General features: G+C 58.2%; 105 protein-coding genes, 1 tRNA gene, 1 riboswitch and 1 other annotated feature. Of the genes, 56 read left to right on the top strand and 50 right to left on the bottom strand.

The window, feature by feature from the left end; all coding sequences use genetic code 11:
- Positions 1-163: 163 nt before the first annotated feature.
- From H6G62_RS00535 to H6G62_RS00525, 3 genes are all read right to left on the bottom strand, one after another.
- Positions 164-547, bottom strand: a complete 384-nt coding sequence (locus H6G62_RS00535) for a hypothetical protein (protein WP_190492151.1) — start codon at positions 545-547, stop codon at positions 164-166.
- A 121-nt stretch (positions 548-668) separates the two neighbouring features.
- Positions 669-1,595 carry an ABC transporter permease gene (locus H6G62_RS00530; protein WP_190492150.1) on the bottom strand — a complete coding sequence of 309 codons (927 nt, stop codon included), beginning with the start codon at positions 1,593-1,595 and terminating at the stop codon, positions 669-671.
- A 9-nt stretch (positions 1,596-1,604) separates the two neighbouring features.
- A complete protein-coding gene (locus tag H6G62_RS00525; protein WP_190492149.1) occupies positions 1,605-2,630 on the bottom strand; it encodes an ATP-binding cassette domain-containing protein in 1,026 nt (341 codons plus the stop codon).
- Positions 2,631-3,283: 653 nt separating this feature from the next.
- On the opposite strand from H6G62_RS00525, the gene H6G62_RS00520 reads away from it, so the two are divergent.
- Entirely contained in the window at positions 3,284-3,754 is a 471-nt protein-coding gene (locus H6G62_RS00520) for a DUF29 domain-containing protein (protein ID WP_190492148.1), read from the top strand.
- 167 nt (positions 3,755-3,921) lie between these two features.
- The gene (locus H6G62_RS00515; protein ID WP_190492147.1) at positions 3,922-4,410 is read left to right on the top strand and encodes a hypothetical protein; all 489 of its coding nucleotides are present in this window, start codon (positions 3,922-3,924) and stop codon (positions 4,408-4,410) included.
- Positions 4,411-4,414: 4 nt separating this feature from the next.
- On the opposite strand, the gene H6G62_RS00510 is transcribed toward H6G62_RS00515, so the two are convergent.
- On the bottom strand, positions 4,415-5,404 hold the full coding sequence (locus H6G62_RS00510) for a heme o synthase (RefSeq protein ID WP_190492146.1): 990 nt from the start codon (positions 5,402-5,404) through the stop codon (positions 4,415-4,417).
- A 64-nt stretch (positions 5,405-5,468) separates the two neighbouring features.
- Positions 5,469-6,452 carry a heme A synthase gene (locus H6G62_RS00505; protein ID WP_190492145.1) on the bottom strand — a complete coding sequence of 328 codons (984 nt, stop codon included), beginning with the start codon at positions 6,450-6,452 and terminating at the stop codon, positions 5,469-5,471.
- A 488-nt stretch (positions 6,453-6,940) separates the two neighbouring features.
- Here H6G62_RS00505 and H6G62_RS00500 point away from each other — a divergent pair, with 488 nt between their 5' ends.
- From H6G62_RS00500 to H6G62_RS00425, 16 genes are all read left to right on the top strand, one after another.
- Positions 6,941-7,282 (top strand): hypothetical protein, encoded by a 342-nt coding sequence (locus tag H6G62_RS00500; RefSeq protein ID WP_190492144.1) that lies wholly within the window; start codon positions 6,941-6,943, stop codon positions 7,280-7,282.
- Positions 7,283-7,470: 188 nt separating this feature from the next.
- Positions 7,471-7,851, top strand: a complete 381-nt coding sequence (locus tag H6G62_RS00495; RefSeq protein ID WP_190492143.1) for a hypothetical protein — start codon at positions 7,471-7,473, stop codon at positions 7,849-7,851.
- Between the two features lie 176 nt (positions 7,852-8,027).
- Complete coding sequence (rplS, locus tag H6G62_RS00490; RefSeq protein WP_190492142.1) at positions 8,028-8,393, top strand: 50S ribosomal protein L19; 366 nt, start codon at positions 8,028-8,030, stop codon at positions 8,391-8,393.
- A gap of 51 nt (positions 8,394-8,444) precedes the next feature.
- Positions 8,445-8,517, top strand: a tRNA-Trp gene (locus tag H6G62_RS00485).
- A gap of 210 nt (positions 8,518-8,727) precedes the next feature.
- Entirely contained in the window at positions 8,728-8,928 is a 201-nt protein-coding gene (gene secE / locus H6G62_RS00480) for a preprotein translocase subunit SecE (RefSeq protein WP_347239263.1), read from the top strand.
- Entirely contained in the window at positions 8,928-9,647 is a 720-nt protein-coding gene (gene nusG, locus H6G62_RS00475; RefSeq protein ID WP_190492140.1) for a transcription termination/antitermination protein NusG, read from the top strand. The genes secE and nusG overlap by 1 nt, the downstream gene beginning before the upstream one ends.
- Positions 9,648-9,650: 3 nt before the next feature.
- Positions 9,651-10,076: a 50S ribosomal protein L11 gene (gene rplK, locus H6G62_RS00470; RefSeq protein ID WP_190492139.1), complete on the top strand. Its 426-nt coding sequence runs from the start codon at positions 9,651-9,653 to the stop codon at positions 10,074-10,076.
- 89 nt (positions 10,077-10,165) lie between these two features.
- Positions 10,166-10,882, top strand: coding sequence for a 50S ribosomal protein L1 (rplA, locus tag H6G62_RS00465; protein WP_190492138.1), 717 nt, complete (start codon positions 10,166-10,168; stop codon positions 10,880-10,882).
- A gap of 58 nt (positions 10,883-10,940) precedes the next feature.
- Positions 10,941-11,095 (top strand) — a sequence feature (ribosomal protein L10 leader region).
- Between the two features lie 79 nt (positions 11,096-11,174).
- Positions 11,175-11,741, top strand: a complete 567-nt coding sequence (gene rplJ / locus H6G62_RS00460) for a 50S ribosomal protein L10 (RefSeq protein WP_190492137.1) — start codon at positions 11,175-11,177, stop codon at positions 11,739-11,741.
- A gap of 78 nt (positions 11,742-11,819) precedes the next feature.
- Positions 11,820-12,230, top strand: a complete 411-nt coding sequence (gene rplL, locus H6G62_RS00455) for a 50S ribosomal protein L7/L12 (RefSeq protein WP_190492136.1) — start codon at positions 11,820-11,822, stop codon at positions 12,228-12,230.
- A 720-nt stretch (positions 12,231-12,950) separates the two neighbouring features.
- A complete protein-coding gene (locus tag H6G62_RS00450; protein WP_190492135.1) occupies positions 12,951-13,436 on the top strand; it encodes a hypothetical protein in 486 nt (161 codons plus the stop codon).
- 3 nt (positions 13,437-13,439) lie between these two features.
- Positions 13,440-14,762 carry a polysaccharide biosynthesis/export family protein gene (locus H6G62_RS00445; RefSeq protein ID WP_199324638.1) on the top strand — a complete coding sequence of 441 codons (1,323 nt, stop codon included), beginning with the start codon at positions 13,440-13,442 and terminating at the stop codon, positions 14,760-14,762.
- A 101-nt stretch (positions 14,763-14,863) separates the two neighbouring features.
- On the top strand, positions 14,864-17,068 hold the full coding sequence (locus H6G62_RS00440) for a tyrosine-protein kinase domain-containing protein (RefSeq protein ID WP_190492134.1): 2,205 nt from the start codon (positions 14,864-14,866) through the stop codon (positions 17,066-17,068).
- A 70-nt stretch (positions 17,069-17,138) separates the two neighbouring features.
- Positions 17,139-17,870, top strand: a complete 732-nt coding sequence (locus tag H6G62_RS00435) for a pyridoxine 5'-phosphate synthase (RefSeq protein ID WP_190492236.1) — start codon at positions 17,139-17,141, stop codon at positions 17,868-17,870.
- A 265-nt stretch (positions 17,871-18,135) separates the two neighbouring features.
- The gene (locus tag H6G62_RS00430; RefSeq protein ID WP_190492133.1) at positions 18,136-18,468 is read left to right on the top strand and encodes an MgPME-cyclase complex family protein; all 333 of its coding nucleotides are present in this window, start codon (positions 18,136-18,138) and stop codon (positions 18,466-18,468) included.
- A gap of 273 nt (positions 18,469-18,741) precedes the next feature.
- The gene (locus H6G62_RS00425; RefSeq protein ID WP_190492132.1) at positions 18,742-19,494 is read left to right on the top strand and encodes a hypothetical protein; all 753 of its coding nucleotides are present in this window, start codon (positions 18,742-18,744) and stop codon (positions 19,492-19,494) included.
- 57 nt (positions 19,495-19,551) lie between these two features.
- Here the strand turns inward: H6G62_RS00425 and H6G62_RS00420 are convergent, their stop codons facing one another.
- From H6G62_RS00420 to folD, 3 genes are all read right to left on the bottom strand, one after another.
- Positions 19,552-20,013 carry a divergent PAP2 family protein gene (locus H6G62_RS00420; RefSeq protein WP_190492235.1) on the bottom strand — a complete coding sequence of 154 codons (462 nt, stop codon included), beginning with the start codon at positions 20,011-20,013 and terminating at the stop codon, positions 19,552-19,554.
- A gap of 18 nt (positions 20,014-20,031) precedes the next feature.
- A complete protein-coding gene (gene crtE, locus H6G62_RS00415; RefSeq protein ID WP_190492131.1) occupies positions 20,032-20,952 on the bottom strand; it encodes a geranylgeranyl diphosphate synthase CrtE in 921 nt (306 codons plus the stop codon).
- Between the two features lie 136 nt (positions 20,953-21,088).
- Positions 21,089-21,955: a bifunctional methylenetetrahydrofolate dehydrogenase/methenyltetrahydrofolate cyclohydrolase FolD gene (folD, locus tag H6G62_RS00410; protein ID WP_190492130.1), complete on the bottom strand. Its 867-nt coding sequence runs from the start codon at positions 21,953-21,955 to the stop codon at positions 21,089-21,091.
- Positions 21,956-22,236: 281 nt separating this feature from the next.
- On the opposite strand from folD, the gene H6G62_RS00405 reads away from it, so the two are divergent.
- The 4 genes from H6G62_RS00405 to H6G62_RS00390 all read left to right on the top strand — a co-directional run bounded on the left by H6G62_RS00405 (position 22,237) and on the right by H6G62_RS00390 (position 26,114).
- Positions 22,237-22,650 carry a hypothetical protein gene (locus H6G62_RS00405; RefSeq protein ID WP_190492129.1) on the top strand — a complete coding sequence of 138 codons (414 nt, stop codon included), beginning with the start codon at positions 22,237-22,239 and terminating at the stop codon, positions 22,648-22,650.
- Positions 22,651-22,812: 162 nt separating this feature from the next.
- The gene (gene psbU / locus H6G62_RS00400) at positions 22,813-23,232 is read left to right on the top strand and encodes a photosystem II complex extrinsic protein PsbU (RefSeq protein ID WP_190492128.1); all 420 of its coding nucleotides are present in this window, start codon (positions 22,813-22,815) and stop codon (positions 23,230-23,232) included.
- Positions 23,233-23,448: 216 nt separating this feature from the next.
- Complete coding sequence (nadB, locus tag H6G62_RS00395) at positions 23,449-25,146, top strand: L-aspartate oxidase (RefSeq protein ID WP_199324637.1); 1,698 nt, start codon at positions 23,449-23,451, stop codon at positions 25,144-25,146.
- Between the two features lie 71 nt (positions 25,147-25,217).
- Positions 25,218-26,114 carry a class I SAM-dependent methyltransferase gene (locus tag H6G62_RS00390; RefSeq protein WP_190492127.1) on the top strand — a complete coding sequence of 299 codons (897 nt, stop codon included), beginning with the start codon at positions 25,218-25,220 and terminating at the stop codon, positions 26,112-26,114.
- Here the strand turns inward: H6G62_RS00390 and H6G62_RS00385 are convergent.
- Positions 26,111-26,749 (bottom strand): SH3 domain-containing protein, encoded by a 639-nt coding sequence (locus H6G62_RS00385; RefSeq protein ID WP_190492126.1) that lies wholly within the window; start codon positions 26,747-26,749, stop codon positions 26,111-26,113. The genes H6G62_RS00390 and H6G62_RS00385 overlap by 4 nt on opposite strands.
- Positions 26,750-27,033: 284 nt before the next feature.
- On the opposite strand from H6G62_RS00385, the gene H6G62_RS00380 reads away from it, so the two are divergent.
- Positions 27,034-29,490 (top strand): 3'-5' exonuclease, encoded by a 2,457-nt coding sequence (locus tag H6G62_RS00380; protein WP_190492125.1) that lies wholly within the window; start codon positions 27,034-27,036, stop codon positions 29,488-29,490.
- Here H6G62_RS00380 and H6G62_RS00375 read toward each other — a convergent pair.
- Positions 29,487-30,410 (bottom strand): cation diffusion facilitator family transporter, encoded by a 924-nt coding sequence (locus H6G62_RS00375; protein ID WP_190492124.1) that lies wholly within the window; start codon positions 30,408-30,410, stop codon positions 29,487-29,489. The two genes, H6G62_RS00380 and H6G62_RS00375, sit on opposite strands and share 4 nt — an antisense overlap.
- A 175-nt stretch (positions 30,411-30,585) precedes the next feature.
- Complete coding sequence (dapF, locus tag H6G62_RS00370) at positions 30,586-31,434, bottom strand: diaminopimelate epimerase (RefSeq protein ID WP_190492123.1); 849 nt, start codon at positions 31,432-31,434, stop codon at positions 30,586-30,588.
- A 193-nt stretch (positions 31,435-31,627) separates the two neighbouring features.
- On the opposite strand from dapF, the gene H6G62_RS00365 reads away from it, so the two are divergent.
- Positions 31,628-31,837 (top strand): RNA chaperone Hfq, encoded by a 210-nt coding sequence (locus H6G62_RS00365; RefSeq protein ID WP_190492122.1) that lies wholly within the window; start codon positions 31,628-31,630, stop codon positions 31,835-31,837.
- Positions 31,838-31,993: 156 nt separating this feature from the next.
- Positions 31,994-32,539: a late competence development ComFB family protein gene (locus H6G62_RS00360; protein WP_190492121.1), complete on the top strand. Its 546-nt coding sequence runs from the start codon at positions 31,994-31,996 to the stop codon at positions 32,537-32,539.
- On the opposite strand, the gene H6G62_RS00355 is transcribed toward H6G62_RS00360, so the two are convergent.
- Entirely contained in the window at positions 32,540-33,766 is a 1,227-nt protein-coding gene (locus H6G62_RS00355; protein WP_190492120.1) for an NAD(P)/FAD-dependent oxidoreductase, read from the bottom strand.
- 79 nt (positions 33,767-33,845) lie between these two features.
- Between H6G62_RS00355 and H6G62_RS00350 the strand changes: the two genes are divergently transcribed.
- Positions 33,846-34,598, top strand: a complete 753-nt coding sequence (locus tag H6G62_RS00350; protein WP_190492119.1) for a 4'-phosphopantetheinyl transferase superfamily protein — start codon at positions 33,846-33,848, stop codon at positions 34,596-34,598.
- Between the two features lie 95 nt (positions 34,599-34,693).
- Here H6G62_RS00350 and H6G62_RS00345 read toward each other — a convergent pair whose 3' ends face one another.
- Both H6G62_RS00345 and psbM read right to left on the bottom strand, forming a co-directional pair.
- Positions 34,694-35,473 carry a proteasome-type protease gene (locus tag H6G62_RS00345; RefSeq protein WP_190492118.1) on the bottom strand — a complete coding sequence of 260 codons (780 nt, stop codon included), beginning with the start codon at positions 35,471-35,473 and terminating at the stop codon, positions 34,694-34,696.
- A gap of 118 nt (positions 35,474-35,591) precedes the next feature.
- Complete coding sequence (gene psbM / locus H6G62_RS00340) at positions 35,592-35,702, bottom strand: photosystem II reaction center protein PsbM (RefSeq protein ID WP_169611793.1); 111 nt, start codon at positions 35,700-35,702, stop codon at positions 35,592-35,594.
- Between the two features lie 264 nt (positions 35,703-35,966).
- Between psbM and H6G62_RS00335 the strand changes: the two genes are divergently transcribed.
- Together H6G62_RS00335 and H6G62_RS00325 are read left to right on the top strand one after the other, a co-directional pair.
- Positions 35,967-37,304: a serine/threonine-protein kinase gene (locus tag H6G62_RS00335; protein ID WP_190492117.1), complete on the top strand. Its 1,338-nt coding sequence runs from the start codon at positions 35,967-35,969 to the stop codon at positions 37,302-37,304.
- Between the two features lie 446 nt (positions 37,305-37,750).
- Positions 37,751-38,026, top strand: a complete 276-nt coding sequence (locus tag H6G62_RS00325) for a DUF2442 domain-containing protein (RefSeq protein ID WP_190492115.1) — start codon at positions 37,751-37,753, stop codon at positions 38,024-38,026.
- Between the two features lie 160 nt (positions 38,027-38,186).
- On the opposite strand, the gene H6G62_RS00320 is transcribed toward H6G62_RS00325, so the two are convergent.
- The 3 genes from H6G62_RS00320 to H6G62_RS00310 form a co-directional block, all read right to left on the bottom strand.
- Positions 38,187-38,447: a DUF2442 domain-containing protein gene (locus H6G62_RS00320; RefSeq protein WP_199324636.1), complete on the bottom strand. Its 261-nt coding sequence runs from the start codon at positions 38,445-38,447 to the stop codon at positions 38,187-38,189.
- A gap of 10 nt (positions 38,448-38,457) precedes the next feature.
- The gene (locus tag H6G62_RS00315; protein WP_190492114.1) at positions 38,458-38,727 is read right to left on the bottom strand and encodes a DUF4160 domain-containing protein; all 270 of its coding nucleotides are present in this window, start codon (positions 38,725-38,727) and stop codon (positions 38,458-38,460) included.
- A 248-nt stretch (positions 38,728-38,975) separates the two neighbouring features.
- Positions 38,976-39,278 (bottom strand): 2Fe-2S iron-sulfur cluster-binding protein, encoded by a 303-nt coding sequence (locus H6G62_RS00310; RefSeq protein WP_190492113.1) that lies wholly within the window; start codon positions 39,276-39,278, stop codon positions 38,976-38,978.
- A 356-nt stretch (positions 39,279-39,634) separates the two neighbouring features.
- On the opposite strand from H6G62_RS00310, the gene psbB reads away from it, so the two are divergent.
- The gene (gene psbB / locus H6G62_RS00305) at positions 39,635-41,167 is read left to right on the top strand and encodes a photosystem II chlorophyll-binding protein CP47 (protein ID WP_190492112.1); all 1,533 of its coding nucleotides are present in this window, start codon (positions 39,635-39,637) and stop codon (positions 41,165-41,167) included.
- 8 nt (positions 41,168-41,175) lie between these two features.
- Here the strand turns inward: psbB and H6G62_RS00300 are convergent, their stop codons facing one another.
- Positions 41,176-41,322 carry a hypothetical protein gene (locus H6G62_RS00300; RefSeq protein WP_190492111.1) on the bottom strand — a complete coding sequence of 49 codons (147 nt, stop codon included), beginning with the start codon at positions 41,320-41,322 and terminating at the stop codon, positions 41,176-41,178.
- On the opposite strand from H6G62_RS00300, the gene H6G62_RS00295 reads away from it, so the two are divergent.
- From H6G62_RS00295 to H6G62_RS00285, 3 genes are all read left to right on the top strand, one after another.
- On the top strand, positions 41,321-41,419 hold the full coding sequence (locus H6G62_RS00295; RefSeq protein ID WP_073607450.1) for a photosystem II reaction center protein T: 99 nt from the start codon (positions 41,321-41,323) through the stop codon (positions 41,417-41,419). The genes H6G62_RS00300 and H6G62_RS00295 overlap by 2 nt on opposite strands.
- Before the next feature lie 233 nt (positions 41,420-41,652).
- Positions 41,653-41,913, top strand: coding sequence for a hypothetical protein (locus H6G62_RS00290; protein WP_199324635.1), 261 nt, complete (start codon positions 41,653-41,655; stop codon positions 41,911-41,913).
- Positions 41,914-41,931: 18 nt separating this feature from the next.
- Positions 41,932-43,236 (top strand): acetamidase/formamidase family protein, encoded by a 1,305-nt coding sequence (locus H6G62_RS00285; protein ID WP_190492110.1) that lies wholly within the window; start codon positions 41,932-41,934, stop codon positions 43,234-43,236.
- Between the two features lie 60 nt (positions 43,237-43,296).
- On the opposite strand, the gene H6G62_RS00280 is transcribed toward H6G62_RS00285, so the two are convergent.
- Together H6G62_RS00280 and H6G62_RS00275 are read right to left on the bottom strand one after the other, a co-directional pair.
- Positions 43,297-44,133 carry a Tab2/Atab2 family RNA-binding protein gene (locus tag H6G62_RS00280; RefSeq protein WP_190492109.1) on the bottom strand — a complete coding sequence of 279 codons (837 nt, stop codon included), beginning with the start codon at positions 44,131-44,133 and terminating at the stop codon, positions 43,297-43,299.
- Positions 44,130-44,420: a DUF3493 domain-containing protein gene (locus H6G62_RS00275; protein WP_190492108.1), complete on the bottom strand. Its 291-nt coding sequence runs from the start codon at positions 44,418-44,420 to the stop codon at positions 44,130-44,132. The genes H6G62_RS00280 and H6G62_RS00275 overlap by 4 nt, the downstream gene beginning before the upstream one ends.
- A 240-nt stretch (positions 44,421-44,660) precedes the next feature.
- Here H6G62_RS00275 and H6G62_RS00270 point away from each other — a divergent pair, with 240 nt between their 5' ends.
- A complete protein-coding gene (locus H6G62_RS00270; RefSeq protein ID WP_199324634.1) occupies positions 44,661-45,140 on the top strand; it encodes a hypothetical protein in 480 nt (159 codons plus the stop codon).
- A gap of 19 nt (positions 45,141-45,159) precedes the next feature.
- On the opposite strand, the gene H6G62_RS00265 is transcribed toward H6G62_RS00270, so the two are convergent.
- From H6G62_RS00265 to petJ, 5 genes are all read right to left on the bottom strand, one after another.
- Positions 45,160-45,615, bottom strand: a complete 456-nt coding sequence (locus H6G62_RS00265) for a Fur family transcriptional regulator (protein ID WP_190492107.1) — start codon at positions 45,613-45,615, stop codon at positions 45,160-45,162.
- A 216-nt stretch (positions 45,616-45,831) separates the two neighbouring features.
- Positions 45,832-46,641 (bottom strand): 16S rRNA (uracil(1498)-N(3))-methyltransferase, encoded by an 810-nt coding sequence (locus H6G62_RS00260; protein ID WP_242051766.1) that lies wholly within the window; start codon positions 46,639-46,641, stop codon positions 45,832-45,834.
- Positions 46,642-46,756: 115 nt separating this feature from the next.
- Positions 46,757-47,641, bottom strand: coding sequence for a hypothetical protein (locus tag H6G62_RS00255; protein WP_190492106.1), 885 nt, complete (start codon positions 47,639-47,641; stop codon positions 46,757-46,759).
- Between the two features lie 55 nt (positions 47,642-47,696).
- Positions 47,697-48,326: a hypothetical protein gene (locus H6G62_RS00250; protein WP_190492105.1), complete on the bottom strand. Its 630-nt coding sequence runs from the start codon at positions 48,324-48,326 to the stop codon at positions 47,697-47,699.
- 378 nt (positions 48,327-48,704) lie between these two features.
- Positions 48,705-49,034: a cytochrome c6 PetJ gene (gene petJ / locus H6G62_RS00245; protein WP_190492104.1), complete on the bottom strand. Its 330-nt coding sequence runs from the start codon at positions 49,032-49,034 to the stop codon at positions 48,705-48,707.
- Positions 49,035-49,358: 324 nt separating this feature from the next.
- On the opposite strand from petJ, the gene H6G62_RS00240 reads away from it, so the two are divergent.
- Positions 49,359-49,814: a BlaI/MecI/CopY family transcriptional regulator gene (locus H6G62_RS00240; protein WP_190492103.1), complete on the top strand. Its 456-nt coding sequence runs from the start codon at positions 49,359-49,361 to the stop codon at positions 49,812-49,814.
- On the top strand, positions 49,805-50,662 hold the full coding sequence (locus tag H6G62_RS00235) for a M56 family metallopeptidase (protein ID WP_190492102.1): 858 nt from the start codon (positions 49,805-49,807) through the stop codon (positions 50,660-50,662). The genes H6G62_RS00240 and H6G62_RS00235 overlap by 10 nt, the downstream gene beginning before the upstream one ends.
- Before the next feature lie 13 nt (positions 50,663-50,675).
- On the opposite strand, the gene H6G62_RS00230 is transcribed toward H6G62_RS00235, so the two are convergent.
- Entirely contained in the window at positions 50,676-54,371 is a 3,696-nt protein-coding gene (locus H6G62_RS00230) for a pentapeptide repeat-containing protein (RefSeq protein ID WP_190492101.1), read from the bottom strand.
- Positions 54,372-54,595: 224 nt separating this feature from the next.
- On the opposite strand from H6G62_RS00230, the gene H6G62_RS00225 reads away from it, so the two are divergent.
- Entirely contained in the window at positions 54,596-55,762 is a 1,167-nt protein-coding gene (locus H6G62_RS00225; protein WP_190492100.1) for an IscS subfamily cysteine desulfurase, read from the top strand.
- A 107-nt stretch (positions 55,763-55,869) separates the two neighbouring features.
- Here the strand turns inward: H6G62_RS00225 and H6G62_RS00220 are convergent, their stop codons facing one another.
- Positions 55,870-56,364 carry a pyridoxamine 5'-phosphate oxidase family protein gene (locus H6G62_RS00220; RefSeq protein WP_190492099.1) on the bottom strand — a complete coding sequence of 165 codons (495 nt, stop codon included), beginning with the start codon at positions 56,362-56,364 and terminating at the stop codon, positions 55,870-55,872.
- A gap of 40 nt (positions 56,365-56,404) precedes the next feature.
- Between H6G62_RS00220 and H6G62_RS00215 the strand changes: the two genes are divergently transcribed.
- Positions 56,405-56,989 (top strand): SRPBCC family protein, encoded by a 585-nt coding sequence (locus tag H6G62_RS00215; RefSeq protein ID WP_190492098.1) that lies wholly within the window; start codon positions 56,405-56,407, stop codon positions 56,987-56,989.
- Positions 56,990-57,151: 162 nt separating this feature from the next.
- Here H6G62_RS00215 and H6G62_RS00210 read toward each other — a convergent pair whose 3' ends face one another.
- From H6G62_RS00210 to H6G62_RS00200, 3 genes are all read right to left on the bottom strand, one after another.
- Entirely contained in the window at positions 57,152-58,492 is a 1,341-nt protein-coding gene (locus H6G62_RS00210; protein WP_190492097.1) for a DUF3747 domain-containing protein, read from the bottom strand.
- Positions 58,493-58,841: 349 nt separating this feature from the next.
- Entirely contained in the window at positions 58,842-61,016 is a 2,175-nt protein-coding gene (locus H6G62_RS00205) for a hypothetical protein (RefSeq protein ID WP_190492096.1), read from the bottom strand.
- A gap of 222 nt (positions 61,017-61,238) precedes the next feature.
- Positions 61,239-62,933 (bottom strand): SulP family inorganic anion transporter, encoded by a 1,695-nt coding sequence (locus H6G62_RS00200; protein ID WP_347239258.1) that lies wholly within the window; start codon positions 62,931-62,933, stop codon positions 61,239-61,241.
- Between the two features lie 296 nt (positions 62,934-63,229).
- A riboswitch (Glutamine riboswitch) is annotated at positions 63,230-63,311 on the top strand.
- Positions 63,312-63,344: 33 nt separating this feature from the next.
- Between H6G62_RS00200 and H6G62_RS00195 the strand changes: the two genes are divergently transcribed.
- Positions 63,345-63,809 (top strand): DUF4278 domain-containing protein, encoded by a 465-nt coding sequence (locus H6G62_RS00195; protein WP_190492094.1) that lies wholly within the window; start codon positions 63,345-63,347, stop codon positions 63,807-63,809.
- A 224-nt stretch (positions 63,810-64,033) separates the two neighbouring features.
- Here H6G62_RS00195 and hpxO read toward each other — a convergent pair whose 3' ends face one another.
- Together hpxO and H6G62_RS00185 are read right to left on the bottom strand one after the other, a co-directional pair.
- Positions 64,034-65,197, bottom strand: a complete 1,164-nt coding sequence (hpxO, locus tag H6G62_RS00190; protein WP_190492093.1) for an FAD-dependent urate hydroxylase HpxO — start codon at positions 65,195-65,197, stop codon at positions 64,034-64,036.
- A gap of 265 nt (positions 65,198-65,462) precedes the next feature.
- Positions 65,463-67,226 (bottom strand): CocE/NonD family hydrolase, encoded by a 1,764-nt coding sequence (locus H6G62_RS00185; protein ID WP_190492092.1) that lies wholly within the window; start codon positions 67,224-67,226, stop codon positions 65,463-65,465.
- A gap of 194 nt (positions 67,227-67,420) precedes the next feature.
- Here H6G62_RS00185 and H6G62_RS00180 point away from each other — a divergent pair, with 194 nt between their 5' ends.
- A complete protein-coding gene (locus H6G62_RS00180; protein WP_190492091.1) occupies positions 67,421-68,554 on the top strand; it encodes a SpoIIE family protein phosphatase in 1,134 nt (377 codons plus the stop codon).
- 62 nt (positions 68,555-68,616) lie between these two features.
- Here the strand turns inward: H6G62_RS00180 and lpxD are convergent, their stop codons facing one another.
- From lpxD to rlmD, 3 genes are all read right to left on the bottom strand, one after another.
- Complete coding sequence (gene lpxD / locus H6G62_RS00175; protein ID WP_190492090.1) at positions 68,617-69,678, bottom strand: UDP-3-O-(3-hydroxymyristoyl)glucosamine N-acyltransferase; 1,062 nt, start codon at positions 69,676-69,678, stop codon at positions 68,617-68,619.
- Positions 69,679-69,944: 266 nt separating this feature from the next.
- Positions 69,945-70,577 (bottom strand): hypothetical protein, encoded by a 633-nt coding sequence (locus tag H6G62_RS00170; protein WP_190492089.1) that lies wholly within the window; start codon positions 70,575-70,577, stop codon positions 69,945-69,947.
- Positions 70,578-70,595: 18 nt separating this feature from the next.
- Positions 70,596-71,963 (bottom strand): 23S rRNA (uracil(1939)-C(5))-methyltransferase RlmD, encoded by a 1,368-nt coding sequence (gene rlmD / locus H6G62_RS00165; RefSeq protein ID WP_190492088.1) that lies wholly within the window; start codon positions 71,961-71,963, stop codon positions 70,596-70,598.
- A gap of 235 nt (positions 71,964-72,198) precedes the next feature.
- Between rlmD and H6G62_RS00160 the strand changes: the two genes are divergently transcribed.
- The 4 genes from H6G62_RS00160 (at position 72,199) to hemE (ending at position 77,542) form a co-directional block, all read left to right on the top strand.
- Positions 72,199-73,200, top strand: a complete 1,002-nt coding sequence (locus H6G62_RS00160; protein ID WP_190492087.1) for an XdhC/CoxI family protein — start codon at positions 72,199-72,201, stop codon at positions 73,198-73,200.
- A gap of 122 nt (positions 73,201-73,322) precedes the next feature.
- Positions 73,323-74,441, top strand: coding sequence for a cobalt-precorrin-5B (C(1))-methyltransferase CbiD (cbiD, locus tag H6G62_RS00155; RefSeq protein ID WP_190492086.1), 1,119 nt, complete (start codon positions 73,323-73,325; stop codon positions 74,439-74,441).
- Between the two features lie 200 nt (positions 74,442-74,641).
- A complete protein-coding gene (gene guaA, locus H6G62_RS00150; protein WP_347239257.1) occupies positions 74,642-76,255 on the top strand; it encodes a glutamine-hydrolyzing GMP synthase in 1,614 nt (537 codons plus the stop codon).
- Between the two features lie 225 nt (positions 76,256-76,480).
- Positions 76,481-77,542, top strand: coding sequence for a uroporphyrinogen decarboxylase (hemE, locus tag H6G62_RS00145; protein WP_190492085.1), 1,062 nt, complete (start codon positions 76,481-76,483; stop codon positions 77,540-77,542).
- Between the two features lie 102 nt (positions 77,543-77,644).
- Here hemE and dacB read toward each other — a convergent pair whose 3' ends face one another.
- Both dacB and H6G62_RS00135 read right to left on the bottom strand, forming a co-directional pair.
- Complete coding sequence (dacB, locus tag H6G62_RS00140; protein WP_190492084.1) at positions 77,645-79,144, bottom strand: D-alanyl-D-alanine carboxypeptidase/D-alanyl-D-alanine-endopeptidase; 1,500 nt, start codon at positions 79,142-79,144, stop codon at positions 77,645-77,647.
- Positions 79,145-79,726: 582 nt separating this feature from the next.
- Complete coding sequence (locus H6G62_RS00135; protein WP_190492083.1) at positions 79,727-80,998, bottom strand: S-layer homology domain-containing protein; 1,272 nt, start codon at positions 80,996-80,998, stop codon at positions 79,727-79,729.
- Between the two features lie 300 nt (positions 80,999-81,298).
- On the opposite strand from H6G62_RS00135, the gene H6G62_RS00130 reads away from it, so the two are divergent.
- Together H6G62_RS00130 and H6G62_RS00125 are read left to right on the top strand one after the other, a co-directional pair.
- Entirely contained in the window at positions 81,299-82,159 is an 861-nt protein-coding gene (locus tag H6G62_RS00130) for a hypothetical protein (RefSeq protein ID WP_190492082.1), read from the top strand.
- Between the two features lie 67 nt (positions 82,160-82,226).
- Complete coding sequence (locus tag H6G62_RS00125) at positions 82,227-83,657, top strand: pyridoxal-dependent decarboxylase (protein ID WP_190492081.1); 1,431 nt, start codon at positions 82,227-82,229, stop codon at positions 83,655-83,657.
- A gap of 66 nt (positions 83,658-83,723) precedes the next feature.
- On the opposite strand, the gene H6G62_RS00120 is transcribed toward H6G62_RS00125, so the two are convergent.
- From H6G62_RS00120 to H6G62_RS00110, 3 genes are all read right to left on the bottom strand, one after another.
- Positions 83,724-84,332, bottom strand: a complete 609-nt coding sequence (locus H6G62_RS00120) for a hypothetical protein (RefSeq protein ID WP_190492080.1) — start codon at positions 84,330-84,332, stop codon at positions 83,724-83,726.
- Positions 84,333-84,381: 49 nt separating this feature from the next.
- A complete protein-coding gene (locus H6G62_RS00115; protein WP_206755631.1) occupies positions 84,382-85,224 on the bottom strand; it encodes a YoaK family protein in 843 nt (280 codons plus the stop codon).
- Between the two features lie 152 nt (positions 85,225-85,376).
- Complete coding sequence (locus H6G62_RS00110; RefSeq protein WP_190492079.1) at positions 85,377-86,291, bottom strand: antibiotic biosynthesis monooxygenase; 915 nt, start codon at positions 86,289-86,291, stop codon at positions 85,377-85,379.
- Between the two features lie 523 nt (positions 86,292-86,814).
- Between H6G62_RS00110 and H6G62_RS00105 the strand changes: the two genes are divergently transcribed.
- The gene (locus H6G62_RS00105; protein WP_190492078.1) at positions 86,815-88,338 is read left to right on the top strand and encodes a nucleobase:cation symporter-2 family protein; all 1,524 of its coding nucleotides are present in this window, start codon (positions 86,815-86,817) and stop codon (positions 88,336-88,338) included.
- Between the two features lie 293 nt (positions 88,339-88,631).
- Positions 88,632-90,641, top strand: a complete 2,010-nt coding sequence (locus H6G62_RS00100) for an iron uptake porin (protein ID WP_199324633.1) — start codon at positions 88,632-88,634, stop codon at positions 90,639-90,641.
- Positions 90,642-90,818: 177 nt separating this feature from the next.
- Here H6G62_RS00100 and metH read toward each other — a convergent pair whose 3' ends face one another.
- On the bottom strand, positions 90,819-94,514 hold the full coding sequence (gene metH, locus H6G62_RS00095; protein ID WP_190492077.1) for a methionine synthase: 3,696 nt from the start codon (positions 94,512-94,514) through the stop codon (positions 90,819-90,821).
- 254 nt (positions 94,515-94,768) lie between these two features.
- On the opposite strand from metH, the gene uraH reads away from it, so the two are divergent.
- Entirely contained in the window at positions 94,769-95,128 is a 360-nt protein-coding gene (gene uraH, locus H6G62_RS00090; protein ID WP_190492076.1) for a hydroxyisourate hydrolase, read from the top strand.
- Between the two features lie 83 nt (positions 95,129-95,211).
- Here uraH and H6G62_RS00085 read toward each other — a convergent pair whose 3' ends face one another.
- Positions 95,212-95,625 carry a hypothetical protein gene (locus H6G62_RS00085; RefSeq protein ID WP_199324632.1) on the bottom strand — a complete coding sequence of 138 codons (414 nt, stop codon included), beginning with the start codon at positions 95,623-95,625 and terminating at the stop codon, positions 95,212-95,214.
- A 369-nt stretch (positions 95,626-95,994) separates the two neighbouring features.
- Between H6G62_RS00085 and acs the strand changes: the two genes are divergently transcribed.
- From acs to H6G62_RS00070, 3 genes are all read left to right on the top strand, one after another.
- Complete coding sequence (acs, locus tag H6G62_RS00080) at positions 95,995-97,962, top strand: acetate--CoA ligase (RefSeq protein ID WP_190492075.1); 1,968 nt, start codon at positions 95,995-95,997, stop codon at positions 97,960-97,962.
- Positions 97,963-98,732: 770 nt separating this feature from the next.
- Entirely contained in the window at positions 98,733-99,113 is a 381-nt protein-coding gene (locus H6G62_RS00075) for an AbrB family transcriptional regulator (RefSeq protein ID WP_190492074.1), read from the top strand.
- A gap of 320 nt (positions 99,114-99,433) precedes the next feature.
- Positions 99,434-100,192 carry a CPBP family glutamic-type intramembrane protease gene (locus tag H6G62_RS00070; RefSeq protein WP_190492073.1) on the top strand — a complete coding sequence of 253 codons (759 nt, stop codon included), beginning with the start codon at positions 99,434-99,436 and terminating at the stop codon, positions 100,190-100,192.
- Between the two features lie 106 nt (positions 100,193-100,298).
- Here H6G62_RS00070 and cbiE read toward each other — a convergent pair whose 3' ends face one another.
- Positions 100,299-101,618, bottom strand: coding sequence for a precorrin-6y C5,15-methyltransferase (decarboxylating) subunit CbiE (cbiE, locus tag H6G62_RS00065; protein WP_190492072.1), 1,320 nt, complete (start codon positions 101,616-101,618; stop codon positions 100,299-100,301).
- Complete coding sequence (locus H6G62_RS00060; RefSeq protein ID WP_190492071.1) at positions 101,615-102,280, bottom strand: precorrin-8X methylmutase; 666 nt, start codon at positions 102,278-102,280, stop codon at positions 101,615-101,617. The genes cbiE and H6G62_RS00060 overlap by 4 nt, the downstream gene beginning before the upstream one ends.
- A 224-nt stretch (positions 102,281-102,504) precedes the next feature.
- On the opposite strand from H6G62_RS00060, the gene holA reads away from it, so the two are divergent.
- From holA to cgtA, 3 genes are all read left to right on the top strand, one after another.
- Positions 102,505-103,494 (top strand): DNA polymerase III subunit delta, encoded by a 990-nt coding sequence (gene holA / locus H6G62_RS00055; protein WP_190492070.1) that lies wholly within the window; start codon positions 102,505-102,507, stop codon positions 103,492-103,494.
- Positions 103,495-103,613: 119 nt separating this feature from the next.
- Positions 103,614-104,159, top strand: coding sequence for a DUF4168 domain-containing protein (locus H6G62_RS00050; protein ID WP_190492069.1), 546 nt, complete (start codon positions 103,614-103,616; stop codon positions 104,157-104,159).
- 47 nt (positions 104,160-104,206) lie between these two features.
- Complete coding sequence (cgtA, locus tag H6G62_RS00045) at positions 104,207-105,196, top strand: Obg family GTPase CgtA (protein ID WP_190492068.1); 990 nt, start codon at positions 104,207-104,209, stop codon at positions 105,194-105,196.
- A 115-nt stretch (positions 105,197-105,311) separates the two neighbouring features.
- Here cgtA and H6G62_RS00040 read toward each other — a convergent pair whose 3' ends face one another.
- The 4 genes from H6G62_RS00040 to H6G62_RS00025 all read right to left on the bottom strand — a co-directional run bounded on the left by H6G62_RS00040 (position 105,312) and on the right by H6G62_RS00025 (position 109,190).
- A complete protein-coding gene (locus H6G62_RS00040; protein ID WP_190492067.1) occupies positions 105,312-105,815 on the bottom strand; it encodes a hypothetical protein in 504 nt (167 codons plus the stop codon).
- A 229-nt stretch (positions 105,816-106,044) separates the two neighbouring features.
- Positions 106,045-107,460 carry an amidase gene (locus H6G62_RS00035; RefSeq protein ID WP_190492066.1) on the bottom strand — a complete coding sequence of 472 codons (1,416 nt, stop codon included), beginning with the start codon at positions 107,458-107,460 and terminating at the stop codon, positions 106,045-106,047.
- 70 nt (positions 107,461-107,530) lie between these two features.
- Positions 107,531-108,685, bottom strand: a complete 1,155-nt coding sequence (locus H6G62_RS27235; RefSeq protein WP_199324631.1) for a septal ring lytic transglycosylase RlpA family protein — start codon at positions 108,683-108,685, stop codon at positions 107,531-107,533.
- Positions 108,686-108,983: 298 nt separating this feature from the next.
- Positions 108,984-109,190 (bottom strand): hypothetical protein, encoded by a 207-nt coding sequence (locus H6G62_RS00025; RefSeq protein WP_190492065.1) that lies wholly within the window; start codon positions 109,188-109,190, stop codon positions 108,984-108,986.
- Between the two features lie 255 nt (positions 109,191-109,445).
- Between H6G62_RS00025 and fusA the strand changes: the two genes are divergently transcribed.
- On the top strand, positions 109,446-111,536 hold the full coding sequence (fusA, locus tag H6G62_RS00020; protein WP_190492064.1) for an elongation factor G: 2,091 nt from the start codon (positions 109,446-109,448) through the stop codon (positions 111,534-111,536).
- On the top strand, positions 111,536-112,357 hold the full coding sequence (locus H6G62_RS00015; protein WP_242051765.1) for a Uma2 family endonuclease: 822 nt from the start codon (positions 111,536-111,538) through the stop codon (positions 112,355-112,357). The genes fusA and H6G62_RS00015 overlap by 1 nt, the downstream gene beginning before the upstream one ends.
- Before the next feature lie 193 nt (positions 112,358-112,550).
- Here the strand turns inward: H6G62_RS00015 and H6G62_RS00010 are convergent, their stop codons facing one another.
- Positions 112,551-112,823, bottom strand: coding sequence for a restriction endonuclease subunit S (locus H6G62_RS00010; RefSeq protein WP_190492063.1), 273 nt, complete (start codon positions 112,821-112,823; stop codon positions 112,551-112,553).
- The coding region (locus H6G62_RS00005; protein WP_190492062.1) for a transposase at positions 112,824-113,140 on the bottom strand (317 nt) is incomplete at its 5' end.

The following is a 113,140-nucleotide window of genomic DNA, read 5'->3' as shown; positions in this document are numbered from 1 at the left end:
GCCATATTGAGTAAATGCTGAAGATATCCCCTAAAGCAACACCGCCCAGGGAAATACCCTAAGCGGTGGAAAAGAAGATTGGAATCACCCGAAATCCTTTGAGGGCAATGAAATCCGGTTAACGATTGATTCGGCCCACCCTTGAATGGGGTTGGTGCTGAGCCTAATTGTCGGCGCTGGGTACAGGAGGGGTAGCCTCCTGTTCTGCGGATTCTAGGCCAGCCTGCTGCTGTCGGATGGCTTCCTGTTGCAGGGCGCGAAAGTTAGCGGCCTCGGTGCTCATGCGGTTTTGGTGCATCCGGCTGAAGTCGGACAGGCTCATTTCATTCATCAACACCGCCCGATGAATCAGGTCAAAGGGAGAATTGGTATTGCCACCAAAGGGATTGTCACTGCTTTCATTGGTGCCAAAGCCTTCATTGGGATTCACGACCACGGGCGCGGTGGGGTCGCTGGTGGGGATGGGGGATTGGGCCAAGGCACTGGGAGCCGCCATCAGAACAGCAACTAGGCCCATGCCAGCGGCCAAAACATGTTGATTAGCCATAGAAAGCCTCCTTAACACCATCGGTGTAACCATTAGACGAACCTAGGCTCTCGTCTGTTCCAAACTATAACAAATCTCTCCTAGGATGCATCAGACCGCTGATAGATGTGGTAGCCCAGACCTAGGCCATGCGGCGGCGCAGGAGGGGTTGGATCAATCCTAGGGCCAATCCACAGAAGGCTAGCAGCACCACCAGGGCCAGCCCCATGGAGACATCCCAAAACGGCGTTTTCAGCACCGTGCTGCCTAGGTTCCAATTCGGGTGAAGGTAAATGTACCGGATCGGTTCGATGGCGTAGGTGAGGGGATTTAGGCTGGCCACAACTTGGAGCCAAGAGGGCATAAAATCCAGCGGTACCAGGGCAGTGCTGGAAAACAGCAGGGGCAGGTTGGTAACGAAAATGACGGCCAGCAGTTCAATGTGTCCAGGCAGGGCAAAGGTGAGGCCCAGACTGAGGGCGGTGACGCCCAGCACAAGGGTCATCACGATCAGTAGCACCAGGACAAGGCCCAACCCCTGGGGTAATCCGGCCCCTAGGACAGCGCTGAGGCCCAAAATCGCGGCGGTTTGCACCAGGCTGAGGGCGGCAATGAAGATAGCCGAGGCCAGCACAATGGAATAACGAGAGGCCAGGGGAGCCACCAGAAAGCGGTTCAAAAAGCCAAACTCCCGGTCAAACATGACGGGCAACCCAGCATTGAGGGCACCGCCAAAGGCCGTAAAGACGAGGATCCCGGCCCCTAGAAATTGGCCGTAGTTGCGGCTTTCCCCAAACAGGCCAGCGGGCACGTTCTGGAACAAGGCCCCAAACAGCACCAGCCAAATCAAGGGCTGAATCACCCCGGCCACCAGGGTAGAGGGGCGACGCTGGAGTTGGAGGAACAGGCGGCGGGCCATGGCCAGGGTTTCCTGCACAAAGGCTCCAGACAAAATGCCGGGGTCGGCGTCCGCTTTGGCCTGACGGTCTTTCCAGGCTTGCAGATCGTCGTTGCCCAGGGGCTTGGAGCCATTGAGGGCGGTGGAACGGTTCGGTAAGGTGGTGCTCATTGGTGGTGCTTAGCCTCCCTTCATCGCCTGTTTCTTTTCTTTTTTCAAATCACGCTGCCCCACGGCGGCCAGTTCGGCATCCATCAGGGTGCGGCCCGTGGCGGCCAGATACACATCATCCAGACTGGGCCGCGATTGGGAAATGCCAAAAATTGGCAATCCTGCCTTTTCTATGGTGGTTTGGACGGCGGTTAAGGCTCCCGGATCCCGTTCTACCACTAAATTTAGGGAATTGCCCTGGGCCGCATTGAGGATTACCCCCTGCACAAAAGGCAGATCCAGCAGCATGGCTTTCACCTGGCTGGCCTCGTCGTCGGGGGTAAACTCGCGCACCCGCAGGGTAATGCGATCCCCGCCGAGCTTATCCTTCAGGTCGCTGGGCGATCCCGCCGCAATCACCTGACCCTGGTCGATAATCGCCACCCGATCCGCTAGGGCGTCCACTTCCTCTAAATAGTGGCTGGTGATCAGCACCGTCGTCCCCGCCGCCCGTAGCTGCCGCAAAAAGTCCCACACCGCCGAACGGGTTTCGATATCTAGGCCCACGGTGGGTTCATCCAGCACCAATACATCGGGCTGGTGCAGCAACCCCAGGGCCAAATCCAGCCGTTTCCGCAAACCGCCGGAATAGGTGCCCGTTTTGCGGTCGGCCCAGTCCCCCAGTTCCAGCAGGGCAATCATTTGGTCAATGCGCTGACGAGCCACCCCCTTAGGCATGTGGTACAAGTCCGCTTGCAGTTGCAGCAGTTCCCGCCCGGTCAACACCTTATCTAGGGCGATTTCCTGGGCAATGTAGCCCAACCGCTGGCGCACCCGCCGGGGCTGATCGACGACGGAAATCCCCATCACCTCCAGCCGTCCTTCGTCTGGAATGGCCAAGGTGCAGAGGCAGCGAATCGTCGTGGTTTTACCCGCCCCGTTTGGCCCCAGCAGACCAAAAATTTTCCCCGGCTGAATCGTGAGAGATACCCCCCGCACCGCCTGCACGGAACCGTAGGACTTTTTCAGATTTTCAATGGTAACAGCGGCATCCATGTCGCCCATCTCGCCCCAGAAACATCCGTGTGGTCAAACGCATTGGCCCTAGGCCGTTGGTTATTCCCTAGGACTCGCCACAAACCCTTGGAACAGCCCAGGGTTTGTAACGATCTGTTGATAACCGTAAACCCATTGTACAGAATTCGCCGCCCCCAGGCCGGGATTCCCCATTGACCATCACCAGCAACGACAGTCACCCGAACCAATACACCGAAGTCGCCATCCTGCGACGGATATGACCTGTCCACCTAATCGCCAATCCCCAAAAGTAGGACGGCGTCCAGATGAACACAATGAAGAAGAACCTGGCGGCAAGGCTAAGTTCCCTATCTGAGAGCGGGTGGAGGTGGCATTCCAGTGCCTACGGCGATGTGCTGAAATTCGATGCCGAAGGATTTGCGTTAGATTCTACTCAAACTAGGTATAAGCGTCTTTCGCTCTTTGAAGGGTGTCAGGTGGGTTAGTTATGATATAGCGGTTCTCGTTAGCACGAGGTACATCCAGAGACCTGTAACCCTTATCCAGCAAGGCTCCTGCTCTACTTCATTCGATTAGGAACCGCTATAGTTGAGTTCCTTTAACCTATTGAAAAGACTGATCTATCACTATCTTTCGGCCCCAATATTAGACCCCGCTAAGGAATTTAGCCCATGTCAGCAGAGTTAAAGCAAAATACAAAAGCCTTATATGACAGGGATTATCACCTCTGGATTCTTGAAACTGTAAGGTCATTGCAGCAGAGGGATATGGAGTCGCTGGACTGGGAAAACTTGATTGAGGAGGTAGCGGACTTGGGGCGGCGAGACAAAAAACGGCTCAAGAGCTTACTCAGAAATTTGGTTGAGCATGTGTTGAAACTCGCTTACTGGCAGGCGGAACGCGAGCGCAACTGCGCTCACTGGAAGGCTGAAATTACAAATTTCCGTAAGCAAATTCTGGACGAACTAGAAGACAGCCCGAGTTTAAAGAGATACCTTGAGGATATTTACCAAGACTGTTATCAAGATGGGCGAGAAATTGCGGCTCTCAGATCCCAAAGTCCTTTAAGTATTTTCCCTGAGAAGCCGCTGGTGTCCCTTCATCAAATTCTAGATGAAACCTGGTTCCCTCCCATTTCGTAGGTTGGGTTTTGCGACTGACGCGAGGTTATTTTAGGTGAAACGTCTTGTTTTAGGATGCCTAAGTCATCGACCTCTCCTCAACCAGTCGTCAACCCCGCGCTGCCATGTGGTCTTACCTTGCCCTCACGTTCAGCCTTTCTCTGGTGCCCCTCGCCCCAGCATCTCTGATGTCAGGCCAGGTTAGCCAGATCGCCGATCCCCAACCCCAAGCCGACTTGGTCGCTATGACCAAGGGTGTTTCTATCACCCCACGCTTTACCGTCACCTATCCCGATCATTGGTTTGAGTATTCCAACAACCAGCGGGATTACGTGATTATCTACAACCAATGGACTTCGGGGGTTTACAGTGAAACGGCCCCGCCCTACCTGATCAAAACCGACGTATCCCTTCAAAACACGTCCCTCAGCGAGGCGCTTCAGATCTACCGAGATCAGCCTGGACGGGCCAGACGCATTGAAGAAGTGGTGGTCAACGGGCGGCTGGCAGTGCGGGTGTGGGAGGGCAGTTCGGGCTGGGCCTTTCCCAATGTTTTGATCACCTACATTCCCCTGGAGGATAGAGAGGTGTTTACCATTGCCAGCTACTACAGCCGCCAGAACCAATACGCCGAAGCCACCATCCTGCGGGTCCATGACTCCGTTCAGTTGAGGTAGTGGTCTAAGGTAGCAGACTCACGAAAGGGGCCAGTTGACCCGCCAATTGTCCCGATAATTGTGCCGTCCAGCTTTGGGTGATGGGCCAGCTATCCACCACCATCCCCGCTGACAGCAGCATCATGTACAGAATGGAATACTTAAACAGACCCTTGGCTAAATCCCGGTCGCTGGGTGCCTTCAGCAAGGCCCAGGCTTTTTGGATGAATTTGGCCCCCAGGGCCAGGGCCACCAAGGCATAGACCGCCCCGGTTGCACCCAGGGGATAGCTCATCATCAGGGTGAGGGGCACCAAAACTAGGGTGTAGTACCAAATTTGGCGAGCGGTGGCTTCATCGCCCACAATCACGGGCATCATCGGCACGTTCACCTTGGCGTAGTCATCTTGAATCAGCATGGCCAATCCCCAGAAGTGAGGCGGCGTCCAGATGAACACAATGAAGAAGAATAGCCAAGCCGCGAGGCTGAGTTCCCCGGTGACAGCGGCCCAACCTACCAGGGGCGGAACCGCTCCGGCGGCTCCACCAATCACAATGTTCTGGGGCGAAGACCGCTTCAGCCAGGTGGTATAGACCCCCACATAAATGGCGATCCCCACCATGGCCAGGAAGGCACTGAGCAGGTTAGCCACCCAAGCCTGAAGCCCGAAGGCCAGGGCCGCTAGGACACCCGCAAACACTAGGGCGTCCCGCACCTGAATCCTCCCGGAGGGGATGGGACGATGGCGGGTGCGCTCCATATCAAAGTCGATATCGCGGTCGTAGACGCAGTTAATCGTCTGGGCGGACGCCGCCGCCAGGGTCCCGCTCAGCAGCGTCGTCAGCACCAGCCAAACGTTGACTTCGCCGTGGCCTGCCACCCACATCGCCGCCGCCGTTTCAATCAGCAGCAGGGGGATAATCCGGGGCTTGGTGAGCTGCACATAGCTGCGGATCACAGATCCGATGGAATCGTGGTGCCGGGTGGCCTCGTTCCAAGTCGTGGTTTGAGTCATGCAGAGGAAATCCTTCCGAAGGAATGGGATTGAGTGGACGTGGGTGGGGAACTAGGCCGTTTGCCTAGGCTGGAGTCCCCGGACTGATGGGATCTGTCCCAGTAGCCCTAGCCGCCCGATATTCCCGCAGGGCCAGGGTGGTAAAGCAAACCAGGGTGCCCACCAAGGCCGCGCCGAGGGTGTGGTGAATCACGGTCAACGGTTCCACCTGGAGGTGGAGGCGAAAGGTGGCAATGCCCATCACCAGTTGAAACGCCAGCAGCACACTGGCCAAATTCCCCAACTGGCGCAGGGGATAACTGAGGGCGGGGGTGCGCCACACCGCCTGGGTGAGGAGCAAAACCGACACGGTAGCGGGGAGAATGCCCACCAGGTGGCTATTCATCACCTGACAGAGTTCTCCCAGGCCAAAGCACTGGTGCGCCGCCCAACGAGACCCTACCAGTCCGCCCAGCAGGCATTGACCATAGACCAGAACCGTGGATCCCAAGCCCAGCCAGGGCAATCGCCCCACCGTCCCCGTGTTAGCGCAGGGTAGCAAACTGGTGCCGATGATCAGCATGGTGCTGAAAAACAGGAGGGCCGCCCCCAAGTGAGCGGTAACAATGTCAAACCGCAGCAGTTGGGTCACGGTCAGCCCGCCCAGAACGCCCTGGAAGCCAATCAGGGCGAGGGCTACCACCGTTGCCCATGGCAGCCACCCCGGCACCTGCCGCCGATGCCACCAACTGAGGGCCACCAGCCACAGGGTACTTAGGCCGATTAGGGCGGCATCCAGCCGATGGAACCACTCTAAAAACACCTGGAGATTCATCTGGCTTTGGGGCACCAGTTGGCCATAGCACAGAGGCCAATCGGGGCAGGCCAAGCCCGCATTCATCACCCTAGTGGCGCTGCCCACCGCCATTAGGGCCAGGGTGGCGAGGGCAATTTTCCACACCAGCCGCCGAATGCGGTCGGTCGGTTCCGCTGAGGTAGCCTGTCGCCAGCCAGGAAAGTGGCCATGCACCCCTGGAACGGAGGAAAGGGAAGTAAGGTTGGTTGCCATGGCGTTTATCGATATTGATCTAAACAAACGGGTCTTAAATGAGGGAAATCAACTTGAAAATCAACTTAGGGAACCCATGGTGAGGCGTCGAAATCGCCGTCTTAAGATTTGCTTCATAAATGTGAGAGTGACGGCCTCAATCGCTGACGCCTTCCCTCCCACGGTCTTCAGTCATTGGTTTCATCGCCTGATCCATGCCTAGCCAACGCAGCACATTGATTGCTTATCACTTTAGAGAGGACAGCCCAGAAATCAACCCAGCTTTAGGAATTTCTTCGGAATTCGAGGGGGTGAACTCCCCCAAACTCGACCTTTTTCCTCTCTTCGCTTAATAGTCCGTTACCCTTTGCTACATTTCGTATTCATAGATACCGGATTTCCCGACACCCCTGGCTTCTCGCCCATCTAGGCACAGCGAATCCAGTCCGGATTGCCGCAGCGGTCGGAGAAGATGCCAGAATGACAGCGTTCCTTCCCAGACCTTGCCCATGTCCCAGTCCATCACCATCAACCTTTCCGATGGATCCATCCAGTTCAGCTTTTCCGCCGCCGCCGCCCAAGCCCTCAAGGCGGATCTGGATGTCCTCATCAGCCAAATGAAAGCCGCCACTGCCGCCGGAACACCCCGTCGTGCCCCCCTGTCCCCCACGGAGCATCGCCATAGCGGCGACGTATTCCTAGAAGTCTTTTGCAACCCCAATCTCTGGCCCAGCCCCTTCGCCGCTAGAGTTCTCCTCACCCTGCGCGATGATCGGATGCGGATCACCACCGAAACCGGACTTTCCCAACTCTACGACGACCTCACCACCTACCTCGACCAAGTCATCTAGTCGCCCCCTGAACTGACCCGTCAATCACCAACGTTCAGGCTAAAATCAGGGCATTCCCGGTCTGGGTGTCCACCGAGAACCCCATCGCACTGGCTCAGTCTGCTATCTTGACGCCCACCGTCCCCACTCTCCGGCCCGATGTTTCCTTATGATCGCTATCAATCAAGCTCCATAGCAAGGACTGCACCATGACCCCCGACACCGTGACCACAACCATCCAAAAGGGCTTCCGCGTTACCCTAGGCGCAACGGCCACCCTGCTGGAGGCCATCCAAGATCCCCAGTCCTCCAGTGAGCGGTTTTCGGCCCTCGGCAGCGACGTTAGCCGCCTAGCCGAAACCCTAGAGACCAAGGGCGAAGTCACCGAACGGGAGGCCCGCCAGTTCGTCGATAGTCTGTTCGGCCCAATGCCCAATCCCTTCTCCGACAGTGCCAGTTCCCCACCCACCGTGGACACCGTGGCCACCCCCATTGCCGATCCCACCGTGCAGAGCGACCTAGCGGCCCTCACCCAAGAACTCGCCGACGTTCGCCAAGCCATCGAAACCCTCAAGGCCAACCAGTCCTAACCCTGGTGACCCCAGCTAGGAACGGGGTTTTGATAGACGCAGCTTGAGTGATTTTGCGACGCCTCAACCTCAAACTAAACGCCAACCCTTGAAGAAGGGCGCTTTGATTTCCTCAAAGGTAATCATAACGCCCCTTTATGGTCTATAATCATAGACCGTGCACATTCGCAGGCTCTATGAACGCAGAGGAAATCATCCGCTCAATTGAAGCGGAGCAGCTAAAGACAGACCTGCCTGAGATCTATGTCGGCGACACCGTCCGCGTCGGCGTTCGGATCCAGGAAGGCGGCAAAGAGCGGATCCAGCCCTACGAGGGCACCGTGATTGCCATGCGGAACGGCGGCATCAACCGTTCTATTACGGTTCGCAAGGTTTTTCAAGGGGTTGGTGTAGAGCGGGTGTTCTTGCTCCATGCTCCCAAGCTGGCCGATATTAAGGTCTTACGTCGTGGTAAGGCCCGTCGTGCTAAGCTGTACTATCTGCGTGACCGCGTCGGTAAAGCGACCCGACTCAAGCAGCGGTTTGACCGCCCAATCAAGTAAGCTGGGTATAGAGCGGCCATCCAGCCATAGGCCAGCGATTGGCGGCCCCATGCGTCCTTAGTTCAGTTGGTAGAACGCGGGTCTCCAAAACCCGATGTCGGGGGTTCGAGTCCTCCAGGGCGCGCTGAGTAACCCAGATAGCGAGTGTCCAATGGTATTGTTGCCGGAGCATTCTGGGACAATGCCAGGAGCACTTCTACTGATTTCACTCTGTGCCGTTAATTGATTTGGCTCATTGCACCGGATGGTATCCCAGTTCTGGCCAGATATCCAGAAGGAGCTAGTACCAGTGGCAAAAAAAGACGCGGCAGTCGAATTAAAGGGCAAAGGAACGGTGGCCACCGGATCTGAGGGTAGCTTCAGCGTGGCTGATTTCTTTAAGGGAACAAAAGAAGAACTGAGCAAGGTGGTGTGGCCCAGTCGTCAGCAGTTGATCAGCGAGTCGGCAGCGGTCATCCTCATGGTTAGCCTTTCAGCCACCCTCATTTATTTGGTTGATAAACTCTTTCGATGGGTTTCACAGCAGGTGTTTTAATGGCGTTGACCTCAGACGACTTTAACGACGAGAGGTCCTCCTTCGATGGGGACGAAGATGCCGATCTCCCTCGTGGTGTAGACGCCGAGGCCGCCGATGATGAGTCTGCGGGGGCGTCTCGCCACCACGCTCGATGGTACGCCGTTCAGGTGGCGTCGGGTTGTGAGAAAAAGGTGAAGACTAACCTGGAGCAGCGTCGTCAAACCCTGGATGGAGCGGATCACATCCTCAAGATTGAGATTCCTCAGACCCCCATTCGCAAGCTCAAAAAAGACGGTAGTCACCAGAGTGCCGAAGAAAAGGTATTTCCTGGCTACGTGCTGCTGCAAATTCGTCAAAAGTGGGACGATCTGATCAAAGAATGGAAAGTCCCAGAGGATGCTTGGTTGGTGGTTAAAAACACTCCCCATGTCATCAACTTTGTTGGTGCTGAGCAGCGGCGAGCCTATGGCCGAGGCCGAGGCCACGTCAAGCCCATGCCCCTCAGCGAAGGTGAGGTGAAACGCATCTTTAAACGCACTGAGGAGCAAAAGCCTGTTATCAAGATCGACATGGCTCCTGGGGACAAGATTACCGTCCTCTCCGGTCCCTTCAAGGATTTTGAGGGTGAGGTAGTGGAGGTCAGCCCCGAACGGAGCAAGCTAAAAGCATTGCTGTCTATTTTTGGGCGCGATACTCCGGTAGAACTGGAGTTTAATCAAGTGGAAAAAGAGAGTTAATCGATGGCCAAAAAAGTTGTTGCGTTGATTAAGCTAGCCATTCCGGCTGGCAAAGCTAATCCTGCTCCCCCCATTGGCCCTGCCCTGGGTCAGCACGGGGTGAACATCATGGCGTTCTGCAAAGAGTACAACGCCAGAACCCAGGACAAGGTAGGTCTGGTGGTACCTGTGGAGATCTCGGTCTTTGAAGATCGGAGCTTCACCTTTATCCTCAAAACCCCTCCCGCCTCGGTGTTGATTAAGAAAGCGGCTGGCATTGAGCGAGGTTCCGGCGAACCTCGCACCAAAAAAGTGGGTTCCATCAGCCGTGCCCAACTCCGGGAAATTGCCGAAACTAAACTGCCCGACCTTAACGCCAACGACGTAGAAGCGGCGATGAAAATTGTGGAAGGTACCGCCCGTAACATGGGTGTGACCGTGGCGGATTAGGACAGTCCTAGTCACTGTTCAGTTGATTTGTCTTTGTTATCTATTACGGGGGAGAAGTCACCCTTCGCCAGCACCCCAAGGAGTAAACTATGTCCACCAAAGTATCTAAGCGTCTGAGAGACGCCCGCGCCAAAGTTGAAGATCGTCTGTACGAGCCCCAAGAGGCACTTGAACTGCTGAAGGAAACCGCTACGGCCAAGTTTACGGAATCCGTAGAAGCTCACATTCGCCTAGGGATCGATCCGAAGTACACCGACCAACAACTGCGAACCACGGTGATTCTGCCCAAAGGCACTGGGCAAACCATCCGCGTGGCCGTCATTGCTAAGGGCGAAAAAGTGGCTGAGGCCACTGCCGCTGGAGCGGATATCGTTGGGTCTGAAGACCTGATTGAGGATATCCAAAAAGGCATGATGGACTTTGACGTTCTGATTGCCACCCCTGACGTCATGCCCCAGGTCGCCAAACTCGGTCGGCAACTTGGCCCCCGTGGCTTGATGCCCTCTCCCAAGGGTGGCACCGTTACCTTTGATCTACCCCAGGCTATCACCGAATTTAAAGCGGGGAAACTAGAGTTCCGGGCCGACAAAACAGGTATCGTCCATGTTATGTTTGGAAAGGCCGATTTTAGTGCCGAGGATCTGCTGGTCAACCTAAAAGCGCTCCAGGAGTGCATTGACCGCAATCGTCCTTCCGGGGCTAAGGGGCGCTACTGGCGTACGGTGGCCATTGCCTCCACCATGGGGCCAGCCATCCGTTTGGATGTGAACGCTCTGCGGGACTATAAGCTACCCGAAGCAGCCTAGGTTCTGCTAGCGTCCAAGCTTCAAATTTTCACGAAGGAGTCGCGATTGCCCTAGTCCCTCACAACTGCATAAACGACCGTAGACAGCAGGTGCGTTTTTTCTGCATAAATCCTGCCGAGGTTGACGTTGCGATGTAGGTTTCCAGTTCTGCTCTGGAGATTGGCAAGCGTGAGTCTGCCCCGGCTATCTGGTCGGGGCTTTGTTTTGGGAAGAATTGGCAAATAACGAATGGTGGCCATCCGTCCGTGAGCATCACGTTTTCTATCCCCGCTATAAAGGAGGTGAGATTGATATGGGGAGAACCCTAGCGAATAAAAAAGAGATTGTGGGCGAAATTCAGGACTTACTGAAGGAAGCTCAACTCGCCTTTGTGATCGACTACAAAGGTCTTAGCGTTGCTGAAATTACCAACCTGCGGAACCGCTTGCGGCCCAAGGGTGCGGTGTGCAAAATCACCAAAAATACCCTGATGCGGATTGCCGTTGAAGGGGACAGCAACTGGGAAGCCATGACCGAGTTCCTCAGTGATTCGTCAGCCTTTGTGCTGGTGAAGGAGGACTTTGGCGGTGCAATCAAGGAATACCAAGCCTTCCAGAAAGAATCCAAGAAAACCACCCTGCGGGGTGGGGTGATGGAGGGTCAGGCACTGACCGAAGATCAGGTTAAAGCGATCACGGAACTGCCGACCAAGGAACAACTGATGGCCCGTTTGGCTGGTGCCATCAAGGCGATGCCGACCCGCGTGGCCGTGGGCGTCAAAGCGGTGCCGACCAAACTGGCGGTGGGTATCAACGAAGTTCCGGCTTCGCTGTCTCGTGCCCTCAAGGCGGTCTCCGAGCAGGGCCAAGATGCGGCCTAAAAGCCCTGGTCTGCCTCAGTTTGCCAACAAGTCCGACAACCAACTTTGTTTTTTGTACACAGGAGTTAAGTCTTAACGATGTCTGCTAAAACCGACGAAATTCTCGAACAGTTAAAATCTCTTTCCCTGCTGGAAGCTTCTGAGCTGGTCAAGCAAATTGAAGAAGCCTTCGGTGTGGATGCCTCTGCCTCCGCTGGCGGCGGCATGATGATGATGGCCCCCGGCATGATGGGCGGTGGCGCGGGTGCCGCTGCGGCTGAGCCTGAAGAAGAGAAGACCGAATTCGACGTGATTCTCGAAGATGTGCCCGCCGACAAGAAGATCGCCATCCTGAAAGTGGTGCGTGGTCTGACTGGCCTGGGTCTGAAGGAAGCCAAGGAAATGGTGGAAGCTGCTCCCAAGGCCGTTAAGGAAGGCGTGACCAAGGATGATGCCGAAGCTGCCAAGAAAGAACTTGAAGAAGCTGGCGCTAAGGTGACCGTCAAGTAGGCTTAACCAGCCTTGGCTTCACGTTTACCCTCAAGGGTTTAGAAGCTCTCCATGGCCTCATGGGGGGCTTTTTTCGTGGTCGAGTTGGGGCCAAGGCGCTAGCCCCAATTTCCACCTTGACGAACCTCGATCCAACTCGCTAGCGTAGAGGCGGAACCCCACCGCAACCACAGCGGCGGTTTATCCACTGGTGAGCCTTGGGAGGTCATCATGGCACAACAACTAAAGCGATGGGAATCCCCCCGTCGCTCTGGTCGCAACGATAAGGGGCGGGGTGGAAGTGCCCGCCAACGGCAGATCCGAAAACGTAGCCAGGGGTTGCGTAATCGCCTACGGGGGGACTCCTCAACCGCCAACCCATCCAGTTCTAATCATCCACGTTTAGGGGAGAGCCTTGGCTCTCCTTTTTTTATGGTTTCCAGAACGTTACGATTCGGATCGTTTGCCTAGCGAGACGGTCTGAGGGCAGAGACGAATCGGAACTCGGTTGCTACCATAGGCGTCAACGGAGGCTAGTCTGGGGCCATCGGCCCTTGGCCTATTGACGTCATGGTTGTGCAAGGGTCACACCATCGTTGCGCCATGGCCCATTCGCGCTACTTTCTAGGTGTTATTTCCGAGGGTGATCCCCCTAAGAACGACCCCGAACCTGATCAGCCTAGGGAAATCCTGTTCCGTTGTGTCGCCGTTCTGAATCCGCTACCCTTGAACCTCATCCCTATGGTTAATCCCTCTGCCCTTGGTGTTGCGTTCCTGGTTTTGCTGGCAACCACGACGATGGTGGATTCTTCCTCGTCGCAGCGGCAACCGTTTCAGATTTCCCACCCAGCCCTCGGGACGTTGCTGTCTGACCATGCCATCAAGACCGTCGTAGGATCCTATCAGCCTCAAACGAACTTGATTAGTCTTCAGTCGGAGGCATTGGCGAGGCCGCAGTGGTTGTCGGTACAGGTGCCAGAGGGGGTAACCTTTCGCGGTACCCTGGCGATCAATGGTGTGGTAGAACAACAAGTCGCCTCGGAGGGCATTGCCTTAGATCTTAGAGCGGTTTTAGCTGCCGGACAAACGGAGGTGATGCTGGAGGGGGGCTATACTCCATCCCAGGCTGGGATTATCGTCGCCTTTGATAACCCAGACACCACGGTGCGGCAACAGGTGGGACAACAGGGTCGCGTTCACTATCAAATCAAGTTTCAGGTGGATTAGGCCATGACCCCAGGAATCATGCGGCGTAGGATAAGTAGGGTGGGCCTAGGGATGGCTCGGCGAGGGCCGCGAAGGCCATGGTTTGGCGGCGTGCTGGGGGGAATACTCGTCCTAACGGCTGGCCCTAGTTTTGCCCAGGCGTCTCTGCCTCTGGATCTGCCTTTGGATCTGCCCCTGGATGCACCCCTAGATCCCGCCAGGAATGTGCCCCGACCCCAGGAGGGCGATGCTGTCGATACCCAGGAGGGCAATCCTGGCGATACTACCGATATGCCCCCAGCCCCTAGCATTCCGCTTCGGCCTAGTGCGGTTGAACCTGTTCGGCCTGTTGCCCCTCGCCCCGACGGCTTTCCCTCCCGATCCGAGCCCGTCTTTGATCTCTATCGTTTAGGGCCTGGGGATAGCGTTTTTGTGGGGGTACAGCGGTTCTCCGACCTGAGTTTTCAGGCCACGTTAGATATCCAGGGCAATATTGTTTTGCCTTTGGCGGGCACCCTGAATCTCACGGGGCTTACCCTCGACCAGGCCCAGGAAGAGATTCGACAGCAGTACGACCAGTACGTGGTCAATCCCCAGGTTTCCCTGACCCTGGTGGCCCAAAGACCTGTAGAAGTGACCATTGTAGGCGAGGTGCCGAGGCCGGGATTTTACCCGCTACCAGCCCCCCAACTCTCGGTTGCCCTAGTGGTGGCGGGGGGAGCCTCTGCCCTAGCGGATCTCCGCACCATTGAGGTGCGGCGCACCCTGGCCGATGGACAGGTGCTGACCCGAACCGTGGATTTGTTTACGCCCCTGCGTTTAGGGCAGCCTATTCCCGATCTGCAACTGCAAAGTGGCGATGTGGTGTCTGTAGCCCGCCTCGATCCTAGCCGCCTCGACGAGTACGACCGGAATCTGGTCGCTAGTTCGACGTTGGCTAAGCCAGAGATGGTGGTGCGTGTCTTAAATCGGGCCTCTGGGGCACGGGGTACTGAAGCTCGATTTGGGGCCATTACCCTGCGCAGCGGTAGCCGCTTCTTAGATGCCCTCGCCCAGGCTGGGGTGAACCCTGATTTAGCTGCTTACCACCGCATTGCTGTTCTGCGGTTTAATCCCGAAAAGGGATCCGCTGATACCCTGATGGTGGATGCTAGGGCGGCAGTGGGGGGCGATCTCAGCCAGAATATCCCCCTCCAGGAAAATGATGTGATTGTGGTAGATCGTAATTTGTTAGCGAGTGTTACCTATGCCCTCAACACCTTTACCCAACCCTTTCGAGATGTGTTAGGCTTCCTGCTCTTCTTTGATTCCCTCTCCAATGCCGCCGACTCTCTGTTTCGACCTTAGGAAGCTGCTCCTAGCGGCCTACGGGTGATTGAACCTCCAACTAACTCTCTGATTGATCATCTGCTCGACCGTTTCCGTGTCCCTGTTTCTGATCTGCGTCAATGCCCTCTTCTTTGATCCGCCGCTACCTGCTTGCCCTGGATCGTTACAAATGGCCAGCCCTAGCCAGTTGGTTGGGGGTGATTGGCTTGTCAACGGTGGTAGCCCTGCAACCGCCGCCACCGCCCAGTTACCGATCTGAGGGGATATTAGTGATCAATGCGCCTGTGGTGGCGCTGACGACCACTGGCCCGGAGGTGCAACAACGGGGACAGGGCATCATCTCTAGGGAATTTCTGTTAGCGGATGTACTCCTAGAGCAAGTGTCCCAGGAATTGGCCAATCGGAATATGCCGCTGTCTCCCCAGGCCATTCGCGAGGCCACCACCATTCGGTTGGACGGTGAGGATGACACAGTGCAGCAGGTGGGCGTGGCGTTTCAGGGGCCAACGGCGGATCAGGCCCAGGCCGTTTTGGATCTGCTGTTGGAAGGCATGGTGGAACTCAGCCGGGTGACGAACCGATCTCGCCTGAGGGCCATTATTACCGCCCTCGATGATCGGTTGCCAGCGGTGGAGGCTGACCTGAGAACTGCCGAGCAAGCCCTAGAGACCTATGACCGTCAGGAAGGCCCTGCTATTCAGGCCGCCCTGGATGGCAGTTTGCTAGGGGCCATTTCCGGCGGGCAACAACAGCAGCGTCAAAACCAGCTCACCCTGGCGGGCCTAGAGTCCCAAATTCAGAGTCTTCAGCGGCAGTTAGGGCTGAACCCTGGCGAAGCCCTCACCGCCTCCGCCCTCAGCGCCGACCCGATTATTGCCCAACTGCGGGCTCAGATTCTCCAGACCGAGACCCAAATTCAACTGTTGGCCCCCACCCTGCGGGAGGTGCACCCCACCATGCAAGAGCTGCGGACTAACCTCGCGGCCTACAATCGGCTGCTGGCTGAACGCGCCTCCGAGGTGATCGGGGGAGAAGACCTCGCGGCCTTACCCAACGTCAGTGAGGTGCGCCAACGCAGTGCCCTAGACCCCGCTCGATCTGCCCTAGCCAACCAGTTGGTGCTCTTATCCAATGAGCGAGAAGCCCTGCTACGGCAGCAACAGATTTTGGCCCAGGCCGATGGCCAACTGCGGCAGCAATACTCCAGTTTGCCCAATAAGCAGCTAGAGCGCGAACGCTTGGCCCAGCAAGTGGCCCGCACCCAGTCCCTCTACGACCAAATTCAGATCAGACGCATTGACGCCGAAGCCGCCGAAGCCGAAACCGTTAGCAGCTTGACCATCGCCCAACCCCCGGCCACGGTTCTTCAGCCCCAGGACACCACGAGCCCCGTGGTGGTGTTAGCGCTGGGTGTCGTGATGGGGACGCTGGTGGCCGGAGCGGTGGTGTTTCTGCTGGATTTACTCGATGGTACGGTGCGCACCGCTGACGCCCTAGAGGCCATCTTCCGCGATCAGGATATTCCTGTGCTGGGGGTAATTCCGCCCCTGCCTAAAGCGTCCCACCAGCGTCATCCCGTCTTGACCTTGGCGACCCAGTCTTCCCACCTCGCTAGCTACGAAGATCTGCGCACCAACCTGCGTCGTAGCCCTAACCGCCCAGACAGCAGTCAGCCCATCAAGGTCGTGCTGGTGACCAGTAGCCGCGACCAGGAGGGCAAGACCACGACGGTGATGAACCTAGGCATTGCAGCGGCACGGGCAGGACGACGGGTGCTGATTGTCGAATGCGATCTCCTGTATCCCTCCCACGGCACGGCTCTGGGGGTTAAGCCTCCCCCAGAGGCTGTATCTTCTCCCCGCCGCTACTATGCGGGCTATCCCAGTGATCCTGTGCAAATGGTGCCCCAGGTGGAAAATCTGTACATGGCCCCGGCCCCCGGCCCCCAGTCCCAGTCGGCGGCAATCCTAGAATCCAGCGAAATGCATCAGTTTTTAACCTCAGCCCGTGCCCGCTTTGATCTGGTGTTGCTGGATGCACCGCCCCTCAGCCGCAACAACAATGCCCTAACCCTAGCCGCCGAAGCCGATGGTCTGGTACTGGTGAGTCGGACGGACTACACGGAGAAGGTGGTACTGGAAGCCATCTTGGAGGAACTGTTGGAGATGGAGGACATCGTGGTGCTGGGGGCAGTGGTGAATGCGGCCCGAGAAAGCACCCCCATGCCCGTTGAGGTTGGCCCCCCTCCGGCCTATCCCGCCGATTTGGAAACCGCCGCTGCAACGCCAGAACCTGCTCGTCCCTCATCCATCGACTTCTTTTAACCATTGTTTGGCTCTGGGTTTGCGATAGGATCTAAGGAGAAACTGTCTTGAAATGTCGGGAGCGACTCGATTGCCGACCCTAGGAGTCAACATTGATCACGTAGCCACCCTTCGTCAGGCCCGCCGCACGGTGGAGCCCGATCCGGTGGCGGCGGCGGTGCTCACAGAATTGGCCGGAGCCGATGGCATTACCGTCCACCTGCGGGAGGATCGCCGCCACATGCAAGATCGGGATGTGCGGCTGTTGCGCCAAACGGTACGCACCCACCTCAATTTGGAAATGGCCGCCACCGATGAGATGGTCGCCATTGCCCTGGATGTAAAGCCAGACTACGTTACCCTGGTGCCCGAACGGCGGGAGGAAGTCACCACCGAAGGCGGGCTGGATGTCGCCGGACAGCTAGACCGCATGGGCCAAGTGGTGGAGGCTCTGCAATCGGCCCACATCCCCGTGAGCTTGTTCATTGATGCCGATACCGCCCAAATTAAAGCCTCGGCCCAGGTAAAAGCCAAGTTTATTGAACTCCACACTGGCCCCTACGCCGAAGCTAAGGGGGTGGAAGCCCAGGCGCATCAGTTAGCTATTCTGCAAAAGGGCACGGCCCAGGCTCTCGAACTAGGGCTGCGGGTCAATGCAGGGCACGGTCTTACCTACTGGAATACCTACCCCGTGGCCTGCATCCCCGGCATGGAGGAACTCAACATCGGCCATAGCATCATCAGTCGGGCGGTGTTGGTGGGCCTAGAACGGGCGGTGCGAGAGATGAAGCAGGTGATCTGCGGAGTTCCGCTCAGTCTTTAGTCCTGACAATCCCCTTTACTCTAGTCCTGGCAATCCCCCCTCACTTTGCAGCCTCTCCAACCGTTTTTCTCCTGTGGGGGACAAGGCTAGGGCTAAAATGTGATGATGCTAGGGGAAATTTTCCCCCTGGGCAAACCACGGTGCCCACGAATTTTTAGGACGGATCGCAGGATGGATCGCTCGCTAGGGATCGGCTCTGAACTGATCCAAGCCTTTCCATTTCTGTCACGCTAGACCCACGGTTAGAGATATTTAGGAGAACCCGATGACAACCTACTACTACGCTGTTGCCAGTGAAAAATTTTTGCTAGAGGAAGAGCCCTTCGAGGAAGTGCTGAAGGAGCGTCGCCGCTACTACCAGGAGCAGGAGCAAGCCCTTGACTTTTGGCTGGTCAAAGCTCCCGCTTTCCTGAATTCCCCTGAATTGGCCTCGGTGAAGGCAATCTGTCCTCAACCCGCCGTAGCGGTGGTTTCCACCAACAAAACCTTCATCACTTGGCTGAAGCTGCGTCTAGAGTATGTGGCCACCGGGGAATTTGAGGCTCCCTCCGCCACCATCCCCGATCCCCTCGCCTCGGCAGAAGCGGTCTCCGCCTAATGGTTCTCAAGGTGGGGCTAGTTTTCAGACAGGGCTTCACCTTGAGAGTTAAGGGTTACGGTCTCGGTAACCTACGGTCTAACCGGGCCAGCTTGGGCTAGAATCGCTGGCAGATTGTAGTATACCGACCGCGCCCTTCAGCGGCGCACCTCTAGCAAGGCAGATATAAGGGCAATGAGTAACTGGTTTGGGCTATCCATAGCAGCGAATTCCTATCGTCCCCTAGGGCGAGGGGGATGGCGGACGTTCACGCTGGCAACACTGGGGGCACTGATGGCTCCCTGGATGGGTGTCGCCTCGGCTCAAGTGGCGTTTCCCGCCTGTCCACCGCCCCAAACCAACGAGTATCTGCTGCTGGTGCGGGGCAATACCGAGGCCGAGCGGGATCGCGTCCAAGACCTGCTGCCCTCTAGCAGCACGGTGATGGTTTGCAACTACCTGAGTGATACGGTGGTGCGGGCTGGGGGGTTCACCAGCCTAGAAAACGCCAATGCCTGGGCGCAGTACATGACCGAGGTGGAAGGTCTGCAAGCCTTTGTGGCCCGACCAGCCGCCGCCACCGCTACCAATCCCCCGGCAACGACCAATCCCCCGGCGACGAGTCCTCCAGCGACCTCCCCAACGCCAAACACCAATCCGGCGGTTCCGCCCACCAGCCCCTCAACGACTAATCCCTCAACGGCTAACCCGTCAACCCCCTCAACCACGACCTCAACGCCGACATCGTCCACACCCGGAACCCCAACGCCCATTGCCTATGCGCCCCAGCCCCTCAATACGGGGTTTGCGGTGTTGGTGGACTATCAATATCAGCCAGAAACGGCCCGGTCGGTGCAGCGCCAAATTGGGCAGGCGGTGGGCTTGGCGGTCTATCGTCAGCGGCCCTACCTGTTGATTGCCTATAGCCCCAATCTGGAAGGAGCCGCCACGACTCTCCAGGTACTAGGGGGCTACGGCATCTCTGGCTTTATTGTGGATAGCCGTGAGGTGGTGATGCTAACTCCAGCGGTAGCGTTATCAGAGTAGGAGATCGTCCAAATGCAATCTACGGGGATCGCCATTGGACGTTGCTCAGCGGCGAATCTAGAAGCCGTAGGCAGGGGCGGCGAGCCAGGAAATAAATACGCCCAGAATGGATCCGGCGATGACCTGGAAGGGGGTGTGGCCCAGAAGTTCCTTGAGGCGATCTTCGTTAAATTCGGGCTTTTCTTGGAAGAGTTCGTCGATGATTTGGTTCAAGACACGGGCCTGCTTGCCAGCGGCTTGGCGCACCCCAGCGGCGTCGTACATAACGATAATGGCAAAGACGCAGGTGGCGGCAAAGAAGGGGCTGGCCCAGCCAACGGTTTGGCCGACGCCACAGGCGAGGGCGGTGACTAGGGCCGAGTGGGCGCTGGGCATGCCCCCGGTTTCCACCATCACCTTGAGGTTGAGCTTGCGGTGGCGCACCAGTTCGATGATGGCCTTGAGAATTTGGGCCGTGACACAGGCCACCAAGGCCACCAGTAGAACGTAGTTATTGAGGATGTCGCTAAAATTTTCCATCGTCGGCATGGCTAATCCCTAGTAGGTGCGGGCAACAATATAGTCGGCGATGGCCCGGAGGGGCTGGCTGGCTGGCCCAAAGCTGTCTAGGGCGGCCTTGGCCTCATCAATCAGTTTATCGGCCTGTCGTCGCGATTCCTCCAGACCCCACAGGCTGGGGTAGGTGGCCTTTTGAGCCGCTACGTCCTTACCGATGGATTTGCCGAGGGTTTCGGCGGTGGAGGTGATATCCAAAATATCGTCCACAATTTGGAAGGCGAGGCCGATGCGCTGGGCGTAGTCCCGCAGATGTTGGACTTGATCGTCGGTGGCCCCGGCTAGGATGGCCCCGGAGGTGACGGCAATTTCTAGCAGCGCCGCCGTTTTGTGGTTGTGGATGTAGTTGAGGGTTTCCAGGGTGGTGTCGGGATTGCCTTCGCTGGCGAGATCCACGATTTGGCCACCCACCAGACCTTCGCCGCCGACGGCCTTGCCCAGCCCCGCAATCACCCGCAGCACCCGATCCGCCGGAACCCCCTGGGTGGCGGTGGCGACGTGTTCAAAGGCGTAGGTGAGCAGGGCATCTCCGGCCAAAATCGCCACATCGTCGCCGTAGACCTTGTGATTGGTCAGTCGTCCGCGCCGATAGTCGTCGTTGTCCATGGCGGGTAGGTCGTCGTGGATCAGCGACATGGTGTGGATCATCTCCAGGGCGCAGGCCGTGGGCATGGCCACCGCAGGATTACCACCCACCAGTTCGCAGGAGGCCAAGCACAGAATGGGCCGCAGCCGCTTTCCCCCCGCCAGCAGCGAATAGCGCATAGATTCGTAGAGGGTTTCGGGGTACTGCATGGGCACCGCCGCATCGAGAGCCGCCTCCACCTGGGGACGACGCTCCTCCAAGTAGGCCGACAGGTCAAATTCGGTCAGATTCGGGTCGAGGGAGTTTGCGGACACCATAGCGGCAAAAACGGGTCTGGACAGAATGAAGGACAGGAAGATGAACCAGGGTGATGGGATTTTTGAGATGACCTGTCCTCAAGTTAGGACAGCCTAGGGGCGTCAGGCGAGGACGACCTAGGGTATTGGGACACCCTCAAATTTGAAGGCGTTGACGGTAGCTGGTGACGGTATTTTCCAGCAGCATGGCCACAGTCATGGGGCCGATGCCACCAGGCACCGGGGTAATGGCGCTGGCAATAGGGGCCACGGCGTCATAGTCCACATCCCCCACCAGTTGGGCCTTACCATCGGGGCTTTCCACCCGGTTAATGCCCACGTCGATCACCACGGCACCGGGTTTCACCCAGTCGGCGGTAATCATATTGGGGCGACCCACTGCCGCCACTAGAATATCAGCTTGGCGGGTCAGGGCTGGCAGATCGACGGTGCGGGCGTGGGCCACGGTGACGGTGGCGTTGGCCTCCAGCAGCATGATGGCCATAGGTTTGCCCACCAAAATACTGCGCCCCACCACCACCGCCTGCTGCCCCGTGAGGTCGATAGTATGGGCCGCCATCAGCCGCATCACACCGTAGGGGGTGCAGCTTCTTAGGCCCTGTTCCCCCCGCAGCAGACGACCGAGGTTAATGGGATGCAGCCCGTCCACGTCCTTGTCGGGGTCGATGGTGTTGAGCAGGGCCACCGCATCCAGGCCATCGGGCAGGGGCAACTGCACCAAAATGCCGTCCACATTGGCATCCTGGTTGAGGTGCTGAATCAGGGCCATCACTTCAGCTTGGGGCACCGTGGCCGGAAGGTGATGCACCTGGGAAGCAATGCCCACCTTACCGGAGGCCCGTTCCTTGTTGCGCACGTAGGCGGCACTAGCGGGGTTGTCGCCCACCATGATCACCGCCAAACCAGGGGGACGATGGCCCTGGGCGGTGAGGGCTTGCACCTGCTGGGCGAGTTCGCTCTGCACTTGAGCTGCAAGAGCTTTACCGTCAAGAATCTGAGTCATGGCACAGACGACTGCTAAACAAGGGAAAGAAAATGGCGGACGCCGGACAGGTCTGGTTTCCCATCGACACGAGTCCGTGGACAACGCCTAGGGAATTCTGGCCAAAGGGCAGAATCCTGTCCCAAGCTGGGGCCGCAAAGCTAGGATAGGACAGGCTGGCCTAGAGTCTTTCCCAGTGTCTCAGATTTTGCCCATTTCGCGGCAGCGGCACGTCTAGGTTCCCCTAGGTTCCTGATCTTAGGTTGGCTGGCGTTGTGTCCTCGTTTTTCCTGCTCCCTGCCATGCTAAAACGGCTTGCCTACCCCAGTCTGCTGGGGTTAATCCTAATTTCGTTAAGCCTGGGCGGTGCGAGGGCCAATCCTGGATTGGGGTTTCTCCTGCGGGAACAGTTGGGGAATCTACCAGGACTCGGCTGGCTTAGCCCCGCCACCCCCATTGCCGATCTGGGTCAACACCGAGGCGGCACCGCTTCCTTTGAGGGCCAGGTCACGCGACATTTGCCCCTGCTGGATGGCACTCTGTACCAAGTCACCGATTCATCAGGGGCCATTTGGGTACAGACGAAGGCCACCCCCCCAGAAATAGGCCAACCAGTGGCGGTGCAGGCCACCATTCGCCACGAGCCGATTTTGATGCGGGGGCAGGACATTGGCGAAGCCTACGCCGAAGAACTAGAGCATGTGGTGAAGGAGTAGGCCCCGGTTCTAGGACGATGTTTGGCCACATTTCCAGGGAATTCCCAGCGGATTCCCAGTGAAGTCCCTGAGTAAATCGAGGCCACCCCAAGGGCGATGGAAAATGGTAGTCTCTTAGAAACGCTGTGTAGTTCTTAATTTTGTAGGAGAGGAAAAGGGGATATGAAACGACTGGTTGGCCTGCTGATTGCAATTGGAGTGCTAGTTGGTTGGTTTGGTGGGTTTGGCATGGCGCAACCGGCCCTGGCCGCAAATGGGTCTAGTGCCTTCGCCCTGCTGGCCGAGCGTCCGCTGGTCAACGCTGTGGATGCCAAGCTAAGCACCGAGTATGGCGCTAAGCTCGACCTCAACAACACCAACGTTCAAAGCTTCCGCAAGTATCCCGGCCTCTATCCCACCCTGGCAGGCAAAATTGTCCAGAATGCCCCCTTCGATGCCGTGGAAGACGTGCTAGATATGCCCGGTCTAACCGAGCAACAAATCGACATTCTGAAGGCCAATTTGGATAACTTCACCGTCACCGTGCCCGACCCCGCTCTGGTGGAAGGGGCCGACCGCTTTAACAACGGCGTCTACAAGTAGGTCAAGGTCTAGGCGAGAGGGAAATCCCCTCGCTCGCCCCTTGACGGTTTCAGAAAGACGGTTCTAGAACAGAGACGAAGCCCTTGTCGGTAGCCACTCTACGGTGGATGTGTTGACAGGGGCTTTCTCACATCTACCGTTCAGGATGACAACGATCCAGAATGACCATCGCCTAGGATTTTTCAGCGTCACATTTAGTACCCACAGGAGCACCCTTTGGCCCAGCCTATCCCTTCTCCGGCAGTGGCAAACCCACCCTGGGATTTTGATGTCCTCGTTGTGGGAGGTGGAGCCGCTGGGCTTTATGCCGCCCTCTCTATTCCTGAACGGTGGCGGGTGGGGCTGATTACCAAAGATAATCTCTCCCTCTCGGCGAGCGATTGGGCGCAGGGGGGCATTGCCGCCGCCCTAGGGTCAGACGATTCTACCAGCCTCCATGTGGCCGACACCCTGCGGGCCGGGGCTGGCCTGTGCGAACTCGATGCGGTGGAGCATTTGGTTACCCATGCCGCAACCTGCATCCATCGCCTAGTGGATCTGGGCGTGGCCTTTGACCGCAGCGGCCCCGACTTAGCCATGACCCTAGAGGCGGCCCACTCTCGCAAACGAGTCCTCCACGCCGCCGACACCACCGGACGCGCCATTGTCTCTATCCTGGCGGAGACAGTGCTGCAACGGCCCAACATCATCGTCTACGAGTCGGCCTTTGCCCTCGATCTATGGCTGGAGGACGGCCACTGTCGGGGCATTTCCCTGGTGCAGGGCCACACCCTACGCTGGATCTCGGCTCAGGCCACGGTGTTGGCTACGGGGGGCGGCGGCCAGGTCTATGCCCAAACCACCAACCCCGCCGCCAGCACCGGGGATGGCGTCGCGATGGTGTGGCGAGCCGGGGGGCAGCTGCGGGACTTAGAATTTTTCCAATTTCACCCCACGTCCCTCTCCCAGGCGGGGGCACCGCCCTTTTTAATTAGCGAAGCTGTGCGCGGTGAGGGGGCGCACTTGGTGGATAAAGAGGGCCGACGGTTTGCCTACGACTACCACCCCGACGGAGAACTCGCCCCCCGCGATGTGGTCAGTCGGGCGATTTTCCATCACCTGCAAAAAACCGGGGATCGGCAAGTGTGGCTGGATATGCGGCCCATCCCCGCCGACCACCTGAATTACCGCTTCCCCAATATCATTCGAGTGTGCCGCACCTGGGGCTGCGATCCGCTGACTCAACCCGTGCCCGTGGCCCCCGCCGCCCACTACTGGATGGGGGGCATTCCCACCAACTGCCACAGCCAAACCCAAATTCCCGGCCTCTATGCCGTGGGCGAAAATTCCAGCACAGGCGTCCATGGGGCCAATCGCCTAGCCAGTAACTCCCTGTTGGAATGCCTGGTCTACGGAGCAGAGTTGGCTAACCTACCGCTGCAAGAGGGCTTAGTGAAATCAGACCTTCCGACCCCGCTGCCGCCGCAATCCCCGGAAGCCGAGTCCCATCCTGATCCCCGCCTCGCGGTTCTCGAACAGCAACGGCAGCAATTAACCCAACTGATGTGGGACTACGCCGCCATTAGCCGCCACCAAACCGGGCTAGAAACCGCCATCGCCACCCTGGCCGACTGGCGCAAAGAAGCCGAACAATCGGCCCTCAACCAAACGCTCCAGAACCTCACCCCCGAGCAACCGCAGGAGTTACCCGACCAGATCAGCCTGCCAGTACTGCGGGCCTGGGGCGAACTGCGTAATCTGTACGACATAGCTTGGCTGGTGCTGAACAGCGCCCGCTTCCGTACCGAAAGCCGAGGGGGCCACTACCGGAGCGACTATCCCAACACCGACCCCGCATGGCAGGCCCACACCCTGGTGCAGGGCAACCAATGGCAGCGGTCGGCCCCGGTATCCGCCCAAATTTCCTCTGAGTAGCGCTAAATCTAGTCATTGCGCCTGGGGCTTGCTAGGCTAAACGCAGTTGCCCTTCACCCGTGATACCGCCCATGGCGACCTCTTCCAAGCCCCTGTTTGATCAGTTTTTGATGCCCATCTTCGAGCGGCTGATTGACCGTGAGGCTATTATTCGCCTACGTCAGCGCATTAATTGGGACACTGAACTGCCCCGTTTCACCAATCCTCAGGTGGCCTACCCCGACTACTACACGACCCACAACTTTCATGGGGTGAAAAACGGCTACCTGAATATCGATGCCGCCATCACCTACGACCCCATCACCCAGTATGTGCTGCCACCGGGCGAAACCTGGGTGCGGGAGAGCTTGGTGAAGGCGATTCAGGGCCAACCCCGCCGCATTTTAGACTTAGGCTGCGGCACGGGCAGCACCACCCTGCTGCTGAAGCGTCGCTTTCCCCAGGCGGAGGTGATCGGGCTGGATCTGTCCCCGCAAATGCTGGTGATGGCCGCCGACAAGGCCAAGTCTGCTCGGCTAGAGATTGCCTTCCGCCACGGCAACGCCGCCGAAACTGGATTGCCGGAGGCTTCCTTTGACGTGGTGTGTATGACGCTGCTGTTCCACGAAACGCCCCCCGCCGTCGCTAAGGCCATTTTGCAGGAGAGCTTTCGGCTGCTGAGCCCCGGTGGGCAGGTGCTCATTTTGGACGGCAACCAGCGCACCCTGCGGGCCACGGACTGGCTCAACCAAATTTTTGAAGAACCCTTCATCCGCGACTACGCCCAGGGCAATGTGGAGGCATGGCTGGGCTGGGCTGGCTTTGAAACGGTGCGTTCGGAGGACGTGTTTTGGCTGAACCAGCTCAGCTATGGCCGCAAACCCTTGCCCGTCAGCGACGCCCCCAGCGCCTCCAAAAACCACTCCGCCAACCAGGAGAATTCCCCAGCGGCGGAGTGGAATGGTGGATTTACGCCTCAACCCGCCTAGGGGCAGGGAATCGACGTGACATTGCTGCCCTGGCCATAGGTGCCCGTGCGAGCTACCCAGCCCGTCCCGCCACTGTTGAGGGTGATGGCCAACCAAACCCGGCCATAGTCGGGGGCGACATTGGGTGAAGTTTGTTGGGTGGGCGGATTGGTGGTGGCTACCAGGGTGCTGCCAGCGGGGAAGGCGGTGATTAGAGCCGCGTTGGAGGAGGCCGCAGATCGCACATTCAAGGCGATATTGGCCCGAAAACAGGCTTTGTTGACCGGGGGCGGGGGCGTGCTGCCGCAGTTGGTCAGGGCCGAGGCGGTAATCCAACCCACGGGCTGCGTCGAGGACAGGGTTTGGCCTTGCAGATAGATTTGTGCCCGACCGCTGGCCAAAACCCCCGTGAGCCTCACCTGCGTTCCTGCATTTAGGGTGCCGATGCGGTTGGCGGCAGGGCCTAGGTTCGTGTTGTCAAACACCTCAACCCCTCGGTTCAACTGACGACAACTACGAATGTAGCTGGGGTTCTCATACAGCCCTTGCACCGTGGACTGGGCCTCTTGTCCCCAACTTGGGGCTATTGATAACGAGCCTAGGGAGAGTGTCGTGGCAATTCCAATGGCCACAGAGCGTAGGAGGTTGGGTCGCATGGCAAGCCTCAAAGAAATCAGTAAAAAGCGGTAGAAATCCTGAATTTTGGGTAACTTGAGCCTAGGCTCCCACCCACACTGGCCGTTATCCTACCATCCACGCCCTAGCCGCTGGGTCAGGCTGTCATATTGTGTAGTGATTGCCCCACCTCCAACGACTCCCAAGATCCTGTGACCCTCAACAGCCCGTAATTCTCAACGGTCAGAAACCCTCAACAGCCCATCACGCTTAACGTTCAGGAACCTCTAAAGCCCAAGTATCAGCAACCTCCCAGAACCCCAAGATGTCTTCCCCCCTTCCCTTCAACCACGAACAACAGCGCGTTATCCAGCACCTCCAAGGGATCTTGCTGGTGCTGGCTCCGGTGGGCACAGGCAAGACCTCGGTATTGTCGGCACGGGTGGATAGGGCGGTGACTCAGGGATTGGATCCAAGCCGGATCCTGTGCCTTACCTTTACCAATCGAGCGGCGCAGGAAATGAAAGATCGCCTTACCCAAGGGCAGGGGGGGCAGCATGTCACGATCAAAACCTTCCACGGCCTCTGTGTGCGGATTTTGCGGATGGGGGCCGAGGCCATGGGGCTACCGTCGGATTTTGTTATCTACGACGCCGAAGACAGCGCCGATATTCTCAAGGGCTTGATGCGGCAGCAAGGGAAGGATCGCCTGGAAGATCGGGTGAAGGAGGTGAAAGCGGCGATCAGCGAGGCCAAGGCCAAAGCCAGCCCTAAGGATCTCACCCTCGATCTAAGTTTGGAGGGGTTGTTTGCGGCCTTTGATCCCCAGGAGCAGCGGTGGGCGGTACTGTATCAGGCCGAATTGCAGCGACGCCAAGCCCTGGATTTTGACGACTTGATTTTCTTCACCCGATCCCTGCTGCGGCTGGTGCCGGAGGCGGCGGACTATTGGGCCAACCGCTATGACCTCATTCAGGTGGATGAGGTGCAGGACACCCACCTGGGCGAGTATGAGGTGGTGCGTCACCTGGCCCAAAAATGCGGCAACCTGGCGATGATTGGCGACCTCGACCAAACCATCTACGCCTGGAGGGGGTCGGAGCCGGAGGTGGTGCTAGCGCAGTTTCGGGCGGAGTTTGCCCCCACGGAGTACAGCCTATCGGAGAATTATCGGGCCACCCGTAGCCTGCTCCAAACCGCCGATGCCTTTGCCAACGCCTTTACCGACCGCTACACCCGCATCACCATTCCCGCCACCAGCCTCCCCGGAACGCCCACCGTGGTTCACCAGGCCGATGACCCGGACGAGGAAGCCGCCTGGATCGCCCAGCGGATCAAATCCCTGGCCCAACACCAGCCGAACTTTGCCTATAACCGTGTGGCGGTGCTAACCCGCACCAATCGGCGCACCGATACCATTGCCCAGGGGTTGCAACGGCAGAACATCCCCTGCCTTACCGTGGAGCGCTACCAGTTTTTTATGCGCCAGGAAATTAAAGACGCCCTGGCCTATCTGCGCTTTTTGGTGAATCCCTTTGACACCGGAGCATTTAAGCGTCTGCTGAGTGTGCCCAGTCGGGGGATCGGGATAGAAACCCTGCGCCAGATCTACGGAGAGGGGGATCGCTGTGGCCTGTGGCTGACGGATATGGCCCTGCCGCAACCCTTGGTCAACGACGATCCCCTCGGTGCGGTGATAGACGCCTATCGCCACGGCACCCTGGTGGTGTTTGATGTGGAAACCACGGGCGTTGCCATCGAGGATGAGGTGGTGGAAATTGCCGCCCAAAAACTGGTGCATGGCCAGACGACTGAGACCTTCCAGGCTTACATCAGCGATGTCGCCGATGTAGGCGATTCCGAAGCGATTCATGGCTACAGCAACGAGTTTTTGCGTCAACGGGGCCAGCCCGGACGTCGCGTCCTAGAACAGTTTTTCCAGTTTGCAGGGGATGCCTTCATCGTGGGCCATAACGTGGGCTTTGATATTGGCATGGTGACCACCCAGGCTCAACGGCTGGGGATGTCTGCCCCCCATTGGGCCTGGGCCGATACCCTGAACCTGGCCCGACGATTCCTGAAAGTCGAAAACTACCGCCTAGGGCACTTGGCCCAGGTCTTAAACCTAGCCACCACCCCCACCCACAACGCCCTGGCCGATGTGGAGACGACTGTGCAGCTTTTGGCCTACTTGATCCCCAAGTTAGAAACCACCGCCGCCGACCGTACCGCCCTGTATTACCGCTACGGCGAGACCTTTGAACCCCTAGCTGAGACCATTACCCAATGGAAAACCCTCAGCCATCGCCTGCGCCCCGCCGAGTTGCTGAGCCAGGTGTTACAAACCTCTGGTCTCCGTCACCACTACCGCCGCGATCCCCAGCGGGTTCAAAACCTGGCACAAATGGTGACGATATTGGCCAGCCAAGACGATCCTGCCCTGCCGCCCGATCTGGCCCTGAGAACCCTGTTAGAGTTTACCGCCCTAACGAGAAACCTCGACCGCCTCTCCGCCGAGGACAACCAAGTGCTGGTGATCACCGCCCATCAGTCCAAGGGCTTGGAATTTGACCATGTGTTCATCGCCGGACTGGTGGAGGGGGAATTCCCCGATTTCCGCAGCCTCGGCACTAGGGAACTAGAGCAGGAAAAGCACCTGTTCTACGTCGCCCTCACCCGTGCCAAACAGTCCCTCTATCTCTCCAGTTTTCGGGAGGATGACTATGGCCGACCCAAGGATCCCAGCCAGTTCCTCGCGGCCCTGTCTAGCGTTATGGATTAATACCCAGACAACCCCGGATCCCAGTATTGCTCTTGGCGGCGGGTGGGTTCCACCCAAATTTGGGTGCGCAGGGGGCCATACTGACGACGCAGCAGGGCTTCGATCTGTTCGCCAATGTCATCGGCCAGCTCCATATATTCAGGGTGCAGGGCCAGGTGCAGTTCTACCCACACCTGACGGCCCACCATGCCCCGCGACCGAATTCGCTGGCAGCGGGTGACGCCTTCCACCTGGGTAACGAGGTGGGCGATGGCCTCCGGGGCAATGGCCGTGGGTCGCAAGAGCATCGGTAGCTGTTCGTTGAGTACTCGCCACAGGCTTCTGGCCACCAAGGACAACAACCCCAGGGCAAAGACGGGATCGAGCCAGTGCTGGTTGTAGTGAATGGCCAACAGCACCGCCACCATCACCAAGCTCAGCCAGACATCGGTCAGAAAATGCTGAGTATTCAGCCGCAAGGCCAGACTATTAAGGCTGCGGGCCTGATAATTGGCGTAGACTCCCAGAGCCACGTTCACAATCACCATCAATGCCGTTAGCCGTAGAACCTGGGTATCGAGGGTAACCGGGAAAGGATCGGCGATGCCATTCAGCCCGTCCCACAGATGACGGAGGGCAATGAACAGCAGGCTGATGCCCGTAAATCCCAAAAAGGCGCACAGAATCAGCGTGGCCGCCACTTCTCCCCGTCCGTGGCCCCACACCTCTCGGCCCATTTGGCGTTGGGGCGAAGTCACGGCCACCAGGCTCAGAATCGTGCTGAAGCCATCAATCAGGGTATGCAACGACTCCGCCAATAGGGTCAGGGATCCGGTCGCCCATCCCCCAATTACCTCCACCGCCAGCAGCAGCAGCGTAGCCCAAAGGGTCGCTAGCAGCAGGCGATAGCTGGTACGACGTTGATATGCGCCCTCAGTCATAAACAGACGCCTAGGCGGAAACAGACGCCCAGGGGGGTAACTCCAGCCTGTCAGTCTACCGCTGTGCGACCGATATGGTGCAGCCAGTTCTTAGGTTAAGAAATTTCCGACGAATACCACGTTGCGCGAGTCTCCTAGCCTAGGGTGGCCCTACCCACCACCCAGCACAACCTGCTTAGGCGACAACGCCGCGAAAGACCAATTGGGCAGGGCCAGTCATATAAATGCGATCATCCGCCGCCGACCACTCAATTTTGAGGGGGCCACCGGGCAGTTCCACCGTCGCCGCTCGATCACAACGGCCATTTAGTACCCCCGCCACCAGAGAAGCACAAGCCCCCGTTCCACAGGCCAGGGTAATGCCAGCCCCCCGTTCCCACACCCGCATTTTCAGGTAATCGGGCCGCACCACCTGGATAAACTCGGTGTTGATGCGCTGGGGAAAGGCAGGGTGATGCTCAAACTGGGGGCCAATTTTTTCGAGGTCAATGGCGGCGACATCCTCCACAAAGGTGATGCAGTGGGGGTTGCCCATGCTCACACAGGTGACGGCCCAGTCCTGATCCGCCACGGCGAGGGGTAGGCCAACCACCTTGTCATCGGGGGTTCCTAGCGTGGTCGGAATATCCTTCGCCAGCAGGATCGGCGTGCCCATATCCACGGTCACTTGGCCATCGGCTTGCAGGGTGGGAGAGATCACCCCAGCTAGGGTGTGGATGCGGTAGGTGTGGGGAGCCTGAAGTGCTTTACCATCAGCGATTTCTAGGGCTTCGAGGAACTTGGCCAAACAGCGAATGCCGTTGCCGCACATCTCTGGCTCCGATCCATCGGAATTGTAGATGCGCATGGTGTAGTCGGTGCCGTTTTGACCTGGCAGGGCAAAAATCACCCCATCGGCCCCAATACCAACGTGGCGATCACACCAGGTGGCGGCGGTTTCCGGGGGAATCAGCGGTTCCGATTGATGGCGATTGTCCACCAAAATAAAGTCGTTCCCCAGCCCGTGATACTTGCTAAAGTCCATTGCCTGCCGCCCATGCTATAAAAATGAATTCTTTAATTATTAACGAATATCCATGAATCTCAACCCTCCCCCCTGCGCCCATCCCCCCTATGTCAGGACGCCCAACGCTTTTTAACAATTTGCCACCCAATCACGCCGAACGGGCGAGTTCGGGGTAACGTAAAGTCAGTCGATGTCGATGGTCTCCGCTACCATGTCCCAAGAGTTCGCGACTGGATTTCCAAGTGTTCGCCAAGTTCAAACCCTCATTCGCGATAAGAAACCCGTTGAGGTTAAACTTTTGACGGGGGATTTGATCTCTGGGCGGGTGATTTGGCAAGATCCCCACTGCATTTGTCTAGAGGTGGAGAATCAAGGGAAACACCAGATTTGGAAACAAGCCATTGGCTTTATGAAGTATTGATGGTTGCCTAGGGGATGTAAATCATGGCAGTTTCTGGTTGCCCCCCCTAGGCAATTAGGGCACACTATCCTCCGTAGATACCCCCGGCAATGATCTCGCCAGTTTCCCAGCAGCCTCCGCTGCTCACCCTCACAAAGTAATGGAGCGTTTGGCCAAATGACTATTGAAAAAATCGTTGAGCAGGCCCTGCAAGATGGCTACTTAACTCCCGCCATGGAAGCCGAGGTGGGCCGCATTTGTGATACGGCCTCTGAGCTTTCCATCGAAGAATACATGGCCCTCGACCGTCTCATGGGTGCCCTGCTGACGGGGGAAGTGGTGGCTGTACCGCGCAAACAGTTCATCAACGTGATGGAAGAACTGGTGCTGACGGAGGCCATCTCGCGGGTGGCCGAAATTGAAGCGGCCTCGGATACGACCCTAGATTTGGGTGATATTGCCGCCTACGCCCTCAACCGCCTGCCCCCCCTCTACGCCACCACCGAGGAAGGGGCCAACTTCCAGCGAGATACCGCCCGTGGGGAACTGGCCGATCTGATTGCCGAGCAAGTGCGCCAAGCCATCGCTCGCAACCTCGATAAACCCGAATTCTTTCCCGAACGTCAAACCATCCAAAAGAAAGCGGACGACAGTGTTCTCAACCAGGTCAGCAGCCTCCTGCAAGACCATGCCTACAAGTTTGAAACCACCGATAAAAAATAATTAGGTTTTTCGCCGTCCCTTCCATCCTAGCCAGTGCTTGAACACTTGCCAGCGATGGTGGAAGGTGGGCAACCTCAGCCAATAGCCCCAGCGACGGGCGATAGCCCCCACTCGTCCGGTGAGGCAAATTCCGAAACCATGCACCACGGCTTCGCCCTTGCCCAGGGTGAGCATATTGCCCAGGTGGTGATAGTGGAAGGGTCGCAGGGGACGACGGTGGACACTGGCCCAAAGATTATGGGCCACAATGGGAGCGGCCTGATAGGCGGCTTGGGCCGTCATCGGGGCGCGGCTCTTTTTTGGCCCAGGCATTTCGGCGATATCACCCAGCACAAAGACGTTCTCGTAGTCCAGCAGTTGCAGGGTCGGTTTGACCAGGCATTGGGCCAAAGGGGACTGCTTGGGAATCTCTACCCCTAGCCAGGGCTGCGGAATGGTGCCCACCGTCCACACCACAATATCGGCAGGGCAATGGTGAGCGCGGTCAGCGTGATGGTAGATCACCTGATCCGCCTTCACTGCTTCAAGGGCGACGTCGGTAAACACCTCAATGCCCCGCTTCGCCATCGCCTTAGAGGCTACCCGCTGAATGGCCAGGGAGTGGGATCGCAAAATCACCGCCCGCCGATCTAGCACCGTGATGTGGCCCCGCCGTCCTAGGCGATCCGCCAATTTACAGGCGAGTTCTACCCCGCTTGGCCCCGCCCCTGTCACCACAATATGGATGGGATTGGCTTCTGTGGCGGTGGGTTCGAGTTCCGCCAGTCGTTTTTCTAGCGCCCAGGTATCCTCTAGGGTGTTGAAGGGGAGCGCATGGTGACTGCCCTCTGTGACCGGAGGTTTCAGACGGCTGCCTGTGGCCACCACAAGATAGTCGTAGGATAGCGGTTCACCTCGCCGCAGGGTAACGTGCTGATGGTGAACGTCAATCTGTTCTACCCAGTCTTGGCAGTGATGAATGGCGTAGGGACGGAGCAACTCGTGGTAGCTGGGGGCAATTTCCCAGGGCTTCAACTCGTCGGTCAACACCTCGTAGAGCAAGGGCGTAAATAAAAAACGTTCCCTCGGCTCTACGAGGGTAATCCGAAAGGTCGGGGCCGACCGCCGCTGGTAACGCTGGAGGGCCAGGGCACAGTAGAGCCCGCCAAACCCGCCGCCCACAATGCAAACGTGGGGCTGGGGGAGATGGGGATCGGCAGGGGAGGACGACGACGATGACGCGGGCAAGGCGATACCCTGATTCAGGAATAGAAAATGCAGAACACTCCCTCTATCCTAACTCCGTAGTAATGCCGAAATTCGACCGATGCCCCATCACGATCCCTACGGACAACGTGGATATGCCTTATCCCGTAGTTCCCACTCCGATAGGCTGTTTCCGCGATCCCCCGATCCATCGGCGCAAGTTTGGCAGGTGGCGGATAGCGCGGTGATGGCCGTACCCCTTACGGCTGTCGATCCCAGGCCAAATCTGCTCAGCCCAGCGGAGCAAGCCCAGGCTGATCGTATTCATCACCAACAGCGGCGGCATACGTTTTTAGCGAGCCGCACCCTGCTGCGGCAATGGCTGAGCCAGGTCACGGGGCAACCTGCCAAGCGTCTCACCCTTGGCACTGGCCCCCATGGTAAACCGTTTTTGGTGGAAGATCCCAGCCTTCAGTTCAACCTCTCCCACGGCGGCGACTGGCTGATGATTGCCCTCAGGGATCGCCACGCCGTCGGGATTGACATCGAGCCGATTCAGCCCCGTCAGCGGTTATCTCAACTCTGCCACCGCTATCTCAGTGAACACGAATCTTCTACCGTGTTGTCCTTGTCGCAGGATCAAGCTCAAACCCAATTTCTACGGTATTGGACGTGCAGGGAAGCCTACGTGAAAGGGCTTGGGGTAGGGCTAACGATTCCCCTCAAGACTATAAATCTGACTCTGGCGAACCCTCAGTCCACAGAACCTCAGTGGATTGAAGCGACTCAGGGACTAGAACCGGGCTGGCAGATCTACCAGTGGCAACCCACAGCGGGCTATGTTGCCGCCCTCGCCTTGAAGGATGAAAGGTAGAACGACTAGCAACCCGGTTTTTGAGAAGCGTACCAGATTTTGGCTCAACCAGGGCAGAAGCTGGGTGCCTGAACATGGGTTTCTGAACTGACGCGCTAGTTCTTCTCCAAGTCGGCGGTTTCGGTGGGGATCGAACTATCTTCGGATTGATTCCAGTCGATGTCGGGCATACTGGCGGAGGCTTCCCGCAGGGAGACTTCCCAATGTTTCCGCATTTTTAGCAGGTAGGGATCGCCAGCATGGAACTGGGCGCGGTGCTTGACCGCAAAGCTATCTGCCTGGTACATCGTCATGTTGATCGGTGGCCCCACGGACAGGTTCGACCGCATGGTGCTATCCAAGGACAGTAGGGCGCACTTGGCGATGGCATCCAGGGGTGCATCGAAGCGAATGGTGCGGTCTAGGATGGGCTTGCCGTATTTGGTTTCGCCAATTTGCAAAAAGGGCGTTTCTGGGGTGGCCTGGATGCAGTTGCCCTGGCTGTAGACCAAAAACAGGGCGGGTTCTTCTCCCATAATCTGCCCCCCCACCAAAAAGCTGCACTGAAAATCAATGCGATCCTTCTCTAACCAGGCCCGATCCACTTCCTGCATAGCCCGAATTTGCTTCCCGACATAGCGGGCCACGTCGTACATAGTGGGCAATGTGTGCAGGTTGGCGGCTTGGTTGGCCTTGATATCCTGGCTGAGGGTGTGAACAACCCCCTGGGTCACGGAGAGGTTGCCTGAGGTGCAAAGCAGGATCACCCGCTCCCCCGGCAGCGAGAAATCAAACAGCTTGCGGTAGGAGGAAATGTAGTCTACTCCGGCATTGGTGCGAGAATCCGCCGCCAGCACCAGCCCCGACTGGGCCAATATCCCTAAGCAATACGTCATAGCACCTACGATAGTCCGTACTCCTTAAAAAAGCGCTGACAATTGCCAGCGCCCTTTGTACTATCACCGGATAACCTGATTTTGGCGATCTATTCAATCCATCCACCGAAAACCAAGGCTAGGCCCCGGTTTGCTTACTGGAGGTTTGGATATACAGAATTAGCAGGAACACCGTGGGCACCAACACAAAAAGAATGCTGGCCACAAAACCGAGCTTGTTAACTTCCATGAGCGCTTGCCTCTACTCTCAACCAAAAGGATGCTCGACCAGGCGATCATCTATAACGCCTTTAGAATATCACTCTCCCTGCCAGGAAAAATAGGGATACGCCGACAACCGCTCGATCCCGGTCGTCCTCACCCACATTCAGCACCCTGGACAACCGCCCCCAGCCCCCTTGCCCCAGAAGCCGCACCCCTACCCCCGTGATTTCCCTGGACAGACTGGGTAAGCTAAAACCATATCTCCCCCAATGCTTTCCCCAGCACGGCCATGACCCAACTCATCGACGGGCGCTACGAAGTCATCAAACCCCTCAGTTCCGGGGGATTTGGCATCACCTATCTCGCCAAAGACCTGCGCCGCCCTGGACAACCCCGCTGCGTGGTCAAGCAACTCCAGCCCCAGCGTAAGTTTTCCGCCGATGGGTGGCAGGTCGCCCGCCGCCTGTTTGACCAAGAAGCCGCCATCCTAGAACGCCTCGGTCGCCATGACCAAATTCCGCTGCTGCTAGCGCATTTGGAAGAAAACGGCAACTTCTACATCGTCCAAGACTTCATTGAAGGCCGCACCCTCCGCGACGAACTTCAGTCCGTAAATCGCTTGCCCGAAAACGAAGTCATCACCCTACTACACCAGGGGCTAACGGTGCTGAGCTATGTGCATCAGCAAGGCGTCATCCACCGCGACATCAAACCCGAAAACCTGATCCGCCGCCAGGATGGAGTGCTGTGCCTGATTGATTTTGGCATTGTAAAAGAATTTTCCGCCCAACAGCTTGGACTCATGGCCCAGCCCCAATCTAGGCTCATGGCTACCACTGTCAGCATTGGCACCGAAGGCTATACCCCCTTTGAGCAAATCCGAGGAAAACCTTGCCCCGCGAGTGATGTTTATGCCCTAGGAATGGTCGCCATTGAAGCCCTAACAGGCCGTTATGCCTGTGATTTAGATTTCGATCCCAACACCCTGGATGTGGTGTGGCGCAAAGGGGTGAAAGTCAGTGATGCATTGGCAAATGTGCTGAACAACATGGTGTGTGGTCGCTATGGCCGTCGTTATGCTAGTGGTAAAGACGCCTTGCAAGCCTTGGAAAAGGTGCTAGTTCCGTTTGTAGTAGGGAGAGCGGTGGCAGATCTAGATGACCTCCGTTCCGACAAAGGTATTAACTACACGCGCCTACGCAACCTCCTTAAAGTTGGAAAGTGGCGTGCTGCCGATAAAGAAACCTATGAGGTAATGATTCGTGCTGTGGGCAAAAAGTCTGGCGAGTGGTTTACCAGAGATGAATTGCTGAACTTTCCCTGTACCGATTTACGCACCATTGATGGGCTGTGGATGCAATACAGCCAAGGCAAGTTTGGCTTTAGCGTACAAAAGCAAATTTATGTAAAATCTGGTGCCGAACTGAATGGAAAGTATCCAGGTGATCAAGTCTGGCATGAGTTTTGTAATCGCGTCGGTTGGCGCAAGGGTGATTCTTACCTGCACTACGAAGACCTAAAAGCAAACCCTTACTTTTCCCCCATCGGAGAATTTCCGGGATGGGGAGGGGGGAGAGTGGGGGGAGACATACTTCTCTTCTCTCGCACAGAAACTTGTAACCTTTAGCAAATAAGCACTTCAGTCCGTAGGGCGTATTCGCGGCACCACAATCCTTCGCCCCTGCGGTAAAAACCTCTTTTGCTGCAATGCACCGCCACCTCGGCCACCACCCCACCCATCACGAATTTCTCTTTGTCTGGGCTTTGGTGCATTGCTTCGCGTTGGCGTTAGCCAACCCTAGACGGTTGAGGGACAGAAAGCTAGGATAAAGACATCACTCGCGAGACCAGCGAGTAAAATTTTTTCCGTCGAACGTATGCCAACCATCCTAAAAATTGGCCCCTATCGGTTTTATTTCTTCTCTAGAGAAGAAAGCCGAGTTCACATTCATGTTTCCTGTGCCGATGGAGAAGCAAAATTTTGGCTAGAACCCGATATCGAGTTAGCCACAAACTACAAGCTTTCTAGAATGCAGCTTAAGCAAATTGAGCAACTCATTGAGGAGTATTGTGATGACTTCAAAAATGCCTGGAATAACCATTTCAAACCTGGAAGTTAGCAATATCTCAAAACATGGCCTATGGTTAATCCATGATGATCAAGAATACTTCTTGCCCTATGACCAGTTTCCTTGGTTTCAGGATGCCCCTATCAAACATATCTTCAATGTAGAGGAACCCCATCCTGGTCACCTCTACTGGCCCGATCTCGATGTTGATCTTTCCCTAGAAATCATCCAACATCCAGAACAATTTCCACTCCAATCTAGCCTTAAATCCTACCCATAATTCGTAGGCTGCATTCGCAGCACCACAATCCTTAGGCCCTGAGAGAAAACCCCCTTTTGCCGCAATGCACCACCCTCTCGGCCACCAACACCCCACCCGCTACGAATTTCTTTTTATGTGGGCTTTGGTGCATTGCTTTGCGAATGCACCCCACAGTTCATTATCCTGCTACATCCCAAACGCTTTCTAGGGTGCTTTCTAGGAATAGAGTATCTGGGCCAAAATCTTGCTCGTGAGGCCACTGCACACCGCCAAAGAAAGGTTTAGCCTGCTTGAAGTAGTGACTATTTTGTAACTCCTTAAAAAATCCCCTGTCTAGATAGGTAGAAGCATCAAAAATTCGAGTCTCGCCGTTTTCAAAAAATAATCGTAGACAGCTATTTTCTAGGGCTTCTACCTTAATCACTTTAGGAGACATCATATTTCTACTCCTATCGCAACGGCTCAATTTTGAAAATTTGCTCGCCTGCAATCGCTAATTCCCAGTTTGCCATCAACTCGTCTTGATGAATCTCAACCCAAGCCAGTACCAGCTTTAGTTTAGAACTGCGTAGCTTCCCCTCCAAGACCAAGCCATCTGGAATTGAGATCACGGCTTCTTCGCCCTGGTATTTCCCATGAATATGGGGCTGATGATGCTTCCGGTTATCGAAGAAATACATCAGTACGATTACCCCATAGAACATCGAGATGACAGGCATAGTCCGAATCTTGGGCGGCGACCCCTTTATCCTATCCTCTGGTGATGTAGCGATGGGGTATGCGAGGCGGCACCCTCTTTTGCTCCTGCGGTAAAACCGCTTTGCCGCAATGCCCCGCTCACCTGAGCGACGCTGCACCAGGAAGGGGTGGGGGTGAATTCCAGAGACTATCGGTTCTCAAAGCTGGTAGTAAATCTGGTGGGTTGCCCCCAGTGCCAGCGGACGAGGCGACCTCGCTCCTACTGGCTCTAACGTTTGGGCTTGGTGACGACGGTGACGGGGCCGTTCACCGTGGCTTGGCAGGCCAAACGGCAGGTGCTGGGCCACTTCTTCAGCTTGCGCTCCTCCACCGCTGTCCGGGGGGACAGGTTCTCGCCCCCCTCCACCACATCCACAATGCAGGTGCCGCACTGGCCATAGCCGCCACAGTTCATCAGCTTGCCGCTGAAGGTGTATAGATCAATACGATTCTCCAGCGCCTTGAACCGCAGGTTCGCCCCATTGGCCACGATGATCTCTTGGTCTTCGTTAAGAAACTTAATAGTAGCCATTGGGTCACACTCCTTCACGTTGGCGTCCGATGTTTGACTAAAGCTTATGTTTTCCGGGCTTTAGGCGGCTTAGCCCAGCCGTTTTCGGCTCCATGCCCGACCGAGATGGCCGTCAAATGAGCTTGCGGGGGGCATTTGAAGTAGTTACACTTCTTTAAGCAATTTCATTGTTACATCTGATCTGTACCAAATGAATTTCTATCCCCCAGTCGCCCTGGCCAAGTCCAGGGATCGGCGCTGAGATGGGGATGCTGTGAGGGATCTGGTAGCCCTATCTGATAGGCTTATCAGTATCTGGCATGGTTAAGACAACTTCCAAAACATTCACTGTTTTACCTAGAGGAGGAGAGTAGTCAATGGGACTACCCTGGTACCGGGTACACACCGTCGTCATCAATGATCCCGGGCGACTGATTGCTGTACACCTAATGCATACGGCCCTTGTGGCTGGTTGGGCTGGCTCGATGGCTTTGTTCGAGCTAGCTACCTTTGATCCAAGCGATCCCGTTCTTAACCCCATGTGGCGGCAGGGCATGTTCGTGCTGCCCTTCATGGCGCGTCTCGGCGTCACCCAATCCTGGGGCGGCTGGAGCGTCACGGGCGAAACCGCTGTGAACCCCGGCTTCTGGTCTTTTGAAGGCGTGGCGGCGGCTCACATCGTGCTGTCTGGTCTACTGTTCCTGGCCGCCTGCTGGCACTGGGTGTTCTGGGATCTCGATCTGTTCCGCGACCCCCGCACCGGGGAACCGGCCCTGGATCTGCCCAAGATGTTTGGGATTCACCTATTCCTGTCTGGTCTTCTCTGCTTCGGCTTTGGCGCGTTCCACCTCACTGGCCTCTGGGGGCCTGGGATGTGGGTGTCTGACCCCTACGGTCTGACGGGCCACGTTCAGGGCGTTGCCCCTGAGTGGGGCGCGGCGGGCTTTAACCCCTTCAATCCGGGCGGCATTGTGGCCCACCACATTGCGGCTGGCATCGTCGGGATTATTGCTGGTCTGTTCCACCTCACCGTGCGTCCTCCCCAGCGTCTGTACAAGGCTCTGCGGATGGGGAACATCGAAACCGTGCTGTCTAGCAGTATCGCCGCTGTGTTCTTCGCCGCCTTCGTGGTAGCGGGCACCATGTGGTACGGCAGCGCCGCTACCCCCATCGAGCTGTTTGGCCCCACCCGCTATCAGTGGGATAGCAACTACTTCCAGCAAGAAATTCAGCGTCGGGTTCAGGCTGAAGTGAATGCTGGCGGAACCCTAGCTACGGCCTACGCTCAAATTCCCGAAAAACTGGCTTTCTACGACTATGTCGGCAACAGCCCTGCTAAGGGTGGTCTGTTCCGGGTTGGCCCCATGAACCAAGGCGATGGTCTGGCTCAGGGCTGGCTGGGGCACCCCGTCTTCAAGGATGGCGAAGGCCGCGAACTCACCGTTCGTCGTCTGCCCAACTTCTTTGAAACCTTCCCTGTGGTTCTGGTGGATAAGGACGGCATCGTCCGCGCCGACATCCCCTTCCGTCGGGCGGAATCTAAGTACAGCTTCGAGCAAACTGGCGTAACCGCCACCTTCTACGGTGGCGAACTGGATGGTCAAACCATCACCGATCCCACCCTGCTGAAGCGCTATGCCCGTAAGGCTCAACTGGGCGAACCCTTCGAGTTCGATCTCGAAACCCTCGGTTCTGACGGTGTGTTCCGCACCAGCACCCGTGGTTGGTTCACCTACGGTCATGCGGTCTTCGCGTTGCTGTTCTTCTTCGGCCACATCTGGCACGGGTCTCGTACCCTGTTCCGCGATGTGTTCGCCGGGATCGACCCCGACCTCTCCCCCGAACAGGTGGAGTGGGGCTTCTTCCAAAAAGTGGGCGACACCAGCACCCGCAACGAAGAGCGCGTCTAGTGACATCCCTAGCCTTGCCTAATCCGCAGGGTTAGCCCATGGCCCGACTGGTGAGCGTCTTGCAAAATCAGTCGGGCTTTTCCAGTGATCGGGGCATAGACCCCATTGAAATCCTTGTAAACTATCCATAGATAGAGTAGGAGCTCTTTAACCATGGAAGCTGTCGCTTACATCTTCATTTTCGCCTGCATCATTGGCACTCTGTTCTTTGCCATCGCCTTCCGCGAACCCCCCCGCATTTCCAAAGACTAATGATTTCCAAGGACTCATTCCAGGATTAAGCCAAATCCTGAATGGTCAGGAATAACGGCTTTAAGAACGTCCAGTTTCTCCTAGGAGATCTGGGCGTTTTTTGTGTTCATGGACATGCTTGGATGTGGTGCATTGCTTCGCGAATGCACCCTACGCTACCTTTGGAAATAGAGGGTGGGTAATACCCGACCTCTATTTCTATACCGAACCCTACTTCACCGAAACCTAACCCCATGATCGGACAACAATCCACCGCCAAAACCATCTTCCTGCTCGTTTCTATGGCGGGTTGGCTTATCGTGGGTGCGGCGATGATGTACCTATTTCCAGCCATCGCCGATGTTCTCTTTGGCAACGACCGCACCCACCTCTGGATGACCAACCTCAGCCGAGGTGGTTATAACCCCAACCTAGGCTGGATCGGGGGCGGGGCGGCGTTGGGGCTAACCTTGGTAGGGAACTGGGTATGGTATCAGTATTTTGATGGTAAGTAGACGCCTGGGAGTTTCGTGATGACCAAGGCTCAGGATTCTGCATTTGAGGACGCCGCTACATGGTCGTCTGCGGCTAAGGCTAACGCGCCCACCAAACGGGAGGAAATGCGGGCGTTACAACAGGGCTTTGTGGGGCAGTATCAGGGGGGTGTTTACCTGCTGCCCGCCACGGATGAAACGGTGCAGTGGGGCTGGTTCAACAACGCCGAACCACCCAGGGCGCGGATTCAATCGGGGGATACTATCATTTTGGAAACCATGATGGCGGCCCGGAATCAGGTGTTACCGGGCGTTGCCATGGAGGCGATTACCCAACTGCGGCGGGATAACCCTGGGGGCGGATTCCACAGCATTACCGGGCCTGTGTTTGTGGAAGGGGCGGAACCGGGCGATGTGCTGAAGGTGAAAATTAACCGGATCGTCCCGCGTACCTATGGCTGTAACTGGAATTTGCCCGGAGAAATGGGCACAGGCCAGTTTCCAGATCACTTCCCAGAGCCCCAGGTGAAGCATTTTTACCTGGATCTAGCCCGTGGCGTGACGGAATTTCTCCCCGGCATTGAGTTGCCTGTGCGGCCCTTCCCCGGTGTTTTGGCGGTGGCAAGGGCGGAGAGTGGCCCCTACAGCACCGTTCCCCCCGGCCCCTTTGGCGGCAACCTAGATTGCCGGGAAATGGTGGAGGGTACCACGGTGTATCTCCCGGTGTTTGTGGAGGGGGCGCTGCTGTGGTCGGGGGATTCCCACGCGGTGCAGGGCAATGGCGAGATTAACCTAACGGCGGTGGAGTCGGCCTTTAACGAACTCAACCTCACGGTAGAGGTGCTGAAGAACAAGCCGCTGTCTTGGCCCCGGATTGAATCCGATACCCACTGGATCACCGTAGGTTACGACGAGGACATGAACACTGCTCTCCGCATTATGGAAGAGGAAACCCTGAAGTTCCTGGCGGAGTGGAAAGAGCTCAACAGCCACGATGCCCATCAATATCTGATCACCCACGGCGATATCCGCGTCGCGGAGGTGGTGAATCGGGTGAAGGGCGTCTACTGCATGTTGCCTAAGCAGGCGGTTCCGGCGTTGGAGGCTTTACCCATAGCCGATACCCGCACGGATTTCGTGACCCACGCGGTGAATGCTGATGCGATGGAAGCTATGAATCAGTCGGCCCTAGCGCTGATTGATCGAATCCAAGAGGAGAAGGAACTGTCGGCGCTAGATGCCTATGCCTTGGCTAGCTTGGCCCTGGATGCCCGCATTGGCCCCAGGGAACCGGGTGCCTATCATATTCACTGCCTAATGCCCAAATCCACCTGGGTGCCCTAGCCCAGGCGAGTCCAGAGCCCTTTTAGCCCGCCTCCTTGTTTAGGATGTTCTCCCTGCGCCTCAACCTCGCAGCAGCCACAGTCCGGTATAGGTCATGCCAGAATCATCTGGACGCACCAGGAGAAAATGAATCCCCTGACTGGCAACCTTGCGCTGTTCAAACAGGTGTCCCGCCTCGGCCATGGTGGCATCGGCAAAGGTCGTCATCACCCAGCGATCCCACAGCCCTGCATCCAAAATTAGCCCGTCGGGATCCCCGGCCATGTAGCGCAATGCCGCTGGCCCTACGGACTGCACCCACTGAGCTAACGCCATCGCTTGTCGTCCGCCGTCGATCACAATGCCCGGTAGCGGTGTGGTGCTGGCCAGTCCTAGTTGCGAGGGCAGCCATTCCGGCGGCAACTGGATTATCGGGATCGGTTCGTGGGGAAACGTGCGCTCAAAATCCCCCGCTGCTAGGGTGACAAAGCCCCAGCGATCCCCCCACAGGTTTTCCGACAGCGGCAGAGGCGGCGGCGAGTCAAGGTGTAGGGGGTCGTAGGCTATCCCAGTAAAGTTGGCCAGCGTGGGATAGGCTTGGGCCTTCTGGCGTAACCACTGGTGTAGGGCTGGCGTCTGACGGGTGGGGGCGATGGCCACATCGAGCCGTTCTGCCGCCAGGGTCAACAGTGACAACGCCTGGGGCCGAAACACCTGAATGTGGGCTGGAGTATCCCCCGATTGGGCCATCGCCGCCTGCAATTGAGCCGTTACCCAACCCACATTCACGGCCCCCTGGGGCGTCTGGGCTTCGTAACGAAATGCTAGGCTGGCGTCGCAAACTAACAATTCCCACAGCGGTTCACCCTCGGCATCGGTTAGGGGAGGACGGTGTAAATCGGCTTGCCAAAGGGTCATCGTGCCTTGCTCCGACCCCGGTTCTCTAGCCACAACAGCAGCCCCACCGTGCCCAATACCCCAAACTGAATTAGCAAATTGGGCAGGAGATCATCCGTGGCCCGACCTGCCAACCCTTGGGTAATCATAATGAATGCCCCAATGGCCGCCGATGCCCCCGCTGTCAGGTACACCACCTGGCGCAACCCTCGGTAGGGAGCCTTTGCCTCCGCCCGCAGCCGAGCATACTTTTCAGGACTGATCCCCTGGGGCAGACGGTCGGGTGGTGGGGCATCGGGTAAGGTCATCACAAAGGGCTCCTAAACAACGTTCTTTCCCAATTTTCTTGCCAGATTCCTGGATGAAGCCAATCCCTTCTCGGCAGGAGCGTCGGTGAAACAGGTCATCATTATCCCATTCAGCTTGCCATCGTTGAGTCTCGTCAATCAGGGTTGTGTTTTGTGACAGTTCCTCCGTTTGGCTCCGTGGGCCAGGGCGAGGGGGCTAGAATTTAAGCCGTCAGTCCTCTCTCACCCCTTCCCAGTCCTATGAGTTCAGTGATCCCCCCAGCTACGATCCCCCAAGCTACCTCCACCGACCTCGCCCCCCATAGCTATGTGCTGATGGGCGTGGCCACCTGCTATGTGCGCCAGGAGGGCGAAACCCTAGCCGTGGAGGTGGTAGAGCCGATTCCTTCGGCCTATTCAGAGACCTTAATTCAAGGGGCTCCCACCGCCTATCGTCAGATTTGGGGCAGTACCCTAGAGGCGGCTCTTGCCTTCGACCCCGTCAGCCTTACCCTAGACGATGGGGCCAAGGCCCAACGCTGCGCGGATTTTGAACAGCGCACCCTGGCCGCTGCCCGTACTTACCAAAATCGCCCCCAGGCCGCCGCCGCTGTTCCGGTGGGTACCTGCCGTCAAGATCTCAACTACTCCACCGCCCACAAGCGCATCCTCAACCCCAAAAATAAGGTGTCGCGCAACGACAACGTGAAACAGCACAAATACACCCACGAGGTGCTGTAGTCATCCTGCCAGATCGGTGTTAGATCGGCACGATGGATCGCTGGCAGGGGGGGCAGATGCCGTGGATTAGCAGTTGGCAATCCAGCAGATGGTAGCCAGAACGGTCGGCGGTTTTGGCCCCCACCTTGAGGACAGAGTCATTTTTGAACTCAATGGTTTTATTGCAGCGCACACAGATCAGGTGGTGGTGGTGATGGGGGGCGGGCTGGTTAATCTCGTAGCGCTTTTGGCCCTCGGCTAGTTCTAGCTCTCGCAAAATCCCCATCCGCGCCATCAGCTTCAGGTTGCGGTAGATGGTGGAGAGGCTAATCGGCTCCCCCGCCTTCTCCAGCAAATCACAGAGATCTTCGGCGCTGAGGTGGGTACCCTCCGGCAGATTTTGGAAGGTCTTAAGCATGGTTTCTCGCTGGGGAGTCATACGCCAGCCGCGCTCGTTCAGTTCGGCCTTTAGCGCCGATGGAGTGTATGCCGCCATCGCCCAACCCCTCCCCAGAGAATTTCATTAACATCCGCTTAATGAGAATAGTAACGAACCTAGGGGCGAATTTGCAATAGTTTTCGCTTATTGAGAATCACTCCGAAGATGGAATAGCATCAATCCTATGAAAAATAAGTATTGCTATTTCTTAATGAACTGATGTAAGTCGAGAGATCGCGGCTAACGGCGGATGTCGCGCTGCTGGCCCTGCACTCAACGACCACCGTTGATCGATTGCCTGAGTTCTGGGTTGATTGAGGGGATGGCCCCAAGGCCCGCCAGGGCCAGGGTGAGGGCCACCAAGGGAGCCGTAACAGCCCGGAGGATAGTTGGCCCCAAGGAAACGGGCTGAAATCCGGCGGCAAGGGCGGCGGCGATTTCGGTTTCCGTCCAGCCCCCCTCTGGCCCGGTGGCGATCACGGTGTCTAGGGTGGGATCGGCGGCTTGGGCCACCGTCAGCAGGGGTAGCGCATCGCCACGGGCGAGGCCGATCCAACGCTGGGGGGGGAGGTCTTGGCGCAGATAATCGGCCCAGGTCACGGTTGGCTGGATCTGGGGGAGGTTGGGCCGCTCGCATTGCTCTGTGGCTTCGGCGGCGATGCGTTGCCAGCGTTCTGGCTTTTTGGGGTTGGGCTGGTGGAGGGTGCGCTGGGTCACCAAGGGTTGCAGGCAGGCCACCCCCAGTTCGGTGGTTTGGCGCACGATGTCATCGAATCCACTGCCTTTGGGGATCGCAATGGCTAGGGTGACGTTCGGCAAACCCATGGAGACCGCCTCTAACGGGTCGAGGTGGGCCAGACCAGCCTTCTCTGCCAAGGTGGCCATCCACCGCTGGCCTTGGCCATCCAGGGCGATAAACCGATCCCCCGTCGCCAGCCGCAGCACTCGATAGAGGTAGTGCTGCTGGTCGGCCAGGAGGGTCAGGTGATGCCCCTGAATTTGGTCGGGGTGAATAATGATTCGCTGCATGGCTTGTCGAAGGAAATCTCCCAACCGTTGCATGGGCTCTGAGATGCTTGCCATTTTGGATGACGCCAGTATTCACCCATAGGAAGGAAATCCTCGTGGGAGAGGGGCGTAGGGCTTCTAGGGGATGATCTCGCTGGACGCGCTGCCAAGGCAAGACCATCCCTAGGCGCTAGATTTCGGCGACGGCCCGTTCAATCAAGCGGCGGGCGAGGGTTTGGATGCCCGTGTGCTCGTAGTAGTTCACGGACACATCGAGGAACGCCCCCAGGTAGTCCAGCTTGGTTTTAGAGCCTTCGATAAAACCGCCAATATTGTCTAGCAGACGGCTTTGGGTGATGCCCTTCTCCGCCACGAACCGATCCATCCAGCCCTGGGTCGATTCAAAACTCTCGGTCATAAAGGCGAGTTTGCCTTTGCTATCCTTGCCGGGGATTTCGTTTTTGATGCCCTTAAAGGTGGGGTTGTCGTCAATATCCGATGGCCCCATGCCCTTGATGGCGTTGAGGGCTTTGAGGGAGAACTCCGGCCCCAGGGGAATGATGCCATCGAAGCAGACTAGAGCCGTCATCCGAATCAGGGACTCGCTGCCGTAGTCGCCCAGGGCGGTGAGAAAGTCGCCGAGGCTGTCGCCGGGGATGCCGCTAATTTTGCAGAAGGCTACCACTTCGGTCACCAGTTTCACCGCCAGGTCAATCGTTTGGGCCTTTTCGGGTTTGGGGGTCATACCCTTGAGGAACCCTAGAAACGTATCTTGACCGATGCGGTTGGCTAGGGCCGCTGTGCCCAACATTCCAGAGGCGGAATCCACGGTTTGGTAGAGCCAGAGGGCGGTTTGGTAGCCTTCCCGCTTGTCGTTAAATAGGGTAATGGCCCGCTCGGCAATGGCCTGAATCATGGCCTCATCGGTTTCGCCCGTTACGGTTTTGATGGTGTTGTCAAACCCTACCAGGTTGTTCCACTGGCCAGGAACGAAAATATCTAGGGTCTTCAGCGCCCGCACGGTGAGCCCGCCCGTGGGCAGGTCGTCAACTAGCTTGTAGATTTTCTTACTCACAGGTTTCTCCTGAAAATACTATCGGTTAGGGGGCCAATGGCCGATCCATCACAGGCTAGGATGCCGGACTGGGAACAAGCTCCGGACTTAGGGCTGGACGGCTGGGGGCCAAGGGCGAGGTGGGGGTGATTGGAGACTCCACCGCCTTCGCCGCCTTTTGGGATGGCTTGAGGGCTCCCCGCAGTTGGGCCAGCCCTTGGAGATCAAACTTTTGTAGCCAGTCTACTCGGTCAGCCTGGGTAAAGGAGGCATCCCGCGATAGCACCTTCACCTGATAACGCCCGTTCACCAACAGCCCGGTGGCAGTGGTGCCCTGGTTGACCGCCGGAAAGCCAGCAATTGTATCCGTCGCGTCGTTATATTTATCGGCGGCGGCGGGCAGGCTGGTGGTGTCGCTAATGCTGAGCATGGCTAGGGTTTGGTCGCCCCGTTGCAGTTTGTATTCCGCAAAACCCTTCTTTTCTTGGTAGGGAATCACCTGGTAATCCCCCTGGCTATCGGGGAAAAACTGGTTGAAGGTACCGCCCTGTTCCGCTTTGCGATCCACCGCCGAAGGGGTGCCAAATCCGGTGGTGTCTTGCTGCACCTGGTCGTACTTTGAGGGGGCCGTCGCACAGCCATTCACCCACAGCAGCAAGCCCAGCACCAACGGGATAAATCCCTTGAGCCAGCGAGTCTGACGCATAATCATCTCCTTGTTAGGGGCAAACACAGTGGCAGACCCAATCCCAATCGTCAACCCTCGATGCTTAACCCCGCCAGCCCTAGGGACGAGATTTCCTCGCCTGTAGATTCTGACGGTTCTCAAGCTGGATTTAGGATTAGGTCAACCGTAACCAACCCAGGCAGGGCTGGCCACCCCCTGACCATGCCACGGAACGATAGGGCTGTGATATGTCCTAAAACACTTGTTAACAAACCTCCATCGATGGCTCATCTGTTAACAAACCTCCATTGATGACTCATCTAAAGCCTAAAAAAATCCCTTGATCGCCAGGGGGGATCAAGGGACATCGAACTGGAGATAAAACTTACATTGGTGGGATAAACCGTCTAAAACGGCCTACCACCCCTGCTCGGCTTGGCTCAGCACATAGGCGGCCACGTCGGCAATATCGTCATCGGTGAGGCGACCTTTGAAGGCGGGCATGGCCGCTTTGCCCTGGGTGACTTGGCGAGTAATGGCTTCCACAGAGGCCATATCGTACTGATCGAGGTCAGCCTTCTTCAGGGTTTTGGCCCCGTTCACCACGTTGCCGCCCCCAATGTGACAGGCCACACAGTTTGCTGAAAACACCTGCTGGCCGTGTCCCACATCTGCCGCTAGGGCCGGGGCGACCCACACCACTAGGGCCAATAGGGCTAGGGCCAAGCTAAGAACTGTCCGTTTCATGAATGTTGTTACCCGCAAAAAGTTGTTACCCGCAAAAAAACGCGCTGTGGGCATTATGGCGATCACCCAAGGGCGGATCAAACGACAGTTCGTCAACTATTGCAAACGGTTACAGGCCGATCAGCCCAGGCCCAGGCCCAACCGATGCTCTCCTTCGGTTCAGGCGGGTGCAGGGGGGCAGATCCGCGAGACAGCTTGACCGCTCTCCGTCAGGTCATGGTCTCGGTTGGCCCCTGGGGCGGTTCTGAGGGGTGTCACCGTTCGCTAGACTGGGGGTATCTTGTCCGTGCAGTTCTCCCTATCTCCCTTGCCCCTCGATCCGCTATGGCTCCCCTACCCCGCTATCGTCCCCGTCAGCTTGCCCTTGGCCCCCTAGAGCAGGAAATCCTCGCGATGCTCTGGCAGCGGGGATCGGCCACGGTGAAGGAACTTCTGGATGAGATTCTGGCCGATCCCGACCGGGATCTGAGTCAGGCCACGGTGACGACCGTATTGCAACGGCTGGCCAACAAAGGCTGGGTGCGGCGCGAACCGATGGGGGTAGCTCGGCTGGGCAAGGGGCGTAAGGGCTATGTGTGGCACCCCCAGGTAAACCAACAGGAAGCGACCATGCTGCAATCCCACCGCCAACTTGAGGAGTTTTTGGCGATTAGCAACCCGGAGATTGTTGCCGCCTTTGCTGACAGCCTCGATACCAGTGCCCTAGATCGCCTAGACGCCATTGCTCGTCGGATTCGATCAATGCGCGATGCCCAAGGGGGAGACGATCCATGCATCTAGGGTTGATTGCGGGGGCGGTGGTTGTAGCGGCGGCGGTGCGCTGGGGGTGGAAACCGGGAGTTGGATCCTGGTGGCAACGCTGGTGGCGGGCGGTGCTGGTGCTCACTGGCCCCCTTCTGTTGCTGGTTTCCACGGCCATCGCCATTTTGAGTATGGGGCACCACGGCACTATGCTGGGCTGGGCGGTGGGGCCGCTGGGCTGTCGCATCAGCCAAATGGGCCTCGCTGGGGCACTGCTGATTGGCCTCCAAGGCTTACTCCAGGCGGGATGGGCCACTTGGTTTTGGCAGCGATATCCCTGGGTGGATCTCCCCCAAGGCGTCCCGGCTCGGTTCATTGATACCGAAACACCCCTAGCCGCCCAGGTGGGCTTTTGGCGACCCGTCCTGATGGTCAGTCGTGGCTGGTTCGATCAGCTCTCCAGTCAGGAACAGGCGGTGATTTTAGCCCACGAACAGGCCCACGCCCACTATCACGATCCCCTGTGTTTTTGGCTGCTGGGTCTGGTGCGACGGCTGACGATCTGGCTTCCCAACACCCAAGCCCTCTGGCAAGAACTGTTGCTGTTGCGGGAAATTCGGGCGGATCGCTGGGCTGTTCAGCAGGCTCACCCCCTGGCGGTGGCGGAACTGCTGGTCAGGATTGCTCGCCAAGCGGCACTAGGTCAATCCGCTGTTCCTGCGTCGCTGGTGGGCTTTAGTGGCCCCGATGAACTGGATCGCCTAGAGCAACGGGTAGACGCCCTCCTAAAACCCATCCCTGAGACGGACGACAGCCCGCTGGGCCTAGTTATTCTGGGGGTTACCCCGGCCCTGCTGCCCTTGCTGGCCATGGGTTTCCATCACTGATCCGGAGCCCTCATCAATAACTCACGATGGCCCCAAGGGACTTCAGCATGGCCCCTTCGGAGGCAGAGAGGCCCGTAGCTCCTCGGATATTGACTCCGGCGTAGGGGCGGTCGGGGTGGAAGCTCTGTTGGAGGCTGCCGAGGGTGAGATTCCACAGACGAATTTCCGAGTCTTGGCTAGTCGTCACGAGATGCTCCCGGTCGGGGCTCACCAGGGCCGTCCACAGGGGTTGGCTATGCCCTCGTAGGGTGTGGCGCAGGCGGTTAGTAGACACCTCCCAAACGGCGACATCGGTGGTGTGGCTGGTGATGGCCAGGGATGTGCCGCTGGCATCAAAGGTGACGCTGTGTACCCAATGGCCCTCCGGCGGCGACCACAGACCCAGGCTCCGGCCCTGGGGCAAATTCCAAGAGCGCACCGTACCATCATGGCTGGCGCTGATGAGGGATTGGCCATCGGCACTCAGGGCCACAGCATGTACTGGGCGCTGGTGGCCTGTCAGCAGGAGAGGGGCTGAGGTGGCGGCATCGAGCCACCAAACCGCAAGGGTGCCGTCCCGACTGCCGCTAATGATCGATTGGCCATCGGGGCTAAAGGCGAGCGTTGAGGGGGGCGTTCTGGGCTGTCTCCCTTCCCCTTCCCCTTCCCATTCCCGTAGCCGTTGGCCGCTCTCCACCGCCCACAGGGCTAGGGTGTGGTCGGGGCCAACGCTGGCGAGGTGCTGGCTGTCGGGGCTAAAGGCGATCAGGTGAATGGGGCCATGGGTAACCCACTGGCGCTGTCCGGTGGCGCTGTGCCATAGGGCCAGGGTATGGTCGGTGCTGGCGCGGGCGCACCACTGGCCGTCGGGGCTGAGGGCGATGGTCTGGAGGGGATCGCTGGAGAGGTCGCCAATCGACTGGGGATGGCTGGGGGCAATCCCGCCCTGGTGGCACCACAGCCGCAGTCGGTGGTCGCTGTGCCCCGTGAGGATAGGACTTCCTCCAGCACCCACCGCAACATGGTTGACGGGGTGGGCTTGGCTAAGGAAACGACGCAGTTCGGTGCCGCTGCCCGTTTGCCATAGGTGTAGCCGATAGTCGCTACCCGTCACTAAATAGCGGCTATCGGGGCTAAAGGCCAGCAACCACACGGGAGAATCCGCTGGCGGTAGGGTATAACATCGGGATCGGCTGGCGATATCCCACACCACCACACTAAAATCCTGACAGCTACAGGCCAAATATCGACCATCGGGGCTGAGGCTGAGGGCGGGTAACGTGCGCACATCGGCGGGCCGCATCCAGCAGGGTCGGCCTGTTTGCACATCCCAAAGGGTGAGGCAAGGATCGTCGTAGCCCGCCGCAAAGGGCATCGCGGGTAGGTCGGGATCGTTGGGATCGGACAGAAACCCAGCGGCGCGGATGGTGGCCGTGGCCGGAGCCTGAAACACCGTCATCAGGCGGGCCTCGGAGAGATCCCACAGACAGGTGGTTTGGTCGTCGCTGCCGCTAATCAGACGATCCCCCGATCCATTGAAGGCCAGACTGTGGATGGCTCCCCGATGCTCCCTCCAGCAGGCCCAGCAGCGCCCCGAAGCCACCTCCCACAGGCGCAGTTCCCCCTGGCGGTCTCCGGAGGCCAGCCAAGCCCCATCGTTGCTGAAGGCCACCGCCTGCACCGCCGCCCCATGGCCAGAGAGGGCATCGGAACGGGCCATGGCCGCCATGGGCCACAGCCAAATTTCGCCCCCATCGCTGCCCACGGCCAGGGTGTCGCCATCAGGGCTCACGGCGAGGGACTGCACCGCCCGGTCTTCCCCCTCATCCATCACCTGCACCAATCGCCCCGAAGTCACCTCCCACACCAGCAAACGCCCCTCCTGATCGCCCGTCACCATCCGCCCAGCGTGACCCTTAGCTGGGGAACCGGGGCAAAAGGCCACCTGGGGATTACGGCCTAGGGCGGTGGCAAACTGGGTGTCGCGAAAGTCCACCTGGCTGAGGTTGGCCCCCTGCAAACTCACCTGTCGCAGATCGGCCTGCCACAGGGCTAAATCCGAAAAATCGACCCCACTAACGCTGACCCCCAAGGCTTGGCAGAGGTGCAACCAGTTGGCCGCCCCAAACCCCGGTTGACCACGGTGCTGTTGCCGCAGGGTGCGGATCTGTTGATGGCAAGCCTGCACCAAGTCCGTTGGCTGGGGAAAGTGCTGCCGTAGTCGCTGGGCCAGAGGGTTGACTAGGGTAGCGCGTTGGGTGGCCTGCACCGATTCCTGGGCCGTCATGGTCACCAGGGGGAGGCGCTGGAGCCAGTGAAAGTCCCCTGCCAGTAGTTCAGCTTCCAACTGGTCGAGCAGGTGATCCGTCACCAGGGTGCGCAGCAGGGGCGGCAGATCAAGCTGGGTGCAGGGCGAAGCGCTGGCGGTGGGCGGGAGAGCCTGGGTTTGGCAGAGGGATCGACTCACCAAGGATTGCAAGGCCGCTGGGCCGGGATAGCTCGGCAGGGCGGATTGCAAATCCTCTAGGGCCATGGGGGATTGGGCCAGGGCCAACCAATACAGCAGCGCTTGTTCGCCAGGGGTCAGCCGTTGCAACACCTCCTGCCAGGAATGCCGCAGGGAGTCGGGAAGGGCGGGTTTGGGCTGGGCCAATAGGGGCGACAACTGGCCCTGATACAGACTGCGGAGGGTGGTGGCCAAATGGCGCAGCAGCAGTGGATAGCCCCCGTAGCGTTGCCACAAATCGGCCCACTGGTCGGCGGGGGCAGGGATCGCCCCCTGACGTAGCAGCAGCGCTTGGGTATCGGCTAGGGTGAGGGGTTGGAGGGGATATTCCCTCGCCCGTGGCCCCAACCATTGAAACCGATCCGCCGGAAGTTCGCGGCTGATCACAACGACGTGGCCGGGGTGGGCCTCCGTGGCCCAGCGGTGGAGGAGTTGCTGAATGGCCTCGCGGCCCGGTTGGTATTGGCCCGCCAGATGTTGCGGATCAAAGCACAGGTCTAAATGATCCAACACCAACAGGCAACGCTGTCGCCCCAGCCGATCTATCAGCCAATCGATTGGGGTGGCGGTGGGTGGGGGTTCGCTAGGGGCCAACCAGGTTGCCAGGGCCGAAACGACCGCTTCATCGGTTGAGTGATGGGTCAGGTCTAGGTAGCCACAGCGATCCATCGTGGGGCCAAGGCGATGGAGGATTTGCCCCGCTAGGGCGGTTTTGCCCAATCCCGGTAAGCCCCACAGCCACACTAGCCGACAGGGGCCATCGGCGAGTCCCTCCCCGGTCAGCCATTGGGTGAGGGTGGCTAAGTCCTCCTCCCGGCCACAGAAATCGGCCACTTCAACCGCCGGGGCCGACCGCACCACCTGCACCACGGTCGATACCTCGCCAGCCACCCCAGCCCCAGACAACACCGCTGCCCCGTCGTTGCCTTGGGAAGCCTGTCGTTGCTTAGCCCAAGTTCGCAGCACATTTTGTAAGTTACGCTTCGTGACCTTAATACCCCGGTTCTGGGTATCCACCAAGGCCGACAACAGATGCCAGAGTTTTGGCCCCACATCCTTCTTGAGATAATCTTCGGAATAGCCCACCGCCTGCTCGGCAATGGATCCATAGGTTTGGTTATACCAAGCCCCTTTCAAGACCAAGCGTTCTACATCCTTCAGGGGTCGCCCAATCTGCTCTAGGGCCACCTGGTTTATCAACCCAGCAATATCGTCAAAATCCATGGATTCGACACCTGCTCTCTGCCCCTGAAGCCTAGGGCTTAGTCTACCCTGAATAATTCAGAACTTTCCAGAACTATCTGTCTTTGAAGCCCTGGATTAACGTTCGCCCTGGGGGACAAGGTCAACTTAGGGGCTCAAGACCTAGCGAGTCCGTTTTCCCGATAAAAACCGCTATATCATCGGGAAGACGGGGTGACATCCTGGTGAAAGAAGGAGTAACAGCCATGACCCAGCGACCCATCTATCTCGATTGCCATGCCACCACTCCGGTGGATCCACGGGTGCTGGAGGCGATGATTCCTTTTTTTACCCACCAGTTTGGCAATGCCGCCAGCAACAGCCATATCTATGGTTGGGAGGCCGAGACAGCGGTGAAACAAGCCCGCGACGGCCTAGCCGCCGCCATTAACGCCAGCCCAGAGGAAATCATCTTTACCAGCGGGGCCACGGAGGCCAACAACCTGGCCATTAAGGGCGTGGCCGAAGCCTACTTGGAACGGGGACGGCACATCATCACGGTGCAAACCGAGCATAACGCTGTACTCGATCCTTGCACCTACCTGGCCAGCCTGGGCTTTGAGGTCACGGTTTTACCCGTTCAGCCCAACGGTTTGATCGATCTGGATGCCTTGGAGGCGACCCTACGGGACGACACGATCCTGGTTTCGGTGATGGCGGCGAATAACGAAATCGGTGTGCTGCAACCTCTCGCTGAGATTGGCCAGCGCTGCCGAGATCGGGGCGTTCTTTTCCACAGCGATGCCGCCCAGGCCATCGGCAAGGTACCTCTCGATGTCCAGGCCATGCAGGTGGATCTGATGTCCCTCACGGCCCACAAGGTCTATGGCCCCAAGGGCATTGGTGCCCTCTACGTGCGACGGCGCAACCCCAGGGTGGCCCTCGCCCCCCAACAGCACGGCGGTGGCCACGAACGGGGAATGCGTTCTGGCACCCTCTACACCCCCCAGATCGTCGGTTTTGCTAAGGCCGTGGAACTGGGTCTAGCAGAAATGGCGGCAGAAACAGCCCGTCTCAAGGGGCTGCGGGATTATCTCTGGGCCAGGTTGCAGGTCTGCGATGGCATTGTCCTCAACGGCCACTCTAGCCAGCGCCTACCGGGCAATCTCAACCTCAGCATCGAAGCAGTGGATGGCCAAGCCCTGCTGTTGGGCCTACGCCCCTTGGTGGCGATCTCCTCCGGGTCGGCCTGTAGTTCCGCCAGCCGCAAACCCTCCCACGTCCTTAAAGCCCTCGGCCACAGCGATGACCTCGCCTACGCCACCCTACGGTTTGGCCTGGGCCGCTTCACCACCGCCGACGAAATTGAACAGGTGGCCGATGGGGTGATCGCCACCATCAAGGCGCTACGGTCGGCCCAGGTTGTTGCCTAGGTAAACCGTAGGGGAGAGGTCTCCTCGCCCTTTCGCCTGGGGGCATCTACCCATCAACCGATGCATTGCATTACTCCGCGAAGGCCGTCTCCGGGGGCAAGCGTCCTTTATCCGGTAATGGCCCCTTCCTGAAGTTGGCTAAGGTTGTTAGGATCAACCCCATAGGCAGCCCCAAAGCCCATAATGAATCGTCCACCTTGGGGGCTGAGATGAAACAGTTGAAAGTCCTGAAGCTGGCGTAGCATGGCAATGATTTCCCCAAAGCGGGCCTCAAACTGGGCCATCAGGGGTTCCCAGCGATCACTCTGGCGGTCGATGGGAGCAACGTGGCAGTCGTAGGTGAGGCGCTGGCGGGCGAAAACTTGCTGAGTCTGGCTTTCGTCTTCAATAATGAGGACACTGGCCTGCCCAGTTCTTAAGAGATTAGGAGTATGGGCGGATAGGCCACTAGTCAGTAGGTATATCTGGTAGGTATCGTCCATCACGAAGGGGGCATAGCTGGCGTGGGGGGTGCCATCGGCGTTGACGGTACTCAACATCAGGCTTTGGACATGTTTAGGAAGCGCCTGGTAGGCCGCTTGGGCGGTTTCAAAACGGGCCATGGGAATTCCAGCTACGAGACGTTACACGGGTTTCTGCATTATGTCGCTATTATCTCGCCAGGTGCTACCTGCCGAAACCTATCTGGCTCGGCTGTCTACCGCCGATTGGGCCAAGCTGTCTCGGCGCGAGGTGTTGCTGTGGGGTGGGCAAGGGCAGTATGAGGTGATGGCAACCACCACTGCGGATTGGGCAACGGCCTGGGCAGTGCTGACGGACTACGGCAACTTTGCCCGCTTTCTGCCCACGGTGGCCAAAAGCCAGGTCATTGAAGCCGATGGCCCCCGCACCATTGTGGAACAGGTAGATCGGCGGCGCATTTTGCTCTCCACCCTCGAATCTGTCGTCCGCACCGAAAACCTAGAAATTTCCCAGCAGCAGATTAGCTTTCGGTTGGTTCAGGGCAACTTGAAGCATATGTATGGCCACTGGCGCTTAGATGAGGCCACCCCACCCACCCGTGCCAGTCCGTTGCGGTTGGTGTCTCAGCAAGTCCACGCCGAAGCCGATGTAGGGCCGTTTAAGGCCATGTTCTACACCCTGTTTGAAAGCAGCCTAGTCGAAACCATCCAGGCCATTCGGCAGGAAATGGAACGCCGCCACCGGATAACGCCAGGATCTCGCTAAACCAGTCGCCCTGATCAAGTAGTCCCCCAGTTTCTTCGACAAACTGGGGGACTAGTGGTTTGTCAACGGCACGTTCGGGCTGAGCCTGTCGAAGCCCTAATTCTTAGCCTTGACACTGCCCTAGGCTGTCGTCTCGGCGATTTAGCCTAGGGGCGTTGCAGCCTACTGAGGGCGACCAGCGGGGCAATCGATGGCCCGCACCGACACCGCAGCGGTGTAATCCCGCAGGGCGTTGGCATTGGGGGCAAAGGCAGTACCCGTTTCATTGAGAGGGGTGGCAAGGGCGCAGAACCCGGCCATATCGCGAATCACCCGCTCGGCCCAGTGACCGCTGATGTCAGAGAAGACGGGCGGGTTGGGAACGTTGGGAACGATGCCGCGCTGCACCTGGCCCGACCCAGGGACAGGGGTGCCCGTCTCATCTGCCGCACCAACATCCACCCGCAGCAGCGCCAATTTGTGGCTCATGGCCATCAACTCGGCCCGTGATACGTTGTCGGTGGGGCGGAAGCGTCCGGTTCCGGCATCTCCGGTCACAATGCCCAACTGTTTAGCCTGCTGAATTTTCACCGCACTCCAGCGGTTGGCCGCTACGTCTGGGAAGGGCGCACCGAAGACAGCGGTGGGCAGTTCAGCAATCACGCTGGTCGGCAAGATGCGGGCCGCCGTTTCCATCATCACCGAAACCGCTTGCTCACGGGTGAGGGGGCTGGTGGGCTGGAAGCGACCATCGGGGAAGCCCGACATGGTGCCTAGTTCCGCTGCCCGCGCAATTTCATTGGCATAGCGGTTGCCGCGAATGTCGGTGAAGGGTAGCGTAACGGTTGGCGGGGGCGTCACCGGAGGCGTTACCGTGCCACCGCCCGTTTCACCCTCCATCAGTTGGGCCAGGGTGAGGTCGTTGGTGAAATAGACCAGGTGAGAACTGACAATCTGCCCCTCAAAGGTGCGCTTGGTGAGCGACCAACCCGGATTCAGGTGAATTTGGGTGAACCCAGTGGAGCTAACGCCCCCTGTGCGGCCAATGGTCACCCGGTCGCGGGAGGTGGTGCTAGGGGCAAATTGCAGCAGCAGATCCCCATTGCGGTTGTTGACCTCAAAGCGGGCTCCGTTGACATCCTGCCCCGCCAGCCGCACCGCATAGCCATTGCTGTCGCGCTGCAAACGGCACACCCCCGTAAAGTCAAAGGTGTTCCAGAGGGCGTTAATTTCCGTAGGCCGTGCATTGGCGTTGGGAATGCTCCAGCAGGCCCGGTTGTTGGAGATTTGCTCGACGATGATCAAGCGGTAGGGCTGGGACACACTACCCGGAGCCGCCACTACTAAAAAGTTGGCCTCGTTAACGGGAGTATTGCCGAAGGTCTGGGCTAGGAGATTCCCCATCGATGGCCCCATCGGCTGCATGGTGGGTTGGGAGGTGGCCATCCCTGGCCCCATGCCACCCAAAATGCCTAAGGTTGCTGCCGTGAGGGCAGCGGCACGAAGTGTTGTCAATCGGTTCATGTCACCCGTCCTAAAATTGTGATGTGGTGAAAGTTGTCGCCTGAGTAGGGCATAAAATTGGCATCCTGGCATCCCTAGACGGCAACGGTCGCCGTTTTGAGCCAAAGACCAGAACGACTCATAGACTCCCTAACGCTGCAACTCAAGGGCTATGGCGAGCAAAAACTGCTGGCCAAATCCACAGATTGACCTTAGCCAAGGGGGCGTTGTAGCGAGCAGGGCCGGAAAGCCGAAATTATTGTAGGGTCTTCGTTGCAACTAGGCGTCAAGATCGCAAGGTTTTCTAAGGATTCGTTGCAATGCAGGGTGAATTTGTTGCATTACACAACCGTTACCTTGGCCCGGTACGCTAAAAATCTAGATCATCGGGTTCCGGTGTGGTCAGCCCCGCTGGCACAATGGATCGGCGCACGGTGGCCTTATAGCTTTCCTGCTGAGTGATCATATCCACCGCGATGGATTCAAACTCTGCCTCCAGACAGCCCAGGGGTACCATCACTTGGATCGATCCCTCCAGTTGACCGTGGCCATTGGGGCGGAGGTTCATCACCTGGCGCGGCTCATCCACCAGGCTGCGGGTTTGGGGATCGGTGATCCAAACCTTCAGGTATAGCCGATTGGGATGGAAGGGAACCCGCAGGGTCAGCAGCACCGTCTCCCCAGCCGTCAGATCGCCGCTGGGCACCTCCAAGTCCGGAATCGGCGGTGCCAGCGGTTCCGCCGTCGTCTCCTCCGATCCCTGTGCCCCATCCATCGCCGCCGTAGGAGACAGCCGCCCTCTCAAGGTTTCATCCTCGTCTTCGTAAATCACCACCTCCCCGGCAAAGGGGCCGAGTTCCGTGCCTTGGACGGTATCCGCTAGGGTGGCATCGGTGGCACTAGGGGCGGCGACACGATGGGGATCGGTGCCCTGGGCGTTGCGCCGCTGCATCGATTCCTGCTGAATCGACACCGCCATCTCGTTGAGACGTGACCAAAACCGATCTTGCAGCTTCAGATCCCGAAACCCTGCGGCTTCGTGGGAGGGCAGCAATGGCACCGCCGATTTGCCCTGGGAGGATTTTGGGGCAGGGTTGGTCGCAGGCGGGGGGGACAGGGGCGGCAAACTCAGGGCCGGACGAGGCGATTCTGGGGAATCAGGGGATGAACCCGGCGGCACGTCCTCCATCGGCGGCGCAGGGGGCACCGTCTGCGGCCTCTCCTCCGGGCGATTCTCCCCTTCATCAGGCGCATCTGGTTGCCTTGGTGATGGGGCTGACTCCGATGACGGGATTGAGTCTGCGCTTAACCCAGACAGAGGCCTGGGCTGGGAGCGACGGATAGTCGTCCCAAAGGGCGGCAGGGTGGGCTGTTTGGCACTGGCCTCATGGGGGGAGGGTTCGTAAAGTTTGGGCGGTAGCCTAAAGCCATCGCGGGGCAGGGTAAACCCAGGCATCGACCGGGGTGGCCCCTGGGGCAAATCCAACGGACGACTGGGGATGGTTTCTTCCCTGGGCTCACCGGACACGGTCTGCCCCGCCCCACTCCCTCCGGCAAAATCGAGAATGTAGTCGGTTTCGGCCTCGGCCTGGTTGGCAATCGTATCAAACAGGGCCGCTAGATCCACGGTGAGGGTAAACCGTTGCAGGGCCAGCACCACCACCGTCGTGGCCGTAGCCTGTACCAGGGCCAATTCCCCCAGCAGCAGCCGCGTCTGCAACCCGTTAGGAACCGTCAGCGCTAGGTGGATATCCGTTGGCAGGGTCGCCGATCCCACAGAAAACGGAGTCAGCGCCACCGCCGTTGCCGTTTGAGGATCCACCAGCCGCACCACCAACGCCATGCCCGCACAGGGTTCCCCCGCCTTGGTGCCCGTGATGTGGCCCGTTAGGTCAACCTCGGCCCCTTCCTGGCCCAGCAGCGCCGTTTGGGTCAGGTGAAGGCGGTGCAGCCACCCTTGCAGGGCATCCCCCGTCGCCAGATCCGACTGAGCCTCATCCAGGGCAGCGGCAGTGCGATCTAGGTCAATCGGGGGACGGGCGATCTGGGGTGTCGATCCCGTGGGAATGTTGACGGGTGGAGGGCTCGACGCCATAGCCGCCGTGGCAACGTCGTCTTCAGGGGGCAACGTCCACACCTCGTCATCCCCTACTCCCGGCGGCAAGACCTGAAGTTGCACACTATAGGCCCAAGCCAGATCAGGAGCAGGAACGGCAGCGTCGGCAGGAGGACTTTGATCGGCAGCCTCCACCTCCGTCGGCACACTGGAACAGCGAATATCCCAAGTGCCCGCCTGAAGTCGTGTAAAGGGAATCACCACCATCAAGCCATCGGCATTGGTTTGGCCCTGGCGTTTAAAACTGCGTCGTTTGGGTGGGTCTTGATCCAACAACCGCTGACTAATCTGCACTCGTACCGGGGTATGGGCCGCGCTGGTGTGGGCCATGATGCGATAGCGGCCCTCCAAAATTTCCATCTGCGCCGTATCCAGGGGCAACCAATGGTTATCCCCCTCCTGTTGCAGTAGAAATTCCCAATACTCCATACCCTAACCCTTGGCGGAGAGAAGCCTGACGATGCTTTAGGATATCTGGTTTTTTATCATCTGGGCCGCTGGTGGCGAGCAATCACCCACCCCCTGGTGTCTATTGTAAGGGAAAGGAAACCTCGCCCCTACGGTTGGTGGGTCGGGCAGGGAGTTGGGGGCTTCCAAGGCGGATTGGTATGAGCGGTTGACCGCACGATCCATGGCCAAGACCGGAGGTGGCTAAACCAGAGCTTTGGGGGTCAGGGTCGCCAGGGCCGCTTGTAGGGCCTGCATTCGATTATCCACGTGGTAAATCGCTGGGGGGGGTGTGCTGTCCGAGGGCTGACGCTGGCGCACAAAGCGGTCGAGTTCAAGGGTGGCGAGGCGATCCTTCACCTGGCCCGGTTTAACGACAATCCACACCTGACGATCCCGCTTGATGGAGTCTTGCACGATGGATTCAATCGCTAGGGCGGCGGTCACACCAAGGGTGGGCACGTCACCCAAATCCAACACCAGGGCTTGGTAGTTTTTGACGAAGGAGAGGCGACGGGAAATGCTTTTGGCCGCCCCAAAGCTCATCGGCCCCCCCAGTTGAAACAGCAAAATATCGCCCCTAGACTGAGCCAGAATTTCTTTTTCTTGGGGGGATAGGTCGGTGTCGTCGGTGTCGTCGGTGATGGCTTTGATGCGGCTGCTTTGCACATCGGTGAGGCGCTTGATGGTGAGCACATTGGCCACAAAGGCCCCCACCAGCACCGCTGTAATCAGGTCAATAAACACCGTCAGAAACAGCACCAGGTACATAATTCCGGTGCCCTTGAGAGAGATGCGGGGCGCTCGTTTAATAAAGCCCCAGTCTAAAATATCAACGCCCACCTTCAGCAGCAGCCCCGCCAGCACGGCATTGGGAATTTGGGCCGTCAGTGGCCCAGCCCAAAACAGCACCAGCAGCAGCACCAGGGCATGGATTATCCCAGAGAGCGGCGTTTTGCCTCCCGCCTGCACATTCACCACGGTACGCATGGTGGCCCCGGCACCGGGCAACCCGCCAAACAGGCCCGACACCAGATTGCCAATGCCCTGGCCGATCAGTTCCTTGTCAGAATCGTGCTGGGTGCGGGAAATGCTGTCCGCCACCAGGGAGGTGAGCAGGGAATCAATCGCCCCCAAGACCCCCAGCATCAGCCCGTAGCGCAGCATGTCATCCAGTTCGCGCAGGGTAAAGGTCGGGAACTTGAGGCTGGGAAATCCGGTGGGAATCTCGCCAATGCGAGGTAAATCCGCCTGCCCAAAGGCTACCACCGACAACAGCGTTGCCACCACCAAGGCCACCAGCGGCGCGGGTAGGACTCGGTTTAGCCGGGGTGGGATGGCAAACACAATGGCCAGGGTGAGCAGGCCCAAACCCAGGGCTACTCCGTTCGGCTGGCTCAGAAATTCGGGCAATTGCTGGAGGGTACCAATCACCCCACCGGAGGCTTCGTGGCCCAGTAGCGGCGGCAGTTGCAGCAAAATGATGATCACCCCAATGCCGGACATAAAACCAGAAATCACCGTGTAGGGCAACAGGGTGATGTATTGCCCCAGCCGCATGAGGCCAAAGAGAATTTGCAGCACCCCACCGATCATCACCACCGTAAAGGCCATGGCCAGCCCGGTATCGGGGTAGCGGGCCACTAGGCTAGTGACGACGGTGGTAATCACCACGGTCATGGGGCCAGTGGGGCCAGAGATTTGGGTGGGGGTGCCCCCAAACAGGGCCGCAAAAAAACCAGTAAAAATCGCGCCGTAGAGTCCGGCAGTGGCCCCCGCCCCAGAGGACACCCCAAAGGCCAAGGCCAGAGGCAGGGCCACAATGGCCGCCGTAATGCCGCCAAACAAGTCCCCCCGCCAGTGGCGTAGGGTTAGGGAATTCATTAGGGGGATAGACACGGCAAACGCCTGGAATGATAAAGGGCAATGGATCACACCGTAATCCATTGCCCCAACTTGGCCGATTTTCGATCTAGAAAATTAAGGTTGATCAGGGATGAGGAGATCCGGAGAGATCCTGCAAAGTCCCTCTCCCAGATTGGACTACTAATAAGTACACAGATCTCGTTGCCACTGGCAAAAGGCTGGGAGATCCCCCTTGTCGTCTTTGGCTTAACCTGAACGCAGGTTATGTAGATTTGTCAAAAAAACAGATTCAGTTAAAACCGTAGCCTATGATACAGACATAGACAGAAATCGTTCATCTCTTCTGCCTGGTTATCTACACGTCAAGCCAGTGAAGAGACGGAAGTAGGGATCTTCCCGAAGGAACGCGCCTCTAAACGCCATTCGCTTCTAGGAGGCGACACCATGAAATTGACCTATCGCGGCGTCAGCTACGACTATACTCCCAACCCCATGCCCAAGATGGGGGAGACCTTTGATACCGGAACCTATCGTGGGGCAGCGGTGGCCTTTCGTGCCGTGGCCGAGCCCCCTGCCCAACCTGCGTCTGACCTCACCTGGCGGGGTGTGCCTTACCACACGGGTACAACGACTCCCGTGGCAGCACCGGAAACTGTGGTGGTAGCACCCGCCGTGGTAGCACCCGTGGCCATGGCTGATGTCGGTGCCAGCGGTATTCCTGAACTGGCCCGGAACCTGTTTATTCGTCGTCACCAGCGTAGCCGCAAGCGCGAACAGGGCATGATGGTGCGTCTCGCCGCTGAAGTCGGTCTGCCGATGGATGAAGCCATCCAGTACGAAAGCCACATTCAAGGCAAGCGCCCCCACGATTTTGCCGCCTACGACCGTAGCAGCACCGCTATGAGCTAACGGTCTTTGGCCCTTAGCGCCCTTCCTCAACGCCCATGCTTTTACGAGCGTGGGCGTTTTTTGGGTGTCTGGTGGCTGAATCGATGGCCTAGAAATAGCCTAGGGCTATACCAAAACCAAGTTAGAAAACCCCGATTCCTAACCGCACAAACGTTAGGGGCAAAATCTCCTCGCCCGCTAGATGTCGGGGGTGGACGGGTCGGATTTGGTATAAGCCGCAGGCATCAGCCCATCGGCCCGGTTAGAATCACCTTGGCCAGAGCATTAATCACCGATTCGGGTGGTTCTTGCTTGAGATCGCGATACCACTGCTGGGTGGCAGAGGGTTCGTGGCCATAGATCACGCTGCTGCGCTTGCGGGCCTTCAGAATCAGATCGGCGGTGCGGTCTTTGCGGGCCTTTTCGTAGCGGTGGAGGGCATCGGGCACACTGATATTGGTGGTAAGGAGGTAGCGGGTGAGCACCTCAGCACCTTCAATGGCCTGACAGCCCCCCTGGCCGAGGGTTGGGGTGGTGGCGTGGGCCGAATCTCCCAGTAGGGCAATGCGCCCCCGCACCAGGCGCTCTAGGGGGTCGATGTCGCCAATTTCCAGGCGGTTGGTGGTGGTGGGGTCGATGGCGTCGATCAACCCTTGCACAGCGGTGGGCCAGCCTTTGAAAATGTCGGCTAGTTCGTCGCGGCGATGGGCCGGATCAACCTGGGTGCCCTCCACCATAGGCGCACCAAAGAAGAAATAGAAGCGGTCGCCACCCACGGGCATCATGGAGGCGCGTTTGCTCTCGCCCACGTAGATCACCCAACGATCCTTAGCGCAGAGGGACGGATCAGCAGGAATGAGGCCGTTCCAGTTCACATAGCGGGCATAACGACGGGATACCGACCGTCCCAGCACATGGGCGCGTACGGCGGAGTGAACGCCATCAGCCCCAATCACTAAATCTCCGGTGGCTCGGTGGCCGTTTTCAAAAATGGCGGTGGCAGATTGGTCGTCCTGCTCCACCGCCACACAGGGCATCCTCAGATGGACATGTTCGGGGCCAAATTCCTCTAAGAGCATGGCTTGGAGGTCGGCCCTGGCCACGGGGTAGGGCCGCTGTCCCACCTGCTCAAACAGGGGATGGAGATCCACATAGCTGAGTTGTTCATCGGTGTGGCTGCGGTATTCCATGGCGTTCATTTCGCCGCCAATGGCCGCCAGCTTTTCGCCCAAGCCTAAGCGGTTCAGAACCTTCACCCCATTTGACCACAGGGAAATCCCCGCTCCAGCAGGGCGCAGCTCCGTCACCCGATCATACACCTCGACCTGGTAACCCGCCTGTTTCATGGCAATGCCTGTGGTTAACCCGCCAATTCCGGCTCCCACAATGACCACTTTCAACTTGTACATCTAAGCCTCTCCTAACCGTGATATATCCGCACTGAAGACCGTGCTGGCGCTGTTTCGACGTACCAAGCCCATTGTATACAATTCAGTGTGTGCCCTAGCACTCGTGTGTGCGCTGGCCTCCAACCCCCGGTTCACCTGAAATGATTGGCCAATCGTTGGCTAATCATTGGCTCTGTGTTCTTCCATCCAATCGTTACCCACTAGGGTAGTCGGCATCCGCTAGGGTAGGAAAGCCACTCGAGAGTTTCTGCGATATTTCCTTGGGCTATGGCACCACAGGCCCAATCGGCAAATGGAGACAGGAAGCCGTTCCCTGTCCATGCCACAGGGCCAGGGTGATGAGGCGATGGTCGATTTGGGGCACAGGGTTGCCGTTGGCCCCGGTGCCACTGTTGACCGGATAAGCGGGGAAGGCAGCGGTGGCGAGGCTCAGGCGGAGGGCGTGGCCCTGGGGCAGGGTGAAATGGGTGGGTTGCAAGGGTAGCGTAACCGGATGGGGAGCCTTACTTCCCAGAGGCGCAGGGAGATCGGAAAGGTCAAATCGACCGTAGCCCTGGGTCAGGTTAAAGACTCGGCCATCGGGATAGACCTCGGACAATACAGCGCTGATATCCACACTGGGAGCATCGGCAGTGAGGTATAGGGTAAGGCTAGGGGTTCCGGCAACCTGAAGCGGTGCGGTGAGGGGCGGGGTGCTGTAGGTCAACACATCGCTGCGACCATCGATAGCGGCACGATCAAAGCTGCCGGAGGGCACACCGCTGTGGCCACCTAGAGAGGGGACGGGTCGCCAGGGGTCATGGACAATCACGTCGTAGCCCGGATCTAGGGGGGCGGCATCGGGCCACAGGTGGCCATCGTCGGGGCGCATTCCCGCCAGTCCGGTGCTGGTCAACAAGTAGGGGGTGGGGGCGGGCTGGGGCCAATGGGGCCAGTCTTGCCAGCGGTTTGTGCCCATATCAAACAGGCGCACGGAGGCTGTTTGACCAAAGCCCTCATCTCGACCTTTCAAAAACTGGTTAAACCAGCGCAATTGCAGCCGATCCACTGGATTTTCTGCCGCTGGCCCAAAGTCCCTCATCCCCACCCGACGGCTCCAGGGCAGGTGCCCCCAGGGGCCAATCCACAGGTGTTGGTGGGCGTTCTGTTGGGCGTTACCTTGGGCCTGCATGTGCTGATACAAACGCAGGGTGCCGCGCAGGTAGGGATCGAACCAGCCACCAATGTGTAGCATGGGCAAATCCACCCCGGTCAAATCGGGCTGAAGGGATTGCCAGTAGGCATCGGGGTGGGGATGGTTGCGCCAGTCGTGGAAGAAGGAATCTGGAGCGAGATCGTGCAGCAGGGCGGGGTCGGCGGGCACAGGCCCATCCAGGGGTAGGTGGTGTCCGGCTTGGTAGAGGGCTTGGTAGGCGGCGGCATCGCCAGACCGTCGGGCGGTTTCTGCGGCCAGTTGAAAAGCCCAGCCCAGCCCAGCCTGCAACAGCAACGCCCCATTTTCGTAGGCCCAGTCGGCATAAAGGTCGTAGCCCACCATGGCGGGGGCCAACACCTTCAGCGGTTCTGGGCGGTGGGTGGCCGCGTAGAGTTGGGTCATGCCCTGGTAGGAAAAGCCATACATGCCCACCTCACCACTGCTTTTTGGCAGATTGGCCACCCATTCCACCGTGGCAGCACCATCCTCAGCCTCGTGCTCAAATAGGCGAAAGTCGCCGCTGGAACTTCCCCGCCCCCGCACGTCCTGGATAACCACAATGTAGCCATGGCTGGCGTACCAAGTGGGATGGGCATAAACCACCGTGGAGGCAATGGATCGCCCGTAGGGTTGCCGCATTAGCAGAACAGGAAACGGCCCTGGCCCATCGGGGTAGTAGACATCGGCGTCTAGGGTGATGGGGGGAGGGGAGAGGGGAGAGGGGAGAGGGGAGAGTCGGGAGTCGGGAGTTGGGAGTGAGGAGGGGGCCAGTGGAGGTGCCCCTGGCAGGGTGAGGGAGAGGACTTGCTTTGGACAAACAGCGTATGGCCCCATGGTTAGCGATTGAAATGTTACAAGGGCTTCGGTCAAGGCCACCCGGATCTAAGGCAAGAATGAGGGATAGACTGTGAAAGATGCCTGAATGATGCGAGTAGCGCAGTAAACCTAAACTGTATCCCCCGCCGTTCTACCCTCGTCCTGCTTGGCCGCGTTCTTCTGCCGCCCCAGGGTGTAGCCCTAGAGAGCCTATGACCGATATTTTGATCATTGAACACGATGTTGACACCGAGCAGTTCTTGGTCAACGCCTTGGTGGCCCAGGGATACAAGGTCACGACAGCACGCAATGGCAAAGAGGGGCTGGCTCTGGCGGAGAAGCTACTCCCCGGCGTGATCATCTGCGACTGGAATATTCCAGGGGAAATCGACGGGCTGACCTTTTGCTACAGCCTCAAGCGTCATCCTACCCTTTATATTGCTTCGTTACTATTGCTTACCTCCCGCTACAGCAGCGCTGACCGAGTCACTGGGTTAGAAATGGGGGCCGACGATTTACTATCCAAGCCCGTAGACATTAACGAGCTCAATGCCCGTGTGCGGGCCGGACTGCGGCTCTACCAACTCACCCAAGACCTGCGCCAGCAAACCCAGAGAATGGAGGCCGAACTCGCTGAGGCCGAAAGCTACGTGCGCTCGTTGCTGCCCCCCGACCAAACCGGAAAAATTCCCGTTCAGGCGCGCTTTTGTCCCTCCCAACAGCTCGGTGGCGACTGCTACGACTACTACTGGCTCGATCCAGATTACCTAGTCATGTACCTGCTGGATGTCTCTGGCCATGGGTTGGGGTCGGCCCTGCTGTCTACCTCCGTGCTGAACGTGCTGCGGGCTCAATCCTTGCCAGATGTCAGCTTCTATCGTCCCGAAAAAGTACTCCGTGCCCTCAACGAAACCTTTCCCATGGGCGATCAAAACCAGAAGTACTTCACCATTTGGTACGGTGTGCTGAACTGCGTCAACCGCCAACTGCTCTATGCCAGCGCGGGGCATCCCCCGGCGGTGATGATCTCCGTGGGCGACGACGGCACTGTAAGCACCCTGCGCCTCCGCACCCCTGGAATGCCCATTGGCATGATGCCCGACGCCAAATATAAGTGGCAGCGCTGCCAAGTGCCCCCCAACAGCAGCCTGTACCTCTTTAGCGATGGCCTCTACGAGGTGCTGCAAAACAACGACCAATACCTGGGCCTTGATGCCTTTATTGACCTGCTCACCGTCGCTCGCCGCGAAAAAAGTGTGGACTACATTCTGCAATCGGTGATGCACCGCCAAGTCAACGCGACCGCCAGCGACGATATGTCGCTGATGATGATTCACATTGATTAATCGTTGCTGATAGGTGGCCCATAGATGGGCGATGGGGATAGTCGCCTCAATGGCGTGGCAATCTACTGAGGAGGCTTGGAATTCGCGGCCTCAAAGGCCCGTTGCAGCTTTTGCAGAGATTTGTACATTTCTGGTAGGCGGCGATAGATGGCGGACGCCTTGAGGAACACCTTGTGGGGCAGGGCGGGAATACCCGTCACAATTTCCCCTGGTTCAATGTCGTTGTGGATGCCCGCCTTGGCGGTGGCGATGGCCCCATCGCCGATGGTGGCTTGGTTGGCGATGCCCACCTGTCCGGCCAAAATCACTCGATTGCCGACCTTCACACCCCCGGCCATGCCCACCTGGGAGGCCATCACCACGGCCTCGCCCACCTGGCAACCGTGGGCAATTTGAATTAGGTTATCCAGCTTGGTGCCGCGCCCGATGCGGGTGACGCCCACGGCAGGACGGTCGATGCAGGTGTTGCCGCCGATGCGGACGCCGTCCTCAATCACCACGTAGCCGGATTGCTCCATTTTTTCCCAGCCCTCGGCGGTGGGCACAAAGCCAAAGCCCTCGGCCCCAATTACCGCACCGCTGTGTATGGTACAGTCGGCCCCGATTTGGCTGCGTTCTTGAATCGTGCAGTTGGCATGAAGGACGGTGCGATCCCCCACCCGCACCCCTGGGTAAATCACCACGTTGGGATGGATGCACACGTCGTTCCCCAGGTGAACGCCCGCCGAAATCACCACATTGGCCCCGATGGAAACGTTCTCGCCGTAGGTGGCGCTGGGGTCGATCACTGCGCTGGGGTGAATGCCGGGAGCGGGGCGATAGGGCTGATAGAACAGGGCAATGGCACGGGCAAAGGCCAGACGCGGATCGGCAGTGCTAATCCAGGCGATGCCCCGCTCGGTGGCCTGGGCTTGGAGGGCTTCGTTTTGGGGCAAAATCAGGGCGCTGGCCCCGGTAGTGGCCACAAACTGGGCAAATTTGTCCCCTTCGATGTAGCTCAGCGTTCCGGCAACGGCCTCATCCACAGCGGCGACCCCGGCAATGTCGGGATCGTGACTGGGGTTGGCTTCTAGGCTGGTGGCGGCGGCAATCCGAATGTTTTCGGCGATGGTGCTGAGCTTCATAGGAATTTGGGAAGGAACAACCTAATTTCGACAGGGAAACGAGCAAATCCCACGTCTTTTAATCGTGATGTGTAGCGCTGAAGATAGGTAAATAGCGTACCTTGAGGCGTGCATCTTCGACGAGGAGGGCGTAGGAGGCTAGTGGTTTGTCAGGGTTATTTTAGGGTTGCAGATATCCGCAAAGTCCTTCGACAAGCTCAGGACGACCGTAAACGACACGTTCGGGCTGAGCCTGTCGAAGCCCTAAGCTTAGTCTTGACACTGCACTAGGTTCGTTGGCTTTGGAACTGTACCCATACAAATCTTCCTTTTGGGAACTTAATGCGCTTGAAACCTTTGTAGCTATCAGCATCGTATAGGGTTGCCCTACCGTCGCCGTTAAGCTTCCAGATGAAATTCACAATCTGGGTGTAGCTGATTCGGCCATAGAGGTCTTCTGCTATCAATGCCTCAAGCAAGATTCTGTTGTTACCGTGATGCGATGCCGCCCAGTTTATCAGGTCATCCGGCGTTTCTATAGCTGGGCCGACCGGGGGCATCTGGGCCGCGCAGGTCAGCCATTGGCGGATAGTCTCAGAGGGCGATTGACCATGGCGATCAGATTCCTTGAGTAGGGCCGCATCATCGTCTGGGTGCAGTTGGGTAGATATTTGGTTGGAAATCTTCAGGGGACGAGTGACGAGCTTGCCCCCGACCGTGCGAATCTCAGTCCCGACCGGGATTGGTTGGATGATGTCTCGATACTCTGCGCCATCCAGGTGCCAGCTACGGGCAAGGCGGTAGGCGGCTTCTCCTGGCTTTTCGAGCGGCAGGCAGGCTTTCAGAAAGGCATCGTATTGTGGGTCACTCATGGCACACCACTGCTGGCGCGGCGAACGCTCGAATATACCCTTGAGCATGGGCAACTCCTTTGAAAATTACGCCACTAAAAAGGCGACGCATTCCACATGGGGGGTTTGGGGGAAGAAGTCGGCGGGTTGGGCCTGGGTAAGCGTATAGCCGCCTTCTTCACGGAGGATTTTGAGGTCGCGGGCGAGGGTGGCGGGGTCGCAGCTCATGTAGACGATGCGGGGGGGCTTGAGGGCTATCAGGGCATCGAGGACAGCTCGGTCACAGCCCTTGCGGGGAGGATCGAGCACCACAATGTCCAGCGGGTCGGCCAGATTTTCGGCGGCGGTGATCAGGGTTTCGCCCACGTCGCCAGCCCGAAATTCCACATTGTCGATGCCGTTGAGGCCCGCATTGGCCAGGGCTTGTTCGACGGCCTCGGTCTGCACCTCTAGGCCCACGCAGCGTTTGGCCACCTTGGCGAGGGGCAGCGTTAGAGTGCCCACACCGCAGTAGGCATCAATAATGGTTTCGGTTCCGGCCAGCTTCAGTTCGTTCAAGATGACCTGAAGGATGCCCTCCGCCTGTTCGGTGTTGACCTGGAAAAAGGTAGTGGCGTGGATGCGGAAACGCAGGTCGGCAAAGACTTCTTCGATGTAGGGCACGCCGTCGATGACCAGGGTTTCGGCCCCAAAGATGGCGTTGGTTTTGTCGGGGTTGAGGTTAACGCACACCCCCACCAGGTCGGGGTAGCGCTCCATCCATTCCTGGGCCTGGAGTTCGATGTCCTTCAAATTGGGAGCCGTAGAAACCAGGGTGAGCAACATCTGCCCCGTGCGCCGCCCCACCCGCAGACCCAAATGGCGCAGTCGGCCCTGGTGGCGGTCTTCGTTGTAGATCGACCAGCCCCGTTCTTTGATGTCCTTCTTGATCTCCGCCAGTAGGGGGTTCAGCCGTTCATCCTGCACCGGGCACTGGTTGAGGTTCACCAGCTTGTGGCTGCCTTTGCGGAAATAGCCCGCCTTCACGTTACCCTCCGGCGAACGGGCCAGGGGATAGGTGGCTTTGTTGCGGTAGCCCAGGGGCGCTTCGGTGCCCAGAATCGGCAGCACATTGGGAGCATCAAACTTGCCAATGCGAACCAGGGCATCAGTTACCTGCTGCTGTTTGGCGGCAAGCTGGGCCTCGTAGCTGACGGTTTGCCACTGGCAGCCGCCGCACTTATCCGCCACAATGCAGGCCGCCCGCACCCGATCCGGCGAGGGACTAATCAACTGCTTCACCTGCCCCCGTGCAAAGGTGGGCTTGGCCTGTACCAGCCGCACCCGCACCTCATCCCCTGGCACCGTGTCGGGCACAAACACCACCCGCTCTTGCCAGCGCCCCAGCCCATCGCCGCTGCTGGTGAGATCGGTAATGGTTAAATCCAACGTATCGCCCTGTCGCCACCCGTCCATGCCGTTGTCCTATTCGTCTATTGGCCTATCACCAAACGTGCCTATCGACTGTAGCAACCTGGGGGCCACATAGGGGCATAAATGTCGATTTGTGGAGGACGGATCGGCCCATAGGTTCCGTCGGAGGAGTCTCCCCCCCTGCCGTTGGGGTGGTTAGAGGTTGGCTGTAGGCGGTGTAACGGTTGATTTTAGGTAGATTGCTGTAGATTAAGGACACATCTGAGCGCTTGCGGCGATGATCACCTGCTTTCAACAATTGGCTCAGGCGTTGACCTATGGCCCTGCCGTCCTGGCAACCGTCGTCAGCGTGCGCGGGTCTGTGCCTCGCGAGGTGGGGGCGCGGCTGGTGGTGGATGCCCAGGGCCAAGCCTTTAACACCATCGGCGGCGGTGCGGGGGAGGCCAAGGTGCTGGCCCAGGCCCAGGTCGTGCTGCAAACGGGCGAGCCCCAGCGGGTAGACATTGACCTGACGGGCGCACCGAATCGCACGACCCAGGGGGTTTGTGGCGGGTTCATGCAGGTGTGGCTAGAGCGCTGGCAGGGAGAGGAGGCCCTAGCGCTGGCGACAACCCTTGTGCAGCGGCTTCAGGCAGGGCAAGCCGTCACCTTGGTGACGCCCCTAGATGGCAACGCAGCACCCTACCTCAGCGAAACGCCCGTCAACCTTGACCCTGCCGCTGCCTTTGTAGATACCCTGCAACCGCCGCCCCTGCTGCTGATTGTGGGGGCAGGCCATGTGGGGGTGCAACTGGCCAAGGTGGCCTACCTTGCCGGGTTTGCCATTGCCGTGCAAGACGACCGCCCCGACTGGGCCAACGAGCGGCTCTATCCCCAGGCCCTCTATCGGCTGGCGCAACCGATTGAGCCTGCCCTGGCCACCCTAGCCAAGCACCAAAACCTGTACGCCGCCTTGGTTACACGCGGTTATACCTACGACCTAGAAGCCCTCACTCAGCTTGTGCGCCGCCCCATCCCCTGCACCTACATCGGCATGATCGGCAGCGAAAAGCGCGTCCGCCAGGTCTACCAAACCCTCGAACAATCGGGCCTGCCCCGTGCTAGTTTTGCAAATATCTATGGCCCCATTGGCCTCGACATCGAAGCCCTCACCCCAGAAGAAATTGCCGTCAGCATCACGGCTGAGTTGATTATGGTGCGCCGAGGCGGCACCGGACGGCCCCTGTCTGAACGCATACGACAACAGATAACCTCCGCATCCCCTAGCCACATACCATAGGAAGCATGGATGCAGACCCCAGAAGAACCACCCAGAAGGACTATATCGCTTCACCTTCGATTGCTGCCCTCTAGAGGTGCAACCAGGGTGGCTAAAGTTAAGGTAATGAAGGCCGAAAAACGTTGAGCAACCTCCTTCCTCGTTCTGGTTACACGCTGCCCGTTTTTGCCTGTGCTGGGGCGGTGGCGGCGCTGCGGCGGTTGATTGCCCCCACGGATTCCCCCTCGGCGGTGACGCTAGATTTGGTGCAGCCCGCCCAGGAAGCCGAGATTCCCATTGCCCAGTTGGCCCCCCTGCCCGATGGGTCGGTGTTGGCCATCACCCACAGCGATCCGGGGGATAACCTCGACCTGACCCGCCATACGCCCCTGTGGTCGGTGGTGGCCTGGGGAGAGGCTGACCAGACCGACGTGATTCACCTCGAAGGCGGCGAGGGCATCGGTCGCCAGGTGAACCAGGGCGATGCTCCGGCCATCTATCGCTACGCCAAAACAGTGATCACCCATAATCTGACGCCGTTGATCCCCGACGGGAAAACCCTGCGGGTGACGATTATTTTGCCGGAGGGTCGGGCCTTGGCGGAGCGCACCTCCAATGCGGCCTTTGGGGTGGTGGAGGGGCTGTCATTGCTGGGCACCTCTGGGATTTCAGAACCGTTGAGTGCGCCGGGACAGTTGGAACAGTCGCGGGAATGGTTACGAGACAAAGCCGATCAGCATCGCCACCTGGTGTTTTGTGTGGGGGAAAACGGGCTGGATTTGGCTGTCAAGCTGGGGATGAATCCTGATTGTCGGGTGAAAACCGCCAACTGGCTGGGGCCGCTGCTGGTGGAGGCGGGGCAGTTGGCCGTGGAAGGTGTGCTGCTGCTGGGCTACCACGGCAAGTTAATTAAGCTAGCGGGGGGCATTTTTCACACCCATCACCATGTGGCCGATGGGCGACAGGAAATTTTAGCGGCCCACTGCGCGGCGGCGGGGGTGCCGTTGGCCATCACCCAGGCGATTTTTCATGCAGAAACCGTGGAAGCGGGGCTGACCCTCCTGCGGGATCACGATCAGGCCTTGGCCGCTCAGGTGTATCAGGGTTTGGCAGAACGGATTGACGCACGGGCATCGGCCTACGTCAACGCCCACACGGGGCAAGGGCTGAGGGTGGGGGCCATGCTGTTCAACCGTCAGCGCCAGATTGTTGCCACCAGCACCATTGGGCAGGCGTTATTTCAGCAAGTTTTGTTAGACTGAGAGGATTATTTTTTACCAATCTCCCTTTACATCCTTCGCTTGCTGCGGATTACATTCCTCAGCTTGCGCCTTGAAATCCTTGGCTTGATTGCTTCGCTGTTAGGACGTTGGCACCTGAAAATCCCCCTCACTTTGCCCCTGCGCCCTTGAGCTTTGGCCCTTTCGTCACCCCCGTCGTCAACCTACAGGATTAACACCCCGTGACCCTTCAAACCGACTCTACCACCCGCCTCGACGATGCCTCTCTGCCAGAGGTGAACCGCCAAATGCTGGTGATTTTGGACTTTGGCTCCCAATATTCTGAGCTAATTGCCCGCCGCATCCGCGAAACCGAGGTGTATTCTGAGGTGCTCTCCTACCGCACCACCGCCGAACAACTCAAGCAGCTCAACCCCAAGGGCATCATCCTGTCCGGTGGCCCCAGTTCGGTGTATGACACCGGAGCGCCCCACTGCGACCCTGCCATTTGGGAACTGGGCATCCCTGTGTTGGGCGTGTGCTATGGGATGCAGCTCATGGTGCAGCAATTGGGTGGACAGGTGGAACGGGCGGAGCGAGGCGAGTACGGCAAGGCGGGCCTGTTCATCGACGACCCCACCGACCTGCTCACCAACGTGGAAGACAACACCACCATGTGGATGAGCCACGGCGACTCGGTCACCCAGCTACCGAACGGCTTTGAAGTCCTCGCCCACACCGACAACACCTCCTGCGCCGCCATTGCCGACCACCAGCGCAAGCTCTACGGTGTGCAGTTCCACCCGGAGGTGGTGCATTCCCTCGGCGGCATTGCCCTGATTCGCAACTTTGTCTATCACATTTGCGGTTGCCACCCCACCTGGACAACGGAAGCCTTTGTGGAAGAGGCGATTCGGGAAGTCCGGGCGCGAGTGGGCGATAAGCGGGTGCTGCTGGCCCTCTCCGGCGGGGTGGATTCCTCCACCCTAGCCTTTTTGCTCCACGAGGCCATTGGGGATCAACTCACCTGTATGTTCATCGACCAGGGCTTTATGCGCAAGGGCGAACCGGAGCGCCTGGTGAAGCTGTTCCAGGAGCAGTTCCACATTCCCGTGGAACACATCAAGGCACGGGAACGGTTCCTCAATATTGTGCAGGGTGTCACCGATCCCGAAGAAAAACGCAAGCGCATCGGCCACGAATTCATCCGCGTGTTTGAGGAAGAATCTAACCGCCTCGGCCCCTTCGACTACCTAGCCCAGGGCACGCTCTATCCCGACGTGATCGAATCCGCCGATACCAATGTAGACCCCAAAACCGGGGAGCGGGTGGCGGTGAAGATCAAGAGCCACCACAACGTCGGTGGTCTGCCGAAGGATCTTCAGTTCAAGCTGGTGGAACCCCTGCGGAAACTGTTCAAAGATGAAGTCCGCAAAGTCGGTCGCAACATTGGCCTACCGGAAGAAATTGTCCGCCGACACCCCTTCCCTGGCCCCGGTTTGGCCATTCGCATCATCGGCGAAATCACCGAAGAGCGGCTGGAAATCCTCCGCAACGCCGACTTTGTGGTGCGGGATGAGATCAGCAAACAGGGGATGTACCACGACTTCTGGCAGGCCTTTGCGGTGTTGCTGCCCGTCCGCAGCGTCGGGGTAATGGGCGACCAACGCACCTACGCCTACCCAATTGTGCTGCGCCTGGTCAGCAGCGAAGACGGCATGACCGCCGACTGGTCGCGGGTGCCCTACGACCTGCTAGAAACCATCTCCAACCGCATCGTCAACGAAGTGGAAGGCGTTAACCGGGTGGTGTACGACATCACCTCCAAGCCGCCTGGAACCATCGAGTGGGAATAGGGCTGACACCCGTTGAGCAGGCAAGGGGCTTAAGCCCCTTGTTTTGATCTGGGCAGGTAATTGGAGGCGGAAGCGGGCTAAGAATATGTATAAATGTAACAACCAAATTCGCTGAAACCCTCGCCCTATGGAAGGGCATCGCAGAATGATAAGCTAGCCTTTGCGCTTAAAATCGCCTTTGCAAATCCCCCTTGTAAACCGTTCTTGTAAATTGGTGACGCTTCAATGACCGCAGCGAATCAGGTACCTTTATTGCTCCGCGCCGCCCGCCACGAAGTGCTGGATCGTCCCCCCGTGTGGATGATGCGTCAGGCAGGGCGCTATATGAAGGTATACCGTGACCTGCGCGATAAGTATCCCTCCTTCCGGGAGCGCTCGGAGAACGCCGATCTGGCTATTGAAATTTCCCTTCAGCCTTGGCGCGCCTTCCGTCCCGATGGCGTGATCATGTTCTCGGATATTTTGACGCCGCTGCCGGGGATGGGCATTCCCTTCGACATCATCGAGAGCAAAGGCCCGATCATCGACCCGCCCATCCGCACCCAGGCCCAAATCGATGCGGTGCATGAGCTAGACCCCGAAACCGCCCTGCCCTACATTCGCACCATTCTGCAAACCCTGCGCCAGGAAGTGGGCAACGCCGCCGCTGTGCTGGGCTTTGTGGGATCGCCTTGGACGCTGGCCGCCTACGCGGTGGAAGGCAAGACCTCCAAGAGCTACACCAACATCAAGGGCATGGCCTTCAGCGAACCCGCCATGCTGCACACCCTGCTGGGCAAACTGGCTGACAACATCGCCACCTACGTGCGCTACCAGATCGACTGTGGTGCCCAGGTGGTGCAGCTTTTTGATTCCTGGGCCGGACAGCTCAGCCCCATGGACTACCGCACCTTCGCCCTGCCCTACCAGCAGCGGGTGGTGCAGCAGGTGAAGCAAACCCACCCCGACACCCCTCTGATTCTCTACATCAGCGGCAGCGCTGGCATTTTTGACCTGATGGGCGAGTCCGGCGTGGACATCGTCAGCGTGGATTGGACGGTGGACATGGCCGAAGCCCGTCGCCGCCTTGGCCCCAAGATCGCGGTGCAGGGTAATGTTGACCCAGCGATTCTGTTTGGCTCCAAGGAACTCATCCGCGAGCGCATCCTCGACACCATCAAGAAAGCCGGAAATCGCGGCCATATCCTCAACCTGGGCCACGGCATTCTCCCCGGTACCCCCGAAGAAAACGCCGCCTACTTCTTTGAAACCGCCAAAAACGTAGACAAACTCCTGGCAACGGTCTAGACGGTAGGGGCGAGGTCTCCTCGCCCACGCAACTCAGAGGCAAGCCCATCGGATGAACCCTGATTCTGATGGGATGGAATAGGGTTCTGGCTTGCCACCGCCCTAGCAGTCTGATGAAAGTTGGGCCATCAGCAGCAGCCATTCGTCAATTTTGGCCCGCAGCACCCTGGCGTGTTGGTTGGAATGGTTGATCACCACGCTCACCACCAGCGGGTCGTAGTTGGGGGGCTGCACATAGCCCGCCAGGGCCACGTTACCCGTGAGCGCCCCCGATTTCCCCTGTACCCGTCCAGCCAGGGGCGTCCCGACAAGGCGATGGCGTAGGGTGCCGCTTTCTCCTGCCACGGCCAAGGAGTTCCGAAACACGGCGGCCTGGGGATGGATGGCCATGGCTTGCAGGGTATCCGCCACGGCATTAGGGCTGACCAAATTGTGGCGCGACAGGCCCGATCCATCGGCAAGGCGGAGGGGTTCGGCATTCACGCCCAGGTCGGTGAGTGCCGTCTTCACCGCCTCGGCCCCCACCCGACTGGCATCCGCCGGAGGCACCGTTGCCCCCGCCACGCCCAGGGTTTTCAACAGCACTTCGGCATAGAGATTGTCGCTGTCGCGGTTGGTAGGTACCAGCAGTTCCGCCAAGGTTGGCGATTCCACTGCGGCGAGTTCTGGCCCCAGGCTAGGCGATGGGATCTGGGCCACATCTACCTGGGCAGTGGGGATATTCTGGCTAACAAGGGCCGATTGCAAAGCAGCGGCAAACTGGTCGGCGGGGTTGAGCACCCCCAGGGTATAGGTGCCAGGGGCGGCATCGGCGGGCATTTGGCCCGTGAGATACAGATTAAGGGAATGGCCATTGCGCTGTAGAGAAACCGGAGTGACCTGGGCTCCCGACGCCACCGTGCGGCTGTGGTTGACCAAAGGCCAAGGAACAGGCAACGCCTCCAGCCCAGTTAGCATGAGGGGTTGCCCCACTTGGCCCGGAGTCACCTGCACCGGAACGGCATTTTTGTTGAAAATCAGCCCATTCACGGGCACCGCAAAGTAGAACTGGGCATCCTCCCATTCCCAGGTGGGGTTGGTGGCCCAGCCGGGAAAGTAGCTGTCGTCCAGCACCAAACGGTTGATTTGGGTCACCCCCGCCCGCCGCAGTTGGGACGCGAGGGCCGTCATTTGGTTGGCCCCAAAGGTGGGATCGCCACGCCCCACCACCCGCACCGTTGCTAAGCCCCCAGGGTTGACCGATCCATAGACCGATGTCCGCAGCCGATAGCTTGGCCCCAACCGATGCAACGCCGCCGCCGAGGTCAGCACCTTGACATTAGAGGCAGGGGTAAATAAGGCGTTGGGCTGCTTGGCATATAGGGTGCGCCGCTGCGGGGAACTGGCCCCTTGGGTTTGCACTACCATCCCCACCTGGGCGGAATCCAGGGGCGCTTGGCTAAGCTCCGCATCCAGCCGTTCCGCCAACTGGGCCGGACACAGCGCCGCCTGCACCGGAAGCCCACCACCCAACAGCCCCAGAGCCACCACCAATCCCCAGCCGCAAGGTCGCCAGAATGACCGTAGCGCCGTTCGCGTTGCGGTTTGGCCTGGATGGATCATCGTCAATATTTCCCTGGAGTATCATCAATCGCTGAAGTAGATGGTGGGCAATGCCACCCTGCGGCCTTAATTTTAAGATGATTCTGGCGATGCCTACATTGGCAACCGGGCTGCATCGCAGGATCTTTGGCGGATCATGACTACAAAGAATGGGGCACTCGTTGCCGTAGTCAACAACCCAATGGCCTGGAAAATTGTCCAGCCAGATCAATTGATCCCCCCTAGTCCCCTTGAAAAGGGGGGAACCGGAGTCAAAGTCCCCCTTTTCAAAGGGGGACTTAGGGGGATCTCCCAGCCTTTGACCAGTGGCAACGAGATCTGTGTATGTAGTAGCCCTTATAAGGAGAAAAAGGGGCACGGCGTCAAAGTCCCCCTTTTTAGGGGGGATTTAGGGGGATCGTCCAGGATTTTGCGACTAGCAGCAAGATCTGTGTACGTAGTAGCCCACTGAACTTGACCCGCACTGAAGCTAGGGGTATACCCAATCCGAGTTAGATAACCCCGGTTTCTAACCGCGAAAACTATAGCGGGCGAGAAAGCCTCGCCCGCTGGGTACCGGGGGTAAACAGGTCGGATTTAGTATTAGTTGTTGACCGTGAAGTCCGCCTGTACGGTGATATCTAGGGCGCTGGGGCGGATGACGACGACCGCATTGCTGGCTGTAGCGGTGCCTGAATCCCCGGTGAGGATGCTGCCGACAATGCTACCAATGGTGCGGTTTCCGGTGATGGAGGTGAGGATGGACTCGGCGGCAGCGGTGATGACGGCCCCCTGGAGGTCGGTGTTGCTGACGTTTTGGGTGGCGGCCACGGCGCTCGATTCGGCACTGATGGCGTAGGTACGGTTGCTCACCGTGAGGCTATCGGCCACGAACTTCGCGGCGGTAATCTGGGCCCCCACAATGTTGACGGGTACAATACGGCCCTGCACGGTGCTACCCACAGGTACGAGAATCTGGCCCTGGGCATTGAGAACAGGCTGGGTGGTTTGGAAACTGGTGGCCACGGTTTGGCCGGGGGCGACGACGATATCAATATCACCGTTGCCGGGGTAGCGCACCGCCAGTTGGGTACCGCGAGGCACCGTTCCAGAGACCACGGTGGGTGTGGTGGGAGTGCCCGTAGCGCTAAAGCCCACAATGTAGTTGGTGGCACTCATCCCAGCTTGGAGGTTGGGCATTCGGCCCTGGGCCACCATGGCTTGATAGACAAAGGCGGCGACATCGGCACGGGTGGCATTGCCCTGGGGGCGGAGGGTATCCACGTTGGGATAGTTCACCACCATTTTGCGCTCGGTGGCAGCGGCCACGGGGCTACGGCCATAGTCGGGAATTTGGCTGGCATCGCGAAAGACCCCCAACACCTCGTTCACCGAACCGCTGGGGCTGAAGGTGAGACCATTCGCGAGGGCCACCAACGCTTGCACACGGGGAATTTGTTGCTCCGGCTGGAACACATTGCCGGGATAGCCCGACATGAAGCCTTGACCGTAGGCGTTGGCAATGGCGCTGTAGCCCCAATAGTTGGTAGGCACATCGCTAAAGCCAGGGGCCGAGCGGGTCAGGGGCTGGTTAAAGGCATTGCGCACAATGGCGGCAAACTGGGATCGGGTCACGGGTTGATCGGGCTTGAAGGTGCCATCCGGGAACCCAGCAATGATGCCCTGGGCCGCTAGGCTTTCAATGAACGGTCTAGCCCAATAGCTGGCACTGACATCGCTAAACTCTGCCGTTTGGGCCGAGGCGGGTAGGGCTAACCCAGCCAGGGTCACCCCAGCCAGGGTTGCCCCAGCTAGGGTGCTCAAGGCCAGCGGGTTGAAACGATGGGGAAGCGTAGAGATGAGAGGGGTTGTCATGGCCAGTCGTTGCTCCGTATTAACAAGGTTCCAGGTTCAGGGTCAAATAGTCAAATAAGGGTGACGCCTAGCCCTAAGAAGCCGCCCCAGGGTCGCTTGTTCCCGTTGCAGTCCAGTTTGGCCTCATCATGACAGGCGATGATTCCGTTGTCCTGCCAAATTGTGCTCAAACTGGCGACCTAGGGGAATTTATGACAAAATGACACCACATTCCCTGTCCCTCGCTATCCTGGTATCCAGTTTAGGGTCGCGACTCGGTGCAGAGGCTTGGGCGACCCGTTAGATCCTAGGTCAGTCATCATGGTGCGAGATCCTGGAAAGCATCCCCCCCCCCGCCCAGAGGCGCTTTTCTCCGCCACCCAAGCGCCCGTTCCCAGTTCGCGTTTATTTTGGCTGCGTTTGTTGTCCCATCGCCCCTTGGTGCTGCTGGGCAGTCTGTGGTTGGTGACGGTTTGCTTGGCGGCGGTGGCGTCCCATCGGCTCCTGTTTACCGATCCCGGCAAGGGAACCAAAGCGCCTGCCTCCCGATCCTCCGCCTTATCCTCTGAGGACTCCAACGAATCTTCGTCCCCCCTAGGGGCCAGCGACAGGTCCGAACCCAGGGGCAACGAATCTGCCGTCCGTTCCCACCCTCGAACCCAGGTTACGCTCTGGGGGCTGAGCAGTTTGGTGGGGCTCTGCGCCCTCGGCAGTGTGGTGATTAGCCAGCGAGCGAAGGCGGCTACCCGACGACCACCCCAACGACGGGTGCGGCGGGTCAAGGCCAAGGCCAAAGCGGCCACGGGGCCAAAGCGTTTGCAGCCCTATTCTCCCCAGCGCGATGCCGTGATTGTGAAGGGAGCCCAGGCGGTGAAGGATACCCTACCCCCCACGATGGTTGAGGCGGAGGCAGACTCCGCCACCCCGACCAGGGCAGCGGTACGCGACAAGGATCGCCCCCCGATTGCGCCCAACCCCACCGGGGCCAAGGTCGATGCAGAAGCCGCCGCCACGACCAACACCAACATAGGGGTCAACGCCATAGAAACTCAGGCCGATCACCTCGTTCCCCAACCGGAAGTCTTGCCCCCAGACGAAGCCCACCCCCTCGACTGGGAGGAGGACAGCCTTGCCCACACCCTCGATCTCCGACAGCGACGATCCCTGTCTTCGCTGATGTGAGTTAGGGCCGTGCCGCCGCTGAAGGTGAGATGCTATTGAGTAATGCTCACCAGAGGAGAGATGCGCCATGCTTCCAGTTGGGCTGCCTGCCCATGCCTTTGTCCACCCCCACGGCCACAACCGGGAAGTCATGGAGGCGCTGGTTCACAGCGTGGCCCAGGGCATCGTCGATTACCTCACGGCGGCAGGCGATCACGTTCCCCTGCCGTCGGGGTCTGGCTTGGTCTACCGCGCTATCCCTGATCAGCCGGGGGACTTGGCGACCCTGATGGATGGTCTCAAAGCGATGATGGCGGGGGCGATGAACCCAGCCCATCCCGGCTATTTGGGCCATATGGATCCCCTGCCGACCACGGTGTCCATTCTGGGAGACTGGGTAGCGGCGGCATTGAACAACAATATGCTGAGCGTGGAAATGTCGCCCCTGTTGTCGCGGCTGGAGCCGTTGCTGATGGCGGAGATCGCCCAGTTCTTTGGCCTGGGAGATCGGGCTGGGGGGCTACTGGTGAATGGGGGCACCCTCGCCAATCTGCAAGCGCTCACCGTAGCCCGCAACGTGAAACTAGGCTGTTTGCAGGGAGGGCTGGCGGGACAGGCCACTCCGGTGATCTTCGCCTCCGAGATGGCCCATACCTCGATTCAAAAGGCGGCCATGGTACTGGGGTTGGGCCTAGAGGGCGTGGTTTTAGTGCCCAGCACCCAAGGACGCATGGAGATGAAAGCGCTAGAATCCGCTATCCATAACGCCTTGGCCGAGGGAAAACACCCCTTTGCGGTGGTCGCTACAGCGGGCACGACCGTCACGGGCAACATTGACCCCTTACCCGACCTTCAGCGCCTCGCCCAAGCCCATGATCTGTGGTTCCATGTGGATGCCGCCTACGGAGGAGCCTTGGCCTTTGCTCCGGCCCATCGCCATCGGTTAGCGGGCATTGAGGGGGCCGATTCGGTCACTTTTAACCCCCAAAAGTGGCTGTATGTGACCAAAACCTGCGCCTCGGTGATGTTCCGCGACCTCGGGCTGCTCCATCGCCACTTTCGCATTCCGGCCCCCTACATGAACAGCGAAGCGGATTGGGTGAACCTGGGGGAAATCTCCATACAGGGCACCCGCCATCCCGATGTGCTGAAGTTGTGGTTGTCGTTGCAACACCTGGGCAAGGCGGGCTGTGCGGCCCTGGTGGATCACGGCTATCACCTAGCAGCGGTCATGGTGGATCAGATTCGCCAGCGCCCCTACCTCACCCTAGCCACGCAGCCAGACCTGAACCTCGTCTGCTTTCGGGGCTGTCCCCCCCAGCGTCCCGCCGACACCTGGGACGGCTGGAATGCTGGCCTTCAGCGGTTTCTGTTAGCAGAGGCCGAGGTTTTTCTCTCCCTGCCGCTGTGGCAAGGACAGCGCTGGCTGAAGGCGGTGTTGCTCAACCCCTTCACCACCGCCGATCATCTGGTTGCCCTATTTGACCAAATCGACCGCTATGCCGAGGCCCATGCCTAAGGGCACAAAAAACCTGCTAGGGCTGGGCCAAGCAGGCAAAGGCACAATGGCTGGGTGAAGCGTAGGTTACTCTTCGGTTTCCATGGCGCTTTCCATCTTGGCGGAAATTTTTTCCTTAATCTCCTCCATGGTGGGCATGAATTCCTTTTTCTTGGCTAAGCCAAGCTTAATTTTTTCGCCAATTTCTTCGGCGGTGGGGGCCATCTCTGAACCGGGGGCATCGGGGGCAAATTTCTCCTTGGCTTTCATCCCCGCTTCAATTTTCTCGACAATTTCCTCCGGGGTAGGCATGAAGAGTTCTTTCTTCTTCATGAAGACTTCTTTCTTTTGCTCTGGGGTGAGGGCTGCGAACAACTCTTGGGTGGGCACGGACTTCATCGCCAACGAGAGTTCGGATTTTTGTTCCTTGGTCAGGGCCATGGATTTAAAGGCTTTGCGCAGGCTATAACCGCCTTCAATGGCCTGCTCAAACTTTTCCCGCTGGTCAGGGAAAAGAATGGCCTCAATTTGGGGAATGTATTGGGATTCCAACTGCTCCATCAGTTCCTGCTGGTCGGTGGTAAGATCCATCCCTTGCAGCCACGGCAGTGCCGCTGATTTGGCCTGGGCGGGGCTGATAGCCACCATCACCGCTAGGAGAGTAGAAACCACAACCGCTAATAATGTCCGCAACATACTGAAGTTCTCTCCGTATCAAAAAACACTGAATTGCCTAGGCACTGATTTATCCTTCCGAAGCGTTATCTCTGGCCGCTTTGGCATGTTCGGTAAAGGCAACCACCGCCATAAACGATATGACAATTGTAGGCAAAACTAAGCTCCACCATGTTTCTGAAATCAAAACAAAATAGGTGGCAGCAAGGCCACCTAGGGCAAAGCCAATGATAATCGGAATTACGCGCCCCATGCGTTCTTTCGCTTCTTCGGCGGCAAGGGCGGCCTTTTCGTCCGTATCTGGGGCCATTTTAGAAAGGGCGACCTGCACCAAATCAATGGTGAGTTGAGTGGTATTTCCGGTCATCACCGTAGTGGGGATGTAGCTTTTAAACACGCCCTTGGCTTCCTTCATAATGGCGTTTTGGATGGCCATAGCCACCACCCCGGCAATGCCAATGGGCAAGATGTATTCTTCCTGCACATTAAAAATGAGGTAGGGGGACAAACTCACTCCCACCCATAGAAAGACAGTTAGCGCTAGGGCTTCGGCGGTGAGCAAAACCGCAAAGACGGGCCACTGTTTATGGCGGGCATAGCGGGCTAGGAGGGAGGTCGCCGCCACCGCCACCATAAAGGCGGGAAACATCAGCAAGTGGGTGATGGTGGACTCTTCATCGGCCTGGACAAATTCATATCCGGCGAGGGCAATGTTGCCCGTGACATGGGCCGTGAAAATACCAAACAAAATAATGAAGGCGGAGGTATCCACAAACCCAGCCACCCAGCTCAGCATAAAGCCAGCGGGGCCATCGCTGAGGAGATATTGACCCAAACTAAAATCAGATTTTGAGGGAGAGGTAGCAACCATAGACTTGGAGAAGGCAAAGGCAGGACAACTCACTGAGGCCATGCTCACGATTTCTGGAATCGACTCCAGGGGTGAGGCATTTACTCGATCAAATTCAAGAATTGAACCAGATCTATCGTGGGGCTAGGGGTATCATCCGAGGTTGCCTAGGACAACGTGGTAGCACAGATGACCAATTGTCTTGAAATACTGACTTAATACTTGTTCGCCTCGTACTTGTTGACCTTCGGAGCCACCACCTTCACCAGTTGATAGAGGTGATCATCTTGGCTGAGCCAGTCGGTTGGATCGGTCTCGGTGGCCTCGGATTCGATCTGGGGCGACGTTTCCGAGGCGAGGTCTTCCCCAGGGGCAATGTCTAGATCTGGCGCTGGGGTGGGGGGCGGTAGGGTCATCGGAATTGCCGGAACTTGGCTGATATCGCTAAATTCCTCACCGTAGCCCCAGTTGGCAACTAAGGCCAGATAGGGAGCCTCGGTACTGCTAAACAGCAGGGCGGTGCGGGGGGCAGGGTAGAGGCTGGGCAAGGCATCCAGGCTGTTTTGGGCCACGGCAGATAGGATCGCCTGCTGATCAGCGGTTTTTGCCCCTAACCCCGTGATTTGCACCAGGGCATTTTCCACCACCGTAATCGGCATCAAGCTAGGGGGAGCCACCACTCGATCCACCGTCAGCGTGGCGGTGAGGAGGGGATCGGGCGGTTCCAAAAGACTGGCGCTGCCCCCCGGTCGTTCCTTGACAAATTTTTCGTAGTACTTGGTGTAATCCTCCTCCTCGGCGGTGGTGAGGGAGGCCTGGAAAGCCTCGTAACTAGCGGTATCTTGCCACAGGGTGAGGGAGGCAATGCGGGTGCCATCGGTGCTGTTGAAGAGCGCCAAGGACTCAAACCCAGCGATGGGCTTATAGAAAGAACGGCTGCTTTTGAGCAAGACTTTAGCCACGTCGGCCTGATTTCCGGGGGTGGTTTCGTAGAGGGACAGCACCGCCGTTAGGGCCGGAGGATCGTTAAACACGAGGGGCGTGGCCACCTTGTCGGCCCAACTGGGATCGACCCAGCCCCACCCTAGGGCGACCATGGCCATCAGCAAGCTAAACACAACGCGGAGCATGGGGCGAACACCAGAACGACAGAATATCGGGACAGCAACAGTTCAGCGCTCGCCCCACCAATCAGCAATTCGGTAGGGCTGACGGATTCAGCCAAACATCCTAGCCCCAGCGGGAGGGGACCAGTGTTCGCTGCAATACCATTTCGGGAAAACCACCATGGCCCTGTTCCCTGGAGATAGGGCCATGGTGGATCCCGCCTGTACTCGCAGCTACAGAATCTTGCCAGGGGGTTCGCTATAAGTCTGTATACAGTGTACCGAGGCATGGGGCTAAGGTCATTTCCCTGGAGATCGCCTCGCCCATGGGCGCAGTTTCCTTCATGGGAAAGATCATCAATCTCTGTCTCAAGACGGATGTGTCGCCAGGAGAAATGGCCAGATAGCCCTCAAGAACCGATTTTTTGTAATGCCCAACACAAAAAAACTCTTCAACGCTTGCCATTCTTGGGTGCGTTAGGGGGCGGATGGGGCTCCTAGCCGTTTTAGTAAATCACTTCAGTACCATGATGACTTCGGAGGATGCATGACACAGGACGATTACGAGGGTTCTGGCCCCGTTGCCACAGACCCTACCAGTGATGTTGTTGAATACGATACGGGTATTCTTTACGGATTGATGGATAAGCCCCCGGTGGGGGAAGCGGCCTTTGTGGCCATGCAGCACGTTTTGGCCTCTTTTGTGGGGATTATTACGCCGCCGCTGCTGATCTGCGCCGCCCTCGGTGTCGAGCCCACCAGCACCAGCTTTATCATCAGTATGTCGCTGTTTGCCAGCGGGCTGTGTACCTTCATTCAGTGCAAGCGGATTGGCCCCGTGGGCTCTGGCTTGCTGAGTTTGCAGGGCACTAGCTTTGCCTTCCTTGGCCCCATCATCGGTGTGGGTACGGCAGCGATCAACGGCGGTGCTACCCCGGAACAGGCCCTAGCGCTGATTTTTGGGGTTTGCTTCTTCGGATCCTCGGTGGAAATCATCCTCAGCCGCTTCTTACACTTGGCCCAGGAAATTATTACTCCCCTGGTCGCCGGAACAGTGGTGATGATCATCGGCCTCAGCCTGATTAAAACCGGGATTTTCAGCCTAGCTGGGGGCGGGCCCGCCAAACGGATTAGCGGCATTTTCGCCCAGCCTGAAAATGCGGGTTTGAGTCAGGTAACCGTGGATGGTGTGACCTTTAGGGCAGCGGATGCCTTTGGTAGTACCCAAAACCTAGTTCTAGGCTTTTTGGTGCTGTCGATTGTGACGCTGCTGACCCTTTCCAACAACCGCATTCTGCGCATGGGAGCCATTGCCATTGGGCTGATCATCGGTTATGTCATTGCCTTTTTCTTGGGCCTGGTTAACTTCAGCAACCTCAGCCAGTTGCCACTTTTCCGCTTCCCTGTTCCCCTACGGTTTGGTTTTGATTTTAACTTTGCGGCCTTCGCTCCGTTCATCATTCTGTATTTGATTACCGCCGTCGAAACCATCGGTGACCTCACGGCCACCTCCGCCGTTTCCGGGGAGCCCGTCAAAGGCCCCATCTACTTCCGCCGCATCAAGGGCGGGGTCTTGGGGGATGGTGTTAACTCGGCCATTGCCGCCCTGCTGAACACCTTTCCCAACACCACCTTCAGCCAAAACAACGGCGTCATTCAAATGACCGGAGTGGCCAGCCGCTATGTGGGCTTCTATGTGGCAGGAATTTTTGCCGTTCTGGGCCTCGTCCCCATTGTAGGCGGTGTGTTCCAGGCGATTCCCCAGCCCGTACTGGGTGGAGCTACCCTGATTATGTTTGGTTCCATCGCCGTGGCAGGGCTCAATATTGTGGCCTCCACCGGACTTGATCGGCGCTCCATCATTTTGGTGGCCATTTCCCTGGCCCTGGGACTAGGTGTGGTGTATCACCCCGAAATCTTTGACGGTAAGCCCCTGCTGATCAAAAACGTCTTCTCCTCAGGAATTTCCACCGGAGGACTAGCGGCCATTGTGCTGAATACTATCCTGCCCGGTCGGCCCAAGGTGCCCTCCTACCGAGAGGCCATCGCCGAAGCCGAGGCGGATTCCTAGGCCCAGTCTGAGGTTGCCTTAAACCTTTAAAGCTTGGAAGTCAGGGCAGTTGAGTGGCGATCACAACCTTAGCCATCGACATTCCCTCAACTGACCCCTGGTTTTCCGTGAGTTGTCCTGGCAAGCCCCCTCGTTTCCCCATGGGTGGAATGACATCCCGACCAGATCCGCTATCGGAGGTCAGGGGCCGTCTATCCGCCACTGGGAGCTAGGGAATCGCTGGGCATGACGAAGCGCGTCAAAGGCGCTTCACCCGTGGTGTGTTTAACCATCTATTGGTGTGAGGAGTAACGATGTTGAACCTTAAAACGTTGGGTCTTTCAAGCCGATTCTTGGCTTGGGCGAGCCGTGGATCTGGCTGGCTGGCGACCGTTTTGCTGGTGATGGCGGCTTTGCCTGCCACCGCCGCTGAGGAGGTAGCGGAACGAGAACCCTCGTCCCAAACCCTACCCACCCTTGGGGTTAGCGAGGTGGTTGCGGTGGCGGAACCTTCCCTAGACGTAGGGTTGGGGACAGCGGTGGCCACGGAAACCATCCTGCTGGCCGAAACGTTGACGCCTGCGGTCGAGGCTACCTCGGAGGCAACGGTCGATGCTACGGCGGCTGTAGCCACGGAGGACGCAACGGAGGAAACTATTGCCTCTGACGCAGAAGCCACGCCCATGTTCCTGGTGACTGACCTAGAAACCGCCCTGGGCAACGATGGCCGGGTGGAACCCAGGGCCGCTGACCTGGCCCAGGGGCTTCGGGTGACGGATTTCTCAGATGTTGCGCCTAGTGACTGGGCCTATCAAGCCCTCAGTAACCTGGTGGACAACTACCAATGTCTCGTGGGTTACCCAGATCGCACCTTCCGAGGACAACGCAGCCTCACCCGCTACGAGTTTGCAGCGGGCCTCAATGCCTGTTTAGATGTGCTAGTCAGCACCCTAGGCGATGTCTCCGTTGAGGACCTTGAGGCCATTCGCCGCTTGCAGGAGGAATTTTCCACCGAACTGGCCGCTCTGCGAGGCCGAGTGGATGCCCTAGAAGCCGAGACCGCCTCCCTCCGGGCACAGCAGTTTTCCACCCAAACCAAACTGCGCGGTTCCGCCTTCATGAGCATTGGCGACGGCTTCTCCAACGGCAACATTTTGGCAGAGGGGGTAAGCGTCTTTGTTCCTGCCCGCGACCCGGTCACCCTGGCCCCGGTCGTTCGCACGATCACCAATGATGCCGCCACTACGGCTGGAGGGTTGACCTGGATTAACATGGACACCTCCTTCACCGGGTCAGATCGGCTCAAGATCCAACTGGCGGCGGGGGCGGGAACGGCCCCAGGTAATTTCTATGCCTCGGCGGGCTTGTTCAATACCTTTGGTGCACCGTTCACCTTTCAAAACCCAGTCGGCAACTTTGATGTCATCCTGCGCGAACTGAGCTACATGTTCCCCGTGGGCGATAGCCTCACCCTGGAGGTTGGCCCCCGGATCAACTGGTATAGCTACTTCGACAACAACCGCTATACCTTCTTCCTCACCGGAGCTAACAGCTTTAACTCCAGTGGCGGCACCCAGGTCAACACCATCGACCGGGGGGCCGGAGCAGTGGCGGTGTGGAATGTTGCTGACTGGATGGATGTGCGGGTCGGCTACTTGGCGGAAAATAACGAATTCCTACCCGGTCTGCGTCCCGCCAGCGATCCCTCTGTGGGTCTGTTTGGCGGCACCACCACCCTGACGGGGCAAATTGGACTGCGGCCCGTTAACAACCTCAACCTGCGGTTCTTGTATACTCGCTCTAACCTAATGCCCACAACCTTTAATGGAGTTGCCATGGTGGGCGGCACCGCAGGCGAACCCATCTACGGCTTCGCGGATAACGGGGCTAACGGTTCAGTCACCAATGCCCCCGCTGATACCTTCCTGGTCAACTTCGACTGGACACCCTGGACTTGGCTGGGACTGTTTGGCCGCTACAGCTACGGCAGCGTTAAACTTACGGACGCCGCCACGCGGGCCAGGATTGGCGATGTCAACGGCCAGTCCTTCCAACTGGGGGTTGCCTTCCCCGACCTGTTCAAGCCAGGAGCCTTGGGAACGGTATCCTACCTGATCCCCTACGACGTGACTGGGGGGCGTCAATTCCTGGTGTCGGGTGGCGGCAACGGCGGCACCCAGCAGGAGGTGGAGGTGTCCTACCGCTACCCCATCAACCGCAACCTGGCGGTCATGCCCTCCTTCTATTGGATCATGAACGCCAACAACTTCAGCACCAACCCCGATATCTTCCTGTTTAACCTCCAGGGTCAGATTTCCTTCTAAGTTGCGTTGTCTCTGAGTTCCCTCTGAGCCACCTGTTACGGCAGGTGGCTTTTTTTTCATCCCGTAGTGGCGAGGTCTGCTCACCAGAACCGAGGATGAGCCAGCCGGACTCAGAATCCGTGACAGATCTAGGGCTGTCTGCCATAGAGCCTAGGGATCTATCCCCACCCCTGGTTGTTAAGCACTGAAGTACTTGGCCACAGGGTGGTAGGCGATGATCGCCGTGGTGGACTGTTCGGGATAGAGTTGCTCACTTTCGTCGATGGTCATGCCGATGCGGTCGGTTTGCAGCAGGTCGAGTTGGACAGGCTGATCCGCCATGTTGGGGCAGGCCGGATAACCAAAGCTATAGCGGGAGCCTTGGTAGCGCTGTTGTAGAATTTCGCGCAGGGTTTCGGGTTCTAGATCCCCAAAGCCCAGTTCTTGGCGAATGCGGGCGTGGCTCCATTCTGCTAGGGCCTCTGCCACCTGCACCGAGAGGCCGTAGTAGTAGAGGTAGTCGGTGTATTGGTCGGCCTGGAACAGCTTTTGGGCAAATTCCGTGGCAATTTCGCCCACCGTCACTGCCTGCATGGGGAACACGTCAAATTCACCCGGTTTCGCCATCTCCTTCGGCAAAAAGAAATCGGCAATGCAGAGCCGCCGCAGGGATTTTTGGCGCGGGAAAGTGAAGGTGGCGATGGGTTCTGGGAAATTTTGCCCTTTGCCTTTTACCTTTTGCCTTTCCTCAACCACCGCCGGATCGTAGATGTGTAGCGAATTCCCTTCCGCCAAGCAGGGGAAGTAGCCGTAGACAATCTGGGGATGGAGCAGGTTTTCGGCCAGGATGCGCTGTTTCCAATCCGCCAAAATCGGGTGGACGGTTTCCTGCAAGAAGGCATCGTACTCCTCGCGGGATTGCTCCTGGGGCTTACGGAACTGCCACTGACCGACAAATAGCGCCTGCAAATCCAGATACCCAAAGACCTCCTCTAGGTCGATATCTGCTGGCGTGAGGACTTTGGTACCCCAGAAGGGCGGTGTGGGGCGAGGAATCGCAGGGTCTACCGCCTCAGAACGGGTGGTGTCGATGGGAGTGGGGAGTGGGGAATCGGCAGTCGAAAGATCGGCCTCCGTTTCCAAATTTTGCCCTTTGCCTTTTGAATTTTGAATTTCCTCGCTTTCTACCGATTCTTCATCCAAAAAGCCCTTCAAATCATCCCAACTCCCCGCCGCCTTGGCGGGCATCAGTTTGTCCATGAAATGCAGGTCAGAGAAGGCATCTTTGCCGTAGACCACTTTGCCGTTGTAGGTGTTTTGGCAGTCGTTGTGGACAAATTTGGGGGTCAACGCCGCGCCGCCGAGGATGACGGGGACGGTGATGCCCTCTTGGTTGAAGGTTTCGAGATTGTCCTTCATGAAGGCCGTGGACTTCACCAACAGGCCACTCATGGCGATGCAATCGGCGTTGTGCTCCCGGTAGGCTTGGATGATGGCTTCTACGGGCTGTTTGATGCCGAGGTTAATCACCTTGTAGCCATTGTTGGAGAGGATGATGTCCACCAGATTTTTGCCGATGTCGTGCACATCGCCCTTCACCGTGGCGATGATGAAAGTGCCCTTGCCGGAGCCATCGCTGTCGGCCTTTTCCATGAAGGGTTCCAGATAGGCCACGGCGGCTTTCATGGTCTGGGCCGATTGCAGCACAAAGGGCAACTGCATCTGGCCGGAGCCGAACAACTCGCCGACCACCTTCATGCCGTCCAGAAGGAATGTGTTGATAATTTCTAGGGGTGGGTAGGTTTCCAACGCCTTGGCCAGGGCGTCCTCTAGGCCGATGCGTTCACCGTCGATGATGTGCTGTTTGAGCTGTTCATCAATGGGCAGATCCTTGGCGATGGCCTCTTTTTTCTTGAGGCTCTTGCCTTCAAACAGCGTCGTTAGCTTGGTGAGGGGATCGTAAGTGACGATGTCGCCATCAAATTCGCGGCGGTCGTAGATCAGATCCCGGCAGACCTGCTGATGCTCCGGCTCGATTTTGGCCAGGGGCAAGATTTTGGCGGCACTCACAATCGCGCCATCCAACCCCACCTGCATCGCCTCGTGGAGAAACACCGAGTTGAGCGTCACCCGTGCGGCAGGGTTGAGACCAAAGGAGACGTTCGACACCCCCAGCATGATGTGGCAACCGGGCAGGTTTTCGGTAATCATCCGAATCGATTCGAGGGTTTCTTTGCCGTTGACCCGGTCTTCTTCAATCCCGGTGGAAATGGGCAGGGCTAGGGTATCAAAGAAAAGTTCGTGGGCGGGAATGCCGTATTCCAGGGCATCTCGGTAGGCGCGTTGGGCGATGGCAAACTTCTTCTCGGCGGTGCGGGCCATGCCGTCTTCGTCGATGGTGCCGACCACAATTCCGGCCCCGTATTTCTTAGCCAGTTCCAGCACTTTGAAGAAACGCTCGTCGCCGTCCTCGTAGTTAGTGGAGTTGAGGATGCACTTGCCCCCGGCCACCTTCAACCCTGCCTCCATTTTTTGCCACTCGGTGGAGTCGAGCATCAGCGGCAGGGTCACGTTTGTCACCAGGCGAGAGACCAGCTCTTGCATGTCCCGTTCGCCGTCGCGGCCCACATAGTCCACGTTCACGTCGAGGACATGGGCACCTTCCTTCACCTGCGCCCGCGCCAGGGCCACCAAGCCATCCCAGTCCTCGGCGTTCAGCATTTCCCGGCATTTCTTGGAACCGCTGGCGTTGAGGCGTTCGCCCACAATCAAAAAGGAATTGTCTTGCTCGTAGGGCTGGGTGCTGTAGATTGACGCGGCTGAAGGGACGTAATGTAAGGCCGGACGGGGATCCCCCCAACCCCCCTTGGGAAGGGGGGCATCGGTCGTAGCCTCGGCTCGGTTCCCCCCTTGCGTAAGGGGGGCTAGGGGGGATCGCACAGGCCGTTCCTTGGGGCGCAAATCCTTGGCCAATTCCGCCAGTTGGGCGATGTGTTCGGGACGGGTGCCGCAGCAGCCGCCGATGACCTGCACGCCCAGGTCTTCCACAAAGTGCATCAGCGACATCCGCAGTTCCATCGGAGTGAGGCGATAGACCGCGTGGCCCCCCACGTTTTCCGGCAGTCCGGCATTGGGGATACAGGAGATGGCAAAGGGCGACTGTTCAGAAAGGTGCTTGACGTGATCCTTCATCAAATCTGGCCCAGTGGCGCAGTTGAGGCCGAGGATGTCGATGGGGTAGGGTTCCAGAATCGCCAAGGCCGCCGCCATTTCGGTACCCACTAGCATGGTGCCCTGCTGTTCCATGGTTACCGACACCATCAGGGGCAGGCGCTTGCCCGTGGCGACAAAGGCTTCCTCGATGCTGTTGAGGGCCGCTTTAATTTGCAGCACGTCCTGGCAGGTTTCCACCAGCATCAGGTCAACGCCGCCGTCGATTAGCCCACGGGCCTGCTCCACGTAGGCATCTTTTAGCGTGTCGAAATCAATATGGCCCAAGGTCGGCAGCTTCGTCCCCGGCCCCATGGAACCCGCCACAAACCGGGGCTTTTCAGGCGTGGAGAACTCGTCAGCCACACTCCGAGCCAATTCCGCAGCGGTTTTGTTCAGCTCGTAGGCCCGATCCGCGAGGTCGTACTCCGCCAGCACAATGGAGGTGCCGCCAAAGGTATCGGTTTCAATCACATCGGCCCCAGCGGCCAAAAAGTCGCGATGCACCTTGGCCACAGCGGCGGGATTGGTGACCACTAAATACTCGTTGCAGCCTTCATACTCTGGGCCACCAAAGTCTTCCGCTGTCAGGTTTTGCACCTGCAAGTTCGTCCCCATGGCCCCGTCAAAGACAATGACGGGATGCGCTGGGCTGTGGAGGCGTTCAAGGAAGGCGTTGGACATGGCGGCGGCGGCAAAATGACATCATCAACACCTGTGATCCTAAAACGCCTTGCAGACCTCGTCCCCATCTATGGGCAACCTTGAGTTTTTCTATGCGTTGCGTTAGGTCACAGGTTTCCTATTATCCGCCATAGTTCGGGATGAGGGTAGCACTAAACTAAAGACAATTTTTCAGGAATGTATAGTCTTCGTCCCATCCAGAGAGCGTCTTACTATATGCTTTGACTGTACGATTAGCAACTTTCACCATAACAATGGGCCGACTTACCACCCACGTTCTTGATACAGCCCTGGGTAAACCTGCCGCCTCGCTGCGGCTGACAGTCTGGGCCATTAATAACGATGCAGACATCAAGACGGCACTAAAAACCGTAGAAACCAACAGCGATGGCCGCACCAGTGAGCCCCTGTTAGACGGGGAAGAACTGAAAAAGGGTACCTACGAAATTACCTTTGATGTCGCCGCCTACTTTGCCACTACCGAAGCCGCGCTATCCGAGCCGCCGTTCCTCGACCAAATCCCAATCCGCTTCACCGTGGCCGACCCCACCAGTCACTACCATGTGCCGCTGCTGGTGTCTCCCTGGTCCTACAGCACCTATCGGGGCAGCTAGGGTCTCCTCCTCCTCCACAATGCCGAGGGAGAAGGGGTTGGGGGATGAGGGCTGAGCTTGGATGCTTTATGAGTTGGCATACTTTAAGCGGGGATAAAGCGGCTATTCTGGCGCAGCAATTTTTGCTCGAAGCTACGCACCCATAGGCTAAACTTATCGGCCTGTTCGACATCTTTAAACAAAATGGGTTCCCGCATCAGCAGGGCAATGTAGTCGTTCTTGCCCCGCACCACGATGGCGGTTTGCTGGCTAAAGCCGATGGAAATATGCAAGAAGCCATCCAACTTAAGGGAGGACATTAGCAGGGACTTTAGACCTAGTGCCTGGAAAACCAACTGCACCCAGTTGGTATTGTCATTTTCGGCAGTAATGTAATATTCCTTAGGCAGACTGTTGAGGTCGAAAATGGCCACCCCCAAAATGCTGTTGAGGATGCCCTCCTGGGAGGCCAAGGGGGAGGATTTTCCGGTGGGTTCCGGGGCTTGTACCGTAGTCATAGGCGGGTCTGGGCGGCTAACGCAGCGGCGGGAACGACGAAGGTTGAAGTTTTCAAGGTTTAGACATCACTGCACCGTTACAGTAGCGCTGATTTGGAAGGTATCGCTACCGTAGCGAGAAACCTCGGCTGGCCCATATCCACCGCACCAAACAGGCCATGGTGGCTAAGACTCGCGTTGGCCGAAAAGGTTGCTTGGCCCCGATTAGTCTTAGCATACCCAGCTCACGCCCTAAACTATCCATACCCCCAACGATGGGTACATCCTCCTCCTAGAGGTTAAAGAAAACGTACAGATTTCCCAAAGCGTCCCCCGGAAACGTATGGTTTTCAAAGGATACTCACAAGCATACTCGCACGTATTTTAGTTATGGCTTCACCTACGATTGAATCGGTTCTCAACGAAAGCCGTCTTTTTTCGCCCCCCGCTAGCTTCACCGATACGGCGGCGATTAACAGTCTCGATGCCTACAAAGCGTTGGCCGAAAAGGCCGCTGCTGATCCCGCGAAGTTTTGGGCAGAGTTGGCCGAACAGGAACTCCATTGGTTCAAGCCCTGGGAAACGACGCTGGATTGGCAGCCCCCCTTTGCCAAATGGTTTGTGGGCGGCAAAATCAACATTTCTTACAATTGTTTAGATCGCCACCTCACCACCTGGCGACGCAACAAAGCCGCCCTGATTTGGGAAGGGGAACCGGGGGACAGCCGCACCCTCACCTACGCCCAACTGCACCGGGAAGTGTGCCAGGTGGCGAACGTCCTCAAAGGCCTGGGGGTGAAAAAGGGCGACCGGGTGGGCATCTACATGCCAATGATTCCCGAAGCCGCCATTGCCATGCTGGCCTGTGCCCGCATTGGGGCACCCCACACCGTGGTGTTTGGGGGCTTTAGTGCCGAAGCCCTGAAGGATCGCCTCAACGATGCCGAAGCCAAGCTGGTGATCACCGCCGATGGGGGCTTCCGCAAGGACAAAACCATAGCGCTGAAATCCGCCGTAGATGCCGCCCTAGCCGACAATGGCGTGCCCAGCGTGGAGAACGTCCTGGTGGTGCAGCGCACCAAGGCCGAAGTCACCATGGCAGAAGGCCGCGACCACTGGTGGCACGAACTACAAGCCACTGCCGATGCCCACTGCCCCGCCGAGGAAATGGACGCTGAGGATATGCTGTTCATCCTCTACACCAGCGGCACCACGGGTAAGCCCAAGGGGGTCGTCCACACCACGGGCGGCTACAACCTCTATACCCACACCACCTTTAAGTGGACCTTCGACATTAAAGACACCGACGTGTACTGGTGTACCGCCGATGTGGGCTGGATTACGGGCCACAGCTACATTGTCTACGGCCCCCTGTCCAACGGGGCCACCACGGTGATGTACGAAGGGGTGCCCCGGCCCTCGAATCCCGGCTGTTTTTGGGATGTGATTGAAAAGTACGGGGTGACGATTTTCTACACCGCCCCCACTGCCATCCGGGCCTTCATCAAAATGGGCGACGAACTACCCAAGGCGCGGGATCTATCCTCCCTGCGGCTGCTGGGCACCGTGGGCGAACCCATCAACCCGGAAGCCTGGATGTGGTACCACACCGTCATCGGCGGCGAGCAATGCCCGATTGTGGATACCTGGTGGCAGACCGAAACCGGGGGCTTTATGGTGACGCCCATCCCCGGTGCGGTGGCCACCAAACCCGGTTCCGCTACCCTACCCTTCCCCGGCATCATCGCCGATGTGGTGGATCTCGATGGCCACCCCGTTGCCCCCAACGAAGGCGGCTACCTGGTGATCAAACACCCCTGGCCCAGCATGATGCGCACCGTCTACGGCAACGACGAACGCTACCGCCGCACCTACTGGGAACACATCCCGCCCCAGGATGGCCAATACCTCTACTTCGCAGGCGACGGTGCCCGCAAAGACGAAGATGGCTACTTCTGGGTGATGGGTCGGGTGGATGACGTGATCAGCGTCTCCGGCCACCGTCTGGGAACGATGGAAATTGAGTCGGCCCTGGTGTCTCACCCCGCCGTGGCCGAAGCTGCCGTGGTGGGCCGCAAGGATGAGATTAAGGGCGAGGATATCTTTGCCTTTGTCACCCTAGAGGGGCAATATTCCCCCAGCGATGCCCTCAAACAGGAACTTAAGGATCATGTCGTCAAGGAAATTGGCATCATTGCCCGACCAGGGGAAATCAAGTTTGCCGATGCCCTACCGAAGACCCGTTCTGGTAAAATCATTCGCCGCTTTTTGCGGAATTTGGCCAGCGGCGAAGCCATCGCCGGAGATGCCTCCACCATGGAAGATCAGTCGGTTCTAGACCAGTTGCGCGAAGGCTAGTATCCCTCCCAAACTCGGTTTAAACCAGGCTAAGGGACAGGTCAATCCTAGCCCTAGCCACTATCGTATCCACCCGCAGACGGAAGTCCTTCCTAGGACACCGTCTGCTTTTTGATCGGGCTGAATACCCATTCCCTGGGCCAGAATACAGCCGCTATACCCCCATCACCTCACCTCATAAAACCAGCCCATCCCCCTCAGAACCCATCCTATTCAGTACCACGGTAAGCCCCAGATCCAGCCCTTGCTTCAACCGCTAGATCAAGCTCTAGGCTTGCGCGACTTCACCTTGACCTGACCCAGAAAATGCCCATCCTCCAGGTGTCTTGAGACCACCATCACCATGACTAAACCAGGGATATACCCAAGAGAGGGTGGACAAATCCTGAGACTTTTTGATGTCATCCGGCAAAATTTCCAGATGTCGATCCGGGGTGGGGGCATGTATCTGATCCCTCAAAAGCTTTAAACAGAGGCTAAAGGTGCAGCGGCTAGCCCCCCTAGGCAAGGAGAAAGCATCGCCTCTAAGACTCGGATCATCCTAATAGGCTAAATGAAAAACTCGTCAAAACTTTCCATTATCAGATGACAGATTTCTACCCTATGTCTATAATATTTTCATGGGAACAGACTCCTCAAAAATATTGAGGATCGCATCCAAAGGTCAGGCCGCTAAGCCACTGTAGGCGCTTGTGTGTCATCACTCTAAGTGGTCAAGCTAGCCTTGGCCTCGTACTTTTCTACAAGGAATTCTCCTAGCAATGGTAACAATGGTAGAGAAAACAACTCCCCTCACGGGTAAAGCCCTGCTGCAAAAGGTCAAAGAGCTGAATCACCTGACTAAGCGCGAAACCGCCAAGGAATGTGGTTACTACGCCTTTACTAAGGATGGTCAACCCCGTGTCAATCTCTCTGGCTTCTACGATGCTCTACTAGAGGCGAAGGGCATTAATTTAGATCCCGACAGCGGCAAAGATGGCCGTGGCCGCGAACCGACCTATCGGGTCAGTGTCCATAAAAACGGCCAAATTGTGATTGGCTCCACCTATACCCAAGAAATGGGTCTCAAGCCCGGAGACGAGTTTGAGATTAAGTTGGGCTACAAGCACATTCAGTTGAGGCAGATGGACGGCACCTCTGAAGAAGAGTAGTTCAGCCTCTGACGTTAGTTTTGTCGCTGACCAACGACGGTTCACCCCATGCCACAGATTTTTGATCGGTTGATGGGGTGACTCTCGTTGGTACCCATCTCAAAAGCAGTTGGTTATCCATCGGATGGATGGCCAACTGCTTTTCTGCAGGTAAAATTGGGCCAGTAGTTCCTCCTGTCCAGATCAGGTTGGAACCGTTCAAATCAAGTGGGAACCATAACCGCTATCCCCTGTGGAAAACCTGTGGAAAACTTGGAGTCTCCCCCTATGCCCCCAATACTGGGTTTAACCGTTTTTTTTTAGGTTGGATTGGGCTTTGGTTGCCCGTTGCCTTGGGCATTGCCCGGTTGGCCAAAATTCCCTGGCGTTATCCCATCGCCCCAGAGCATAAACTGCCGCTTTTACTGCCTCTATATCTCCTTGCTCCCCCTGCCGTTGAGATCTACTGCCGCTACGGCCATGGGGAGACCTGGGCTAACTATGGCGTGACCTGGCAATCGAGTACCTGGACGCCCCTTGGGGTTGGGCTAGGGGTTGCGATGTTGGGGGTTGTGATCCTCGTTGCTGTTCAGCTAGCCCTGGGTTGGCGACAATGGCGGCCCGCAGGGGTAGATTCCCCCCCTGCCGCTCCCCCCGCCCTGCTTTTGGCCTTACCGATCTTGACCCTCTTCATTGGCTGGGTAGAGGAACTAATTTTTCGCGGCGTTTTGGTCAACGGATTACTGACCGCCCTGCCCTGGGTGGGGGTCGCGATCTTGGCCAGCACCATTTTCGCCACTTCCCATTTGTTGTGGGATGGCCCTGCTGGGGTGCCCTCGCTGCCGGGATTGGGGCTGATGGGCCTCGTGCTGCTGCTGGCCCGGTGGGCCATGGCCGGAGATCTCAGCCTCGCCTGGGGGCTGCATACGGGCTGGATTTTTGCCATTGCCCTGATCGATGCCCTGCACCTCATCCAGCCCTCCCCCACCGCTCCAGCCCTGGCCGGAAAGCCGGATCAACCCCTCACCGGACTGCCTGCCCTGGGCCTGATGGTGCTGACGGGCCTGGGGATTTGGGGCTATACCGTCTGGTTTCACTAGATCCTCAAGCCCAGCGGCTCCCTCTGAATCTCCAAGCCCAGCAGATCCCTTGATTGGATAGTGCATTGCGGCTGGCGCAGGGGATTGAACGACCGCCAAGGGCCCCCTAGCTGCGAATGCCCCCTACGCCTAGGGTGATGAGGGTAATCGGGGTGAGGGGTTGCCAGCGGGTGAGGGGGCCAACCTGGACGGAATGCTGGATCTGGATCTGGCGGAGGGTCACCGACCATTCGGGAGACCGTGGTCTAGCCCAGGCTAGGGTGGCGCTGAGGTGTTCCAAGGTGGCCACGGCCAGGACGATCCGTCCCTGGGGCCGCAACCGCTGGGCGCAGGTATCCAGGATATCCGGCAAATGGCCCCCGCTGCCGCCGATGAAGATGCGATCCGGGTCGGGTAGATCCGCTAGAGCCTCTGGGGCGCTGCCGTGGATGGGGTGCAGGTTGCCATTGCCGAGGCGCTGCTGGTTTTGCTGAATCAGGCGGTACCCGGCCAGGGTTTTCTCAATGGCGTAGACCGAACTGGTAGGGCAGAAGCGGTTGATTTCCACGCTAACAGAGCCTGTTCCAGCCCCGATATCCCACAGGGTTTGCCCCGGTTGCAGGGCCAAGTCCGCCAGAATATGAATGCGAATATCCCGCTTGGTCATCAGGCCGGGACGGTCGGCAAAGGTGGCAAAGGCGCTATCGGGTAGGCCGATCAAGGGCAACGTCCTAGGGTCTGGGGCGGGGGGAGATTGCCGTTGTAGAACAACCACATTCAGCGCTGCAAAGGACTTTTCCAAAACCGTTTCCGGCGTGAGGGTATGTACCGCTTCCCCCTCGCCGCCCAGGTTTTCGCACACCCAGAGGGCATACCCCTGGGGCAAACCTAAGTCCAAAATTAGCCGACCAATGGCCGCTGGGCTGTGGTCGGGATCCGTCAGCACGGCGATTAGGTCATCCCCCCGCCGCAGGGTCGCCACCAATTCATCCATCGACCGCCCGTGGGCGCTGATCACCGTCGCCCCCTGCCAGGGCAGCTTGAGGCGGCTAAAGGCCAACTGTACCGAACTAGGGTGGGGATGAAAGGTCAAACACTCGGCGGGCAGGGTTTCCAAAAGCAGTCGCCCCAGGCCAAAAAAGAGCGGATCCCCCGACGCCAGCACCACCGCCAGATCACCCAACCCCTGATCTGACCCCGCTTGACTGCGATCCTTTTCTTGGCCGCCCTTCTGATCCTGATCGTGAGCCGCCAACCATTGCCTCAGCCGTTCCAGGGTGGCTTGAAGATTGCCCAGGGGCCAAGTTTCCGCCGCCACGTTGGGAAAATAGCTCAACTGGCGCTCACTGCCCACCAGCACCGTTGCTTGGTCAATCAACTTCCGTAGGGTCGGGGACAGTCCAGCCCCCCCCTCTAGTCCCACACCGATCACCTGGATAGGCGTCATGGCTGTTGCTCCCAGGCCAACACCAGCAGGGCATTCAAAATCGCTGCCGCCACCGAAGATCCACCCTTGCGCCCCTCCACCCGAATTTGGGGCACCGCCACCTGGGCCAAGCGCTGTTTAGAAGCTTCCACTGCCACAAACCCCACCGGAGCCCCGATCACCAGTGCAGGTTGCACCCGTCCCGCCTCCATTTCTTCACAGAGAGCCATCAACGCTGTGGGGGCATTGCCAATCACCACCACCGCCCCAGGGGTTGAACTAGAAGTTAGGCCAGAGTTTGGGCCAGGGGTTGAGCCAGAGACCTTTTCCAAACAGCGCAGCAGCCCCGTTTCCGTGCGAGTACGTCCCGGTTGTGGGGAATCCCCCTCGCTCACCGCTGTCCATAGGGGATTCTTAAAGGTACGTTCCACCAAACCCACCACTCCCTGACGCACCATGGTCACATCCACCACAATCGGCGCACCCTGGGTTAGGGCCGTTAGCCCTGCTGAGATCGCCCCATGGTCAAACCGTACCAGGTCTTTAAATTCAAAATCCGCCGTGCTGTGAATTACCCGCCGCACCACGGCATACTCCTCCGGCGAGAAGGCATGGGGGCCAAATTCTGCGTCAATCAAGCCAAAACTTTCTTCTAAAATAGGGCTTTGCCACAACTTCGCCATCGCACCTAGTCCACCCATGGATTGAGTCGATTGCATTGAACTCTGTGCCCCATCTGCCCCGTTATTACCCACCATCCCCTACCCAAGCCGCCCCCCATCATCCCATAATCCATAGCTTCCCAAGCTTCCAACGGCTAAGTCTGCTGGGGCATGGCTTCAGAGCAGTACAGCCCCGCCACAGCGTTATGCAATCCCGACTCCCGACTCCCGACTCCCGATTTCCTATGCCAGCCTATTTCTTCTGGGGCGACGACGACTTTCAACTGCAAGCGGCGGTGCAAGCCCTGCGCCAAGAGACCCTAGATGAAGCCTGGGCCAGCTTTAACTATGAGGTATTCCCGCCCTCGGTGGCCAATGGCCCGATCCAGGCGCTCAACCAGGTGATGACGCCGCCCTTTGGCCTGGGGAAGCGGCTGGTGTGGCTGCAAAATACGGCCCTGGGCCAGCGTTGTCCCGATGAGGTGCTGGCGGAACTAGAGCGCACCCTGCCCGGTCTGCCCAGCGAGTCGGTGTTGTTGTTGACCAGTGCCGCCAAGCCCGATGGCCGTTCTAAGTTTTACAAGCTGTTTAAAAAGCATGGGGAGATTCGAGAATTTGCGGTAATTCCGCCCTGGAAGACCGATTTAATTCGTCAGCAGGTAGAAACTGTAGCCAAGGCCCGCTCCCTCAATCTGACCCCTAAAACCATTGACTTACTGGCCGAAGCGGTGGGCAACGACACCCGCCAACTCCACATCGAACTCGAAAAGCTGGCCCTGTTTTGGAACGATCCCCAGCGGCCCATCCCCCCCGAAGCCGCCGCCGATTTGGTGACGGTTTCCACCCAAAACAGCCTCAAGTTGGCCCAGGCCGCAAAACAGGGCGATACCCAAACGGCCCTGAGCCTAGTAGAAGACCTGCTGAACCGCAACGAGCCCGCCCTGCGCATGGTGGCCACCCTGGTCAGCCAGTTTCGGCTGTGGCTGTGGCTGAAGGTGATGGAGGCGGAGCGGGTCACCAGCGAAGCGGAGATTGCTGCCGCTGCGGAAATTGCCAACCCCAAGCGCATCTATTTTTTACGCCAGGAGATCCGGGGCATTACCCTAGCCCAATTGCAACGGAGCTTGCCTTTGCTACTAGAATTAGAATCTGAATTAAAACTCGGTCGGGATGAACGAGCCACCCTGCAAACGAAGGTGATTGAACTATGCCGTGTTTTTCGCCCTGTTAGCTAACGTTACCCTAGGGGAACTTAATCGCCGCCCCACCATTCAAGGCAAAACGTTGAGGTATGACCGTTAGAACCCATCGGTTTAGATATCACAGCTTAGATATCACAGCATCAGATATCCCTATGAGTAAGTCCACATCCATGACCACAGTTCTCCTCCGGCGGAGTCGATCCCCTTTGATCGCTGGTTTTTTGGCCAGTGTCGCCCTCTTAGCTCAGGGCGTGCCCCTTTCCTTGCCGACGGCTGGGCACAACCCCGTGCGATGGGGAGCCGCCGCCTGGGCTCAGGGCATCAACGTTTCCCCCGATGAGATCATGGGTTATGCCCGCTCGGTGCTCGAGATGGAGGAACCCCGCACCACCGCCTACAACGAAATTCGGGCGCTCCTGACGGGCACCAACGTGGACATCAATAGCATTAGCCTGCGCTGCACCGACACCAACAGCCTCAACCAACTGCCCCGCAACCTACGCAGCAACGTCCGCACCATTGTGGTGAACTACTGCAACCAGGCCAGCCAGATCGTCCAGGCCAACGGCCTCCGTAACGAGCGTTTTGACGCCATCACCGCTGCCTACCCTCAAAACGACACCCTGGCGGAGCAAATTCGAGCCGCCCTCATGCAGATTCAGCAGCAATCCCAAACCGCTCCTGTCCCATCGAATTAGTCCGCAGCCTTAGTCTTCCATCCCCTCTTCACCACCCCCCTGACCCAATGCAATTTATTGATCAAGCTGAGGTAGATGTCATTGCCGGAAAAGGTGGTGATGGCATTGTGGCCTTCCGTCGCGAAAAGTATGTGCCCGCCGGGGGGCCATCGGGGGGGAATGGGGGCCATGGCGGATCGATCATCCTCAGGGCCACGGCCAATCTACAAACCCTGCTGGACTTTCGCTATGCCCACCAATTCAAGGCCGACGATGGCCAGCGGGGCGGCCCTAAAAACATGACCGGAGCCTGTGGTCACGACCTCACGCTTGACGTCCCCTGCGGCACCATGGTCTACGACGCCGACACCGACGAACTGCTGGGGGATTTAGTGGCCCCCGAACAAATCCTCTGTGTGGCCAAGGGCGGCAAGGGCGGCCTGGGCAACCGCCACTTCCTCAGCAACCGCCAACGCGCCCCCGAACATTCCCTGCCCGGACTTCCTGGCGAAGAGCGACGCCTGCGGCTGGAGCTAAAACTGCTGGCGGAGGTGGGCATCATTGGCCTGCCCAACGCCGGAAAATCGACCCTGATTGCGTCCCTGTCGGCGGCGCGGCCCAAAATTGCCGACTATCCCTTCACCACCCTGATTCCCAACCTCGGCGTGGTGCGACGACCCACGGGGGATGGCACCGTATTTGCCGATATTCCCGGTCTAATTGAAGGCGCTCACCAGGGGCTAGGGCTGGGCCACGAATTTCTGCGCCACATCGAACGCACCCGTCTGCTGCTGCACCTGGTGGACGCCACCGCCGAACACCCCCTCGACCATTACCACACCATCCAGCAGGAACTCATGGCCTATGGTCACGGTCTGGGAGATCGGCCCCAGATCGTCGCCCTCAATAAGATCGATGCCCTGGATGAGGCCACCCTCGATGCCCTTGTTCAGCAGTTTGAAGCCGAGCTAAATCGCCCCATCCACTGCATTTCCGCCGTTAGCGGCGTTGGCACCCAACCCCTGCTGCAACAGGTCTGGGTAGCGTTGGATCTGTAGCTCAATCCAGTTGGCTTACCTCCAGTTTAGACGGGGGGATGGCAAAAAAAAGGACGAGGAAACCTCGCCCCCAGGGGTGGATATGGCAAATTGGGGTCGCCAACGCCAAGGGTTTTTATCGCCCCTGACAGGTGGCAAGCAGGTCATGATCGAGGGGAGAGAGGTGGGCGATGGGGCTCATGCCTTCGATGTTGGGCAGGGGGGCACCGCCATTCAGACCTGCCACCGTGGTTTCACCGGGTGTTAGGGCCACGCGATGGGAAAATTCCGTTTGGTCGTAGGCGTCCACAAGGGTCAGATCCAGGGCATTGGCGGTCACGGTGCCATGCACACAATCGAAAGAAGACGACATTTGGTAGGCGGCCCCGGTCAGACTGGTGCCGGAGACCTCAAACACAAAGTAGGTGGCTCCCACGGTTTCTGCCACGGGGGATTCGCCATAGAGATAGGTGCCATCGGCAAGGCCAGGGATTTGGCTGGAAGCCTCTTGGCTGGCCATAGCCCAAACACCCACTAGGGCCGCGAGGGCAGTGGCAATGCGGGACAGGTGTAGCGGCAGCGAGGGCCGAGGGGCGGCTGCACCGTGATCGGAAGTGGAGGGAAAGAGCAGGGTAGCCATGGCAGGGGGTTGCGTCTCGATACCTTTACTATCCGGCAAAGGGGGCGTGAAGGCAGTGACCTCCTGACAAAATAAGCGTGACCTAAGTCAACGCAGAGAGTGACTCAGATCACGCAGGGGTGAAGTATTAAGAAGTGTTGATGTCATTATAACGAAACATTGCGCCAGTGGGGCGATCTGGGCCACAAAAGCGGGACGATGCCCGACTGGATGGCAGGTCTCCACCGTCCTACCGTTCCGCCAGGGGTGGGCGGTGGTGGTGCCAGGGGTAGGCGGTTTCGATCTGGTGGGCCAGGGCAAAGAGGGTGGCTTCGTCAGCGGGACGCCCCACCAACTGCACCCCCATGGGCAACCCCAGGGGCGAGAACCCGGTGGGGATGGCCAGGGCGGGTTGGCCGCTGGCGTTAAAGGGCGGGCAGGGGGCCACCCAGCGGATCACGTTTTCTAAAATTTGGGGCGACTTGAGGGCCTTCCATGCCGCCACCGGGATGGTTTGGTGGGTGTAGACGGGCAGAATCAGCACATCGTAGGGGGCACAGAAGCGAACGATATCGCGGGCGATCTGTTGCAGCTTGGCCACCGCCCGCAGGTAGGCTCCACTATTGATCCGCCAAGCCCGCCAGTAGAGCCAGCGGTTCATTTTCTCCAGCACCACCCAGGGAATTCCGGCCTCCGCCAGGATGCATTGCCAGACCACCGTAAAGGGTTCGATCAGATCCTCTAGGCTGGGAAACGTCACCGCCTCGGCGGTGTGGCCCAGTTCCTCCACCCGCTGCACCGTTTCATAGACCGCCTGCCGACAGACAGCATCGGCCTCACCAATCGGGTCTAGGCGGGTGACGTAGCCAATCCGCAGGGGCGGCGGTGGTGTCGAGAGACCCGCCAAAAAGCTGGGGTCGGGGTCGGGCAACCAGTAGGGGTCGCCCAGTTCGTAGCCGCTGAGGGCATCCAGCAACGCGGCGGCATCGGCGGTGGTGCGCCCCAGGGGGCCGTTGATCGCCAGACCATTCAACCGCTCTCCCACGGGAGCAAAGCTGACGCGGCCCCGTGATGCCTTCATGCCCACCAGGCCACAGCAAAAGGCTGGCCCCCGCAGGGAACCGCCGCCATCGGAGCCTTGGCTGATGGCACACAACCCCGCCGCCAAAGCCGATGCACCGCCGCCACTGGAACCACCGGGAGTATAGTCCAGGTTCCAGGGGTTCCGAGCTGGGGGAAATCCGGGCGGTTCCGTGTAGGGCAGAGACCCCATCTGGGAGGTGGCGGTTTTGCCCAGAATCACCAGCCCCGCCTGCCGCAGCTTGGTGACAATGTAGTCGTCCTGGCTGGCGATGCGGTCGCAGGCCGCTTTAATACCGTAGGCGCAGGGCACCCCCGCCACCGAGTTGAGGTCTTTGACCGATACCGACACCCCAAACAGGGGCGGCAGGTCGGCGGGGTCGGTGGTCATCACCTGCTCGGTTTTGGCCTTGGCCTCGGCCAGGGCTTGGTCGGCCATCACCGCCACGTAGGCTCCCAGGGTTGGGTTCAGCCGTTCAATGCGTTTTAGGTATAACTCCACCAGTTCCAGGGGCGACACCTGGCGCTGGCGGATCAGTTCGGCCTGGGCCGTGGCGGGCAAAAACGCAAGATCGACGGGGTTCATAGGGTGCTGAGGGGTAGAGACCGAGATCGCTCCCAAGGGGGCTGGATCCTCTGCCTATCCTACAGTTCTCCTATAACGGTAGCGCCGCTTCTTCCCAGGTTTGGGGGTCGCCCGGAGTGAGAATGGTGGCCTCGTAGGGAATTACGCCCACCTGTACACTGCCCAGGCAGCGGGCCGCCGCATAGGACAAATCTAGGGATCGCTCGCCCACATAGGGGCCACGGTCGTTGATGCGTACCACCACGGTTTTGCCGTTCAGCAGGTTGCGCACCTCTAGGTAGGTGTCGAAGGGCAGGGTTTTGTGGGCGGCGGTGAGGGCATTTTGGTCAAAGATTTCCCCCGTGGCGGTTTGGCGACCGTGGAAATATGGCCCATACCAAGAAGCCGTGCCCTGGAGTTGGGTGGAGGTGTGATCGAGCCCGTAGGCGACCCGCTGTACCTGGCCGGGGTTGAGAGGCGCTGCTCCCAAGGCGATTCGCAGATTATTCACCCACTGGACGGTTGTTAGGGCCACGGATTCCTCTTCCCCTAGGGCCGCTGGAGACAAGGAGAAAATGGTGTGATCCTGGAGTTCGCCCATGCCCCGATTGCCCTCCATGGTGGGCGCGAGATCTTGGGGATGCTGGGCCAAAATGGGCATGGCCTGTCGGAGATCGGCGGCCACCTGCTCAGCCACCTCCACCGACGCTAACTGGCCAATGGCTACCCCCTTGACTTGAATCACGAAGGAGGAATCCTCGGCTATGCCCCCTTTCGGAGCGGTACTGTCTGACGTGGTCGCCTCTGACGTGGTCGCCTCTGACGTGGTCGCCGCCGCTGTGGGGGCTAGGTGTTGATCCCCGGCATGTTTCGGATGAGCGGCTGGGCAGGAGATCGAGGCTAGGTCATTGGGCTCTAGATGAGCGGTGGCCAGATCTTCCGTAGCGGAGATATCCACGACCGTGACCGCTGCGGTGTTTTTCCACCGTTGCCAGTCCACAGCCCCTCCCAAATTCTTCAGGGGCCGAGACTCCAAACTGTGCAATGGGGTCGTGGAGGCGGGTTCCACAGCCTCGCCTGGGCCGAGCGGATCCAACGCCATGGGATCCGTGGCAAGGTGGGGGGCGGGGTGGGACGGCACAACCCAACCTGCCACATCTCCCAGGAGAGCAATGGGGACAGGGGAAAAGTTGATCGCCTGTGTGGAGGGTAGATGGGCCGCCCAGAAAAATCCAAATAGGGTCATTGGCGCGTGTACTGAATTCAACGCCCAGACCACTCGTTAGCCCAGATCCGTCGGGAAAAGACTAGCGGCAAGCTTGTGCTCTGCGCTGTAGCAACACATAAGCCGGAACGACAGATGACGCTTGCTTAACCCGTCGTTACCTTGGGCTATGGGTTACTCATGGATATGTGATCGAATGTTTCAGCATATCACTAGATATTTGTATCGGCAATAACATTTCTTCAAGCCCAGGCAGGGTGTTTGCTGAGCCCCTTAGCCGTGGGGTAGCGGGCCAAACGCCTGACGACTTACCGGATACTCAGGCTAGGTTAGGTTCCAGAACCATCGGCAGCCAAGTGAGGACACCAGCAACGCAACCATCCGTCCCCATCAACACCATCAACACCATGGCTTCTACCCAGGAGGCTTCGCCCCTAGCGCGTTGGCAAAAGCCTTCGGTTAAATATCCACAATTCCCTACATCGGCTAGGGGAATCACGCCGATGGCCAGACCCGATGGAGCCATAATCCCGCTATGCTAGATCAGATTTGCGTAAAATTCCCCTGGTTTCCCTGGCCTATTCCAAGAAGGGGGCTAGGGGTTTTACAATAGTTCATACTAGGCGTTGTTACCGCAGCCTCACCCAAGACTCGTCGTCATGCTCGCGTGATAGAGAACCCTCTTGTACATGGCTACCAGGGCAACCCAGAACCCGTCTGAGTCAACCCTGTTCAGTGGTCGCCAGCGGCCTGTCGCACAGAATCCGGAGAAGCAGTTATTATGCCCACGAAAGATCTCACCCGTTACCGAAATATTGGTATTTTCGCCCACGTAGACGCGGGAAAAACCACCACCACCGAACGTATCCTGGCCCTGACTGGCAGAATCCACAAAATTGGTGAAGTCCATGACGGTGCGGCCACCACCGACTTCATGGAGCAGGAGCAAGAACGGGGGATCACGATTCAGTCGGCAGCGACGACCTGCTTCTGGAAAGACCACCAGTTCAACGTTATCGATACCCCCGGCCACGTAGACTTCACCATTGAGGTGTACCGTTCCCTCAAGGTGCTGGACGGTGGCATCGGCGTGTTCTGTGGCTCCGGCGGTGTGGAACCCCAGTCGGAAACCAACTGGCGCTACGCCAACGACTCCAAGGTGGCCCGAATCATCTACGTCAACAAGCTTGACCGGATTGGGGCTAACTTCTACAAGGTGGTGGAGCAGGTCAAAAACGTGCTGGCCGCTCAGCCCCTGGTGATGGTGCTGCCCATCGGCACCGAGAATGACTTTGTGGGCGTGGTGGATCTGCTCACCCGCAAGGCTTGGGTGTGGGATGATTCCGGCAAGCCGGAGAACTACGACATCACCGACGTGCCCGCCGACATGGTGGATCAGGTTGAAGAATACCGGGATGCCATGGTTGAGCTTGCCGTTGAGCAAGACGATGAGATTCTTGAAAAGTACCTCGAGGGCGAAGAACTCACCATCGATGAGATCAAGTCCTGCATCCGCAAGGGCACCCGCGAACTGGCCTTCTTCCCCACCTACTGCGGTTCTTCCTTTAAGAACAAGGGCGTGCAACTGGTGCTAGATGCCGTCGTTGATTATCTGCCCAGCCCCACGGAAGTGCCTCCCCAGCCCGAAATCGACCTGGAAGGTAACCCCACGGGTGGTTTCGCCTATGTGGATCCGGAGAAGCCCCTCCGCGCCCTGGCCTTCAAGATCATGGACGACCGCTTTGGTGCCCTCACCTTCACCCGGCTCTACTCGGGTCAAATCAAGAAGGGCGACACCATCCTCGACACCGCCACGGGCAAGACCGAGCGGATCAGCCGAATTGTGGAAATGCACGCCAACGACCGGGAAGAGGTGGAATCGGCCCAGGCGGGCGACATTGTGGCCCTGATCGGCATGAAAAACGTGCAGACGGGCCACACCCTCGCCGATCCCAAAAACCCTGCCACCCTAGAGCCGATGGTCTTCCCCGACCCGGTGATCTCCATCGCGGTGGCCCCCAAGAAGAAGGGCGACAACGAGAAAATGGGTATGGCCATCAGCAAGATGGTGCAGGAAGACCCCTCCTTCCAGGTGGAAACTGACGAAGAGAGCGGCGAAGTTATCCTCAAGGGGATGGGCGAACTGCACCTCGACATTAAGGTGGACATCCTCAAGCGCACCCACGGCGTGGAAGTGGAGGTGGGCAAGCCCCAGGTGGCCTACCGCGAATCCATCACCAAGGTGCTGACCGATGGCTATGTTCACAAGAAGCAGTCCGGGGGGTCCGGTCAGTACGCCAAGATCGACTACATTGTCGAGCCCGGTGAAGTGGGCAGCGGCTTTGTGTTCGAGTCTAAGGTGACGGGCGGTAACGTGCCCCGCGAATTCTGGCCTGCGGTGCAAAAGGGCTTTGAAACCAGCATCGACAAAGGGCCGCTGGCGGGCTACCCCGTGGTAGACCTCAAAGTCACCCTCACCGATGGCGGCTTCCACCCCGTAGACTCCTCGGCCATTGCCTTTGAAATTGCGGCTAAAGCGGCCTACCGTCAGTCTCTACCCAAGGCTGGCCCCCAACTGCTAGAACCCGTGATGAAGGTGGACGTGTTCACCCCCGAAGACTACATGGGCGACGTGATCGGCGACCTCAACCGTCGGCGCGGCATGATCAAGTCCCAGGATCCCACCCTCACCGGGGTGCGGGTGAAGGCCGATGTGCCCCTGAGCGAAATGTTCGGCTACATCGGCGACCTGCGGACGATGACCTCCGGGCGCGGCCAGTTCTCCATGGAGTTCTCCCACTATGCCCCCTGCCCCGCCAACGTGGCAGAAACGGTGATCAAGGAAGCCAAGGAACGCCAAGCGGCCTCCTAATGTCATCAACCGAACGGCTGGGGGCAACTCCAGCCGCTCTTTTGTCTACCGATTGTTTGTCTCCGGAATCTCTGCGCCCTGGTCAGGCTTTGGCTAGGGCGTTTTGTTACTTTAGAGTCAGCGCTATTGAAGTCATCGCCATGACGGCAACCTTTCCGGCCCCCACGGTTCGCGATCACCCCCTCCAGACTTGGCACTCCACCACCTGGGAGGATTACCTTGCCCTGCGGGATGATCCTAGTAACGAACGAATCCGATTGGCCTTTAACGAAGGATGGTTGTGGATACTGATGGGCGCAGAGGGCATGAATCATGCTTCCGTGAGCGATTTATTCACGGCTTTTTTGTTCGTCTGGGCCATGCGGCATCCCGATCAGGTGTTTAGCTCCTTCGGTCGTTGCCTGTTAGAACAGCCTGGAACCCGTGCCAGTGCGCCGGATTTGGTGCTCTACATCGGGCCAGATTATCCCCAATGGCAGCCGGGGGAATCCCGCCGCATAGACCTGACCCAGCACCCCATTCCCGCCCTGGTGGGGGAAATTGCCGACACCACCCTAGCCACGGATTTAGACGAGAAAAAGCACCTCTACGCCGCCCTGGGCATCCCTGAATATTGGGTGATCGACGTGCAGGGCCGACGGGTGTTTGCCTTTGCGCGACAGGGCAACGGCACCTATCAATCCTGTGATACCTCCCAAGCCCTGGCGGATCTGCCCATCGCATGGCTCACCGAAGCCCTCGAACGCCTCGCCAACGGCAGCAACACCCATGTTGCCACCTGGTTTGGCCAGCAAATCGCTACCCTTGCCCCGCCCCAGTAGGCCAATAAGGCACTGTTCTCGACCTAGTTCTTGGTCGTCAGCGGAGATGGGGATATGTAAATCCTGCGGATCTTCCGCCACCGAGAACTGGTCAATCCGGTTGGGGGGATGGCGTTCCACATCGCGGTCGGTCACATCCAGCCGCCGCCGCGTCAGGGTGCGTCCGCCCCGTTCCCGCTGTTTGGCCTGGAGTTCATCGAACACTTCCCAATAGGCATAGGGCCGAAGCCGCTAAAGCCTGGGCTGTTTCCTGTTGCCGCCGCAAACTAGCTTCGAGCTGGTCGCACAGTTTCATTAACTCATCGACCTTGGCGACGATACGTTTTTGTTCGGCGAGGGGAGGGAGGGGAAGAACTACGTTTTTAATATCTGTCAGACTGAGACTATTTTTTATGCCTCTTTGTGCGTTCTGAAACTGTTGAAATATAAGTTCAGAAGTAAAAAATCTGGCTAAGCTGATATGCATTTAAATTGCATTGATTGTGTTTCCTTTGTTTTTGATCTTGCGATCCCATTTGATGACAAGCTGCCCTTCGTTCAACAGGTTATGAACAAGCGCTTCTAGATCCTCAATCGACTCAAATAGACGATTGGCAATGAATTCCTTTGCAGAGTGCCAAACTAACTCGATTAAATTATAGTCCGGACTGTAGGGTGGCAGAAATTCTAAAACAATGTTGGGCATCTCCTTCGCTATCTTCTCTAGAATCTCTGCCTTTTTATGAATACTTGCATTGTCTAAAATGATAAGAATCTTAGGGCCATCCTGCTCAAAGTCTTCAA

The sequence above is a fragment of the Phormidium sp. FACHB-1136 genome, assembly GCF_014697375.1.
In the GTDB taxonomy this organism is placed as follows: Bacteria; Cyanobacteriota; Cyanobacteriia; order Phormidesmidales; family Phormidesmidaceae; genus Nodosilinea.
Note: the sequence above shows the minus strand (reverse complement) of the source record. Positions and strands in the feature narration are given on the sequence as shown.

What these genes read in the sequence shown, in the direction of transcription:
- H6G62_RS00085 (WP_199324632.1), bottom strand. Translation starts at nt 95,625, where the DNA reads ATGACTACGGTACAAGCCCCGGAACCCACCGGAAAATCCTCCCCCTTG.
- lpxD (WP_190492090.1), bottom strand. Translation starts at nt 69,678, where the DNA reads ATGAAGCTCAGCACCATCGCCGAAAACATTCGGATTGCCGCCGCCACC.
- H6G62_RS00440 (WP_190492134.1), top strand. Translation starts at nt 14,864, where the DNA reads ATGCCCTCTTCTTTGATCCGCCGCTACCTGCTTGCCCTGGATCGTTAC.
- cbiE (WP_190492072.1), bottom strand. Translation starts at nt 101,618, where the DNA reads ATGACGCCTATCCAGGTGATCGGTGTGGGACTAGAGGGGGGGGCTGGA.
- H6G62_RS00385 (WP_190492126.1), bottom strand. Translation starts at nt 26,749, where the DNA reads ATGCGACCCAACCTCCTACGCTCTGTGGCCATTGGAATTGCCACGACA.
- hpxO (WP_190492093.1), bottom strand. Translation starts at nt 65,197, where the DNA reads ATGTACAAGTTGAAAGTGGTCATTGTGGGAGCCGGAATTGGCGGGTTA.
- holA (WP_190492070.1), top strand. Translation starts at nt 102,505, where the DNA reads ATGCCAGCCTATTTCTTCTGGGGCGACGACGACTTTCAACTGCAAGCG.
- H6G62_RS00380 (WP_190492125.1), top strand. Translation starts at nt 27,034, where the DNA reads ATGTCTTCCCCCCTTCCCTTCAACCACGAACAACAGCGCGTTATCCAG.
- H6G62_RS00300 (WP_190492111.1), bottom strand. Translation starts at nt 41,322, where the DNA reads ATGGTTAAAGAGCTCCTACTCTATCTATGGATAGTTTACAAGGATTTC.
- H6G62_RS00075 (WP_190492074.1), top strand. Translation starts at nt 98,733, where the DNA reads ATGGTAGAGAAAACAACTCCCCTCACGGGTAAAGCCCTGCTGCAAAAG.
- H6G62_RS00220 (WP_190492099.1), bottom strand. Translation starts at nt 56,364, where the DNA reads ATGGCCCGTTTTGAAACCGCCCAAGCGGCCTACCAGGCGCTTCCTAAA.
- H6G62_RS00160 (WP_190492087.1), top strand. Translation starts at nt 72,199, where the DNA reads ATGATCACCTGCTTTCAACAATTGGCTCAGGCGTTGACCTATGGCCCT.
- H6G62_RS00510 (WP_190492146.1), bottom strand. Translation starts at nt 5,404, where the DNA reads ATGACTCAAACCACGACTTGGAACGAGGCCACCCGGCACCACGATTCC.
- H6G62_RS00360 (WP_190492121.1), top strand. Translation starts at nt 31,994, where the DNA reads ATGACTATTGAAAAAATCGTTGAGCAGGCCCTGCAAGATGGCTACTTA.
- H6G62_RS00450 (WP_190492135.1), top strand. Translation starts at nt 12,951, where the DNA reads ATGGTTAATCCCTCTGCCCTTGGTGTTGCGTTCCTGGTTTTGCTGGCA.
- H6G62_RS00500 (WP_190492144.1), top strand. Translation starts at nt 6,941, where the DNA reads ATGTCCCAGTCCATCACCATCAACCTTTCCGATGGATCCATCCAGTTC.
- H6G62_RS00130 (WP_190492082.1), top strand. Translation starts at nt 81,299, where the DNA reads ATGGTGCGAGATCCTGGAAAGCATCCCCCCCCCCGCCCAGAGGCGCTT.
- psbB (WP_190492112.1), top strand. Translation starts at nt 39,635, where the DNA reads ATGGGACTACCCTGGTACCGGGTACACACCGTCGTCATCAATGATCCC.
- H6G62_RS00295 (WP_073607450.1), top strand. Translation starts at nt 41,321, where the DNA reads ATGGAAGCTGTCGCTTACATCTTCATTTTCGCCTGCATCATTGGCACT.
- H6G62_RS00365 (WP_190492122.1), top strand. Translation starts at nt 31,628, where the DNA reads ATGTCCCAAGAGTTCGCGACTGGATTTCCAAGTGTTCGCCAAGTTCAA.
- rplA (WP_190492138.1), top strand. Translation starts at nt 10,166, where the DNA reads ATGTCCACCAAAGTATCTAAGCGTCTGAGAGACGCCCGCGCCAAAGTT.
- fusA (WP_190492064.1), top strand. Translation starts at nt 109,446, where the DNA reads ATGCCCACGAAAGATCTCACCCGTTACCGAAATATTGGTATTTTCGCC.
- psbM (WP_169611793.1), bottom strand. Translation starts at nt 35,702, where the DNA reads ATGGAAGTTAACAAGCTCGGTTTTGTGGCCAGCATTCTTTTTGTGTTG.
- H6G62_RS00265 (WP_190492107.1), bottom strand. Translation starts at nt 45,615, where the DNA reads ATGGCGGCATACACTCCATCGGCGCTAAAGGCCGAACTGAACGAGCGC.
- H6G62_RS00530 (WP_190492150.1), bottom strand. Translation starts at nt 1,595, where the DNA reads ATGAGCACCACCTTACCGAACCGTTCCACCGCCCTCAATGGCTCCAAG.
- H6G62_RS00425 (WP_190492132.1), top strand. Translation starts at nt 18,742, where the DNA reads ATGGCTCCCTGGATGGGTGTCGCCTCGGCTCAAGTGGCGTTTCCCGCC.
- H6G62_RS00325 (WP_190492115.1), top strand. Translation starts at nt 37,751, where the DNA reads ATGACTTCAAAAATGCCTGGAATAACCATTTCAAACCTGGAAGTTAGC.
- H6G62_RS00170 (WP_190492089.1), bottom strand. Translation starts at nt 70,577, where the DNA reads ATGCTCAAGGGTATATTCGAGCGTTCGCCGCGCCAGCAGTGGTGTGCC.
- H6G62_RS00285 (WP_190492110.1), top strand. Translation starts at nt 41,932, where the DNA reads ATGACCAAGGCTCAGGATTCTGCATTTGAGGACGCCGCTACATGGTCG.
- H6G62_RS00430 (WP_190492133.1), top strand. Translation starts at nt 18,136, where the DNA reads ATGACAACCTACTACTACGCTGTTGCCAGTGAAAAATTTTTGCTAGAG.
- H6G62_RS00105 (WP_190492078.1), top strand. Translation starts at nt 86,815, where the DNA reads ATGACACAGGACGATTACGAGGGTTCTGGCCCCGTTGCCACAGACCCT.
- H6G62_RS00115 (WP_206755631.1), bottom strand. Translation starts at nt 85,224, where the DNA reads ATGGCCTCAGTGAGTTGTCCTGCCTTTGCCTTCTCCAAGTCTATGGTT.
- H6G62_RS00215 (WP_190492098.1), top strand. Translation starts at nt 56,405, where the DNA reads ATGTCGCTATTATCTCGCCAGGTGCTACCTGCCGAAACCTATCTGGCT.
- H6G62_RS00505 (WP_190492145.1), bottom strand. Translation starts at nt 6,452, where the DNA reads ATGGCAACCAACCTTACTTCCCTTTCCTCCGTTCCAGGGGTGCATGGC.
- H6G62_RS00235 (WP_190492102.1), top strand. Translation starts at nt 49,805, where the DNA reads ATGCATCTAGGGTTGATTGCGGGGGCGGTGGTTGTAGCGGCGGCGGTG.
- H6G62_RS00025 (WP_190492065.1), bottom strand. Translation starts at nt 109,190, where the DNA reads ATGGCTCCATCGGGTCTGGCCATCGGCGTGATTCCCCTAGCCGATGTA.
- H6G62_RS00445 (WP_199324638.1), top strand. Translation starts at nt 13,440, where the DNA reads ATGACCCCAGGAATCATGCGGCGTAGGATAAGTAGGGTGGGCCTAGGG.
- H6G62_RS00525 (WP_190492149.1), bottom strand. Translation starts at nt 2,630, where the DNA reads ATGGATGCCGCTGTTACCATTGAAAATCTGAAAAAGTCCTACGGTTCC.
- rplJ (WP_190492137.1), top strand. Translation starts at nt 11,175, where the DNA reads ATGGGGAGAACCCTAGCGAATAAAAAAGAGATTGTGGGCGAAATTCAG.
- folD (WP_190492130.1), bottom strand. Translation starts at nt 21,955, where the DNA reads ATGACTCAGATTCTTGACGGTAAAGCTCTTGCAGCTCAAGTGCAGAGC.
- H6G62_RS00225 (WP_190492100.1), top strand. Translation starts at nt 54,596, where the DNA reads ATGACCCAGCGACCCATCTATCTCGATTGCCATGCCACCACTCCGGTG.
- H6G62_RS00315 (WP_190492114.1), bottom strand. Translation starts at nt 38,727, where the DNA reads ATGCCTGTCATCTCGATGTTCTATGGGGTAATCGTACTGATGTATTTC.
- H6G62_RS27235 (WP_199324631.1), bottom strand. Translation starts at nt 108,685, where the DNA reads ATGACCCTATTTGGATTTTTCTGGGCGGCCCATCTACCCTCCACACAG.
- H6G62_RS00180 (WP_190492091.1), top strand. Translation starts at nt 67,421, where the DNA reads ATGACCGATATTTTGATCATTGAACACGATGTTGACACCGAGCAGTTC.
- H6G62_RS00230 (WP_190492101.1), bottom strand. Translation starts at nt 54,371, where the DNA reads ATGGATTTTGACGATATTGCTGGGTTGATAAACCAGGTGGCCCTAGAG.
- H6G62_RS00110 (WP_190492079.1), bottom strand. Translation starts at nt 86,291, where the DNA reads ATGCTCCGCGTTGTGTTTAGCTTGCTGATGGCCATGGTCGCCCTAGGG.
- rplS (WP_190492142.1), top strand. Translation starts at nt 8,028, where the DNA reads ATGAACGCAGAGGAAATCATCCGCTCAATTGAAGCGGAGCAGCTAAAG.
- H6G62_RS00515 (WP_190492147.1), top strand. Translation starts at nt 3,922, where the DNA reads ATGTCAGGCCAGGTTAGCCAGATCGCCGATCCCCAACCCCAAGCCGAC.
- H6G62_RS00240 (WP_190492103.1), top strand. Translation starts at nt 49,359, where the DNA reads ATGGCTCCCCTACCCCGCTATCGTCCCCGTCAGCTTGCCCTTGGCCCC.
- H6G62_RS00280 (WP_190492109.1), bottom strand. Translation starts at nt 44,133, where the DNA reads ATGACCCTTTGGCAAGCCGATTTACACCGTCCTCCCCTAACCGATGCC.
- H6G62_RS00320 (WP_199324636.1), bottom strand. Translation starts at nt 38,447, where the DNA reads ATGATGTCTCCTAAAGTGATTAAGGTAGAAGCCCTAGAAAATAGCTGT.
- H6G62_RS00260 (WP_242051766.1), bottom strand. Translation starts at nt 46,641, where the DNA reads ATGGCAAGCATCTCAGAGCCCATGCAACGGTTGGGAGATTTCCTTCGA.
- rlmD (WP_190492088.1), bottom strand. Translation starts at nt 71,963, where the DNA reads ATGGACGGGTGGCGACAGGGCGATACGTTGGATTTAACCATTACCGAT.
- dapF (WP_190492123.1), bottom strand. Translation starts at nt 31,434, where the DNA reads ATGGACTTTAGCAAGTATCACGGGCTGGGGAACGACTTTATTTTGGTG.
- H6G62_RS00120 (WP_190492080.1), bottom strand. Translation starts at nt 84,332, where the DNA reads ATGTTGCGGACATTATTAGCGGTTGTGGTTTCTACTCTCCTAGCGGTG.
- H6G62_RS00335 (WP_190492117.1), top strand. Translation starts at nt 35,967, where the DNA reads ATGACCCAACTCATCGACGGGCGCTACGAAGTCATCAAACCCCTCAGT.
- H6G62_RS00420 (WP_190492235.1), bottom strand. Translation starts at nt 20,013, where the DNA reads ATGGAAAATTTTAGCGACATCCTCAATAACTACGTTCTACTGGTGGCC.
- metH (WP_190492077.1), bottom strand. Translation starts at nt 94,514, where the DNA reads ATGTCCAACGCCTTCCTTGAACGCCTCCACAGCCCAGCGCATCCCGTC.
- H6G62_RS00495 (WP_190492143.1), top strand. Translation starts at nt 7,471, where the DNA reads ATGACCCCCGACACCGTGACCACAACCATCCAAAAGGGCTTCCGCGTT.
- crtE (WP_190492131.1), bottom strand. Translation starts at nt 20,952, where the DNA reads ATGGTGTCCGCAAACTCCCTCGACCCGAATCTGACCGAATTTGACCTG.
- H6G62_RS00345 (WP_190492118.1), bottom strand. Translation starts at nt 35,473, where the DNA reads ATGACGTATTGCTTAGGGATATTGGCCCAGTCGGGGCTGGTGCTGGCG.
- acs (WP_190492075.1), top strand. Translation starts at nt 95,995, where the DNA reads ATGGCTTCACCTACGATTGAATCGGTTCTCAACGAAAGCCGTCTTTTT.
- H6G62_RS00250 (WP_190492105.1), bottom strand. Translation starts at nt 48,326, where the DNA reads ATGCGTCAGACTCGCTGGCTCAAGGGATTTATCCCGTTGGTGCTGGGC.
- H6G62_RS00125 (WP_190492081.1), top strand. Translation starts at nt 82,227, where the DNA reads ATGCTTCCAGTTGGGCTGCCTGCCCATGCCTTTGTCCACCCCCACGGC.
- H6G62_RS00050 (WP_190492069.1), top strand. Translation starts at nt 103,614, where the DNA reads ATGAGTAAGTCCACATCCATGACCACAGTTCTCCTCCGGCGGAGTCGA.
- H6G62_RS00520 (WP_190492148.1), top strand. Translation starts at nt 3,284, where the DNA reads ATGTCAGCAGAGTTAAAGCAAAATACAAAAGCCTTATATGACAGGGAT.
- H6G62_RS00275 (WP_190492108.1), bottom strand. Translation starts at nt 44,420, where the DNA reads ATGACCTTACCCGATGCCCCACCACCCGACCGTCTGCCCCAGGGGATC.
- H6G62_RS00060 (WP_190492071.1), bottom strand. Translation starts at nt 102,280, where the DNA reads ATGGCGAAGTTGTGGCAAAGCCCTATTTTAGAAGAAAGTTTTGGCTTG.
- rplK (WP_190492139.1), top strand. Translation starts at nt 9,651, where the DNA reads ATGGCCAAAAAAGTTGTTGCGTTGATTAAGCTAGCCATTCCGGCTGGC.
- H6G62_RS00185 (WP_190492092.1), bottom strand. Translation starts at nt 67,226, where the DNA reads ATGGGGCCATACGCTGTTTGTCCAAAGCAAGTCCTCTCCCTCACCCTG.
- petJ (WP_190492104.1), bottom strand. Translation starts at nt 49,034, where the DNA reads ATGAAACGGACAGTTCTTAGCTTGGCCCTAGCCCTATTGGCCCTAGTG.
- H6G62_RS00310 (WP_190492113.1), bottom strand. Translation starts at nt 39,278, where the DNA reads ATGGCTACTATTAAGTTTCTTAACGAAGACCAAGAGATCATCGTGGCC.
- hemE (WP_190492085.1), top strand. Translation starts at nt 76,481, where the DNA reads ATGACCGCAGCGAATCAGGTACCTTTATTGCTCCGCGCCGCCCGCCAC.
- psbU (WP_190492128.1), top strand. Translation starts at nt 22,813, where the DNA reads ATGAAACGACTGGTTGGCCTGCTGATTGCAATTGGAGTGCTAGTTGGT.
- H6G62_RS00010 (WP_190492063.1), bottom strand. Translation starts at nt 112,823, where the DNA reads ATGCATATCAGCTTAGCCAGATTTTTTACTTCTGAACTTATATTTCAA.
- H6G62_RS00270 (WP_199324634.1), top strand. Translation starts at nt 44,661, where the DNA reads ATGAGTTCAGTGATCCCCCCAGCTACGATCCCCCAAGCTACCTCCACC.
- H6G62_RS00210 (WP_190492097.1), bottom strand. Translation starts at nt 58,492, where the DNA reads ATGAACCGATTGACAACACTTCGTGCCGCTGCCCTCACGGCAGCAACC.
- uraH (WP_190492076.1), top strand. Translation starts at nt 94,769, where the DNA reads ATGGGCCGACTTACCACCCACGTTCTTGATACAGCCCTGGGTAAACCT.
- H6G62_RS00035 (WP_190492066.1), bottom strand. Translation starts at nt 107,460, where the DNA reads ATGAACCCCGTCGATCTTGCGTTTTTGCCCGCCACGGCCCAGGCCGAA.
- H6G62_RS00040 (WP_190492067.1), bottom strand. Translation starts at nt 105,815, where the DNA reads ATGGCTACCCTGCTCTTTCCCTCCACTTCCGATCACGGTGCAGCCGCC.
- H6G62_RS00535 (WP_190492151.1), bottom strand. Translation starts at nt 547, where the DNA reads ATGGCTAATCAACATGTTTTGGCCGCTGGCATGGGCCTAGTTGCTGTT.
- H6G62_RS00195 (WP_190492094.1), top strand. Translation starts at nt 63,345, where the DNA reads ATGAAATTGACCTATCGCGGCGTCAGCTACGACTATACTCCCAACCCC.
- H6G62_RS00375 (WP_190492124.1), bottom strand. Translation starts at nt 30,410, where the DNA reads ATGACTGAGGGCGCATATCAACGTCGTACCAGCTATCGCCTGCTGCTA.
- rplL (WP_190492136.1), top strand. Translation starts at nt 11,820, where the DNA reads ATGTCTGCTAAAACCGACGAAATTCTCGAACAGTTAAAATCTCTTTCC.
- H6G62_RS00205 (WP_190492096.1), bottom strand. Translation starts at nt 61,016, where the DNA reads ATGGAGTATTGGGAATTTCTACTGCAACAGGAGGGGGATAACCATTGG.
- H6G62_RS00350 (WP_190492119.1), top strand. Translation starts at nt 33,846, where the DNA reads ATGCCCCATCACGATCCCTACGGACAACGTGGATATGCCTTATCCCGT.
- H6G62_RS00290 (WP_199324635.1), top strand. Translation starts at nt 41,653, where the DNA reads ATGATCGGACAACAATCCACCGCCAAAACCATCTTCCTGCTCGTTTCT.
- H6G62_RS00405 (WP_190492129.1), top strand. Translation starts at nt 22,237, where the DNA reads ATGCTAAAACGGCTTGCCTACCCCAGTCTGCTGGGGTTAATCCTAATT.
- nusG (WP_190492140.1), top strand. Translation starts at nt 8,928, where the DNA reads ATGGCGTTGACCTCAGACGACTTTAACGACGAGAGGTCCTCCTTCGAT.
- dacB (WP_190492084.1), bottom strand. Translation starts at nt 79,144, where the DNA reads ATGATCCATCCAGGCCAAACCGCAACGCGAACGGCGCTACGGTCATTC.
- H6G62_RS00390 (WP_190492127.1), top strand. Translation starts at nt 25,218, where the DNA reads ATGGCGACCTCTTCCAAGCCCCTGTTTGATCAGTTTTTGATGCCCATC.
- H6G62_RS00015 (WP_242051765.1), top strand. Translation starts at nt 111,536, where the DNA reads ATGTCATCAACCGAACGGCTGGGGGCAACTCCAGCCGCTCTTTTGTCT.
- cgtA (WP_190492068.1), top strand. Translation starts at nt 104,207, where the DNA reads ATGCAATTTATTGATCAAGCTGAGGTAGATGTCATTGCCGGAAAAGGT.
- H6G62_RS00135 (WP_190492083.1), bottom strand. Translation starts at nt 80,998, where the DNA reads ATGACAACCCCTCTCATCTCTACGCTTCCCCATCGTTTCAACCCGCTG.
- H6G62_RS00100 (WP_199324633.1), top strand. Translation starts at nt 88,632, where the DNA reads ATGTTGAACCTTAAAACGTTGGGTCTTTCAAGCCGATTCTTGGCTTGG.